The sequence below is a fragment of the Burkholderia stagnalis genome, assembly GCF_902830275.1.
Lineage (GTDB): Bacteria > Pseudomonadota > Gammaproteobacteria > Burkholderiales > Burkholderiaceae > Burkholderia > Burkholderia stagnalis.
On record NZ_CADESW010000002.1, the window covers coordinates 559,585 to 663,140 of the forward strand.

The following is a 103,556-nucleotide window of genomic DNA, read 5'->3' on the forward strand; positions in this document are numbered from 1 at the left end:
GTAAGCCGGATGAGTATCGGGTTGCGCCTCGATCGAAGCGCGTACCGAGACGCTATCACCCGGCTTTCCACGGGCAAACGAAGTTATCTTCACACCGTTATCAGCATCGCGGAGGAATGCGTTCCGCCACGGTCCGTTCCCACGCTATTGCGCCGTCGCGCGCGTTGCACGCTGCGCCGGGCCGCGCGCATCGAGCCGCGCCGCGAGCCACGTGACGGCGAGCGCCGCGCCGGTCACCGCGGCCGCGACCCACGGCAGCGCATCGAGCGCGACGCCGTGGCCGAGCGCGAGGCCGCCGAGCCACGCGCCGCCCGCGTTGCCCACGTTGAACGCGCCGATGTTGAGGGTCGACGCGAGATGCGGCGCGCGCGCCGCCTTCTCGACGACGCGCGCCTGCAGCGGCGGCACCGTCGCGAACGCCGCGATCCCCCACACGAACACGGTCACGGCGGCCGCGACCGGCTGGTGGCTCGTCTTCGCGAACACGGCCATCACCGCGATCAGCGCGACGAGGATCGCCATCAGCGACGGCATCAGCGCGCGGTCGGCGAGCTTGCCGCCGAGCGTGTTGCCGATCGTCAGGCCGGCGCCGAACAGCACGAGGATCAACGCGACCGCGCGCGGCGAATAGCCGGCCACGCTTTCGAGGATCGGCGCGATATAGGTGAACACGACGAACACGCCGCCGAAGCCGAGCACGGTCATCAGCAGCGCGAGCCACACCTGCGGCTCCTTCAGCACGCGCACTTCGCGGCCGAGCCCGATCGGGCCGCCGTCGTGGCGGTTCGGCACCCATGCGGCGATGCCCGCGAGCGACGCGACGCCCAGCGCCGCGACGATCCAGAACGACGCGCGCCAGCCGAGCAGCTGGCCGACGAACGTGCCGAACGGCACGCCGAGCACGTTCGACAGCGTGAGGCCCGTGAACATCAGCGCGATCGCGCTCGCGCGCTTGTCGGCCGGTACGAGCGACGCCGCGACCACCGCGCCGATCCCGAAGAACGAGCCGTGCGCGAACGACGTGACGACGCGCGCGACCATCAGCATCGCGTAGCCGGACGCAATCGCGCACAGCACGTTGCCTGCGATGAAGATCGCCATCAGCAGCTGCAGCGCGGTCTTGCGCGGCATGCGGCTCGTCAGCACCGCGAGCAGCGGCGCGCCCGCCGCGACGCCGAGCGCGTAGCCGGTCACGAGCAGGCCGGCCGACGGCAGCGACACCGCGAGGTCGCGCGCGACCTCGGGCAGGAGACCCATGATGATGAATTCGGTGGTGCCGATGGCGAAGGCGCTGATCGCAAGCGCCAGCAACGGGACGGGCATGGTGTTCTCCGGGAGCGGCGGTCGCGGCGCCGCAACGGTGCCGCGCCGCACAAGATGACGGGACGTGCGCGCATTCTCCGGAATCCGCCGATTTTTGATAATTGGCGTAGCATTTGAATCATTTTCAAAAATTATTGGAAAACCGGATGGACCGACTGGGCGATATCCGGCTGTTCGTCGAGGCGGCGGAGCTGGGCAGCCTGTCCGCCGCCGGGCGCAAGCTGAACCTGACGCCGGCCGCCGCGAGCGCGCGTCTCGCCAAACTCGAGGCGCAGGTCGCGACCCGCCTGTTCGAGCGCTCGACGCGGCAGCTGCGGCTCACCGACGAGGGCCGCCTGTACCTGAACTGCTGCCGCCAGGCGCTGCAGGCGCTCGACGATGCGGATGCGATGCTGCAGGCGGGCCGCAATGTCGTCGGCGGCAAGGTGCGGCTGTCGTCGACGTCCGATTTCGGCCGCAACCAGCTGCTCGCCTGGCTCGACGCATTCACCGCGCGATATCCGGACGTGACGTTCTCGCTGACGGCGGCCGATTCCTCGTTGAACCTGTGGCAGGACGAGATCGACCTCGCGATCCGCTTCGCCGCGCCGCCCGACAGCGCGCTGATCGCCCGCCGGCTCGCCGCGAACCGGCGCGTGCTGTGCGCGTCCCCGGCGTTCGTCGCGCGGCACGGCACGCCGCGCGATCCACACGATCTGGCCCGCTTTCCGTGCATCGTGATCACGCTCGCATCCGGGCCGCTGAACGCGTGGCGCTTCACGCGCGACGGCGAGGTGCAGACCTACACGGTGCCGCTCGCGAACGCGTTCGAGACGAACGACGGCGGCCTCGCCCGCGAGTGGGCGCTGCGCGGCCACGGGATCGTGCAGAAGTCGATCTGGGATGTCGCGGACGACGTGCGCGCGGGGCGGCTGCGCGTGCTGCTGCCCGAGTGGCGGCAGGACGACGCGCCGCTGCATGCGATTCATCACAGCAGGCGCTACATGGCGCCGCGCGTGCGCGTGCTGCTGGATTTCCTCGTCGAACGCTTCGCGCGCGAGGAGGCGGCGCTCGACGACCTGCTGAACGCGTGCCGCTGAGCGCACCGCGGCCGGAGGATGGCCGGTGGGTCACGGGGTCCGAACGCAGCCGCGCCGGCGTCGCGCCGCCGCAACCGGCCCCCCGCCCGGGGCGGTGCGAAAAGCTATAATAAAAGGCTTTCCCGACGGCTTTTTCCCGCGTGCGCTCCCGCGCACATCCCCGCGCATCACGTGCCCGGGGCCGGACGACGGCCGTCCCGATTCACCCTTGACGACGCCCCCAGGTCAACCACTGCGAACGGCGAATCCCCATGACCAAGAAAGTTTACGTAAAGACCTTCGGCTGCCAGATGAACGAGTACGACTCGGACAAGATGGTGGACGTGCTCAATGCCGCCGAAGGCCTCGAAAAGACCGACACCCCCGAAGACGCGGACATCATCCTGTTCAACACCTGCTCGGTGCGCGAGAAGGCGCAGGAGAAGGTGTTCTCCGACCTCGGCCGCGTGCGCGAGCTGAAGGAAGCGAACCCTAACTTGCTGATCGGCGTCGGCGGCTGCGTCGCGAGCCAGGAAGGCGCGTCGATCGTGTCGCGCGCACCGTACGTCGACCTCGTGTTCGGCCCGCAAACCTTGCACCGCCTGCCGCAGATGATCGACGCGCGCCGCTCGAGCGGCCGCGCGCAGGTCGACATCACGTTCCCCGAGATCGAGAAGTTCGACCACCTGCCGCCCGCGCGCGTCGAGGGCCCGAGCGCGTTCGTGTCGATCATGGAAGGCTGCTCGAAGTACTGCAGCTACTGCGTGGTGCCGTACACGCGCGGCGATGAAGTGTCGCGCCCGCTCGACGACGTGCTGACCGAGGTCGCGGGCCTCGCCGACCAGGGCGTGCGCGAAGTCACGCTGCTCGGCCAGAACGTGAATGCGTACCGCGGCGCGCTGACGGCCGGCGCGAGCGAGATCGCCGATTTCGCGACGCTGATCGAATACGTCGCCGACATCCCCGGCATCGAGCGGATCCGCTACACGACGTCGCACCCGAAGGAATTCACGCAGCGCCTGATCGACATGTACGCGAAGGTGCCCAAGCTCGTGAGCCACCTGCACCTGCCGGTGCAGCACGGCTCCGACCGGATCCTGATGGCGATGAAGCGCGGCTACACGGTGCTCGAGTACAAGTCGGTGATCCGCAAGCTGCGCGCGATCCGCCCCGACCTGTCGCTGTCGACCGACCTGATCGTCGGCTTCCCCGGCGAGACCGAGGCCGACTTCGACAAGATGATGGCGCTCGTGCACGAGATGAGCTACGACACGAGCTTCTCGTTCATCTACAGCCCGCGCCCCGGCACGCCGGCCGCGAACCTGCACGACGACACGCCGCGCGAGGTCAAGCTCAAACGCCTGCAACATCTGCAGGCGACCATCGAGGAGAACGTCGCGCGCATCAGCCAGTCGATGGTCGGCAAGGTCGAGCGCATCCTCGTCGAGGGGCCGTCGCGCAAGGACCCGAACGAACTCGCGGGCCGCACCGAGAACAACCGGGTCGTGAATTTCCCGGCGCCGCTCGCGTCGCACCCGCGCCTGATCGGCCAGATGATCGACGTGAAGATCAATCACGCGTATCCGCACTCGCTGCGCGGCGAGCTCGTGCTCGCACACGACGACGCGAGCACGGCCACGCACTGACGTTCCACCAGGAGCCCGACGCCACTTTGAAGACCACCCAACCACTGGAATTCACCGCGCCGCGCGACGACAACGCGCGCCTCGCGAATCTCTGCGGCCCGCTCGACGAGAACCTGCGGCAGATCGAACAGGCGCTCGACGTCACGATGCAACGGCGCGGCCACCGGATCACGATCCGCGGGCGCGGCGCGAAGCTCGCGCTCACCGCGCTCGAAAACTTCTACAACCGCGCGCGCGATCCGCTGTCGGTCGACGACATCCAGCTCGCCCTCGTCGAGGTGCGCCACACGGGCGGCAACGGCCGCGTCGAGGACACCCTCGACGTGCGCTTCCGCGGCGACCCCGACCATCCGTTCGACGAGCCGGTGATGCGCATCGACGACGAGGAACTCGAGGAGCCCGCGCCGAAGCTCTACACGCGCCGCGCCGACCTGCGCGGCCGCACGCCCGCGCAGCGCGAGTACCTGAAGCAGATCCTGTCGCACGACATCACGTTCGGCATCGGCCCGGCCGGCACCGGCAAGACCTATCTCGCGGTCGCGTGCGCGGTCGACGCGCTCGAGCGCGACCAGGTCAAGCGCATCGTGCTGACGCGCCCGGCCGTCGAGGCCGGCGAGCGGCTCGGCTTCCTGCCGGGCGACCTCGCGCAGAAGGTCGATCCGTACCTGCGGCCGCTGTACGACGCGCTGTACGACCTGCTCGGCTTCGACAAGACGGCGAAGATGTTCGAGCGGCAGATGATCGAGATCGCGCCGCTCGCGTACATGCGCGGCCGCACATTGAACCACGCGTTCATCATCCTCGACGAGGCGCAGAACACGACGCCCGAGCAGATGAAGATGTTCCTCACGCGGATCGGCTTCGGCTCGAAGGCGGTCGTCACCGGCGACACGAGCCAGGTCGACCTGCCGCGCGCGCAGAAGAGCGGTTTGATCGAGGCGCAGCAGGTGCTCGGCGGCGTGCGGGGCATCGCGCTCACGCGCTTCACGAGCGCCGACGTCGTCCGGCATCCGCTCGTCGCGCGCATCGTCGAGGCGTACGACGAGTTCCACGCGCAGCACAAGGACGCCTGACGCTCTCGCGCGTCGCCCCGGCCCGCCCGATGGCGCGCCGGGCTTTTTTTCGGCCGCGCGGCGAGCGGTCGAATTCGGGTGGGATCGGCCGTTTGGTGTATGCTCATCGCGTTCCAATTGCCCGACGCGTCATGAAATCGTCCCGCTCCAGCAAGTCCGCCCGTGCCGACAAGGCCACGTCCGAAACACCCCGCCTTTCCCTGTTCGACGCGAAAGGCAAGGTCAGGTCCATCGATGCATCGGGGCTGCGGATCGACTTTGCCGACGGCCGCAGCCTGATGTTCGACCTGTCGGGCAGCTCCGGCGAAGCCGCCGTCGCGATCGTCGCGCAGCACACCGATCCGGCGATGCGCGCGAAGCTCGCGCTGCAGCCCGAACACTACGACAGCGTGACGCTGCACGTCGGCGCGGAGCCCGCGCCGCGTGACGTCGGTGCCGACGGCGAACCGCTTCGCGAGCCCGAGCTCGACCTCGCCGTCCAGTACGGCGACGGTCTCGACGCCGCCGCGCGCAAGGCGCTCCCGAAGCGCAAGCTAATCGCCGAATGGATCGCGCCCGCGCTGTTCGCCGATGCGCAGCTCACCGTGCGCTTCGTCGGCGAGGAGGAAGGCCGCGCGCTGAACGACAGCTACCGCCACAAGGATTACCCGACCAACGTGCTGACCTTCGCGTACGACGACGCGCCGGACGGCACCGTGATCGGCGACCTCGTGCTGTGCTGCCCGGTCGTCGAGAAGGAAGCGCACGAACAGGGCAAGCCGCTCGTCGCCCACTATGCGCACCTGCTCGTGCACGGCGCGCTGCACGCGCAGGGCTACGACCACGAAACGAGCGACGAGGACGCGGCCGAGATGGAAGCGCTCGAAGTCGACATCCTCGCCAAACTGGGCTTCCCGAACCCGTACCGTTAAGCCGGGCCGTCACCGATGCGCAACGCCGCCCCGCTCCCGCCTGCGTACCCGCCGTCGATCGGCGAGGGACGGCTGCTGACGGAAGACGAGCTCGCGGCGTCGCTCGCGCACACGATGCGCGACTGGGACGGGCAGCGCGATCTGTGGCTGTTCGGCTATGGATCGCTGATCTGGAACCCCGGCCTGCCGACCATCGACGCGCTGCGCGGCAAGGTGCACGGCTACCACCGCGGCCTGTACCTGTGGTCGCGCGTGAACCGCGGCACGCCGGAGCGCCCGGGCCTCGTGCTGGCGCTCGACCGCGGCGGCTCGTGCAGCGGCATCGCGTTCCGGCTCGCCGGCGCGACCGCGCAGCCGCACCTCGAAACGCTCTGGAAACGCGAGATGCCGATGGGCTCGTACCGGCCCGCATGGCTGCCGTGCTCGCTCGAGAACGGCGAACGCGTGCAGGCGCTCGCATTCGTGATGCGCCGCGACGCGCCGACCTATACCGGCAAGCTGACGGATCCCGTCGTGAAGGAAGTGTTCGGCTGCGCGGCCGGCCGCTACGGCACGACGCTCGACTACGTGAGCCGGACCGTCGACGCGCTGCGCGCGAGCGGCATTCCCGACCGCGCGCTGGAAGGGCTGCTCGCGCGCTGCCGGTAACGCCGCGCGGCGCCGCCCGCCGGCCCGCCGCCCTGTTCATCTTCGAAGGAGGCCGCGATGAAACTGCCGGGCTCGCCACGCTTCAAAGCCGCCGCACTGATCGTCGCCGCGGCCCTGTCGTTGTCCGCCTGCGGCGTGCTCGGCTGCGGCGGCGCCGCCGCGAACGGGATCGCCGCCGGCGGCTGCTCGGCCGGCATGCGGTTCTGAGCGCCGTTCCGGCATGCCTGCGCCCGGCGGCCAATCGTCGCAGCGGCCGGCTGCCGCCCCGGATTTTGACCACCGCTGCCTCGCCGCGCCTTTCTGAGATAGGATGGAAAGCAAGGGACGGCGCGGCGCCGAGCCGGTCCGTCCCCGAGCGGGGCCCGCGCGGCTGCCCGCCCTGGCCGGACGGCCGGGTGACACGGCCGCGCCATGCCCTTGGTGTATCCTTGCCAATTCCGTGACAGCGCGCCCCGACATGAGCCGGGCGCACCACCATGAACGATTCGTATCCCAGTCGAAAGTCCAACGACAAACCGCATGAAAAGCGCTCGCTGCTCGAGCGCCTGACCGACTTCATCTCGCCCGAGCCCGAATCCCGCGGCGAGTTGCTCGAAATCCTCCAGGACGCGCACGAGCGCAACCTGATCGACGCCGATTCGCTGTCGATGATCGAAGGCGTGTTCCAGGTTTCCGACCTGTGCGCGCGCGACATCATGGTGCCGCGCGCACAGATGGACGCGATCAACATCGCCGACAAACCCGAGGATTTCATCCCGTTCGTGCTCGAGAAGGCGCACTCGCGCTACCCCGTCTACGAAGAAAACCGCGACAACGTGATCGGCGTGCTGCTCGCGAAAGATCTGCTGCGCTTCTACGCGGAAGAGGAGTTCGACGTGCGCGGGATGCTGCGCCCCGTCGTGTTCATTCCGGAATCGAAGCGCCTGAACGTGCTGCTGCACGACTTCCGGGTCAACCGCAACCACCTGGCGATCGTCGTCGACGAGTACGGCGGCGTGGCGGGCCTGATCACGATCGAGGACGTGCTCGAGCAGATCGTCGGCGACATCGAGGACGAATACGACTTCGACGAGGAAGCCGGCAACATCATCGCCGCGCCGGACGGCCGCTACCGCGTGCGCGCGCTGACCGAAATCGAGCAGTTCAACGACGCGTTCGGCACCGATTTCTCCGACGACGAAGTCGACACCATCGGCGGCCTGATCACGCACCATTTCGGGCGCGTTCCGCATCGCGGCGAGAAGGTGCAGCTCGGCAACCTCGTGTTCGAGATCCAGCGCGGCGACGCGCGCCAGGTGCACGTGCTGCTGGTGCGCCGCAATCCGCTCGCCAGCCGACGCGCCGAAACGTCGCACGAGGACTGACCGCCGCGCGGCGTCACTTTCAACCACCGCTTCGCCATTTTCGCTTCGCATGGACGATCCGATCCCGTCCCGCCCGGCTGGCGGCCTTTTCGCGCCGGCGCCCGGCCGCACGCTGCCGCGCTGGCACTACCCCGCCGCGCTGCTCGCCGGCGCGGCCAATACCCTGACGTTCGCGCCGACGCCGCATGGCGGCTGGCTGCAGCTCGCCGTATTCGTCTGGTTTTTCGCGCAGCTCACGCGCACCGCAAGCTGGCGGAGCGCGGCGCTGACGGGCGGCGCGTTCGGCTTCGGCAACTTCATCAGCGGCATCTGGTGGCTCTACATCAGCATGCACGTGTACGGCGAGATGGCCGCGCCGCTCGCCGGCGGCGCGCTGGTGCTGTTCTCGCTCTACCTGTCGCTGTACCCGGCGTTCTCGGCCGGGCTGTGGTCGTTCTGCGCGGGCCATGCGTGGCACCGCCGCGCCCCCGACCCGCGGCCGTTCGCGCCGACCTGGCACGGCGCATTTGCGTTCGCGAGCGCCTGGGCGCTCGGCGAGTGGCTGCGCGGCACGCTGTTTACCGGCTTTCCGTGGCTCGCGAGCGGCTATCCGCAGGTGGACGGCCCGTTCGCGGGCTTCGCGGCGATCGTCGGCGTGTACGGCATCGGCTGGGTGCTGGCGCTGTTCGCCGCGCTGGTCGTGCAGGCGCTGGCCGCCGCGCGCCCGTCGCCCGCGCGGGAGACGAGCGCAGCCGGCAAGCGGCCCGTGCGGATCGCCGCGCCGGCCGGCGTCGCGCTCGCGCTGGTGGCCGCCGGCATCGCGCTGTCGCAGGCGGCGTGGACCGTGCCCGCGAACGCGCCGCTCGACGTCCGGCTGCTGCAGGGCAACGTGAAACAGGACATCAAGTTCGAGCAGGAAGGCATCGACGCGGCGATCAAGATGTACCAGCAGATGATCACCGAGAAGCCGGCCGACCTGATCGTCACGCCGGAAACCGCGATCGCGGTGATGATCCAGGAACTGCCCGAGCCGTTCGCGCGCGCGGTGCGCAAGTTCAGCGACGGCACCGGCACGTCGGTGCTGTTCGGCGCGGTCGGCGCGTCGGTGACCGACGACGGCCGCTACGTCGACTACACGAACAGCCTGTACGGCGTGACGCCGAATTCGCGCGACATCTACCACTACGACAAGCACCACCTCGTGCCCTTCGGCGAATTCATCCCGTGGGGGTTCCGCTGGTTCGTGAACCTGATGAAGATGCCGCTCGGCGATTTCGCGCGCGGCGCGCCGGTGCAGAAGCCGTTCCTCGTGCGCAACCAGCCGGTGATGGCCGACATCTGCTACGAGGACATCTTCGGCGAGGAGATCGCCGCCACCATTCGCGACAATCCGCAGCCGCCCGGCGTGCTCGTCAACGTGACGAACCTCGCGTGGTTCGGCGACACGATCGCGCTCGACCAGCACCTGCAGATCGCGCGGATGCGCGCGCTCGAGACGGGCCGGCCGATGCTGCGCGCGACCAACACCGGGATGACGGCCGCGATCGACGCGCGCGGCCGCGTGCTGGGCCAGCTCAAGCCGTTCACGATCGGCTCGCTCGACGTGCGCATCGAAGGCACCAGCGGCTTCACGCCCTACGTGACGAGCGGCAACAACACCGTGCTCGCGGTGTCGTTCGTGCTGCTCGCGTTCGGGTTCACGTTCGGGCCGGGGCGGCGGCGCAACGGCAAGCCGGCGCGCGGCGGGCAGGCGTGACGTAGCCGGGTTCCCGCGGCCGTCGCTCACGCGACCGGCGGCGGGAACCCGGCCCGGCAGCATGGCCGGACCTTCGATCAGGCGCGCCGCGGCGCCTGCTCCGCCATCTGCCGCAAATCCCGCGCAACCGCCTCCATCACCGCCCCCCACTCGCCGAACGCCGGCTGCCGGTACAGCGTCGCGCCCGGATACCACGGGCTGTCGCGCCGCTCGAGCAGCCACGGCCAGTGCGGATTCACGTCGAGCAGCACCCACGTCCGCGCGCCGAGCGCACCGGCCAGATGCGCGACCGACGTGCACACGGTGATCACGAGATCCAGTGCGCCGATGAACGCGGCCGTGTCGTCGAAGCTCGCCAGTTCGGCGGTGTGATCGGCGATCGGCAAGCCGGCCGCGCGTGCGGCGGCGACATCGGCCTGCGCGCCCGGCTGCAGCGAATGGAACGCGACACCGTCGATCCCGCGGAACGCCTCCACGTAGCGCTCGATCCCGACGCGCCGGAACGGGTTGCGCTGGTGCCCCGCGCTGCCCGTCCAGACGAGTCCCACCTTGAGCCGCCTGTCCCCACCCAGCCGCGCGCGCCACGCATCGCGCGCATGCGCATCGGCCCGCAGATACGGCACCGACGACGCCAGCGTCGCATCGCCCGTGCCGAGCATCAGCGGCAGGCTGATCAGCGGCACTTCATAGTCGAACCGCGGCAGCGCATCGACGCCGCCGCCCGCGCTGAAAACATCCGCATGCGCGCCGAGGCTGCGCTGCATCAGCGCGCCCATCTGCGGAAACGTGTTCCATGCCAGCCGCCCACCCTCGCGATGCACGCGCTCGGCAAGCGGCGCGACGAAGCGGCAGAACTGCAGCACGTCGCCCATCCCCTGCTCGCCCCAGACGAGCAGCGTCTTGCCCGCCAGCGGCTCGCCCCGCCAGCGCGGGCCGGGCAGCGCCGGCAGGCGGCCGCGCAACTCGCCGGAGCCGTCCCAGCGCGCCTCGTGCTCGCGCCAGCCGGCCGCATAATCGCCGCGCACGAGATGAATGATTGCGAGGTTGAAGCGATACGACGCATCGCCGGGCGCCAGTGCGCACGCGCGCGCCGCGTAGCGCTCGGCGTCGTCCCAGCGCTGCGCCTCCTTCATCGTCAACGCGACGTTGTTCATCGCGAGCGCATTGTCGGGCGCGATCGCGACGAGCCGTTCCGCGCACGCGAGCGCGCCCGTCAGATCCTGCCCGGCCAGCCGCGCGACGACGAGGTTGATCCACGCCTGCGCGTCGTGCGGATCGACGTTCACCGCCTCCTCGAGCAGCGCGACCTCCTCCGCGCGATCGCCGCCCGACAGCCGCAGCGCGATCGCCAGGTTGTTGCGCAGCGACGGCAGGTCGGGCTCGCTCGCCAGTGCGGCGCGATAAGGCGCGACCGCTTCGGCGTGGCGGCCGTCCATCTGCAGCGCGTAGCCGAGGTTGAACCGGGCGGCCGCGTTCGGATGCAGGCGTGCGCACCGGTCGGCGAGGGCAACCGCATCGGCCGTGCGCTGCCGCCCGGCGAGCGCGATCGTGAGCCGTGCGAGCGATGCCGTGTCGACGGCGTGCAGATGCGCGGCGGCGGCGAGCCATAGATCATGTGCGGCGTGCTCGCCGCGCGCCTGCGCGTCGGCGGCCCGTTCGAGCAGCGCGAGCAACGGCGGCAGCAGCGGAACCAGGAAGTCGTTCGAATCGTCCATGCGGTCGGAAACGGTAAGGGCACGTTCGCGCGCGTGCCGCGCGAACCGGAATACGCGCATCTTAGCGCCCGCGCGACCCGATGCGGCACCTGCCGGCGCATGCGCGAACCGCGCCGCCGGCCGGAGCTCGATACGCGTTCGCCGCCGTTCCGGCCGCACCCCGCGCCGATCCGGTAAAATTGCACGTTTCAGCACACTAACAAGCCGCGCCGCCGCGCGAGCCGACCCTCCGGGCCCGCCCGGAGCGCCGCCCGCAACGGAGCGCCAGCGCCACGAAGGCTCTTCATGCTTACGTTTCAGCAAATCATCCTGACGCTGCAGTCCTACTGGGACAAGCAGGGTTGCGCTCTGCTCCAGCCCATCGACATGGAAGTCGGCGCGGGCACCTCGCACGTCCACACGTTCCTGCGCGCGGTCGGCCCCGAGCCGTGGCGCGCCGCGTACGTGCAGCCGTCGCGCCGGCCGAAGGACGGCCGCTACGGCGAGAACCCGAACCGCCTGCAGCACTACTACCAGTACCAGGTCGTGCTCAAGCCGGCGCCGGAGAACATCCTCGACCTGTACCTCGGCTCGCTGGAAGCGCTCGGCTTCGACCTGAAGCAGAACGACGTGCGCTTCGTCGAGGACGACTGGGAGAACCCGACGCTCGGCGCGTGGGGCCTCGGCTGGGAAGTATGGCTGAACGGCATGGAAGTGACGCAGTTCACGTACTTCCAGCAGGTCGGCGGCCTCGACTGCAAGCCGGTGCTCGGCGAGATCACCTACGGCCTCGAGCGCCTCGCGATGTACCTGCAGAAGGTCGAGAACGTCTACGACCTGATCTGGACCGAATGGGAAGAACAGGGCCCGGACGGCCCCGAACTGCGCCGCCTGACCTACGGCGACGTCTACCACCAGAACGAAGTCGAGCAGTCGACGTACAACTTCGAGCACGCGAACGTCGACCTGCTGTTCACGTTCTTCAACAGCTACGAAGCGGAAGCGAAGCGGATGATCGACGCGCAGCTCGCGCTGCCCGCATATGAGCTCGTGCTGAAGGCCGGCCACACGTTCAACCTGCTCGACGCGCGCGGCGCGATCTCGGTGACCGAGCGCGCGGCGTACATCGGCCGCATCCGCGCGCTGTCGCGCCTCGTCGCGCAGGCGTATTACGAATCGCGCGAGAAACTCGGCTTCCCGATGCTCGGCAACCCGCCGGGCGTGCCGGGCCTCACCTCCGATGCCCAGGAAGCCGCGCAGCCGGCCTGGGTGCCGCCGCTGAAGGCCGAACGCAAGATCGATCAGGACTGACGAGACTTCTTCACATCATGACGCACAATCATCCCGCCCCCCTGCTCGTCGAACTGCTGACCGAAGAGCTGCCGCCGAAGGCCCTCGCGCGCCTCGGCGACGCGTTCGCCGAAGGCCTTGCGCAGCGCCTCGCGGCGCGCGACCTGATCGAAGGCGAGCTCGTCTTCGAGCGCTATGCGACGCCGCGCCGCCTCGCCGTCGTCGTGCAGAACGTGCGCGCGGTCGCGCCGGAAAAGCAGGTCCGTGAAAAGGTGCTGCCGGTGTCGGTCGCCCTCGACGCGGAAGGCAAGCCCACCGCCCCGCTCGCGAAGAAGCTCGCGGCGCTCGGCCACCCGAACCTGTCGGTCGCCGATCTCGAGCGCGCGCAGGACGGCAAGGCCGAAGCGTTCTTCGTCAACTACGCGGCCGCCGGCGCGACGCTCGCCGACGGCCTGCAGGCCGCGCTCGACGAAACCCTCGCGAAGCTGCCGATCCCGAAGGTCATGACCTACCAGCGCCCGGACGGCACCGACGTGCAGTTCGTGCGCCCGGTGCACCGCCTGACCGCACTGCACGACAACCGCATCGTGCCCGTCACCGCGTTCGGCATCGACGCCGGCGACACGACGCTCGGCCACCGCTTCCTGTCCGACGGCCTCGTCGCGATCACGCACGCGAGCGCCTACGCGAGCACGCTGCGCGACAAGGGCCGCGTGCTCGCCCACTTCGGCGACCGCAAGGAAACGATCCGCACGCAGCTGAACGAGCACGCGAACGGCGACACCGTCGTGATGCCGGAAGCGCTGCTCGACGAAGTGACGTCGCTGGTCGAATGGCCGGTCGTCTATCCGTGCCGCTTCGAGGACGAATTCCTGCAGGTTCCGCAGGAATGCCTGATCCTCACGATGCAGACCAACCAGAAGTATTTCGCGCTGACCGACGTCGCCGGCAAGCTGCGCTCGCGCTTCCTGATCGTGTCGAACATCGAGACGAAGACGCCGGGCGAGATCGTCGAAGGCAACGAGCGCGTCGTGCGCCCGCGCCTCGCCGACGCGAAGTTCTTCTTCGAGCAGGACAAGAAGAAGCCGCTCGCGGATCGCGTGCCGCTGCTCGCGAACGTCGTCTATCACAACAAGCTCGGCTCCGCGCTCGCGCGCGTCGAGCGGCTCGAGGCGCTGGCCGGCGAGATCGCGCCCGCGATCGGCGCCGACGCGGCGCTCGCGCAGCGCGCCGCGCGTCTCGCGAAGGCCGACCTGCTGACCGACATGGTCGGCGAGTTCCCCGAGCTGCAGGGCACGATGGGCACGTACTACGCACGCCACGACGGCGAGCCGGACGACGTCGCGATCGCGTGCACCGAGCACTACCAGCCGCGCTTCTCGGGCGACACGCTGCCGTCGACGCCCGTGTCGACCGCGGTCGCGCTCGCCGACAAGCTCGAGACGATCGTCGGCATCTGGGGCATCGGCCTCGCGCCGACCGGCGAGAAGGATCCGTTCGCGCTGCGCCGCCACGCGCTCGGCGTGCTGCGCGTGCTGCTCGAGAAGCAGCTGCCGCTCGACCTGATGTCGCTGCTGCGCGTCGCGCATGCACGCTTCGCGGCCGTGCCGGAAGTCGCCGAATCGACCGACGCGATCTTCGCGTTCTTCATGGACCGCCTGCGCGGCCTGCTGCGCGAGCGCGGCTACACGGCCGGCGAAGTCGACGCGGTGCTGAGCCTGAACCCGACGCGCCTCGACGACATCGTCGCGCGCCTCGACGCGGTGCGCGAATTCACGCGCCTCGCGGAAGCCGAGGCGCTGGCCGCCGCGAACAAGCGGATCTCGAACATCCTGAAGAAATCGGAAAGCGCGGCGAACGGCGCGGTGCAGCCGACGCTGTTCGTCGAAGCGGCCGAGAAGGCGCTGCACGAGCAGCTCGCGCAGGTGACGCCGCGCGTGCAGTCGCAGCTCGAGGCGCGTGCGTACACGGGCGCGCTGTCGGCGCTCGCCGCGCTGCGCGCGCCGGTCGACGCGTTCTTCGACGGCGTGATGGTCAACGCCGACGATCCGGCGCTGCGCGCGAACCGTCTCGCGCTGCTGTCCGCGCTGCACCAGCAGATGAACTGCGTCGCAGACATCTCGAAGCTCGCCGCATAAGAAGGGCCGCACGATGCCGACCAGTCTCACCAGGAAGCTCGTCGTCCTCGATCGGGACGGCGTGATCAACGTCGATTCGGACGCGTTCGTCAAGTCGCCCGACGAGTGGATCCCGCTGCCCGGCAGCCTCGAGGCGATCGCGCGGCTCAACCATGCGGGGTATCGCGTGGTGGTCGCGACCAACCAGTCCGGCATCGGCCGCGGCCTGTTCGACATGGCGACGCTGAACGCGATGCATCTGAAGATGCATCGCGCGGCGGCAGCGGTCGGCGCGCGCATCGACGCGGTGTTCTTCTGCCCGCACACGGCGGAAGACCACTGCGACTGCCGCAAGCCGAAGCCCGGCATGATGCAGATGATCGCCGAGCGTTTCGAGATCGATCCGGATCACACGCCGGTGGTCGGCGATTCGCTGCGCGACCTGCAGGCCGGCATCGCGCTCGGCTTCCAGCCGCACCTGGTGCTGACCGGCAAGGGCAAGAAGACGCTCGCCGCGGGCAACCTGCCGCCCGGCACGAAGGTCCACGACGACCTGCGCGCGTTCGCGCTCGACTTCCTTTCACACGAACACGAGTGATGCGGCTGCCGCGCGCATCCTCCCTTACGCCAGACACACGCCGATGCGCTTCGTCCGCTCCCTGCTGCTGCTGATCTACTTCATCCTGTACACGGTGCCGTACGCGACCGCGTGCTTCATCGCCTTTCCGTTCCTGCGCGCCGACGCGCGCTACTGGATGGCGGCCGGCTGGTGCAAGTCGACGCTGTGGGTCGTGCGCTGGCTGAACGGCATCCGCTACCGGATCGAAGGCTACGAGAACCTGCCCGACGGCCCGGCCGTGCTGCTGTCCAAGCACCAGTCCGCCTGGGAAACGCTCGCGTTTCCCGCGCTGATGCCGAAGCCGCTGTGCTACGTGTTCAAGCGCGAGCTGCTGTACGTGCCGTTCTTCGGCTGGGCGCTCGGCATGCTGCACATGGTCCACATCAACCGCAAGGAAGGCAAGAACGCGTTCGGCTCGGTGATCAGCCAGGGCAGGAAGCGGCTCGCGGAAGGCGCGTGGGTGATCATGTTCCCCGAAGGCACGCGCACGCCGGTCGGCAAGCAGGGCAAGTACAAGACGGGCGGCGCGCGCTTCGCGATCGAGACCGGCGCGCCGGTCGTGCCGATCGCGCACAACGCGGGCAATGTGTGGCCGCGCAATTCGTTCACGAAATACCCGGGCGTGGTCACGGTGTCGATCGGCAAGCCGATCGACTCGGCCGGCCTCACGCCCGACGCATTGAACTCGCAGGTCGAAGCCTGGATCGAAGCGGAAATGCGCCGCATCGACCCTGGCGCGTACCGCTCGCCGGACAATTCCGCAAGGCGTAATGCCGCGCGCGTCTGAGTCACCCGGGCTGTCCCCGTTGCGCACCACAAGACGAAGCGAACTGATGAAGAAGCGTCCGCGGCCACGACCTGCCGTCGTGGCCCTCGATCATCGCCAGCTGGACCTGCCGCTCTTCGACGGGCCGGCCGCCGCGCCGTCCGCGCCCGCTGCACCGCCCGCGCCGCCTGACGCGGCGCCCGGCGCGGCCCCGGCGCCCGATCCCGCCCGCGACCGTTCGCGCGTGCGCACGTTCGCGCTCGACAGCCGGGTGCTCGAATATCGGCTGAAACGCTCCGCGCGCCGCACGATCGGCTTCACGATCGACGGCAGCGGGCTGACGATCACCGCGCCGCGCTGGGTCACGCTCGCCGACATCGAGGCGGCGATCACCGAGAAGCAGCGCTGGATCTTCGCGAAACTCGCGGAATGGAAGACGCGCACCGAGCAGCGCGCACTGCCGCAGATCGACTGGCGCGACGGCGCGCAGCTCCCGTACCTGGGCAAGTCGGTGACGGTCGCGCTCGCGTCCGATGCGGGCACCGTCGCGTTCGACGGCGACGCGCTGCGGCTCGCGCTGCCGCTGCCCGCGCAGGCCGACGCGCAGCAGATCAAGGATCGCGTGCAGGGCTGGCTGCAGGGCGAGGCGAAGCGGATCTTCGGCGAACGTCTCGCGCACTACGCGGACAAGCTCGGCGTCACGTATTCGATGTATGCGCTGTCGTCGGCCGCGACGCGCTGGGGCAGCTGCTCGAGCGACGGCAAGATCCGCCTGAACTGGCGGCTGATCCATTTCCCGATGTCGATCATCGACTACGTCGTCGCGCACGAGCTGTCGCACCTGCGCGAGATGAACCACAGCCCGCGCTTCTGGCAGACCGTCGAATCGATCTTTCCGGAATTCCGCGAAGCGCGGCATACACTCAAGCATCACCCGCCCGAGCTGCTGCCGGCGCTCTGAAAACGAACGGGCGGCGCGGGACACCCCGCGCCGCCCGTCTCGCGACGCGCATCGCGCGCGCCGCGGCCGCTTCATCCGGCGCTCAGTGCGCCTTCTTCTGGATGAACTCGATCTTGTAGCCGTCCGGATCCTCGACGAACGCGATCACGGTCGTGCCGTGCTTCATCGGGCCCGCTTCGCGCGTGACCTTGCCGCCCTGTGCCTTGATCCGGTCGCACGCCGCGTATGCATCGTCGACTTCCAGCGCCAGATGCCCGAAACCCGTGCCGAGGTCGTACGACGGGGTATCCCAGTTGTGGGTCAGCTCGATCACCGTGCCCGTGCTTTCGTCCTCGTAGCCGACGAACGCGAGCGTGAACCTGCCTTCCGGATAGTCGTTGCGACGCAGCAGTTTCATGCCCAGCAACTCGGTGTAGAACTTGATCGAGCGGTCGAGATCGCCGACTCGCAGCATCGTGTGCAGCAAACGCATTTCTTGTACTCCATGGGGACTTGCCTGAACGGCAGACTCTACCAGAGTCGGGGGGATCCCGCCGGGCGCGCCCCGCGCACACGCCGGTGGCGGTCGCGAGCCTCGCGTACCAGTCGGTGATCGTCGCGTTCGTCAGCTATCTGTCGTGGTTCTGGCTGCCGAGCCGCCACATCGCGTCGCGGCTGTCGGTGTTCACGTTCCTGTCGCCGCTGTTCGGCGTCGCGTTCGGCGTGCTGCTGCGCGGCGAATCGGTCGGCTGGCGCTTCCTGTCCGCCGCGGCGCTGGTGTCGATCGGGATCGGCCTCGTCAGCACGCCTGCGCGCGACGCGGTCCGGCATCGCCGCTCCGCACCAATGAAAAAGGCTGCCCGCCAGGGCAGCCTCGAAGTCCGGCGCGCGGCACGCACCCGCCGCGCTGGCTATCCGGCCTTGCGCACCGCCGCGAGCGCCTGCGCGACGCCGACATACTCGGCCACGCTCACGTCTTCCGCGCGGCGCGCGAGATCGAAGCCGAGCGCATCGAAATCGATCGTCTCGCGATAGTCGCCGAGCGTATTGCGCAGCATCTTGCGGCGCTGCGAGAACGCCGCCGTCACGATTTCGCCGAGCAGCACGGGATCGACGTCCGGCAGTTCGTGCGGCTCGTACGGAATCATCCGCACGATCGCCGAATCGACCTTCGGCGGCGGCTGGAACGACTCCGGCGGCACGTCCATCATCTTGTCCATCACGTAGCGGTACTGCAGCATCACGGACAGGCGCGAGAACGCCTTCGAGCCCGGTTCGGCAACCATCCGCTCGACCACTTCGTTCTGCAGCATGAAATGCTGGTCGACGACCACGTCGGCGAACGTCATCAGGTGGAACAGCAGCGGGCTGGAAATGTTGTACGGCAGGTTGCCGACGATGCGCAGCGACGGCTTGTCGCCCGCCGCCGCGAGCGCGCGGAAGTCGAACGCGAGCGCGTCGCCCGCGTGCAGCTCGAGCAGCGGGCCGAAGCGCTTCTGCAGCCGGGCAATCAGGTCACGGTCGAGCTCGACCGCATGCAGCGGCGATTCGGGCGTCGCGAGCCGCGCGATCAGCGGCTCGGTCAGCGCGCCGAGGCCCGGGCCGATCTCGACCATCCGCTGGCCGCGCGCCGGGCCGATCGTCGCGACGATCGAGTCGATCACGCCGTGATCGACGAGGAAGTTCTGCCCGAAGCGCTTGCGCGCGAAATGGCCCTGGTGCTGTCTGCTGTTCGACATCGACTGAAAAAAAAACGAAAACGCGTTGAATGGAATCGGGCCGGGCCGCTTTGCCGGGCGCGTCAGGCCGCGCGGCGATGGCGCGCCATCGTGACCGCGGTATCGAGCGCGGCGATCATGCTGCCCGGATCGGCGCGGCCGGTGCCGGCGAGATCGAGCGCGGTGCCGTGATCGACCGACGTGCGGATGATCGGCAGGCCGAGCGTAACGTTGATCCCCTCGCCGAACGTCGCGTACTTGAGTACCGGCAGGCCCTGGTCGTGAAACATCGCGAGCACGCAGTCCGCATCCGCCAGATAGCGGGGCTGGAACAGCGTGTCGGCCGGATACGGGCCGCGCGCATCGATGCCCTGCGCGTTCGCGCGGGCGAGCGCGGGCTCGATCACGTCGATCTCCTCGCGGCCGAGATAGCCGTTCTCGCCGGCGTGCGGGTTGAGCCCCGTCACGAGGATGCGCGGCGCGGCGAGGCCGAAGTCGCGCCGCAGGTCGCGATCGATGATGGCGAGCGTCTCGAGCAGGCCGTCGATCGTCAGCGCGGCCGACACGTCCTTCAGCGGCAGGTGCGTCGTCGCGAGCGCGACGCGCAGCGGCGTCGCGCCGGTGCCGGCCAGCATCATCACGACGCGCGGCGTGCCGGTGCGCTCGGCCAGGTATTCGGTATGGCCCGTGAACGGCACGCCCGCATCGTTGATCGTGCTCTTCTGCAGCGGCGCGGTGACGATCGCATCGTATTCGCCCGCGAGCGCGCCGTCGATCGCCGCGTCGAGCAGCGCGAGCACGTAGCGGCCGTTCGCGGCGTTCAACTCGCCCGCGCGCGCGGGCGCGGCGAGCGGCTGGCCCGCGACGGCAATCCGCCCGCCGGCGACGAGCGCCGGCCAGTCCGCGCCAACCGCCGCCGCGCGCCCGGCGAGCAGCGCCGCGTCGCCGAGCACCGTGAAGCGCGCGTCCGGCCAGCGCCGCGCGGCGTCGCGCAGCGCCTGCACGGTCAGCTCCGGACCGACGCCGGCGGGCTCGCCGGTCGTGATCGCGATATGCAGCGCGGGCGACGTCATCGGCGGCTCGCTCAGTTCTGCGGGCCGAAGCCGCCGATCTTGAACTGCACGTACGACGAATCGCGCAGCTCGCGCAGCCAGTCGGCATACGCCTGCTCGGCCTTGCGCTGGCCGATCGCCTGGCGTGCGATGTCCATCTGCTGCTGCACCGAGCCTTCGGACTCGCGGCGCTCCAGCACCTGGATCAGGTGGTAGCCGTATTCGGTGCGCACGGGAATGCTGACCTGGCCGTCCTGCAGGTTGTTCATCGCGCGCTCGAACTCGGGCACCGTCTCGCCGGGGCTGATCCAGCCGAGATCGCCACCTTGCGATGCCGAGCCGTCCTGCGAATAGGTGCGGGCGAACTTCGCGAAATCGCCGCCGGACTCGACCTGCTTGCGGATGTCGATCAGCTGCTGGCGCGCCTGGCCTTCGGACTTGCCTTCGCCGACGCGCAGCAGGATGTGGCGCACGTGCGTCTGCACGATCTTCGGCGCGGCGGCCGACGCGCCCTGGCTCTGGCGGCGGTCGACGAGGCGCACGATCTCGAAGCCGTCCGGCACGCGCACGAGCGTCGGATTGACCTGGCCCGGACGCAGCTTCGACGCGGCCGCGACGACGTCGGCCGGCAGCGCGCCCGGCGACTTGAAGCCGAGATCGCCGCCCTTCTTCGCGTCGTTCGCTTCCGAGTTGTTCTTCGCGAGGCGCTCGAAATCCGCGCCCGACACCGCCTGCTGCAGCAGCCCTTCGGCCTTCTTCTGCGCGGCCTCGATCTCGGCCTGCGGCGCATTGGTCGGCGCCTTCACGAAAATGTGCTGGAAGCGCAGGTCCTGCTGCTGCGACGCGTTCGGCCCGCGCTGGCTCGCGATATAGCTCGCGACTTCCGCGTCCGACACGGTGATCTTGCCGTCGACCTCGCGCTCGCGCAGCTTCGACAGCGTCAGCTCGGTGCGCGCGTCGCCGCGGAACACGCTCCAAGGCACGCCTTGCGCCTCGATCCGCGCGCGGTACTGGTCGAGCGTCATGCCGTTCGCCTGCGCGAGGCGCTGCAGTGTCGACTGCACGGCCGCATCGTCGACCCGGATCCCGTCGTCCTTGGCTTTCTGCACCTGGATGCGCTCGAGCACCATCTGGTTCAGCACCTGCGCGCGCATCTGGTCCAGCGGCGGCACCGGCGCATTCTGCTGTTGCAGGCGGCGCGAGATCAGGCCGACGCGCTGGTCGAGCTCGCGGCCCGTGATCACGTCGTTGTTGACGACTGCGACGACTTCATCGGTGAGCTGCGCGCCTTGCGAGCCGAGCGCCTGCGCCGCGGCCGGCGCGGCGGCGAGCAGCGCGGCGGACGCGGCGAGGCCGGAGACGACTGCCGCGAAGCGAAGGGTTTTCTTCATTGCCACTGATACTCCATTGAAATCGTGCTGATCCGGTGCCGGCGCCGTGTTCCGCTCGCGGACGCCCCGGCGTTAGTCGTAGTTGCTGAAGCGCGACAGCGGCGGCGCCGCCGGCGGCAACGGCATGTAGCCCGGCACCCCGGCCCGGAACGCGTTCACGAGGCCGTTGTCGATGCTCGACAGCCCCTTGAGCGTCAGCTGCGCCATGAACCGCGTCGCCGAAGTCTGCTGTTGCGACGAGTTCACGCCGTTCGCATACCGCTGGATACCGACCCCGAGCGCCCAGCAATCGGCGTCGTATTGTAAGCCGACCAGCCCGTCGATCACCCGGTCTCCCGAGAAGTCGTAGTTGAAGCGGCCGACCGCATACAGCCGGCGGGTCAGCGGCCACTGCGCGGACACCAGGAACTGGTTGATCGGCCGGCCATCGAGCGTCTGGGTCGCGCGCGTGTAGCGGTAGCCGACGTTGATCACCTTGCGCAGCTCGGGGCTGTAGCCGAAACCGATGCTCGATTTCACGAGCTGGTTGTTGTTCTGGTTGTACTGGAACGCCGTTTCCGACGCGAAACCCGAGCCGAGCTTGAGCGCGGCGCCCGCGATCAGGTCCGAGTGGCGCGCCTGCGACGCGGCCGGGGTCGACTTCAGCGTCACGCGCTGGTCGGTGAAGTAGTACTGCTGCGCGATCATGAAGCGCGCGCGCTCGTCGCCGGTGCGCGGATCGATGAAGCGCGACGTCAGCCCGGCCGTCAGGCGGTTCGCGTCGGCGAACCGGTCGTTGCCGACGAACGTGTTCGGCTGGTAGATCTCCGCGAGGCCGAAATCCGATTCCGCGGTGTCGAACAGCGGCGCGTTCGACTGGTTGCGGTACGGCGTATACACGTAATACAGGCGCGGCTCGAGCGTCTGGATGAAATCCTGGCCGAACAGGCGCACCGAGCGGTCGAAGATCAGCCCCGAGTCGAAGCTGACCGTCGGGATCGATTCGGTGAAGCGCTTCGGATTGTTCGGCGTGTTCGACGCCACGTAGCTCAGGTCGTACGACGCGAAGTGATACTGGACCTTCGGCACCGCGAAGTAGCCGGGGCCGTAGATGCCGTACGCGATGTACGGGTTGAACACGACCCGGTCGCCCTGCGTCGTGTCGGCCGTCGTGATGCGGAAACGCGAATAGTCGGCTTCCGCGCCGAAATCGAAGCCGCCGACGTTGTACTTCGTGTACTTCACGTTCAACTGCGGTTCGCGGCCGTACGGCGGCGCGCTCGACGGCGGCAGCGTCTGCCAGTGCTGGTAGCGCGCGAGCACCGACCACGGGCCGTTGTTGTACGTGAGCCCGGCTTCCTGCTGGTACAGCGTCTGCGTGCCGGTCACGAACTGGTTCGAGATGGACGCGAGGTCTTCCGGATAGGTGTTGTCCGAGACCTTGTTGTAGTAGACGTAGCCGCCGAAGCCGCTGCCGAAGTTCTGCTGGTGCTGCCAGTAGATCGCGTAGCGGTTGCGATGCGCGAGCCGGTCGTCCGGCAGGTACTCGCCCGTGAGCGTGCCCGAATAGCTCGCCGACAGGTAGCGGAACGTCGCCTGCGTCTGCACCCCGCGCTTCGTGATGATGCGCGGCGTGATCGTCAGGTCGCGGTTCGGCGCGATATTGAAGTAGTACGGCAGCGACAGCTCGAACCCGTTGTTCGAGTTGATCGAGAACGTCGGCGGCAACAGGCCGCTGCGCCGCTCGCCCGACAGCGGGAACGTCAGCCACGGGCTCGCGAAGATCGGCACGCCCTGGAAGAACAGCACGCCGTTGCGGGCCGTGCCCTCGTCGGCACCCGTGTCGAAGTCGAAGCGGCTGCCCTTGATGTACCACGCGGGATCCGTCGCGCACTGGCACGCGGTGTAGGTGCCGTTGACGAACACCGAACGCTCGGCGTCGAGCAGGTCGACGCGCTCCGCGCTGCCCGAGCCGCCCGTCGTGCTGAAATGGTACTTCGGCGCCGTCATGAAGCCCTGGTTCGCCTCGACCTTCAGATGCGCCTCGGGCCCGCTGAACGACGTGCCGGCGTTGACCACGCGGACCTGGCCGTACGCATCGGCCGTGTCCGTATCCTGGTCGTAATGGATCGCGTCGGCCTTCACGACCGCGTCGCCGCGGCGGAGCTCGGCCGAGCCCTTCGCGGCCAGGTCCTGCTCGGCCGTGCCGCTCGTGTGGTCGGCGATCACGAAGGTGGCCGGCTTCGCGCCCTCCTTCAGCGGATGCTCCTCGAGCTGGGGCGCGAGGCGAAGATCCCACGGCGTGTCGAGCGGCTGCGGCTGCGCAGCCGCACCCGTCAGCTGCGCGTGCGACACCGCCGGCACGAGGCCGGGCACGGCCAGGAGCGCGAGCGCGAGCCGCCGTTTGCGCGGCACCCCGTCACCGGGGAAAACATTCGGGAATAGCGGTTTGGGCGGCATCTATCGTTTGGCGAATCGCCCCTCGTCAACCCGTGCGCTCGCGCATCGCGGCCCGCGCAATCGAACCGTGACTGCGGCTGAGCGCAAACCAGGGGAGGCGATCGGGCGAACGGCGCGACAGGCAGCGGGCCTGCACGGCAGATGCTGACGCGGGGCGCGTCAAAAAAGTCGTGGGGTATTATATGGCAAGACGTTCCCCCCTCCTCCGAGTTTCATGACGCTCCCATCCGACGATTCCCGCCTCGACGCGCTCACCGCCTGGCTGCACCCGCTCGCCGAGCGCTACGCCCTCGATCTCGCCACCCTTGCGCCCGCGTCCGAGGACGCCAGCTTCCGCCGCTATTTCCGCGTCGCGGCCGCGTCGCAGCCCGGCGGCTCGCTGATCGCCGTCGACGCGCCGCCGCCCGAGAAATGCCGGGAGTTCGTGCAGGTCGCCGGGCTGCTCGCCGGCGCGGCCATCCACGCGCCGCAGGTGCTGGCCCACGATTTCGACGCCGGCTTCATGCTCGTGACGGATCTCGGCCGGACATCGTACATCTCGGTGCTCGACCCGGCCGATCCGCTCGCCGCCCGGCCGCTGATGCGCGACGCGCTCGATACGCTGATCCGTTTCCAGCTGACGTCCGCGCCGGGCGTGCTGCCGCCGTTCGACGACGCGTTCCTGCGCCGCGAGATGGAGCTGATGCCCGAGTGGTACATCGGCCGGCACCTCGGCAAGACGGTCAGCGACGCGATGCGCGGCACGCTCGAGCGCACCTTCGCGCTGCTGATCGCGAGCGCCCGCGCGCAGCCGCAGGGCTTCATGCTGCGCGACTTCATGCCGCGCAACCTGATGGCCTGCACGCCGAACCCGGGCGTGCTCGACTTCCAGGACGCGGTGGAAGGCCCGCTGACCTACGACGTCGTATCGCTGTTGCGCGACGCGTTCATCAGCTGGGACGAGGAATTCGAGCTCGACTGCTTCGCGTACTACTGGGAAAAGGCGAAGAAGGCCGGCCTGCCGGTCGATCCGGACTTCGGCGAGTTCTACCGCCAGCTCGAATGGATGGGCCTGCAGCGGCACATCAAGATCCTCGGCTTGTTCGCGCGCATCAACTACCGCGACGGCAAGCCGGCCTACCTCGCGGATCTCCCCCGCTTCCTCGCATACGCGCGCAAGGTCGCGCTGCGCTACCGCCCGCTCGTGCCGTTCGCGAAGCTGCTCGACGAGCTCGAAGGCACGACGGCCGACGTCGGCTATACGTTCTGAAGATGAGTCATCCTCTCACCACGGCGATGATCTTCGCCGCCGGGCGCGGCGACCGGATGCGCCCGCTCACCGACACCTGCCCGAAGCCGCTGCTCGCGGTGGGCGGCAAGCCGCTGATCGTCTGGCAGATCGAGTGGCTCGCGCAGGCGGGCATCGAGACCATCGTGATCAACCATGCGTGGCTCGGCGCGCAGATCGAAGCCGCGCTCGGCGACGGCGCGCGCTGGGGCGTGCGGCTCGTCTATTCGGCCGAAGGCGACGCGCTCGAAACGGCGGGCGGCATCGCGCAGGCGCTGCCGCTGCTCGAGCGCGACGGCCGGCCGGCCGTCTTCGTCGCGGTCGCGGGCGACGTGTTCTGCGAATTCGACTACCGGGCGCTCGCCGCGCATGCGGCGCGGATGGCCGCGCTCGACACGCCCGCGATGCATCTCGTGATGGTGCCGAACCCGCCGTTCCATCCGTCGGGCGATTTCGCGCTCGGCGACGACGGCCGGCTGTCGCTCGACGGCGCCGCGCGCGTCACGTTCGGCAGCATCGGCCTGTACGACACGCGGATGTTCCACGACCTCGCGCCCGGCACGCGGCGCGCGCTCACGCCGTACTTCCGCGCGACGATCGAAGCCGGCCGGGCAAGCGGCGAGCTGTACGAAGGGATCTGGGAAAACGTCGGCACGCCCGCGCAGCTCGGCGAGCTCGACGCGCGGCTGCGCGCCGCGCGCTGACCGGAGCGGGCCGCGCTCCGTGCGCCGGCCCGCTCAGACTTCCTCGGCTTCTTCCCCGCCCGCCGCCGCGCGCTGCTGCTGCAGCGCCCACATCTGCGCATACAGCCCGTCCGCGCGCACGAGTTCATCGTGCGTGCCGCGTTCGACGATCCGCCCGTGATCCATCACGAGAATCTGCTGCGCGTGCACGACCGTCGACAGCCGGTGCGCGATCACGAGCGTCGTGCGATGCCGTGCGATCTGCTCGAGCTCGTGCTGGATCGCGCGTTCCGAGCGCGAGTCGAGCGCGGAGGTCGCCTCGTCGAACAGCAGGATCGGCGGGTTCTTCAGCAGCGTGCGCGCGATCGCGACGCGCTGCTTCTCGCCGCCCGACAGCTTGAGGCCGCGCTCGCCGACCGGCGTGTCATACCCCTTCGGCAAGCTCTCGATGAAATCGTGGATATGCGCGGCGCGCGCGGCCGCGATCACCTCGTCGCGGGTCGCGGTCGGCCGGCCGTACGCGATGTTGTAGTAGATCGAATCGTTGAACAGCACCGTATCCTGCGGCACGATGCCGATCGACGCGCGCAGCGAATCCTGCGTCACGTCGCGGATGTCCTGCCCGTCGATGCGGATCGCGCCGCCCGCCTGCCGGTCGAGATCGTAGAAACGGAACAGCAGGCGCGACAGCGTCGACTTGCCCGAGCCGCTGTGGCCGACCACCGCGGTCGTCGTGCCCGCGTCGATCGTGAACGTGACGTCGTGCAGGATCGACCGGGCCGGCTCGTACGCGAAGTTCACGTGCTCGAAGCGCACCTGCGCGCCGTCCACCGCGAGCGGCGGCGCATCGGGCGCATCCGCGACCTCCTTCGCCGCCGACAGCAGCCCGAACATCCGGTCCATGTCGGTCAGGCTCTGCTTCAGCTCGCGATACACGACGCCGAGGAAATTCAGCGGAATGTACAGCTGCAGCATGAACGTGTTGATCAGCACCAGGTCGCCGAGCGTCAGCTTGCCGGCAAGCACGCCCTGCGTCGCGCGCCACAGGATGAACACGAGCCCCGTGCCGATGATCGCCTGCTGGCCGAAGTTGAGCACCGACAGCGAGTTCTGCGAACGGATCGCGGCCTTGCGGTAGCGCTTCAGGTTCTCGTCGTAGCGCTGCGCCTCCCATTCCTCGTTGCCGAAGTACTTGACCGTCTCGTAGTTGATCAGCGAATCGATCGCACGCGAATTCGCGCGCGAATCGAGCTCGTTCATCGTGCGGCGGAAATGGGTGCGCCAGTTGGTGACCTTCACGGTGAACACGATGTACGTGATCAGCGCGGCGAACGTCACGTACGCGTAGTAGGCCTCATATTTGACGATGAAGAAGCCGAGCACGAGGCCGACCTCGACGAGCGTCGGCAGGATGCTGTACAGCGAATACGAGATGAGCTGCTGGATGCCGCGCGTGCCGCGCTCGATGTCGCGCGACATGCCGCCCGTCTGGCGCTCGAGGTGGAACCGCAGCGACAGCCCGTGCAGGTGCCGGAACACCTGCAGCGCAAGCTGGCGCACCGCGCTCTCGGTCACCTTCGAGAACAGGATCTCGCGCAGCTCGGTGAACAGCGACGTCGACAGCCGCACCAGCGCATACGCGATCACGAGCAGCCCGACGCCGCCCGCGAGCACGATCGCGGCCGACTGCTCGGCGCGGCCGAGCGCGGTGAGCTGCTGCACCCCGGCGAGATGGTCGACGATGCGCTTCATCACGACCGGCACGCCGAGGTTCGCGACCTTCGCGCCGATCAGGCAGCCGAGCGCGAGCAACACGCGCCATTTGTAGGTCGTCAGGTAAGGCAGCAGCGAACGAATGGTCTGCCAGTCGTTGCGGGGCCCGGATTGAAGCGGCGCGGGCTCGCCGGAAGCGGGAAATCGGCGCATGGGGGACAGGGCGGTCGGCGGTGCGCGCCGGGCTGCATGGCCGCCGGCTCACCCGCTTTCTCGTACAATTTGCGAACGTTGTATTGTCGCAGAAGCCGGTTCGCGCCGCTGTCGGCGGCCTGCCCGGCCGCCCGCGCGGGCCGGCGTGTCTTATTACAGGATGAAAGCTTCGCCATGACCGACTCCCCGCTCGCCCTCCCGCAAAAACAGCCCGCCCTGCGCGTCGTCCCGCAACCGTCCGACGCGAACGTCCACGGCGACGTGTTCGGCGGCTGGATCATGTCGCAGGTCGACATCGCCGGCTCGATTCCCGCGAGCCAGCGCGCGAACGGCCGGGTCGCGACCGTCGCGGTCAATTCCTTCGTGTTCAAGCAGCCGGTGTTCGTCGGCGACCTGCTGAGCTTCTATGCGACCGTCACGCGCACCGGCAACACGTCGGTCACGGTCGACGTCGAAGTATTCGCGCAGCGCATGCGCCTTGCCGGAGAAGTCGTCAAGGTGACCGAAGCGACGCTCACCTACGTCGCGACGGGCCCGGACCGCAAGCCGCGCTCGCTGCCGCCGCTCGCGTAACGTCCGGGGGCCGGCACGGCCGCCGCGTCAGTGCGTGGCCGTCAGCCCGAATTCCCGCATCGCCGGCAGGAAATCGTGGTTCAGCTTCGGCTTGCGCGACAGCTTGACCAGCACGTAGCGCTGGAACGGCGCGAGCCGCTGCCATTGCCCGACGTCCGGCGCCGGCAGCCCCGCCAGCGCACTCTGCTGCACCAGCGCATCGGGCACCCGCTCGGTGCTGCGCCAGGTCGGCTGATCGTCCGGCTGGAACCAGCTCGGCTCGAGATCGGCGTGCGTGCGCAGCATCTCGAACAGCGCGTGGTCGAAATTGGGTTCGATCGCGGTGTCCTCGTCGGCGGGGAAGCGGGCGAGCAGCTTGCGATCCTCGAGCGGCAGCAATTGCCACTGCTCGAGCGAGATCCGCAAGCCGAAGCGGTCGAGGTTGAAACGCACGATCATCGGGATGTACGTGAAATTTTCCGATGAATCGCGTTCGAAATTGAAAAGCAACGGCGTGTCGCTGAGTCCCATGGCATGACCTGAAGTGGCGAATACCGGCGCGGCCGGCCTGCCTGAGGTATTTTAGAACCTCTGCGCGCGAACGGCGGCCCGATCGGCGTTCCGCCCCGCGCGCGTCCAATCAACGGGAGCCAGTGTGAATCCGACCGAATCCGCCGAACCGCGCGGCGCGATCGAGCTGTCCGTGCGCCGCACGCGCGGCGACGCCGCCGAGACGGCGATCGACCACGTCGGCCAGGAATGGCCGGTCGCGCTCGTCTTCAACGGCATTTCCCACGCGGTGATGATGTGCACGCCGCGCGACCTCGAGGCGTTCGCGGTCGGCTTCGCGATCTCGGAAGGGATCGTCGCGCGCGGCAGCGACATCAAGGACATCGAGGTGATCCTGCACGCCGACGCGCCGCTGCCGCATGCCGAAGTCCATCTCGAAGTCGTCCAGCAGGCGTTCGCCGCGCTGAAGGACAAGCGCCGCGCGCTCGCCGGGCGCACCGGCTGCGGCGTATGCGGGATCGAAAGCATCGACCTGCTCGACCTGGCGCCGGAGCGGGTGCCCGACACCGGCTTTCTCGCGCGCCTCGCGCCCGACGCGCTCGCGCGCGCCGCGCGCGAGCTGCCGGCCCACCAGGCGTTGACGCAGCTCACCGGCGGCCTGCACGCGGCCGCGTGGTGCGACGCAACAGGGGCGATCCATGCCGCGTTCGAGGACGTCGGCCGCCATAACGCGCTCGACAAGCTGATCGGCTCGCTCGTGCTGGCGCGCGCCGACACGACCGACGGCTTCGTGTTCCTGTCGAGCCGCGCGAGCTACGAGCTGGTGCGCAAGGCGGCGCGCGTCGGGATCCCGATGGTCGCGACCATTTCCGCGCCGTCGTCGCTCGCGATCGCGATCGCGCGGCAGGCCGGCCTGCGGCTCGTCAGCTTCTGCCGCGCGACCGGCTACGTGGATTACGACACCGTGTGACGCAGCTCGGCGCCCGCCGGCGCGGGCGTGCCCGGCGCAGGCGGCGCGCTGGTCCGCTCGCTGGTCCGGTTGCCGAGGTAGTCGGTCCAGTAATGGTGCTCGGTATCGTAGAGCTTGCAGCGGCGGGCCGTGTCGAAATACCAGCGCCAGCTGAAGGGCTGCACGACGATGCGCCCGGGCAGCATGTCCTCCAGCTTCGCCTGCGCGGGCTTGAGCTGGTAGAGCGGCACGCTCATGTCGACGTGGTGGGCGGTGTGCTCCATGATGTGGTGCAGCAGGCCGCCGATGCCGAAGCGGAACGTCAGGTGCAGCGTGGTCGACACGAACGGCGCGGCATTCGACCACTCGGTCCGGTTCGCATGCCACGCGATGCGCGGATCGGTGTGGTGCACGTACACGACGAAGCCGATCATCGAGACCCAGAACAGGAACGGCACCAGCACGCCGGTCGCGAGCAGCAGCGCGACCGGCTGCCGCGTCGCCAGCGCCACCCACACGACGGCGGCGATCCACACGGCCGCGAAGCCGGTCACCAGCAGGCAGTCGCGCCGGAACACGGGCCGCGACGCGCCGATATAGGTTTTGGTCGGGAAATACATCCTCAGCCACCAGACCTCGACGAGATAGTAGAGCCCCGGCGCCCAGCCGCTGCGATAGATGCGATCGAGCATGCGGCGCACCGGCGACAGCGCAGCGAACTCCGCCGGCGTATGTGGCGCCCACACGAAGTCGAAGCCCTTCAGGTTCGTATAGCCGTGATGCACCACGTTGTGGCCGACTTCCCACAGGCTGTACGGCGTCAGCGACGGCAGGAACGCGATGCGGCCGAGCCAGCGGTTCAGCCGGCGATGGGGCGTCAGGCTCTGGTGGCACGCGTCGTGCCCGATGATGAAGAGCCGCCCGGTGATGAAGCCGGCGGCCATCCCGCACGCGATCTTGCCGACGATCGACGGGATCAGCAGCGCGCCCGCGAACGCCGCGAACAGCAGCAGGTAGTCGAGCACGAGCAGCGCGACCGGGCGCATGATCTCGCGCGTCGCGAACGGCACGAGCCACGCGCGGATGACCTTGCGATGGGGGATCGGCTCGTCGGGACGAACCGGTGTCTGGGAATCGTTGTTGACCATGATGCAGCAAGGCGCGCGAATCGCGCGCCCCCGAAAGGAAACCAGCCGCGCGACGTGCGCGGCGCGAATGCATGACCCGGATGCCGGTTAGCGCGACATCATGTTCATGCTGACGTTGTGCATCACCCACAGCGTCCCGAAGATCAGGATCAGCGCGGTGAGCACCGTGTAGCTGAACGCCATCACGTTCCAGCGCTGGCTGGACGAGGCGTTCATGTGCAGGAAGCAGGCGAGATGCACGACGATCTGCACGAACGCGAGCACCGCGAGCGTGATGATCGCCGCCTTCGGCGCCAGCATGCCGCCCATCACGAGGCCGAACGACGCGGCCGTCAGCAGCACCGACAGCACGAAGCCGACCATGTAGCCGCGGGCCGTGCCGTGCGCTTCGTCGTGGTGTATGAGTTCCGAATGGGCCATTTAGATCACGCTCGCGAGATAGACGAAGGAAAACACGCAGATCCAGACGATGTCGAGGAAGTGCCAGAACAGGCTCAGGCACATCAGGCGCCGGACGTCGCGCTCGGTCATGCCCGGGCCGCGGGCAATCTGCACGACGAGCACGACCATCCACAGCAGGCCGACGGCGACGTGCAGCCCGTGCGTGCCGACCAGCGTGAAGAACGCCGACAGGAACGCGCTGCGCTGCGGGCCCGCGCCCTCGGCGATCAGGTGCGAGAACTCGCGCATTTCCATCGCGAGAAATGCCGCGCCGAGCACGAACGTGACCGCGAGCCAGACGAACACCGTGCCGCGCCGGCGGCGCTGCGCGCCGAGCATCGCGAAGCCGTACGTGATGCTCGACAGCAGCAGCACGGCGGTCTCGAGCGCGACGCCCGGGATGTCGAACAGGTCCTTCGCGCCCGGGCCGCCCGCATACTGGTTGCCGAGCACCGCGAAGGTCGCGAACAGCGACGCGAAGATCACGCAGTCGGTCATCAGGTACAGCCAGAACCCGAACACCGAATGCGACGGCGGATGCGCGTGCGCCCCCGGATGGCGGGCCGCGCCCGCGAGAGTTTGAGATGACATCAGTTCGCCTCCAGTTCGGCTTCCGGCGACGGCGCGCGCATCCGCACGCCCGTGCGTTGTTCCTCGATCTTGCGGACGGTATCCGCCGGTATGAAATAGCCTTCGTTGTCCTGCGCGCTGTACAGCACCACCGTCGCGACGATGCCGACCAGGCCGGCGATCGCGAGCCACCAGATGTGCCATACCAGCGCGAAGCCGAGCAGCAGGCTGAACACGCCGACGAACAGGCCCGCGCTGGTATTCGACGGCATGTGGATGTCCTCGTACTTGACGTTCTTGCCGAGCCCGAGACCGAGGCCCTTCGCCTTGCGGTACGCAAGCTCGTCGAGCTCATGCACGTTCGGCGTCACGGCAAAGTTGTAGACCGCCGGCGGCGACGACGTCGCCCACTCGAGCGTGCGGCCGTTCCACGGGTCGCCGGTCGCGTCGCGATACTGCGGCAGGTGGCGGTTCCGCCAGCCGACCCACACCGAAGCGACCTGGCACACCACGCCGAGCGCAATCAGCACCACGCCGAACGCGGCGACCAGCAGCCACGGCTGCCAGGCCGGGTTGTCGTAGTGGTTCAGGCGGCGCGTCATGCCCATGAAGCCGAGCACGTAGAGCGGCATGAACGCGACGTAGAAGCCGGCCAGCCAGCACCAGAACGCGCGCTTGCCGAATTTCTCGTCGAGCTTGAAGCCGAACACTTTCGGGAACCAGAAATGAACGCCCGCGAAATAGCCGAACACGACGCCGCCGATGATCGTGTTATGGAAATGCGCGATCAGGAACAGGCTGTTGTGCAGCACGAAGTCCGCGCCGGGAATCGCCAGCATCACGCCCGTCATGCCGCCGAGCGTGAACGTGACCATGAAGCCGATCGTCCACATCACCGGCGCCGTGAACTCGACGCGCCCGCGGTACATCGTGAACAGCCAGTTGAAGATCTTCACGCCGGTCGGGATCGCGATGATCATCGTCATGATCCCGAAGAACGCGTTCACGTTCGCGCCCGAGCCCATCGTGAAGAAGTGGTGCAGCCACACGAGAAACGCCAGCACCATGATCGCGCACGATGCGTACACCATCGTCTTGTAGCCGAACAGCGGCTTTTTCGAGAACGTCGCGATCACTTCCGAATAGATGCCGAACGCGGGCAGCACGAGGATGTACACCTCCGGATGGCCCCACGCCCAGATCAGGTTCAGGTACAGCATCGCGTTGCCGCCCGCCTCGTTCGTGAAGAAGTGCATGTCGAGGTAGCGGTCGAGGCCGAGCAGCGCGAGCGCGACCGTCAGGATCGGGAACGTCGCCATGATCAGCACGTTCGAGCACAGCGCCGTCCACGTGAACACCGGCATCTTCATCAGCGTCATGCCCGGCGCGCGCATCTTGATGATCGTCACGAAGAAGTTGATCGCGGTGATCAGCGTGCCGACACCGGAGATCTGCAGCGCCCACAGGTAGTAGTCGACGCCCACGCCGGGGCTGAACTGCAGCTCGGAGAGCGGCGGATACGCGAGCCAGCCCACCTGCGCGAACTCGCCGATCACGAGCGAGATGTTCATCAGGATCGCGGCCATCGCCGTCATCCAGAAGCTCAGCGAATTCAGGAACGGGAACGCGACGTCGCGCGCGCCGATCTGCAGCGGCACGATCAGGTTGAAGAACGCGACCAGCAGCGCCATCGCCATGAAGAAGATCATGATCACGCCGTGCGCGGTGAAGATCTGGTCATAGTGATGCGGCGGCAGGTAGCCGGGGCCGTTGTACGCGAGCGCGAGCTGCAGGCGCATCATCACCGCGTCGGCGAAGCCGCGCAGCAGCATCAGCACCGCGACGACCAGGTACATCACGCCGATCTTCTTGTGGTCGACCGAGGTCAGCCATTCGCTCCACAGCCATTTCCAGCGGCCGGTGGCCGTCAGCGTGGCGACGATGCCCAGCACGACGAGCCCCATGAAGGCGCTCGCCCCCATGATGATGGGCTGGTCGAACGGGATCGCCGAAAGTGTCAGTTTGCCGAACATGCGTTACCCCTTCGTCGTACAGGCGGCGTCCTTCAGGTCGAGGACGTGCCCGTCGTTGTATTTCGCGATGATGTTGTGAAACAGCTTCGGGTCGACCGTCGAGAAGTAGCGCACCGGCGCCTTCTCGCTCGGCTGCGCGACGGTGCGGTATGCGGTCATGTCGAGCCGGTCGGACGAGGCCTTCACCTTCTGCACCCATGCGTCGAACTGCTCGCGCGGCTCGGCGAGCGTGCGGAACTTCATGTCGGAGAAGCCGCGGCCGCTGTAGTTGGCGGACACGCCCGCGAAGTCGCCCGCCTCGTCGGCGATCAGGTGCAGGCGCGTCTGCATGCCGGCCATCGCGTAGACCTGGCTGCCGAGCTGCGGGATGAAGAACGAATTCATCACCGAATCCGACGTGATGCGGAAATTCACCGGCGTGCCGACCGGAATCGCGAGCTGGTTCACCGACGCGATGCCGAGCTCCGGATAGATGAACAGCCATTTCCAGTCGAGCGCGACGACCTCGACGTCGATCGGCTTGACCGACGACTCGAGCGGCTTGTACGGGTCGAGCTCGTGCGTGGTCTTCCACGTGAGGATGCCGAGGAACAGGATGATCAGCGTCGGCACCGTCCAGATCACGACCTCGATCGCGGTCGAGTGCGACCACTCCGGTGCATAGGTTGCATTGCGGTTCGACGCGCGGTAACGCCATGCGAAGAACAGCGTGAGCAGGATCACCGGCACGACGACGATCAGCATCGTCCATGTCGAGGTCGCGATCAGCGCTTTCTCCGCGACGCCCACCGCGCCCTTCGGATCGAGCACGTGAAGATCGCTGCATCCGGCGAGTCCCGCCAGCAGCCCGATGACGGGGGCTGCGCGCGCCCCGCCGGTGATTCGTCTGATCATCGTTCGTTTGCCTGAGTGTCGTTGAGAAGGACTGCCGGGGTCGTGTACCCCCGCCGTCGCGCGGCGCGTGTCGACCGCAGCGACCTGCGCGCGAACTTTACGGAATGTTGCGGCGGTGCATCTTGACGACGAACAAACTTCGCCGATTTCCGCTAAAACGAGCCGGACGCGGCAGCGGTGCCGGCTCGGGGCGATGTCCGTCAACCGCAGGCGGGGCAAGGGATTCGCGCGTCGGGGCGCGCAGCGCGTGGTGGGTGAGCGGTCGCGGCGAACGGGCGAAAGATCGCAGTGGTGCACCGCGACATGAAGGGCGTTGAAAGCCGATGGATGGCGGGCGCAAATGAAAGCGCCCCGCGGATGCGGGGCGGGATGACTTCAGGCCGGCGCGGCGACGATCATCGGCCGCGCGCTCGCAGGCCGCGTCAGTCGAACTGGCGGAAGTCCGGCTTGCGCTTCTCGAAGAACGCGGCCATCGCCTCACGCGCTTCCGGCTCGCGCAGCATCGTGCTGAAGTGCTGCGCCTCCTGCGCCATCCGCGCGGGCACCGCCGCACCGCCCGTATCCTTCAGCAGCGCCTTCGTCACGCGCAGCGACGACGCCGGCAGCGCGGCGAGCTTCGCCGCCTGCTTCGCCGCGAACGCATCGAGCTCGGCGGCCGGCAGCACGCGGTTGACGATGCCGATGCGGTGCGCCTCGAGCGCATCGAACGCCTCGCCGAGCAGCAGCTTCTCGGCCGCCACCTGATGCCCGGCCAGGCGCGGCAGCAGCAGGCTCGACCCGGCCTCCGGGCACAGCCCGAGCTGCACGAACGGCAGCGAGAACGTGGCCGTGTCGGCCGCGTAGACAAGGTCGCAATGCAGCAGCATCGTCACGCCGACGCCCACCGCCACGCCCGGCACCGCGGCGACGATCGGCTTCGACGCGCTGCTGATGCGCGCGAGAAACTGGAACACCGGCGCGCTGTCGTCCTTCGGCGGCGCCTTCAGGAAGTCCTCGAGATCGTTGCCCGCGCTGAAGTTGCCGTCGCCGCCGCGCAGCAGGATCACGCGAACCGCCTTGTCCTCCTGCGCTTCGCCGAGCGCGTCGGCCATCGTCTGGTACATCGCGGCCGTCAGCGCATTCTTCTTCGCGGGCCGCGCAATGGTGATCGTCATCACGCCGTTGGCGCGTTCCACCTGGATGTCCGTCACAAGCGTCTCCTTGGCTGTATCCATTCCGAATGACAAAAACGGTGCGCGAGCTCGTGGCCCGCGCACCGTCGTACTGCTGTTCGCCTCGCTTACAGGCGTTCGATGATGCCCGCGGCGCCCATGCCGGTGCCGACGCACATCGTCACCATCCCGTACTTCAGGTTGCGGCGGCGCAGGCCGTGCACGACGGTCGCGGCGCGGATCGCACCGGTCGCGCCGAGCGGGTGGCCGAGCGCGATCGCGCCGCCCACCGGGTTCACCTTCGACGGATCGAGGCCGAGATCGCGGATCACCGCGAGCGACTGGGCGGCGAACGCCTCGTTCAGCTCGATCCAGTCGAGATCGTCCTGCTTCAGGCCCGCGGCCTTCAGCGCGGCCGGAATCGCTTCCTTCGGGCCGATGCCCATGATTTCCGGCGGCACGCCGCGCACCGCGAAGCTCACGAAACGCGCGAGCGGCGTCAGGTTGAACTGCTTGAGCACCTTCTCCGACACGACGAGCAGCGCAGCCGCGCCGTCCGACGTCTGCGAGCTGTTGCCGGCCGTGATCGAGCCCTTGTTCGCGAACACCGTGCGCAGCTTCGCGAGGCCTTCGAGCGACGTGTCCGCGCGCGGGCCTTCGTCGAGCGCGATCGTGCGCGTCTTCACGTCGATCTCGCCGGTCGCGAGGTTCGGGAAGCGCTCGGTGATCGTGTACGCGGCGATCTCGTCGTTGAACTCGCCGGCCTGCTGCGCGGCGAGCGCCTTGCGGTGCGACTCGAACGAGAACGCGTCCTGGTCTTCGCGGCTCACCTTCCAGCGGTCGGCAACGCTCTCGCCGGTCATGCCCATCCCGTACGCGATGCCGAAGTCTTCGCTGCGATCGAAGATGTGCGGCGACATCGACGGCTTGTTGCCCATCATCGGCACCATGCTCATCGATTCGCAGCCGCCCGCGAGCATCGCGTCCGATTCGCCGACGCGGATGCGGTCCGCCGCCATCGCGAGCGCGGTGATGCCCGATGCGCAGAAGCGGTTGACCGTCACGCCGGCGACCGTGTTCGGCAGGCCCGCGAGCAGCGCGCCCATCCGCGCGACGTTCAGGCCCTGCTCGGCTTCCGGAATCGCGCAGCCGATGATCGCGTCCTCGATCAGCTTCGTGTCGAAGTCCGGCACATGTGCGACGGCCGACTTGATCGCGTGCACCAGCAGCTCGTCCGGGCGCGTGTTCTTGAAGACACCGCGCGGAGCCTTGCCGATCGGCGTGCGGCTGGCGGCGACAATGTATGCGTCTTGCAGTTGTTTGCTCATTTCAGACTCCTTGCCTGTCCACTCGCTCAGTTACGCACCGGCTTGCCGGTCTGCAACATGCCCATGATCCGTTCCTGCGTCTTCTGCGTGCCGAGCAGCTCGACGAACGCGCGGCGCTCCAGCGCCAGCAGCCATGCCTCGTCGACCAGGCTGCCCGCCTCGACGTCGCCGCCGCACACCGCTTCCGCGATGCGGCTCGCGATCAGGAAATCGTGGTCGCTGATGAAGCGGCCGTCGCGCATGTTGACGAGCGATGCCTTGATCGTCGCGATCGCCGAGCGGCCCGCCACCGGCACGTCCTTCGCCTTCAGCGGCGCGCGGTAGCCCGTGTCGGCCAGCGCGCGCGCTTCCTTCTTCGCGGTGTCGAGCAGCTCGAACACGTTGAAGACGATCGTGTCGGACGGCTTCACGTAGCCCATCGCGCGCGCATCGTGCGCGGAGGCCGAGACCTTCGCCATCGCCGCGTTCTCGAACGACTTCGTAACGAACTTCAGGATGTCGGTGGTCGCGTTGGCCGCGGTGGCCGCGTCCGCCGCGCGCAGCGCCGCTTCCTTCAGGCCGCCGCCAGCCGGCACGAGGCCGACGCCCACTTCGACGAGGCCGATGTAGCTCTCGACGTGCACCACGCGCTTCGCGCTGTGCAGCATCAGCTCGCACCCGCCGCCGAGCGCGATGCCCGACACGGCCGCGACCACCGGCACGTTCGCGTACTTCACGCGCAGCATGCCTTCCTGGAACTTCTTCACGAACGGCTCGATGCCCTTCGCGCCGCCCATCATGAACGCCGGCATCGCCTCTTCGAGGTTCGCGCCCGCCGAGAACGGGCCGCCCGGCGCGCCGAGCTTCAGCGACGTCGGCTGCCAGATCACCACGCCCTTGTAGTCCTTCTCCGCGAGCTCGATCGCCTGCACGAGGCCGTCGATCACGCTCGGCCCGATCGTGTTCATCTTCGACTTGAACGACACGATCACGACGTCGTCCTCGCCCGCGCGGTCGTCGACCCATGCGCGCACCGCATCGGTCTCGAACAGCGTCTTGCCGTAGGTCTTCGGGTCGGCGCCGGCTTCGCCAAGCAGCGGCGCACGGAACACTTGCTTCTTGTAGACGGCCAGGTCCGAACGCGGCACGAAGCGCTTCGACGCCGGCGCCCACGAGCCTTCGGCCGTGTGCACGCCGCCCTTCTCGGCCACCGGGCCTTCCAGCACCCACGACGGCAGCGGCACGTTCGCGAGCGCCTTGCCGGCCGCGATGTCTTCCTGCACCCACTCGGCAACCTGCTTCCAGCCGGCGGCCTGCCAGCCTTCGAACGGGCCTTCGTTCCAGCCGAAGCCCCAGCGGATCGCGAGGTCGACGTCGCGCGCGTTGTCGGCGATCGACTCGAGATGCACGCCGATGTAGTGGAACACGTCGCGGAAGATCGCCCACAGGAACTGCGCGTGCGGATGGTCCGTTTCACGCAGCAGCTTCAGGCGCTCCGCCGGCGGGCGCTTCAGGATGCGGCCGACCGTTTCGTCCGCCTTCGCGCCCGAATCGACATAGGTGCCCGTCTTCGCGTCGAGCACCTTGATCGCCTTGCCTTCCTTCTTGTAGAAACCGCCGCCCGTCTTCTGGCCGAGCGCGCCCTGCTTCACCAGCTCGGCGAGCACGGCAGGCGTCTGGTAGACCGGGAAGAACGGATCGTCGGCGAGGTTGTCCTGCATCGTCTTGATCACGTGCGCCATCGTGTCGAGGCCGACCACGTCCGCGGTGCGGAACGTCGCCGACTTCGCTCGGCCGAGGCGGCTGCCGGTCAGGTCGTCGACTTCGTCGAAGCGCAGGCCGAACTTCGCGGCCTCGGTGATCACCGCGAGGATCGAGAAGATGCCGACGCGGTTCGCGATGAAGTTCGGCGTGTCCTTCGCGCGCACGACACCCTTGCCGACGACGCTCGTCAGGAACGTCTCGAGCTGGTCGAGGATTTCCGGGCGCGTGTGCGCGGTCGGGATCAGCTCGACGAGGTGCATGTAGCGCGGCGGGTTGAAGAAGTGCACGCCGCAGAAGCGCGCCTTCAGCTCGTCCGAGAACCCTTCGGACAGCTTCGTGATCGACAGGCCCGACGTGTTGGTCGCGAAGATCGCGTTCGGCGCGATGTGCGGCGCGACCTTCTTGTACAGGTCGTGCTTCCAGTCCATCCGCTCGGCGATCGCCTCGATCACGACGTCGCACTCGGCGAGCTTCGCGATGTCATCCTCGTAGTTCGCGGCCTCGAGGTATTTCGCGTCGTCCTTCACGCCGAACGGCGCGGGCGACAGCTTCTTCAGGTTCTCGATCGCCTTCAGCGCGATCGCGTTCTTCGGGCCTTCCTTGGCCGGCAGGTCGAACAGCAGCACGGGTACGCGCGCGTTGACGAGGTGCGCGGCGATCTGCGCGCCCATCACGCCAGCGCCCAGCACGGCCACCTTGCGAATGATGAAATTGCTCACGGGATATCTCCGGATAGTGCCGCGCGGCGCGGATCGTATCAATGGCGGCGCGGCGATGTAGGTACCAGGAACCGTATCGGCCGGGCGACGCGCGGTGCGCGCGCCGCCCGGCGTCCGATCAGAACAGCGATTCGTCGACTTCCATCATCGTCTTCGAGCCGGCGCGCGCGGCGCGGATCGTCGATGCGGTCTCGGGCAGCAGGCGCGCGAAGTAGAAGCGTGCGGTCGCGAGCTTCGACTTGTAGAACGGATCGCCCGACGCTTCCTTGTCGAGCGCGAGGCGCGCCATGCGGGCCCAGAAATACGAGAACACGAGGTGGCCGACGGTGCGCAGGTACGGCACGGCGGCAGCGCCCACTTCGTCCGGGTTCTGCATCGCCTTCATGCCGATTTCCATCGTCAGCTTCTGCACCTTCTCGCCGATGTCGGCGAGCGGGTTGACGAACTCGGACATCTCCGGCTTCACGCCTTCGGCCTCGACGAAGTCCGACACGATCTTGCCGAACTTCTTCAGCTTCGCGCCCATGTCGCCGAGCACCTTGCGGCCCAGCAGGTCGAGCGACTGGATCGAGTTCGTGCCTTCGTAGATCATGTTGATCCGCGCGTCGCGCACGTACTGCTCCATGCCCCACTCGGAGATGAAGCCGTGGCCGCCGTAGATCTGCATCGCGTGGTTGGTCGACTCGAACGCGTTGTCGGTCAGGAACGCCTTGATGATCGGCGTGAGCAGCGCGACGAGGTCGGCCGCTTCCTTGCGCACCGCTTCGTCGCCGTGCGACAGCTCCTTGTCGATCTGCAGCGCGGACCAGTACGTGAACGCGCGCGCGCCTTCCGCATACGCCTTCTGCGTGAGCAGCATGCGGCGCACGTCCGGGTGCACGATGATCGGGTCGGCCGGCTTGTCCGGCGCCTTCGGGCCCGTCAGCGAGCGCATCTGCAGGCGCTCCTTCGCGTACGTGAGCGAGTTCTGGTACGCGACTTCCGTGAGGCCGAGGCCCTGCATGCCGACGCCGAGGCGCGCGGCATTCATCATCACGAACATCGCGTTGAGGCCCTTGTTCGGCTCGCCGACCATCCAGCCCTTCGCGTTGTCGAGGTTCATCACGCAGGTCGAGTTGCCGTGGATGCCCATCTTGTGCTCGATCGAGCCGCACTTGATGCCGTTGCGCTCGCCCGGCTCGCCCGCCGCGTCGGGGATGAACTTCGGCACGATGAACAGCGAGATCCCCTTCGTGCCTTGCGGCGCGTCCGGCAGGCGCGCGAGCACGAGGTGGATGATGTTCTTCGACATGTCGTGCTCGCCGCTCGAGATGAAGATCTTCGTGCCGCTGATCGAGTACGAGCCGTCGCCGTTCGGTTCGGCCTTGGTGCGCAGGATGCCGAGGTCGGTGCCGCAGTGCGGCTCGGTCAGGCACATCGTGCCCGTCCATTCGCCGGACACGAGCTTCGGCAGGTACTGCTTCTGGAGTTCCGGCGCGCCGTGCGCGTGCAGGCATTCGTAGGCGCCGTGCGACAGGCCCGGATACATCGTCCATGCCTGGTTCGCCGAGTTCAGCATTTCGTAGAGCGCGTTGTTCACGAACGCGGGCAGGCCCTGGCCGCCGTAGTCCGGATCGCAGCCGAGCGCCGGCCAGCCGGCCTCGACGTATTGCTGGTAGGCCTCCTTGAAGCCGGTCGGGGTCTTCACGACGCCGTCGCCGACGTACGTGCAGCCTTCACGGTCGCCGACCTGGTTCAACGGGAACAGTACCTCGGAGCAGAACTTGCCCGCTTCTTCGAGGACCTGGTTGATCGTGTCGGCATCGAGGTCCGCATGCCTGGGCATGTGCTTGACTTCGGCTTCGACGTTCAGAAGCTCGTGCAACACGAATTGCATGTCGCGCAGCGGCGCGGCGTACTGTCCCATGACTCTCTCCAAAGTAGGGCTATCGCTCGAGCTCCCGGCGGGCGGATCACGCGCCGCTAACGGCTCTCGCTCTGATACGAAACAATCGTCTTTTCCAGCGCGGCCCACGTGAGGCGCACCGCGTCCGGCGTATGCAGGAAGCGCGCGTCGTGATGCAGGCCGAGCGTGAAGCTGTACAGCTCGAAGAGCATCAGGTCCGGATCGGTATCCGTACGCAGATGGCCTTCGTCCTTCGCCTGCGAAATGGCGCGCAGCAGCGCGGCGCGCCAGGCGGTCACGCTCGCCATCAACTGCTCGCGCACCGAGCTGTCGGGCCGGTCGTCGTACTCGACGGCCCCGCTGATGTAGATGCACCCGGTCGTCACCTCCTGGATGCGCTTCTCCATCCAGCGCGCCAGCATCGCCCGCAGGCGCGGCAGTCCGCGCGGTTCGCGCAGGCTCGGAAAGAACACCTCGTTCTCGAAACGATGGTGATACTCGCGCACGACTTCCACCTGCAGATCCTCGCGCGATCCGAAGTGCGCGAACACGCCGCTCTTGCTCATCTGCATGCGCTCGGCCAGCAGGCCGATCGTCAGCCCCTCCAGCCCGTCACGGCTGGCGAGGTCCAATGCAGCTTCGAGTATCGCGGCACGCGTCTGTTCGCCTTTTCGCATAGCTATTTCTGTAACCGTTCGGGGGTTCAAATAAAATCGAACGGCCGTACTATTATTGAGTGCGACCGCCCGCGAAACAAGGAAATTATTAGAAACCGGTGTCTAACCGAGTCGCTATTTTGCGCGATTCGGGCGGCCTTGGAAGCGGTTTTCCGCACGGCCGTGCTGAAAGATGTGAAGTGCCTGCTTAATCGTAGCTGCCGACCGTCAGCGCCTTCATCACGGTGCGGTACGCCGTATAGGCGAGCCAGTTCAGGATACGCTCGCCCAGCGGGCGCGCCGCGTAGCGCGCCGGGTCGATCGCGCGGCCGTCGGCGAACGCGGCGGCGATCGCGTCGCGCAGCTCGTTCGTCACCGTGTCGTGCCGCACCAGCACGACATTGGCCTCATTGTTCAGCATCAGGCTCAGCGCGTCCAGATTCGACGAGCCGACCGTCGCCCAGTTATCGTCGATCACCGCGACCTTGCCGTGCAGTATCGTCTTGTCGTATTCGGCGACGCGCACGCCGGCGCGCAGCAGCGTGTGATACAGGAACGGCACCGCGGTATCGAGCGACGCGAACTCGTTGCGGCCGATCAGGACCCGCACGTCGACGCCGCGCCGCGCGGCACCCGTCAGCGCGCGGCGCAGCTTGCGGCCCGGCATGAAATACGGGTTCGCGAGCAGGATCTGCTGGCGCGCCTTGCCGATCGCGGCGAGGTACGCCTTCTCGATCGTGCGGCGGTTCACGACGTTGTCGCGCGCGACGAACGCGACGCTCGGCTCGGTCACGATCCGCAGCGCGCCGGCCTTGATCCAGCGGTGGCTGCGCATCCAGCGGCGGAACATGTCCGGAAACGCGTCGCCGCCGGCCAGCCCGGCCGCATATTGCGCATACGGCTTGTGGCCGAACTGGATCCGGTGCCACTGCAGCTCGAACGCGGCGCGCACGTCGGACACGACGGGCCCCGCCATCTCGACGCTGAAGTCCCAGCGCGGATGGTCGAGCGTCGCACCGTTCTGCGCGTGGTCGTCGACGATGTTGATCCCGCCGCAGTAGGCGTACGCATGATCGACCACGGCCAGCTTGCGGTGCGTGCGCGAGAAGCCGAAGCGGCCGAACAGGTAGCGGTTGTAGATGCAGTGCTCGATGCCCGCCTGTGCCCACGCGTCGAACAGCGGCAGGCGCGCGGTGCCGACGCCGTCGGTGATCACCCGCACCCGCACGCCGCGGCGCGCGGCCCGCAGCAGCGCATCCGACACGGGCCGTCCGGCCGCATCGTCGCAGAAGATGTAGGTTTCGAGCATCACCTGCTCGCGGGCGGCGTCGATCCGCTCGATCAGCGCGGCGAAGAACGCGTCGCCGCTCTGGCACAACCGCACGGTATTGCCCGCCGTGAACGCCAGCCGCGATGCGGAGCCCCGCTCCTGCAGGAACATCTGGCGCAGCTGCGCGAAGCGCTTGCGGGCTTCGCCGTTCATGCGGACCCGGGCAACGCGTGAACCGGCCCGGCGCGCTCGGGCAACTGCAGGATCGCCTCGGCATTCGACGGCGAGTAGCAGCGCGCGGCCGCGTCGCGATACGGCAGCCATGCATAGTCGACGTGCTCGCGCGGCGCGAGCGTCACGTCGACGCGACGCGGCACGCACAGCCCGAACCAGTGCTCGGTATTGCGCGTGACGCCGGGCGCGTAACGATGCAGGTACTGCGGGTAGATGCTGTATTCGATCCGGTGCCGCCAGTCGACGAGCGCGCTCGCGGGCACGTCCGGACTGCCGACCACGATGCCCGTTTCCTCGGCCACTTCGCGCGCGGCGGTGACGGCGAGCGGCTCGTCGAGCGCGTCCTTCGAGCCGGTGACCGACTGCCAGAACTCGTGCTGGTCGGCACGCTTGATCACCAGCACGTCGAGTTCGGGGGTATAGATCACGACGAGAACGGATTCGGGGATTTTCGGCGACTTCGTCATCTTTGTTTCATCCGGCGCGCCGAACGTGCGGCGGGTGCTGCGACTGTACCGCAAAAAGCGAAAAAGGCGCACCACGGCGCCTTTTTCATCGTGCGTCGCGCGTGTCGCCACGCGCGCGGCAAAAGCGAAGGAGACCTTACGCCTTCGGCTGTTCCGGCTGACGCAAGCGGATGTGCAGCTCGCGCAGTTGGCGCTCGTCGACAGGGCTCGGCGCTTGCGTGAGCAGGTCCTGCGCACGCTGCGTCTTCGGGAACGCGATCACGTCGCGGATCGAGTCGGCGCCGGCCATCATCGTGACGATGCGGTCGAGACCGAATGCGATACCGCCGTGCGGCGGCGCGCCGTACTGCAGCGCGTCCAGCAGGAAGCCGAACTTGAGCTGCGCTTCTTCCGCGCCGATCTTCAGCGCGCGGAACACCTTGCTCTGCACTTCCTCGCGGTGGATACGCACCGAGCCGCCGCCGATTTCCCAGCCGTTCAGCACCATGTCGTACGCCTTCGCGAGGCAGCGGCCCGGGTCGGTCTCGAGGTACTCGAGATGCTCGTCCTTCGGGCTCGTGAACGGGTGGTGCGCGGCAACGTAGCGCGCGTCTTCGTCGTCGTATTCGAACATCGGGAAGTCGACGACCCACAGCGGCTTCCAGCCGGCTTCGACGAGGCCGCTCGCCTTGCCGAATTCCGAGTGGCCGATCTTCAGGCGCAGCGCGCCGAGGCTGTCGTTCACGACCTTCGCACGATCCGCCGCGAAGAAGATGATGTCGCCGTCTTCCGCGCCGGTGCGCTCGAGGATCGCCGCGATCGACGCGTCATGCAGGTTCTTGACGATCGGGCTCTGCAGGCCGTCACGGCCCTTCGATTTTTCGTTGACCTTGATCCACGCGAGGCCCTTCGCGCCGTAGATGCGCACGAACTCGGTGTAGCCGTCGATGTCGCCGCGCGACAGCTCGGCGCCCTTCGGCACGCGCAGCGCCGCGACACGGCCGTCCTTCGCGTTGGCCGGCGTGCTGAACACCTTGAACTCGACGTCCTTCATCGCGTCGGTCAGCTCGGTGAACTCGAGCTTCACGCGCAGGTCCGGCTTGTCCGAGCCGAAGCGCGCCATCGCTTCCGAGTACGGCATGACCGGGAATTTCGCATCCAGCTCGACGTCGATCGTCGTCTTGAAGATGTGACGGATCATGTCCTCGAACAGGTCGCGGATTTCCTGCTCGCCGAGGAACGACGTCTCGCAGTCGATCTGCGTGAATTCCGGCTGACGGTCGGCACGCAGGTCCTCGTCGCGGAAGCACTTGGTGATCTGGTAGTAGCGGTCGAAGTTCGCGACCATCAGCAGCTGCTTGAACAGCTGCGGCGACTGCGGCAGCGCGAAGAACTGGCCCGCGTTCACGCGCGACGGCACGAGATAGTCGCGCGCGCCTTCCGGCGTGCTCTTCGTGAGCATCGGCGTCTCGATGTCGATGAAGCCCTGCTCGTCGAGGTACTTGCGCGCCTCGATCGCGACGCGGTAGCGCAGGCGCAGGTTGTGCTGCATCTGCGGGCGGCGCAGGTCGAGCACGCGGTGCGTGAGGCGCGTCGTTTCCGACAGGTTGTCGTCGTCGAGCTGGAACGGCGGCGTGACCGACGCGTTCAGCACGGTCAGCTCGTGGCACAGCACTTCGATCTTGCCGCTCTTCAGGCCGGCGTTGACCGTGCCTTCCGGACGGTTGCGCACGAGGCCCTTCACCTGGACGCAGAACTCGTTGCGCACGCCTTCGGCGGTCGCGAACATCTCCGCGCGATCCGGATCGCACACGACCTGCACGAGGCCTTCACGATCGCGCAGGTCGATGAAGATCACACCGCCGTGGTCGCGGCGGCGCTGCACCCAGCCGCACAGCGACACGGTTTGGCCCAGCAGGTGTTCGGTCACGAGACCGCAGTATTCAGTTCGCATCGACATGATGTTTGCTTTCGTTCGGTTTGATCAACGGGCGCCGCAACGCGGCCCGGGCAATGATTCTTTACAGCGGCGGCTCGACGGGGCGGCGGGCGGGCGCCGGGGCCGGCGCCGGGGGCGCCACCACGCCCATCGAGACGATGTACTTCAGCGCGGCATCGACCGACATGTCGAGTTCGATGACTTCGCTCTTCGGCAGCATCAGGAAGAAGCCGGACGTCGGGTTCGGCGTCGTCGGGATGTACACGCTCACGTATTCTTCCGTCAGATGATTGACCACGTCGCCGCCGGGCGTGCCGGTCAGAAACGCGATCGTATACGAGCCGCGGCGCGGATATTCGATCAGCAGCGCCTTGCGGAACGCATTGCCGCTGCTCGACAGCAGCGTGTCCGACACCTGCTTGACGCTCGTGTAGATCGGCCCGACGACCGGGATGTGCCGCACGACCGCGTTCCACCACGTGACGAGCTTCTGGCCGATGAAGTTCTGCGTCGCGAGCCCGACGACGAAGATGAACGCGAGCGTCAGCACCGCGCCGATCCCCGGCACCCGGAAGCCGAACATCCGCTCCGGCTGCCACGACTCCGGCAGCAGCAGCAGCGTCTGATCCATCGTGCCGATGATGAGACCGAGCACCCACAGCGTGATCGCGAGCGGGACGAGAACCAGCAGGCCGGTCAGAAACACCGATTTCAGGGTCGTCTTTTTCATCATCTGCCGTCAAAAAACCGCGCCGGAGGCGCGGATTGCGCGCGGCCCGGACGGGCCGCGCCAGTCAACTGCCGGCCGCGGGCGTCGCCGACGGCGCGGGCGCGCTCGCCGCAGGGGCGCTCGCCGCGCTGTCCGAGCCCGCCGCCGGCGCGGCGGCCGGCGCCGCTTCGCCCGACGCGGGCGTGCTCGCCGTCGCGCTGGTGCCGCCCGAGCCGCCGCGGAAATCGGTGACATACCAACCCGAGCCCTTCAGCTGGAAGCCCGCAGCGGTCAGCTGCTTGCGAAATGCATCCTTCCCGCATTCGGGACATTGCGACAGCGGCGCGTCGCTCATCTTCTGGAGCACATCCTTCGCGAAACCGCACGCTTCGCATCGATAGGCGTAGATCGGCATGATTTTTTCCCGCAGAAACTAGAAACGGCTTGCAAAACCTTGAATTATATCCGAAACCCCAACGCGCCCCGGCAATCGCCGCGACGCGCCGGCGTCAGCGGCGGCGCCACGTGAGCCAGCGCTCGCGCCCGTCGAACACGGGCAGCGAATCGGCCACCGGCAGATCCTCGATCAGCTCGAAGTGCGGCCCGAGCAGCGCGTCGAGTTCCGCGCGATCGATGCCGAACGGCGGCCCCTTCGGCGTCGCGCCGATGAAGAAGTAACCTGCCAGCACGCCGCCCGCCGGCAGCAGCGCGGCCATCTTCTGCGCGTAGTCGGCACGCCGGTCGCGCGGCAATGCGCACAGGAACGCGCGTTCGTAGACCCACTGCACGTCGAACGGCGGCGCATATGCGAAGAAATCCGCCTGCTCGACGACGCCCGCGTGCACGCCGAGCTGCGCCTGCGCGGCGGCAACCGCCTGCGCGGCAAAATCGATCGCCCGCACGGGCCAGCCGGCCTGCGCGAGCCACCCGGCTTCCTGCGCGCTGCCGCAACCGGGAATCAGTACCGCGCACGGCTCGCGACGGCCCGCGAACGCGCGAAAGCCGTCGGGCACGCCGCCGTATTCCCACGGCGTCACGCCGCGCGCGAAGCGCTCGTCCCAGAACGATGCGTGACCAGGGTCACGCGTCGAGAAATCCGCTGCGACCGGGGTAGCCGGCGAAGGGTCACGGGTCGGGTCGGGCATCGCGGCTCTCCTTCCTTGCGTCACGCGCTGTAGGCAAGCGCGAGCAGCACCCGCGCGACCAGCGCGCCGACGCCCACGGCCAGGCCGAAGATCAGCAGCGCCTGCAGCAGCCGGTTGGTGCGCTTCTGCTCGACCAGGATCTGCCGCATCAGCTCCTCGCTCGCCGCGCGCGGCGCGTCGTGGCGCGCGGCCATCGCGTGGTGGATCAGGCGCGGCAGTTGCGGCAGCGTCTTGCTCCATTGCGGCGCCTCGACCTTGAAGCGCTCGTACCAGCCGCGCAGGCCGATCTGCTCGGTCATCCAGCGCTCGAGATACGGCTTCGCCGTCTTCCACAGGTCGAGCTCGGGGTCGAGCGAGCGGCCGAGCCCCTCGACGTTCAGCATCGTCTTCTGCAGCAGCACGAGCTGCGGCTGGATCTCGACATTGAAGCGGCGCGACGTCGAGAACAGCCGCATCAGCACCTGGCCGAGCGAGATGTCCTTCAGCGCGCGGTCGAAATACGGCTCGCACACCGCGCGGATCGCGCTTTCGAGCTCCTCGACGCGCGTGTCCGGCGGCACCCAGCCCGACTCGAGGTGCAGCGTCGCGACGCGGTGGTAGTCGCGCTTGAAGAATGCGAGGAAGTTCTGCGCGAGGTAGTTCTTGTCGAAATCGGACAGCGCGCCGATGATCCCGAAATCGAGCGCGATGTAGCGGCCGAAAGTCTTCGGGTCGAGGCTCACCTGGATGTTGCCGGGGTGCATGTCCGCATGGAAGAAACCGTCGCGGAACACCTGCGTGAAGAAGATCTCGACGCCTTCGCGCGCGAGCTTCTTGATGTCGACGCCCGCCGCGCGCAGCGTCTCGACCTGGCTGATCGGCACGCCCGTCATGCGCTCCATCACGAGCACCTGCGACGTCGAGAAATCCCAGAACATCTCCGGCACGAGCAGCAGGTCGAGGCCCGCGAAGTTGCGGCGCAGCTGGCTGCCGTTCGCCGCCTCGCGCATCAGGTCGAGCTCGTCGTGCAGGTACTTGTCGAATTCGGCGACCACCTCGCGCGGCTTCAGGCGCCGGCCATCGGCCCACATGCGCTCGGTCCAGGTCGCGATGTCGCGCATCAGCGCGAGATCGGAATCGATCACGGGCAGCATGTTCGGGCGCAGCACCTTCACGGCGACCGACTTGCCCGCATGCACGCCCTGCTTGAGCTTCGCGAAATGCACCTGCGCGATCGACGCGCTCGCGACCGGCTCGCGCTCGAACTCGTCGAACAGCTCGTCGACCGGCGCGCCGAGCGATTTCTCGATGATCGAGATCGCGACCGACGAATCGAACGGCGGCACCTGGTCCTGCAGCTTCGCGAGCTCGTTCGCGAAATCGACCGACAGCAGGTCGCGGCGCGTCGACAGCACCTGGCCGAACTTCACGAAGATCGGGCCGAGGCTCTCGAGCGCGTGGCGCAGCCGCACCGCGGGCGGGTCGGAATAGCGGCGGCCGATCGTCGTGATGCGCAACAGCAGCTTCACACGCCGGTCGTCGATGCGGGACAGCATGACCTCGTCGAGGCCGAAACGGATGACGGTGTAGACAATCTTGATGAAACGGAAAATGCGCATGCCCGGCGGCCCTCAGTGCGTGCCGCGCGGGCTGCCGCCCGCACGTACGCCGGTTTTTTGTTCGAGTCGCTCGACCCGCTTCTCGACGCGGGCGAGCGCGTCGCGCGCGCGCGCCAGTTCGGCGTCGAAGTCCGCGAGCGACGCACGCCGGACCACTTGCGGATTCTCGTCGAGCCAATACTCGGCGAGAGAATCGAGCACATTGCGGCCGGTGCGGCGCGCGCGGGCGCCCGCGTCGCGCACGACCGTCGCGATCCGGTGCGCAGCCGCGTCGCCGACCAGCTTCGCGAGATCTTCTTCCGGTTCCCAGCGCAGGTGCTCGGCCAGCTTCGCGATCTGCGTCGCGAACTCCGCGTCGCCCTCGATCTTCACATGCTTCATCACGGCCGGCTGCCCGCCCTGCAGGAACGCGGCCACGGTGTCGCCGGCCAGCGCGATCGACACGTCGACGTGCTGCGCCTCCTGCGCATCGACCGCGCTCAGATAGCCATCGGGCTGCACCAGCAGCGTGAGCGTGACGGGCGGCACGTCGAGACGGGCGGTCTTGCCCGCATAGGGAATCAGGCGGTCACGCGCCCAGGATTCGCGCGCGAGCAGGTGATTGACAGCAGCAGCAAAAGGCTTGGCGGCAAAGGTCATCGGGCTGGGAAAGAAAAAACCCGCGCGGGCCGGACGCCCGCGCGGGTTTCTATTGTAACGTCGGATCGGCTGCGACCCGTGTCCGACCGCAAGCCCGGGCGGCAAGCGGTCGCAGCCGGCGCTCAATGTGCGTTGAGCTGCTGGATCCCCGCGAGCAACCAGCCCTGGCCACCCGACTTCGTCAGGTTCCAGACTTCGTCGAACGGCGCGGCCGGCGCACTCGCCGATTCGCGGATCAGGCCGTGGAAGCGGACGCTCGCCGACTGCTCGATGCCGCGATCCTCGATCGCGACCAGCTCGGCGTCGAGCTGCACGACATCGGTCTGGTTCGCCTCGTTGCCGCGCGAGTCGAGATCGATCTTGATCTCCGCGAACATTTCAGGCGTCGTGAACTCGCGGATGTCGGCCAGGTTGCCCTGGTCCCACGCGGCCTGCAGGCGCACGAAATAGACCTTGGCGCTGCGCACGAACGCTTCGGTGTCGAAGCCCGCCGGCACCTGCAGCGGCGCCGCGGCCGCACCTGCCGCCGACGCCGCCCCCGCGCCGCCGCCGAACACGCTCTGCGCTTCGTTCGCGTAGCTGCTGCCGCTGCCGGCCTGGAACGACGGGCCTTGCGAGTAGTTGCCCGACGCCGACGCCGAGCCGCCCGCCGAATACGCCGGCTCGTTCGAGCGGCGGCGGTTCATGAACTTGCGGATCAGCCAGATGCCGACCGCCGCGAGCAGCGCGATCACGATCAGGTTCGACATCATGCCGGCGAACGCCTCGCCCAGGCCGAAGTGCGACAGCAGCGCCGCGATGCCGAGACCGGCCGCGAGGCCGGCGATCGGCCCGAGCCAGCGCGAGCGGTTGGGTGCGGCCGGCGCGGGTGCGGCCGGGTTCGCGCGCTGCGCCTGCGACGGCGCGGCCTGCTGCATCGGCTGCTGGGCCGGCGGCGTGGCCTGGCGCTGCGTAACCGTGGAGTTCTGGCGGCCGATGCTGCGCCCGCCGCCCACACGCTTGGCTTCAGCGTCGAGCGATGCGAACGTGCCGGCCGTCAGCAGGCCGACCATCAGCATCGTGCCGAGCCGTCGCGCCCAGGGCTTCGACGGCTTGCTACGGTTGAACAACGAACGCGATTGGGACATCAGCATCTCCAGATGTAAGGCAAATGTATGGAAAGAACCCCTTAGTACTTGGTTCCTAGGTGTAAAGCTACCACGCCACCTGACAAATTGTAATATTTGACGGCATCGAGGCCCGCTTGTTCCATCATCGTCTTCAGCGTGTCCTGATCGGGGTGCATGCGGATAGATTCAGCAAGATACCGGTAACTGTCTGCATCTTTCGCGAACTTGTCGCCAAGCCACGGTAATACTTTGAAAGAATACAGATCGTACGCTTTTTTCAGCGGTTCCCAGACTTTCGAGAATTCCAGCACCATCACGCGGCCGCCGGGCTTCGCGACGCGGCGCATCTCGGCGAGCGCGGCGTCCTTGTGCGTCATGTTGCGCAGCCCGAACGCGACCGTGACGATGTCGAAGTAGTTGTCCGGAAACGGAATTTTCTCGGCGTCGCATAGCAGCGACGGCGTCACGATGCCCTTGTCGAGCAGCCGGTCGCGGCCGACGCGCAGCATCGATTCGTTGATGTCCGTGTGCCAGACCTCGCCCGTCGGCCCGGCGGCCTTCGCGAACGCCTTGGTCAGGTCGCCCGTGCCGGCCGCGATGTCGAGCACCCGGTAGCCGGGGCGGACGTTCGCCTGCGCGATCGTGAATGCCTTCCACGCGCGGTGCATGCCCGCCGACATCAGGTCGTTCATCAGATCGTAATTGCTCGCGACCGAATGGAACACGCCCGCCACTTTCTTCGCTTTATCGTTTTCCTCGACGCTTTCGAAGCCGAAGTGGGTTTTGCTCATCGCGGTGATCCTCAGTAAATGGCAAGACGGCGCCGAGAGCCGGCGCCGTCGTTCAGTGGCAGTGGCCGTGCGACGCGCCCGCCGCCGGCATCGGGGCGTCGCGATCGACGCCCGCCGCCTTCAGTTTGTCGAAATAGTCGCGCCAGAGCGCGTCCTGGCGCGTGGCCAGCTCGTACAGGAAATCCCACGAATAGATGCCGGTCGAATGGCCGTCCGAGAACGTGGGCTGCAATGCGTAGTTGCCGACGCCCTCGAGCGCGGTGATCGTCACCTCGCGCTTGCCGGTCTGCAGGGTTTCCTGGCCCGGCCCGTGGCCGCGCACCTCGGCCGACGGCGAATAGACGCGCATCAGCTCGAACGGGATGCGGTAGCTCTCGCCGCTCGGGTACTGCAATTCGAGCACGCGCGACACCGCGTGCACGACGACGCCCGACGGAATCGGGGTCGTGGAAGTCAAACCGCTCATGGCTGCCTCGAATCGGTCATTCGTTGAATCTCTTCGCGCACCGCATTGTGCAGCAACGTGGCCTGCGCGGTACGCAGGCGCAGCAGCGCCTCGGACACGCTGCGCTGCCGCGGCGCCCACACGGGCTGCGGGAAATGCGCGTCGTTCGAAAAGCGCGGGATCACGTGCCAGTGCACGTGCGGCACCATGTTGCCGAGGCTCGCGAGATTCACCTTGCTCGGCTGCATCACGCGCCGCACCGCGCGCTCGACCGCGCAGACGACATCCATCACGCGGGCGCGCTCGGCGTCGGCGAGATCGGAGAACTCGGCCACGTGCGCGCCCCAGATCACCCGGCAGAAGCCCGGGTAGTCGTGCTCGCCCGTTGCCAGGACGACGCGCAGCACGTCGTCCTGCCACAGCACCTCGCCGCCGTCTTCACGGCAAAACACGCATTCCATCGTCGGTCCCCTGTGTCGATGAGAGTCAGCGCTTCAGCGCTGACTCCGGCCCCATGCACAGCTAGTGCGGTCAAGCCCGCATTAGACCAGCACGCGCTCGATCCCGCCATGGTTCGCGCGTGCAACGTAGTCGGCCATCCAGTTCTCGCCGAGCACCTGGCGCGCGATCTCGACGACGATGTAGTCGGCCTCGATGTTCGCATCCTCGTTGTAGCGCGACAGGCCCTGCAGGCACGACGGGCAGCTGGTCAGGATCTTCACGTCCGCGCCGTTGGACGCCGGCGCCGGCGCGCTGCCGGCCACGACCGGGATGCTGCGCAGTTTTGCCGCACCCTTGCGGATCTCCTCTTCCTTGCGGAAGCGCACCTGCGTCGACACGTCCGGACGCGTGACCGCGAGCGTACCCGACTCGCCGCAGCAGCGCTCGTTCTTCTCGATCTTGTAGCCGTCCTTCTCCGAGCCCATCAGCTCGTTGACGAGCTTGACCGGATCCATCGTCTTGATCGGCGTATGGCACGGGTCGTGATACATGTAGCGCGTGCCCGTCACGCCGTCGAGCTTCATCCCCTTCTCGAGCAGGAACTCGTGGATGTCGATGATCCGGCAGCCCGGGAAGATCTTGTCGAATTCATAGCCGGCGAGCTGGTCGTAGCAGGTGCCGCACGACACGACCACCGTCTTGATGTCGAGGTAGTTCAGCGTGTTCGCGACCCGGTGGAACAGCACGCGGTTGTCGGTGACGATCTTCTCGGCCTTGTCGTACTGGCCGGCGCCGCGCTGCGGATAGCCGCAGCACAGGTAGCCCGGCGGCAGCACGGTCTGCACGCCCGCCTCCCACAGCATCGCCTGCGTCGCGAGGCCGACCTGCGAGAACAGGCGCTCCGAGCCGCAGCCCGGGAAGTAGAACACCGCTTCCGAATCGACGGTCGTCGTCTTCGGGTTGCGGATGATCGGCACGATCTTGTTGTCCTCGATGTCGAGCAGCGCGCGCGCCGTCTTCTTCGGCAGGTTGCCCGGCATCTTCTTGTTGACGAAGTGGATCACCTGCTCGACCACCGGCGGCTTGCCGACGGTCGCCGGCGGGTGCGCGGTCTGCTTCGCCGTGACCTTCTTCAGCAGGTCGTTCGCGACCCGCTGCGCCTTGTAGCCGAAGCCCATCATCACGCTGCGCGCGGCGTTGATCGTCTGCGGATTGGTCGCGTTCAGGAAGAACATGCCCGCGGCCTGGCCCGGGTTGAACTTCTTCTTGCCCATCTTGCGCAGCAGGTTGCGCATGTTCATCGTGACGTCGCCGAAGTCGATCTTCACCGGGCACGGCGTCGCGCACTTGTGGCAGACCGTGCAGTGGTCGGCCACGTCGTTGAACTCGTCCCAGTGCTTGATCGACACGCCGCGCCGCGTCTGCTCCTCGTACAGGAACGCCTCGACCAGCAGCGAGGTGGCGAGGATCTTGTTGCGCGGGCTGTACAGCAGGTTCGCGCGCGGCACGTGGGTCGCGCACACCGGCTTGCACTTGCCGCAGCGCAGGCAGTCCTTCACCGAATCGGCGATCGCGCCGATGTCGGACTGCTTCATGATCAGCGATTCGTAGCCCATCAGCCCGAAGCTCGGCGTGTACGCGTTGCGCAGGTCGGCGCCGTCGAGCAGCTTGCCCTTGTTGAAGCGGCCGTTCGGATCGACGCGCTGCTTGTATGCGCGGAATTCGGCGATCTCGTCGTCGGTCAGGAACTCGAGCTTCGTGATGCCGATGCCGTGCTCGCCGGAGATCACGCCGTCGAGCGAACGCGCGAGCGTCATGATGCGCGCGACCGCCGCGTGGGCGTCCTGCAGCATCTCGTAGTTGTCGGAGTTGACCGGCAGGTTCGTGTGGACGTTGCCGTCGCCCGCGTGCATGTGCAGCGCGACGAACACGCGGCCGCGCAGCACCTGCTTGTGGATCGCCTGCGCCTCGTCGAGGATCTGCTTGAACGCGCCGCCGTTGAAGATCGCGCGGAGCTCCGCGCGGATCTCCTGCTTCCACGAGATCCGCACCGTGCGATCCTGCGTGACGTGGAACACGTTCACGCCCGGCTGCTGGTCGACGCGATCCGCGAACTTCTCGGCGAGCGCCTCGTAGCCGAGCTGCACGAGGTAGTGCTGCGCCTCGCGCAGCGGCATGTCGAGCCGGTCGCGCACGAATTCCCAGCGCGCACGCACCCGCTTGAGCAGCTCGAGCGCCTGCTGCACGCGGTCTTCCAGCAGCTCGGCGCTCGGGATCTCGTTCGCGTCGTCGGTCTTGCCGAGCGGCAGGTTGCCGGTGCGGAAGAACGCTTCCAGCGCGTCGATCAGCTGCAGCTTGTTCTTCAGCGACAGCTCGATGTTGATCCGCTCGATGCCGTCGGTGTACTCGCCCATCCGGTTCAGCGGGATGACGACGTCCTCGTTGATCTTGAACGCGTTGGTGTGCTTCGCGATCGCGGCGGTGCGGCTGCGGTCGAGCCAGAAGCGCTTGCGGGCCTCCGCGCTGACCGCGACGAAGCCCTCGCCGCTCTTGCCGTTCGCCATCCGGATCACTTCCGACGTCGCGTGCGCGACCGCATCGGCGTCGTCGCCGACGATGTCGCCGATCAGCACCATCTTCGGGAACGCGTTGCGCTTGCTCTTGGTCGCGTAGCCGACCGCGCGCAGGTAGCGCTCGTCGAGGTGCTCGAGGCCCGCGAGGATCGCGCCGCCCTGCTTCGACGTCTCGAACAGGTAGTCCTTGATCTCGACGATGCTCGGAATCGCCTCGCGCGCCTGGCCGAAGAACTCGAGGCAGACGGTGCGCGTGTGCGCGGGCATCTTGTGCAGCACCCAGCGCGCGGACGTGATCAGCCCGTCGCAGCCCTCCTTCTGCACGCCCGGCAGGCCCGCGAGGAACTTGTCGGTGACGTCCTTGCCGAGGCCTTCCTTGCGGAACCGGCGGCCCTCGATCTCGAGCATCTCGCTCTTCAGCAGCTTCTCGCCCGGCGCGTACGCGCCGTCGAACCACTTCAGCTCGAAGCGGCCGACCGGAATGTCGTGGATCTTGCCCTGGTTGTGCTCGTGGCGCGTGACTTCCAGCCAGTTGCCGTCCGGGTCGACCATCCGCCACCAGGCCAGGTTGTCGAGCGCGGTGCCCCACAGCACGGCCTTCTTGCCGCCCGCGTTCATCGCGACGTTGCCGCCGATGCAGGACGCGTCGAGCGAGGTCGGATCGACCGCGAACACGTAGCCGGCCGCTTCGGCCGCCTCGGTCACGCGGCGCGTGACGACGCCCGCGCCGGAGAAGATCGTCGGCACCTTGTGCGCGACACCCGGCAGCTCGGTGAGCTCGACCGCGCCGAGCTGCTCCAGCTTTTCGGTGTTGATCACGGCAGAGAACGGCGTGAGCGGCACCGCGCCGCCCGTATAGCCGGTGCCGCCGCCGCGCGGGATCACCGTCAGGCCGAGCTCGAAGCAGGCCTTGATCAGGCCCGCGATCTCGGCTTCGGTATCGGGGGTCAGCACGACGAACGGGTATTCGACGCGCCAGTCGGTCGCGTCGGTCACGTGCGACACGCGCGACAGCCCGTCGAAGCGGATGTTGTCCTTCTGCGTGCAGCGGCCGAGCGCCTTGGTCGCGCGGCGGCGCAGCTCGGCCATCTTGTCGAATTCGTCCGCGAACTCGTCTACCGCGCGCTGCGCGGCGGCCTCGAGCGCCCCGACGCGCACCGCGCGCTCGCGGCCCGCGTCGTCCTGGTGGGCGGTCAGGTCGGCGCGGCGGCGCTTCTCGATCTCGCCCAGGCGGTGGTTCAGCGCCTCGATCAGCAATGCGCGGCGCTTCGGGTTGTCGAGCAGGTCGTCCTGCAGGTACGGGTTGCGGCGTACGACCCAGATGTCGCCCAGCACCTCGTACAGCATCCGGGCCGAGCGGCCGGTGCGGCGCTCGGCGCGCAGCTCGTCGAGCACGGCCCACGCTTCCTCGCCCAGCAGGCGGATCACGATCTCGCGGTCGGAGAACGAGGTGTAGTTGTACGGAATCTCGCGCAGACGGGGCGCGGGGTCGGCGGCGACGGCGGCGGCCGCGCCATGCGGATCGAAAACTTGTGGTGCGTTCATGTTCGGACGACTCGGAGGGCCGATACACCGTGCAGGGGCGTCGGCGAGCGCGGTGGGCGCAATCTTGGGGAAATCTGTTCTGTTACCAGGCGGGCGACCGCATTGCGTGGGGTCGATACGGCCTGGCGGCACTCGGAGCCATCACCACGATCGCGCGCGGCGCGCATGCCGTTCCGCCGCGGGGCTGGCTGCGCGCGGCGACGGCGTCGAAGGGGCGATCCGAGGGTGCCTCTGCATCTTCCGATCCTTGATTCAAAACGAAATTCTAACTCATGATCGGGCATCGCGTGAGGGGTCGGACTGGCTGTGGGGGTATGGCCGGAAGCCCCGCCAGCCGGGGCGCAGCGCGATTTCGTGCGGCCATTCGCCGTCCGTCCGGTCGGTAACCGGCCGGTTAAGCGCGGAAAAAAACCGGCCGCCTGCCCGCAATACGGTGCGCAATCGCATGGGCTGGGAGGCAAAGGCGCCTTGGCGCTATCATTGATCTTTTATGTCTGCATCCGCACTGCACGCGAGCGCCCATGGCATCCCACGACTATCTGAAGAAAATCCTCACCGCGCGCGTCTACGACGTCGCGATCGAGACGGAGCTCGAACCGGCCCGCAACCTGTCGGCCCGGCTGCGCAACCCGGTTTACCTGAAGCGCGAGGACAACCAGCCGGTGTTCTCGTTCAAGCTGCGCGGCGCGTACAACAAGATGGCGCACATTCCGGCCGACGCGCTCGCGCGCGGCGTGATCACCGCATCGGCAGGCAACCACGCGCAGGGCGTCGCGTTCTCGGCGGCGCGCATGGGCGTGAAGGCCGTGATCGTCGTGCCGATCACGACGCCGCAGGTGAAGGTCGACGCGGTGCGCGCGCACGGCGGCCCGAGCGTCGAGGTGATCCAGGCGGGCGAATCGTATAGCGACGCGTACAAGCATGCGCTGCAGGTGCAGGAAGAACGCGGCCTCACGTTCGTCCACCCGTTCGACGATCCATACGTGATCGCGGGCCAGGGCACCATCGCGATGGAGATCCTGCGCCAGCACCAGGGCCCGATCCACGCGATCTTCGTGCCGATCGGCGGCGGCGGGCTCGCGTCCGGCGTCGCCGCGTACGTGAAGGCGGTGCGCCCGGAGATCAAGGTGATCGGCGTGCAGGCCGAGGATTCGTGCGCGATGGCGCAGTCGCTCAAGGCCGGCCAGCGCATCGAGCTGAGCGAAGTCGGCCTGTTCGCGGACGGCACCGCGGTGAAGCTCGTCGGCGAGGAAACCTTCCGGCTCTGCGGCGAATATCTCGACGGCGTCGTGACGGTCGACACCGACGCGCTGTGCGCGGCCATCAAGGATGTGTTCCAGGACACGCGCAGCGTGCTCGAGCCGTCCGGCGCGCTCGCGGTCGCGGGCGCGAAGCGCTACGCGGAGCACGAAGGCATCGAGAACCAGACGCTCGTCGCGGTCACGTCCGGCGCGAACATGAACTTCGACCGGATGCGCTTCGTCGCCGAGCGCGCGGAAGTGGGCGAGGCGCGCGAGGCCGTGTTCGCGGTCACGATCCCCGAGGAACGCGGCAGCTTCAAGCGCTTCTGCTCGCTCGTCGGCGAGCGCAACGTCACCGAGTTCAACTACCGGATCGCCGATGCGCAGGCCGCGCACATCTTCGTCGGCGTGCAGATCAAGCGCCGCGGCGAATCGGCGGAGATCGCCTCGAACTTCGAGTCGCACGGCTTCCAGACGGTCGACCTGACGCACGACGAGCTGTCGAAGGAGCACATCCGCTACATGGTCGGCGGCCGCTCGCCGCTCGCGCACGACGAACGCCTGTTCCGCTTCGAATTCCCGGAGCGCCCGGGCGCGCTGATGAAGTTCCTGTCGTCGATGGCGCCGGACTGGAACATCAGCCTGTTCCATTACCGCAACCAGGGCGCGGACTACAGCTCGATCCTCGTCGGCCTGCAGGTGCCGCAAGCCGACCGCGCGGAGTTCGAACGCTTCCTCGCGGCGCTCGGCTATCCGTACGTCGAGGAGAGCGGCAATCCGGCCTACCGTCTGTTCCTGTCGTAACCGTCACGCACCATGAATCCCGAACATTCCCCGCTCGGCAAGGCGACCGTCTACAACAACCCGTACGACGCGTCGCTGCTGTTCCCGATCCCGCGCGCCGGCGCGCGCGAGCAGATCGGCATCACGTCGTCGCTGCCGTTCTTCGGCACCGACATCTGGAACGCCTACGAGCTGTCGTGGCTGAACGCGCGCGGCAAGCCGCAGGTCGCGGTCGCGACGTTCTTCGTGCCGGCCGAATCGCCGAACATCGTCGAATCGAAATCGTTCAAGCTGTATCTCGGCTCGTTCGCGCAGACCGTGTTCGAATCCGTGGAGGCCGTGCGCGACACGCTGAAGCGCGACGTGTCGGCCGCGTGCGGCGCGAGCGTCGCCGTGCAGCTCGTGTCGCCGCACGACTTCCGCAAGCTCGAGATGGACGAGCTCGACGGGCTGTCGCTCGACCGGCTCGATCTCGACACCGACATCTACGAGCCCGATCCGTCGCTGCTCACCGCTGCGCACGACGAGGCGCCGGTGGAAGAGACGCTCGTGTCCGACCTGCTGAAATCGAACTGCCCCGTGACCGGCCAGCCGGACTGGGGCAGCGTGCAGATCCACTACGTCGGGCCGCAGATCGACCACGCGGGCCTGCTGCGCTACATCATCTCGTTCCGCAATCACACGGGCTTTCACGAGCAGTGCGTCGAGCGCATCTTCCTCGACATCCTGCATGCGTGCAAACCGGTGAAGCTTGCGGTGTATGCGCGTTATACGCGGCGCGGCGGGCTCGACATCAACCCGTTCCGCACGAACTACAACCAGCCGATGCCGGATAACGCGCGGACGGCGCGGCAGTAAATGAAGTGAAGCTGGCGGGCACTTCGCGGCCCGCCAACACAGACTGCTTGCTGAAAAAAATCGTCTTCGCGGACGCTAGGCGCGAAGGCAAATAACATCGTAACTTGCTGCGAATAACAAAAAAATAGACCTTCTTTCTCTTGGCGAAGACCAATGGAACGATATACCCCCTGACAATTGCTTGATAGATACGGTCGTTATTGCACGCAATGATGTCTTCCATCCAAGAGTCCCCGAGCGATTCATGTCACTGCTTGATCGCTAGTTGATCGGCTTTCATCCATCGAAGCAAGTGTTTCCCGGAAGCGTTGACGTAATCCACGTATACCCAACCAACAGGAGACTGCTTCAACACCGTTACGACATCGTTCTGGATCAGATAGGCTCGGCTCGCGTTCGTCTCATCGGGTGCGGTATAAAGAGTCGCTTTTTGAACCGATACGGTTGCGATTCGATGCTCCGTTGCCGCCGTTGTTGACCTGGATGCACGAACGGCACCGCCATTCGCCTTTGAGAGCTCGACATCGATTAGTCGCGCATCACTTTCGGCACCGGCCGCATGCAAGGCGGCGGCAATCTTCCGATAAGACTCACGATTAGCCGATGACAATGGATCGCAACGCAGGAGATTGTCGGCACCGGCGGCGTCGCGAATTGTCAGTTCCGGGGGTTGACCGGTACCAATGAAGCCCAATTGTCGGCTTACCGATGGTCGATCCCTCTTCACCATCATATAGGTCTGCTCGTCGGTTCCCCACTGCGCCGGGCGGCCATCCTGCCATCCTGCTCCACATATCTCGCCAGTTTGATCGGCGGTAATACATCCGGTGCGGATCTCGATCATCGAACAGTACTCCCGACTCAGCACGGACTCCGGTTGCCCTGGCCCCGTCGATACTGTTCCCTGTTCACCTCGCGCGACGACTACGTATTGACCAGACGGCGAGATATTGCCCTCGCTGGGAGGTTCCATTTGCGTGCTGCCATCCGCGTTCGACTCATCAGTTTTTTGCAGCAGGTCGAACCCCATTCCATTCGGGAAGTAGAAAACTGCATTTTTCCAGGAACGTTCGGGCAATGGATCATGAGGGTTCACAGCGTTGCTATAGACAATTTCTGCCCCGCCCGGCAATGCAAACTGAAGTGTGGACTGGGGCGCGGCGGCAGCAAGGCCGTTTAGTAACACGATCTTGACGAACACCGTGCCGATACGAACAACATGAAGACGAGACAAGCCGATTCGAAACAGCAAGGCAGTTGGAGTCATACATTCAAAAATCGCGCTTTTCACGACGGCATTCCCAAGATTTGCTCCAGATGATGATATCGGCCAGGTGCGACCGACACCCCATTAACATTCGCCATAGCACGCGACGGGCCGTAGTCCTGCACAATGCTCGCTTCGTACGCGCTCCTGTTTTCCCCCCACTCTGCAGGATTGCGCGAGACCGTGGGATTGCGTTGAAAGAATCGATCCAGCGAAGCTTTCATACTGCTTGACGTAGCACTGGGCCAATTGACGTCCTGATCCAAGACGGTCGCTCGCCCGAGTGACGAATGCAGATAATCCCCGATTCGATACGGATAACCACGAGGGAGCTTATCAATGGCTCGATTGAGACGGGCGATGAAATCCTTGATTTGCAGCTCTTGATATAGGGGCGAAGACACAGCGTGAGCCATCGATGCGATTGGAGGACACTCCACGGACTTGCCGAAAGTCTCTTTCGAAAAATCACGCCGCAGCGCAGCGTAAAGATCGCCTCCAATCAGCCGAATACCATTTGTAAATGTCGAGTGCGCATACCCCAACACTGCTTCATTGCCCGAGCCAGTGACAGTCCAACCGCAATTGGAAAAATATTGTTGGTATTCGTCAGGATATGCATCTCGGAAATCGGCAATCTGAACAGCTAGTTCGCCCTTGCTTTCCGAGCCACGGATGGTCTTCTGCATTGCCCCAGCGCTAATAATCGCTATGTCGATCGCCTGAACTGTATCCACCTTGCCTTCGTTCTGGGCCATAGCGCGCACAATCTTCTCCTCTGTCTCGCTTATGGTCCCGTTGGTCCGCAGCGTAGTTAACGCCGGGCAGTCACCCAATGATATCGATCCCGTATGTAGCGGCCCGTACCAAAAGGTATCCGCAGACTTTTTGAAGCGCGTCCCAGTAACCGTCACGCAACAACCACAGTCGCAATCCCCTCCACTTTGAGAGAAAGCGCCAATAATGCCAATCGGATTGACATGAAAAAAAATCGGCCCGGGGAATCCCGGGATGTGGGCTCTCACGTCATCCCACCACGCGAGCTTATCGATGCGCTTCTGTTCTTCCTCGTGCTGTGGCTTTGGGCCCCCTTGCTTTTCCAGCTCGGCAATCAATTGCTTCCATTTCGACGGGTTTGCCCACTCGCTTTCATGCTCGACGATCAGCCGAGATGCAGCCTGCATAAGCCACGGATATCCGCCACGCTCGGTCTGCGACAGCGTGCACAGTTCGTCCGCCGCTTGTTTCCCATCGCCTTTTGTGAAAAGGGCGTCGTATACCTTGAGCATCAACGGGCTAAGATTCACACGTGAAGCGAGATCGGCAACATTGGCGCCGCGCGCATAGTCAACCCACTTCTGGGTCGTGGCAAAGATCGTATGCGCTACGTCATGGGCATCCGCCACGCATTCGAAGTCGATCCACTTCTGCGCGAATTCCCGCGTTACCCGGCCGCTCGGGTGGTTAAAGTCGCACACCCAACCATCGATCGGCTGACCGTGCGCATTCACACCGCCTACGTGCCACCAGTTCACCGGGTAACCCGGATCGGGATTGGGGCGCGGCTCGGGAATCCGCCGATTCGGGTCACGCGCCAGTTCGCCGAGCGAATACACCTGGACTGTGTCTGTCTTTCTCGACTGCGGGTCGGCGCCTGGGACAAACTTCTTCTTATCCTCCGTACGTTGACAGAGGACCGTACCCGGAGCGATTCGCAAAATCGTCGGCTCGACGGGCAAGCCCAGCGCCGTCCAGTGCTCCTTGTGCGGGCCGTGCTCGTTGACCCATGCCCTCCCCTGTTCGAGAAACGACTGGATACTGTCGTCGCAAAACACCTCGATGTGCGCCATCCGGGTTCCGGACGTGCATTGGTTCAGCGAGTCGTATCGGCCGAGGTGGCCGATCAGTTCGCCCGCCTTGATCGGGATACCCTCTGCTTTCTGTGAGGCCGTTGTCACGATCACCCTATCGAATATCGAGTCGGGGAATACTTCCTGAACAACTGGCCCGCCATTTTCCTGGCCGAGATAAACCCAACCGCCGATGGTACCGGACGGCTCGACATAGCCGCCTGCCTCGGCCGGATACGGCGACGCGCCATGCAAGTCAGCTACCTGGCCCCAACCTTTCTCCCTCTTACCAATGCTGACGCTCGCTCCGTGCGGAAGAATACCGATCGTTTCGCCGCGGGGATGACTTTTGCGAACCCGCAGCCCCAGTTGAGCCGGATCCGGCACCTGCCCGCCACGACCCGGTGCCGGCTTGTCCTGAGCATGCTGCGTCACCTGCCACTGCCTTGACCAGTATGTCGGCTTCTCCCGCTTCGGGAAGTTCGCATAGTCTTCGTGCGACATCAGGTGCATGTACAGGCTGTAGAACGTCAGCGTCTTGCCTCGCGGAAATTCCATCGTGTGCCGCACCAGCGCAAAGCCGGTACTGTACGGTGCCTGAACCGGTGCATTGCTGCTGGTCGATGCGATCTCGCTGACCGGATAGGTCTTGTTGATGCGAAACGCGATCAGCACGCCGTCGGCAATGCAGCGCAATCCCGCCTCGAGATCTAGGACCTGTCCGGCACCCGCCTCGGTGACGTGAATTCCGCCGTGCCACATCCCCTTGCGGCTGACGAGATACGTGCCGGTCGGCTCGCGTTCAGCAAGCAGCCGGTAAATCTCATGCTCGTCGGTAAATCTTGAAGACTTCCCGGATTTGCTTTGTTCTTTGCGCAGGAAAGGAAAGGCAAACGGCAATTGCTTCAGGCGGGAAATGACGGTCTCGGGAGTTGGTGATGCCTTGTTCGGTGCGGGCTTGTTGGTCACGATCTGACTCATCCAGAGAATTCTTATCTTGACAAGACCATACAATGCGATCTCGGATTCCGTTTATCCAAGATTGTCGACGCTATTCTCGAACAACATCCCAACCTCGGCTCTTTCCGCCAAGCGAAAGCGACGCGTCTTCCCCACGGTTGGAACGGCTTTGTTACAAAACGCTAAATCCCGGCATCAAACGCAACCGACAAGAAATCAATCGAACCCGCCTCTACGCAACGGGGCCGGCACATGCCAATGCGCCAGCCCCGTTGAACAACGATTCGCAGTCGCCGCGTTACTTCACCGGCGCCTTGTAAGCGATGCAATCGACCTCGACCTTGCAGTCGATCACCATGCTCGACTGCACGCACGCGCGCGCCGGCGGATGCTCGCCGAAGTACGACACGAATACCTTGTTGAACGACGCGAAATCGCGCGCGTCGTCGAGCCACACGCCGCAGCGCACGACGTGCTCGAGGCCGTAGCCGGCTTCCTTCAGGATCGCGATCACGTTCTCGATCGTCTGCTTCGACTGCGTGACGATCCCGCCTTCGACCACCTCGCCGTTCACCATCGGCGTCTGGCCCGACACGTACAGCCAGCCGTCGGCTTCGACCGCACGCGCAAACGGCATCACCTGGCCGCCCGTGCCCTTCGCTTCGCCTACGCCATATCGCTTCATCGTTTCACTCCTGTGTCGACCAGAGTTGGCGCTTCAACGCTTACTCTGGTTCCATGCAACGCTGGGTTGCGGATGCGCGCGCCGTGCGCGGCACGCACGGAAGTTGTGCCGGGCGCCGCGCGTCAGAACGCCGCGCCGGCGCTCGCCGGCGCACGCGCGCCGCGCGCGACGAAGCCGCCCGCGCGTTCGCCGGTCGGCTGGCCGTCGCGGTAGGTCAGCACGCCGTTGACCCACACCGCGTCGATGCCGTGCGCGGGCTGCTGCGGCCGGTCGAAGGTCGCCGCGTCGATCACGCTGTCCGGATCGAACAGCACGAGATCCGCGTGGAAGCCGACATGCACCTCGCCGCGCCCGACGAGCCCGAAGCGGCGCGCGGACAGCGACGTCATCTTGCGGATCGCCTCCTCGAGCGGCAGCAGGCCCGTCTCGCGCGCGTAATGGCCGAGCACGCGCGGAAATGCGCCCCACAGCCGCGGATGCGGCAGCGGATCGTTCGGCAGGCCGTCGGAGCCGACCATCGTCGCCGGATGCGACAGGATCCGCCGCACGTCGTCCTCGGACATGTTGTGGTACACCGCGCCCGCCGGCCGGATCCGCTGCGCGGCTTCCTGCTCGGTCACGCCCCACTCGGCCGCGATCGTCTTCAGCAGCTTGCCCGCGACTTCCGGATGCGGCTCGGACCAGGTGATCGTGATGTCGATGTCGCCCGTCACCTGCTTCAGGTCGAGCGTCGACGAGCTGCGGCTGTACGGATAGCAGTCGCAGCCGACCGGCTGATAGCGGCGCGCGCTTTCGAGCGATGCGAGCACCTCGGTGCTGCGGCCCCAGTTCGACGGGCCCGCGCATTTCAGGTGGGAGATCACGACCGGCACCTGCGCGTGGCGGCCGACGCGATACGCCTCGTCCATCGCATCGAGGATCGCGTCGAATTCGGTGCGCATGTGCGTGGTGTACAGCGCGCCCGCGTTCGCGAGCGGCTCGGCGAGCGCCATCACCTCCTCGGGCGGCGCCGCGAACGCGGAACCGTACGCGAGGCCCGACGACAGCCCGAGCGCGCCATGCGCGAGCGCTTCCTCGAGCTGTGCGCGCATGCCGGCGATCTCGCGCTCGGTGGCCGCGCGATCGAGGCGGTCCATCTGGTTGTTGCGCAGCGCGGTATGGCCGACCAGCGCCGCGACGTTGACGGCCGGCCGCGCCTCGTTCACCGCCGCGACGTAGTCGGCGAAGGTCGGATACAGGAACGCGGCGCGCTCGCCGAGCAGGTTCATCGGGTCAGGCGGGTCGCCCGCGAGCGTCACCGGCGACGCGCTGATCCCGCAGTTGCCGACGATCACCGTCGTCACGCCCTGCGTGATCTTCGGCAGCATCTGCGGCGAGCGGATCACGTGCGTGTCGTCGTGCGTGTGCACGTCGACGAAGCCCGGCGCGAGCGCGCGGCCGTTCGCCTCGACGACCGTCTCGGCCAGCCAGTTCGACAGGTTGCCGATCGCCGCGATCATGCCGTTGCGGATCGCGACGTCGCGCGGGACGGGCGGCGCGCCGGTGCCGTCATACAGCTGCGCGCCGACGATCAGCGTATCGGCGGCTTCGGGATGCGAATGCATGGTCAGTCTCCTAGCGGTTGACGGTCGCCGCCGCCACGGTGCGCGTCGAGCGCGTGCTTGACGCGGCGCAGCGATTCTCGGCACGCGTCGCCGAGCCGCAGCGCGACCCCGGTGACGAGCACGTCGATGGCCATCATCATCGCGTAGCGCGATGTCGACGGTTTGAAAATGAAATCGGTCTCGAACGCGACGACCGGAATCAGGTGGTCGGCGAGCTGCGCGAGCGGAGATGCGGGCGCGGTGACCGCGATCAGCGTCGCGCCGTAGCGCTTGGCGAGCGCGCAGCTCTCGAGCAGCTCCGGCACGCGCCCGCTCACCGACAGCGCGACCATGACCGAGTCGCGCGTCGCGGTGGCCGCGACCATCCGCTGCAGCACGCTGTCCTGGTAGCTCGCGACCGGACGGCCGAAACGCACGAGCCGGAAGCGCAGCTCGTCGGCGAGCGCGGTGGAGCCGCCGCCCTGCCCGTACACGTAGATCATCTTCGCGCCGGCGAGCCGGTCGGCCGCCGCGTCGAACGACGTGTGGCGCAGCAGCTGGTGGTTGTGCGCGAGCGCGACCTGGATCTCGTCGTAGACGAGCGACGCCGGGTTCGCGTCGCCGGCGCCCGCGTCGTCCGACGGCGCGAGAAAGCGCTGGCCGACGGCCGCCGCCTGCGCGACGAGCAGCTTCAGCTCGCGCACGTCGCGGCAGCCGACCGCCTTCGCGAAGCGCGTGACCGTCGCGACGCTCACTTCCGCGTCGCGCGCGAGCGTGCTGATGCTCGCATGCGCGGCGCGCCCGAGATCCGCGAGGATGAACGCCGCGACCTTGCGCTCGGCATCGCGCAGCTCCGGCGCGCACTCGGCGATCCGCGCAATGATGTCGACGGCCGGCTGGCCGGCCGGTTGCGCGGCAGGCGGAACAGAGGACGAAGTGGCGGACGAATTCATCTGCTGAAAAAAGTTGCGGCGCATCATGTTACTAAATAACATCACCGCGCCGATGCTACTTTCTGTACCATCGGCATGTCAACTTCAGTGCAATGCATATCGATGATGGAGCGGGATGACATGAAAGTTACAAACTATCAGGAAGCGACGATCGATCCGTTCGGCAAGGGCCTCGGCAATCTGCCGAGCGCGAGCGTGCCGCTCGCCGACGCGGGCCGCCTCGAGTGGAACCTGCTCGCGGAAGACGTCAGCCTGCCGGCCGCGGTGCTGTACGAGGATCGCATCGAGCACAACCTGAAGTGGATGCAGGCGTTCGTCCAGGAGTACGGCGTCAAGTTCGCGCCGCACGGCAAGACGACGATGGCGCCGCAGCTGTTCCGCCGCCAGCTCGACGCCGGCGCATGGGGCATCACGCTCGCCACGGCGCACCAGACCCAGGCCGCGTATCACGGCGGCGTGCGGCGCGTGCTGCTCGCCAACCAGCTGGTCGGCCGCCGCAACATGACGATCATCGCGGGGCTGCTGTCGGATCCCGATTTCGAGTTCTTCTGCCTCGTCGATTCGGCCGACGGCGTCGACCAGCTCGGCCGCTTCTTCGGCGAAGCGAAGAAGTCGATCAACGTGCTGCTCGAGCTCGGCGTGCCGGGCGGCCGCACCGGCGCGCGCGACGCCGCGCAGCGCGACGCGGTGCTCGCCGCGCTGGCCCGCTACCCGGACACGCTGAAGCTGGCCGGGATCGAACTCTACGAAGGCGTGCTGAAGGAGGAGGACGAGATCCGCACGTTCCTGCAGGGCGCGGTCGCGCTGACGCGCGAGCTCGCCGCGGCCGGCCGCTTTGCGCGCACGCCGGCGATCCTGTCGGGCGCGGGCTCGGCATGGTACGACGTGGTCGCGGAGGAATTCGCGAAGGCGTCCGACGCAGGCTTCGCGGAAGTGGTGCTGCGCCCGGGCTGCTACCTGACGCACGACGTCGGCATCTACAAGAAGGCGCAGACCGACGTGTTCAAACGCAACCCGACCGCGCGCAAGATGGGCGAAGGCCTGCTGCCCGCGCTGCAGTTGTGGGCGTACGTGCAGTCGGTGCCGGAGCCGGACCGCGCGATCATCGCGCTCGGCAAGCGCGACTCGGCGTTCGACGCGGGCCTGCCCGAGCCGGCGCGCCATTTCCGGCCGGGCCGCGACACCGCGCCGCGCGACGTGGCCGCGGGCGAAGGCTGGGCGATCACCGGCCTGATGGACCAGCACGCGTACCTGCAGATCCCGCCCGGCGCGGACGTGAAGGTCGGCGACATGGTCGCGTTCGACATCTCGCACCCGTGCCTGACGTTCGACAAGTGGCGCCAGCTGCTCGTGCTCGATCCGCAATTCCGCGTAAAGGAAGTGATCGAGACGTTCTTCTGAGATCCGCCGCGCGGCGGCCGCCCGGCCGCCCGAGCGGGCCGCCCCGCAACGGGGCGGCCGTCATGCCGGATTCGACCTGCCGGAGTACACTGCGCTTTCGTTCCGACCGTCCCCTCTTTCGCAGGAGAAAGCCATGGCAGCGAAGAAGATCCTGTTCCTGACCGGCGATTTCGCCGAAGACTACGAAACGATGGTGCCGTTCCAGGCGCTGCAGGCCGTCGGCCATCGCGTCGACGCGGTCTGCCCCGGCAAGCGGGCAGGCGACAAGATCAAGACCGCGATCCACGACTTCGAGGGCGACCAGACCTACACCGAGAAGCCCGGCCACCAGTTCACGCTGAACGCGACGTTCGACGACGTCGATGCGACCCGCTACGACGCGCTCGCGATCGCGGGCGGCCGCGCGCCGGAATACCTGCGGCTCGATCCGAAAGTGATCGCGATCGTGCGCGCGTTCGCCGATGCGGGCAAGCCGATCGCCGCGATCTGCCATGCGGCGCAGCTGCTCGCCGCCGCGGACGTGATCCGCGGCAAGCGCATCTCGGCCTATCCGGCCTGCGCGCCCGAAGTGAAGCTCGCCGGCGGCGAGTATGCGGACATTCCGGTCGACGCGGCCGTCACCGATGCGCCGTTCGTCACCGCGCCCGCGTGGCCCGCGCACCCGGCGTGGCTCGCGCAGTTCCTCGCATTGCTCGGCACGCGCATCGAGCTGTAACGCCGTTCCCGCGGCGGCGGCGCGCTCAGCGCCCCGCCGGCGGCGGGCCGGCTTCCGCGATCCGCGCCTCCAGCATCGCGAGCGCGCCCGACAGCCCGTTCAGCACGTCGTCCGGGAGCTGCGCCACTGTCTTGTCGAGGAATGCCTTGCGGCGCGGCAGGCTCGCGTCGAATGCCGCGCGCCCGTCGTCGGTCAGCTTCACGTTCGTCACGCGGTTGTCGCGCGCGTCGGATTCGCGCTCGATCCAGCCGAGCGCCTCGAGCGCCTTCAACTGGCGCGTGAGCGCGCCCGGGTCGATCCGCAGCACTTCGACGAGCCGCTTCTGCGACGCGTGGCCGTCCATCGTATTGAGCGCGACCATGATGCGCCAGCGCGGCATCGGCTGGCCGACGTGCGCCTCGAACGCGCTCATGAACGCGCGATAGGTTCGTCCGAACTGCTGCAAGATCGCGACGCGGTCCTGTTCTTCCATGCGCTGAATCTGTTCCTTCAATCGGCCAACGGGCCGGGTTCGATCTTGCGCCGCAGCGTAATCGGCGGCACGCGTCTGCATTGCCACACCGAAAACACCGCGACCGCCGCCGCCACCGCGACGCCCAGGTGAATCGCGCCGACCAGCGATTCGCGGGCCGCCTCGAGCAGCAGCGCGCCATTATGCCCGGCACGCGTCAGTTCGCTCACGAGACCGCCCTGCGCCGCGCGGTCGATCAGGATCTGCGGATCGGCGAGCCGCGCGTGCCACTGCAGCGCATGATCGGCCGCGAGCGCGTCGCGCACGCCGCCCGCGTACATCTGGTTGACGAGCGTGCCCGTCAGCGCGGTGCCGACCATCCCGCCGACCATCCGCAGCGACTGCAGCAGCGCGGTCGCGATGCCGAGGTGCTCGCGCCCGGCCGTCTGCTGCGCGAACACGGTGAGGTTCGGCAGCACGAAGCCGAGGCCGACGCCGCCCGCGACCATCAGCGCCATCAGCACCCAGCGCGGCGTGGCGTGCGTCGCCGCGACGACGCCGACGCAGGTGATCGCGAACAGCGCGAAGCCGACGTGCAGCATCGCGTTCGGATGGCGGATGCGGGTGACGACGCGGCCGTTCATGATGCTGCCGATCGTGATGAACACGACGAGCGGCGTGATCACGAGCCCGGCTTCCTTCGGCGACATGCCGAAGCCGCCCTGGAACAGCAGCGGCGCGTAGAACAGCAGCGAGAACATCGAGAAGCCGGCGAGGATCGCGAGCACGAACAGCGCGGACAGCGCGCGGTTGCCGAACATGTCGAACGGCAAAATCGGCTGCGCGCAGCGCTTCTCCCAGCGCCACAAACCGACGCCCGCGACGAGCGCGACGCCGAGCAGCAGCGTCGGCCAGCCGGCGATCCCGTATTTCGGCAGCCATTCGACGAACAGTTGCAGCGCGCCGAGCGACAGCGCGATCAGGATCGCGCCCGGCCAGTCGAGCCGCATCTTCTCGTCGTGCTCGATATGGCGCAGGTGCGGCAGGTAGCGCCACACGAACAGCAGCGACAGGATCCCGACCGGCAGGTTCACGTAGAACACCGAGCGCCAGCCGAACGACTGGGTCAGCACGCCGCCGAGCGACGGCCCGATCGCGTTCGCGATGCCGAACGCGGAGCTCATCATCACCTGCCAGCGCAGCCGCACGACCGAATCGGGGAACAGGTCGGGAATGCACGCGAACGCGGTGCCGACCAGCATCCCGCCGCCGATGCCCTGCAGCCCGCGCGCAAGCACGAGCGACAGCATGTCGTTGGCCATCCCGCACAGCACCGACGCGGTGGTGAACAGCACGATCGACGCGATCACGAACGGCTTGCGCCCGTAATAGTCGCCGAGCCGGCCGAAGATCGGCACGGTGATCACCGAACTGAGCAGGTATGACGTCGCGACCCATGCATACAGGTCGAACCCTTTCAGCTCGGCGACGATCGTCGGCAGCGCGGTGCCGACCACGGTCTGGTCGAGTGCGACGAGCATCGTCACGAACGAGATCCCGATCATCGCCAGCAGCGACTCGCGGAACGGCAGGACTTGCCCGCTCGAATGGTGGGCGGCGGTATGGACGGCCATTTTTTGCTGAAACAACTTTTGACGAGTCAACAATTTGAAAATTCTAGCACGGCTGGAGTAACCTAGCTGACGGCCGACGGCTCGGCCCTGGCTGCAAGGGAGGAAGATGGAACCGATTTCAACCGGCGTCGCGACGACGCTGTCGGACGACGACCGCGACGTGCTGCGGCGCGCGAAGCAGGTGCTGGAAAGCCCGTCGCTGACGATGAAGCTGACGGGCCTGCTCGGCGCGCCGGTGGAGAAGATGATCGGCCGGCTGCCGGATTTCGCGACCGGCAAGATCAACGACGCGACCCAGCTCGCGCTGCGCAAGTGCCTGAACCTCGCGCTGCGCACGCTCGGCAAGCCGCCGGCGCCGGACGTGGACACGCCCGACAAGCCGAGCAACCTGCTGCACAAGCTCGCGGTCGCGACGACGGGCGCGGCGGGCGGCGCGTTCGGCTTCCTCGCGCTGCCGGTCGAGCTGCCGGTGACGACGACGCTGATCTTCCGCTCGGTGTGCGACATCGCGCGCAGCGAGGGCGAGGACCTGTCGTCGGTGGATACGCAGCTGCAGTGCCTCGCCGTGCTCGGCATGGGCGGCAACCCGGACCGCAGCGAAGAGGATGCCGATCTCGGCTACTTCGTGCTGCGCGGCGCGCTCGCGCAGGCGATCTCGAAGGCATCGTCGGACATCACGTCGAAAGGCATCGCCGCGCACGGCTCGGCCGCCGTGTTCAAGCTCGTGCAAACCGTCGCGTCGCGCTTCTCGGTGCAGGTGACCGAACAGATGGCGGCCAAGTCGATTCCGGCGATCGGCGCGGTGCTCGGCGCGACCGTCAACACGCTGTTCATCGACCACTTCCAGCAGATGGCGCACGGCCACTTCGCCGTGCGCCGGCTCGAGCGCAAATACGGCGCGGCCGCCGTGAAGGCCGCCTATCAGGCGATCGACACCTCGCCCGCACGCTGAACCGCGCGCTCGACCGCGACCCGGCGCAGGAACGCGGCCGCCCGGTCGAGCGCCTGCCGCGATTCCGGCACCATCGGCGCATACAACTGCCAGACGTGCGGCATCTGCGGCCAGATCTCGATCTCGACCTGCACGCCGGCGGCCCTCGCCTTGTCGGCGACGCGGCGCGAATCGTCGAGCAGCACCTCGGTGCTGCCGACCTGGATGAACAGCGGCGGCAGCCCCGTGAAATCCGCATAGAGCGGCGACGCGTACGGGTGGGCGGCCGGCGTGTCGCCGAGATACAGCTTCGCCGCCTTGCCGAGCGCCGGGCCGGCGAACATCGGATCGATGCCGTCGTGCGTGCGCAGCGTCTCGCCGGTCGCCGCGAGATCGGTCCACGGCGAGAACAGGATCGCGCCGGCCGGCAGCGGCTCGCCGCGATCGCGCAGCGCGACGAGCGTCGCGAGCGCGAGGCCCCCGCCCGCCGAATCGCCGCCGAGCACGATCGACTCGGGCGGCGTGCCCGTCGCGAGCAGCCGGCGGTAGGCGGCGAGCGCATCGTCGAGCGCGGCCGGGAAGCGGTGCTCCGGCGCGAGGCGGTAGTCGAGCGAGAACGCGCGCACGCCCGCGCGTTTGGTCAGGCCGAACACGAGCGGGCGATGGGTCTTGGTCGAGCAGAAGTAGTAGCCGCCGCCGTGGAAGTACAGCAGCATGCGCCCCTGCGCGGCCCCCTGCCCGGACCCCTGCCCGGTCCGCCCGTCGACACGCTCGAGCCATTCGCCGCGCAGCGGCGCGTCGTCCGGGCCGTAGCATTCGCGCAGCCGATAGCCGGACGGCGCGCGGCGCGGCACGATCATCCGCCGGTCGGTAAAGCGCCGCGCGCGCGCCGGGTCGAGCACGGGACGCGTGGTCTCGGGGCGGAACTGCCAACGCAGCAGCCAGCAGGCGAGCTTGCTTTGCCAACTCATCGGACGCACTCCGTATCGGAAATGTGTCGATGGTACGTGCGATCGCGCCCCGGACGCTCGACAGGTGCCTCTATATCAAACGCCGGCGCTCAGCCGGCCGGCAGCACCTGCCCGCGGATCTCGCCGGACGGATGCTCCTTCGTGTGCACGTTGAAATACCACTTGCCGGCCATCAGCTCGGTCACCTGGGTGTCGGTCAGTTCCTTCGAGCCCTTGATCGGGCTGGCGAGGCCGTCCTTCGGAATCGGCACCTGCACGCCCGCGTTCTGCCCGACCGGCGCCGGCCCGTGGAAATGCGCGGCGGTGGCCGGGCCGGTCAGGTTCTCGTAGGTCGCCGTCCATTGCAGCGTATGGGTGAGCGTGTCGTAAGTGGCGTCGACCGCGCCCGAACCCTTGCTCGTGGTCGGCGGCACCTCGCTCGACGGCTGCAGGTTGGCGGACAGGCGAACCGTTTCGGCCGCCGCGCTGCCGGCGGCCAGCACGCCCGCGAGTAACGCGACCTGAAGGATGCGCAGCTTCGTCATGGAATCTCCTTGTACGACCGTGTGCGCCATCCGGCGGATGGCGTCTCGCCCATGTTAGTCGATCGCCGCCCGCCGGTGCGGTATGCGGCCAGCCTGACGCGGCCAGGAACAGACCTTTGCAGGCGAACGCCTGAATCCGCGCGCGCCGTTTCGCTACACTTCTTCTCACAGTTGCTTGTTTCCTTCGTCCGAAGGAGTCTGCGAGTATTTACGCGGCCGCCCGGCCGCGTTTTTTTTGCCTGCCGGCCGACCGCCGCATCGTCACATCGCGCAATACGATCCTGTGGAAATCCGCATCGACACGCAGCCATTCGCGCGCGAAGATGGGGCCTTGTCGTCCCCCAGAGATGCATCGTGCCGACCCCTCGCTTGCCATCGAGAACGCGTCCCGTTCGCTTCCGCCCGGTGCTCGCGAGCGTCTGCACGCTCGCGGCACTTCATGCCGGGCCCGCGGCCGCCCAGGAATTCGGGCTGTTCGCCGGTTCGCTATGGGGCGGCGGCGGCCGCTCGTATGCGTGGGCCTTCGATTACCAGGAAGGATTGAGCCCGCACACCGCGATCGGCTTCACCTGGTACAACGAAGGGCATATCCCCAATCACCACCGCGACGGCCAGGCGATTCAATTCTGGGGGCGCTGGCCGCTCGAGAACCGCCGCTTCGTGCTGTCGGCGGGCGCAGGGCCATACCGCTACTTCGACACGGCCCCGGCCGGCGAAGGCCGCGACTACTCGAATTCGCACGGCTGGGGCGTGCTGATGAGCGTACGCGCCGCGTACTACACGTCGGACCGCTGGGTCGCGCAGTTGCAGCTCAATCGCACGCAGGTGTTCCGCGGGCCGAACACCACGTCGGTGATGTTCGGCATCGGCTACCAGCTCGACGCGCCGGGCACGCCCGGCCCGCGCGACACGCCGCTGCCGCGCGCCGGCAAGGTCACGAACAACGAGGTGACCGCGATGCTCGGCGAAACGATCCTCAACAGCCGCTCGTCGCCGTCGACGCTCGGCGGCAGCATCGAATACCGGCGCGGCCTCACCCGCACGGTCGACTGGACCGCGACGTGGATGTATGAAGGCGCGAAGCAGGCCGTGCGCCGCAACGGCGTCGCATCGCAGCTCTGGCTCACGCGCGCGTTCCTGAACGACGCGCTCACGCTGTCGGCCGGCGCGGGCGCCTACTTCACGGTGAACCAGCGCAACTTCAGCGGCCAGCCGGGCCCCGGCGACGGCACCGTGTCGGGGATCGTGTCGATCTCGGCCAGCTACCGGCTCTCCGAGCGCTGGCTCACGCGCGTCACGTGGAACCGGGTCGTCACGCGCTACAACCGCGACACCGACGTGATCCAGGCCGGCCTCGGCTACCGCTTCTGAACGCGCACGGCGCGTCAGCTCCGGTATCCCGGATCGATGCGATCGACGATGCGCTGCAGTGCGTCGAACGCATCCTGCCCCGCGCCGTGCTTCGGGTCGAAGTTCAGCGAATCGCGCACGCAGGCTTCGAGCACCGGCGGCGCGATCGGCAGCGCGTCGCCGATCGCGTGCGTCGCGACCTGCACCTCGCACGCGCGATTGAGCAGCCACATCAGCGAGAACGTCTGCGCGAGCGTGTGCCCGATCGTCACCGGCCCGTGGTTCCTCAGCAGCAGCACCGGCCGCCCGCCCGCGCTCGCGACGATGCGCCGGCCCTCGTCGAGATGCACGGTGATCCCCTCGAAGTCGTGGTACGCGACCTTGCCGTACAGCTGCGCCGCGTAGAAATTCGAGAACGACAGGCCGCCGCGCGAACAGCACACGGCCATCGCGGGCGTCGTGTGCACGTGCATCACGCAATGCGCGTCCGGCAGCGCCGCGTGGATCGCACTGTGGAACGTGAAGCCCGCCGGGTTGATCGGCCAGTCGGAATGGCCGATCACGTTGCCGTCGAGGTCGACCTTGACCAGGTTCGACGCGCATACCTCGCGGTAGTGCAGCCCGAACGGATTGACCAGGAAGTGCCCGTCGGCGTCCGGCACGCGCAGCGAGATGTGGTTGTAGATCAGCTCGGTCCAGCCGAGATGGTCGAAGATGCGGTAGGCAGCCGCCAGCTGCACGCGCGCCTGCCATTCGGCGTCGGAGAAGCGGGCGGGACGGGAAAACGGCTGGTTCGGTACGCGTTGCATGCGGGGGCTCCGGTTGAGCAGGCGCGCGCGGCCGGGCGAACGCGGCGTCACACGTTGTCTCCTGGCGCCGGACGCGGCGAGCGCCGGCGCATGTTCGTCTCGCCGCCCGGCCGCCGCGCGCATCGCGCGCGCGGCATCCGGCGGCACCGCCACGATCGCCAGATCGTTGCGCGCACAACCATATCATCTTTCCGGGCGCGCCGGAACCGGCCCTATAACTGATCGTCGACCGGCAGCAGCATGAACATGCCGGTCAGCACGTTGCGCAGCAGCCCCGCGTCCGGATCGACGTGATAGGTGTGCGGCGCGCCGTTGTCGGTCGCGGTCCAGACCAGCTCGGACGCGCCGGGCCCCGACGGCGCGGCGAGCTGCACGCGATAGCTCTCGTCCGGCTGCGTCACCCGCGCGAAAATCGTCGCGACCTGCTGCGCGAGCGCCGGGCTGCGGATCACCAGCGCAAGCTCGGTGTTCAGATGCGCGGAACGCGGATCGAGGTTCAGCGAGCCGATCACGAGGGTGCGCCGGTCGATCACGTACGCCTTCGCGTGCAGGCTCGCCCGCGAGCGCGAACCGAACAGGCGCGCGGGCTGCTGGCGCGGCTGCGACTTGAATTCGTACAGCTCGACGCCGCGCTGCAGCAACGGCACGCGGTACGGGGCGTAGCCGGCCTGCACGGCCACCGCGTCGGTCGCGGCGAGCGAGTTGGTGAGGATCGCGACCCGCACGCCGCGCGCGGCCGTATCGCCGAGGATCTTCACACCCGCGTCGTGCGGCACGAAATACGGCGAGAACGCGAGCACCTCCTGCTGCGCGTCGCGCATCAGCTCGACGAGGCGCCGCATCGGCGGGCTCACGTAGCTGTCGGTGGGCCGCGCGACCTTGTCCGGCGCATCGGCCTTGAATTCGGCCGGCGCCCATACGAGCCCGAGCTCGTCGCGCGCGATCTGCCGCGCGAGCGGCGTCGCGTTCAGCGGCTTCGCGTTGTACGGCTCGGCGTAGGTGCGCCAGTGCGCGCGCAGCTCGTCGCGCATCGCGTCGAGGTCCTTCGGATCGAAGGTCTGATGATTCAGCACCCGCAGCGGATAGCTGCTCGCGCTCGCCCAGTACGCGTCGAAGCTCGCGGAGATGTCCCGCGTCACCGGGCCGGCCGCGAGCACGTCGAGGTCGCGGAACTGCAGCGTCGGGCTCGCGCTGAAATATTCGTCGCCGAGATTGCGGCCGCCGACGATCGCGAGCCGGTTGTCCGCGATCATCGCCTTGTTGTGCATCCGGCGCGTGAAGCTGTCGATCCGCGTGAAGAAATTCGCGGTGCGCCGCATCACGCCCTGCTGCGCGGCGCCGAACGGATTGAACACGCGGATCTCGATGTTCGCGTGCGTGTTCAGCGCGGCCATCACGCGGTCGATGTCGCGGAAGTTCAGGTCGTCGATCAGCATCCGCACCCGCACGCCGCGATCGGCCGCGTACAGCGCGGCGGCGAGCAGCAGCTTGCCGGTCGTGTCCTCGGTCGCGATGTAGTACTGCATGTCGAGCGTCTTCGTCGCCGCGCGCGCGAGCGCGATGCGCATCTGCAGCGCCTCGGCGCCGCCCGCCAGCAGGCGGAACCCCGACTGGCCCGGATGCGCGGCCTCGGCCGCGGCGAGCGCGTCGCGCAACGGCGTCGCGACGTCGGCGGACAGCGCGGACGAAACGGGCCGGTCGAGCGTGGTGGCGGGGGGATGGGTCGCGCAGGCGGACACGAGCGGCAGCAGTGCGGAGACGGCCAGCGCGCGGGCCGCCTGCCGGCATGCGGCGTGCCATGACCGGACGAACGGCTCGCGCCGGATGAGGGACGTAGACACAGGGCTTCCTGGGCAGGGCGGATCAACGCAGCCGCGCCTGCCGCGGCGCGCGGCCGACGGGCGCTTCCAGTCGATTCTAAGTGGCGCCGGACAGCACGGTCAATCGCGCCGGCCGGCGTGGTCCGACCAATTTCAGCCGGCGTGGCCGCGCCGCTCGAAATGGCTGCGCACGTAGTCGATATGGGTCTGCATCGCCGTGCGCGCCTCCTCGGGCCGATGCGCGCAGATCGCGTCGCAGACGGTCCGGTGCTGCCGCAGCAATTGGTCCGACGCGCCCGCATCCTCCTGCGTCATGCCGGCCGCGTTGACCGTGATGTGCTCGCGCAGCATGCCGATCACGCTGGTATGCAGGTGCAGGAACATCGTGTTGTGCGACGCGCGCGCGATCGCCTCGTGCAGCTTCGAGTCGGTCGCCACTTCCACGGCCCGGTCGTCGTTCGCGTGGGCGGTTTCCAGCTCGCGCAGCAGCGCGCGGATCCGCCGGCGGTCGCTCGCGTCGGCGCGCAGCGCGGCGAAATACGCGGTCGCGCCCTCCAGCACGCGGCGGAACTCGAGGATGTCGTCGCGCAGCGCCGGATGGTCGGCCACGAGCTGCCCCCACGGCGACGCGATGCCCGCGCGCAGCTGATCCGTCACGTACACGCCCGCGCCGCGCCGGCTCTGCAGCAGCCCCCGCGCGGCGAGCCGCTGGATCGCCTCGCGGATCGTATTGCGCGCAACGCCGTACTGCTCGGCGAGCACCCGCTCGGCCGGCAGGCGCGTGCCGGCCGGCCACGTGCCGTCGAGCAGCGCCGTCTCGAGCTTGCGCATCACCACCTCGGTACGGCCGCGCGCCGTCATGCCTGCTGCCATCGTCGGGTCTCCGGAATGCCTCGGCGCATCGATTGGCCCAACCAATTTGAGCTGCGGCGCCGTCGCGGGAATTATGCAGCGAAACCGCCGTCCCGCGTGCCGGGCCGCCGTCCACCTGGAGCGAGACATGCACTCGAGGCAATACCCCACGGCCGCGCCCGCGGACGCCTATCTGTTCGCGACCTGCCTGGTCGACCTGTTCGTGCCCGACGCGGGCCTCGACGCGGTGCGGCTGCTCGAGCGCGAGGGCCTGACCGTCCATTATCCGCGCGGCCAGAGCTGCTGCGGGCAGCCCGCGTACAGCAGCGGCAATCCCGATGAAGCCCGCCGCGTCGCCGCCGCGCAGCTCGACCTGTTCGCGCAGCCGTGGCCGGTGATCGTGCCGTCCGGTTCATGCGCCGGGATGATGCGGCACCACTGGCCGGCGCTGTTCGCCGACGATCCCGTGAACGGCCCGAAGGCCCGCGCGATCGCCGAACGCGTGTACGAACTCGCCGAATTCCTCGTGCACGTGCTCGGCGTGCGGCTCGATGGCGCCACCGCTGCCGCTGCAGCCGCCGCGCAGCCGGACGAGCGCGTGGTGCTGCACACGTCGTGCGCGGCGCGCCGCGAAATGGGCACGCGCACACACGGCGTCGCGCTCGTCGACGCGCTGCCCGGCGTGACCCGCATCGAGCACGAACGCGAATCCGAATGCTGCGGCTTCGGCGGCACGTTCTCCCTCAAGCATCCCGACATCTCCGGCGCGATGGTGCGCGACAAGGTCGCGTCGGCCTGCGCGACCGGCTGCGACCGGCTCGTGTCCGCCGACTGCGGCTGCCTGCTGAACATCGGCCATGCGGCCGCGAAGGCCGGCGCGCCGCTGCCGGTCGAGCACCTCGCGAGCTTCCTGTGGCGCCGCACGGCCGGCGCCGCGTCGCTGCGCGGAGACGACCGATGAGCGCCCGCGACGCGATTCTCGCGCGGCTGCGCGCCGCCGCGCCGGGCGCCGATGCCTCCGCCGCGGCCAGCCTCGACGCGCGCATCGACACCCATTACGCGGCCCGGCGCACGGCGGCCGCCGCCGATCCGCACACGCTCGCGCACGCGATGCAAACCGCGCTCGCCGCGTCGCACGCGGACGTCTGGTGCGCGGATGCCGCAGCGTGGCCCGCGCAGCTCGCCGGGCGCCTCGCCGCGGCCGGCGTGCGCCGGCTGCTGCTCGACCCGGCGCGCGCCGAATCGGCCGCCCTCGCCCGCGCGCTGCCCGATGCGGTCGCGGCCGTGCCGTTCGACCGGCCGATCGACGCGTGGAAGGCCGAGCTGTTCGACACGATCGACGCCGGCTTCACGGTCGCGCGCTCGGGCATCGCGGCAACCGGCACCGTCGTGCTCGCGCCCGACGCCGGCACGCCGCGCACCGTGTCGCTGGTGCCGCCGCTGCACGTCGCGCTCGTCCATGCGCACACGCTGCATGCGGACCTGCACGCGGCCGTGCACGCGGAGCGATGGCACGCGGGCATGCCGACGAACCTGGTGCTGGTGTCCGGCCCGTCGAAGACCTCCGACATCCAGCAGACGCTCGCCTATGGCGCGCACGGCCCGCGCCGGCTGTGGGTCGTGATCGTCACCGGGCCCGACACCGCCGACCGGCCCGCTTCGCAAGGAACCGCGCGATGAGCGACCAGCCCCTGCATTTCGTCGCCCCCGGCGACTTCAAGGCGCGCGCGCGCGCCGCGCTCGACGATCCGAAGCTGCGCGCCAGCTTCCGCGGCGCGATGGATTTCCTGCAAGGCAAGCGCGCGGCCCAGTTCCCCGACGACACCGAGCTGCAGCCGTTGCGCGATCTCGGCGAAGCGGTGCGGCAGCACGCGCTCGCGCGGCTGCCGGCGCTGCTCGAGCAGCTCGAGGCGAAGCTGACCGCAGCCGGCGTGCATGTGCACTGGGCCGCGAACGCCGACGACGCGAACGCGATCATCCTCGGCATCGCGCAGGCGAAGAAGGCGCGCCGCGTGATCAAGGGCAAGTCGATGGCGAGCGAGGAGATCGAGCTGAACCATTACCTCGCCGGGCACGGCGTCGACTGCATCGAATCCGACATGGGCGAATACATCGTCCAGCTCGCCGGCGAGAAGCCGTCGCACATCGTGATGCCCGCGATCCACAAGACGCGCGGCGACATCGCCGAACTGTTCGAGCAGCACATCCCGGGCGCGCAGTACACGGAAGACGTCGACACCCTGATCCAGACCGGCCGCCGCGCGCTGCGCCAGGCGTTCGTCGACGCGGACATCGGCCTGTCCGGCGTGAACTTCGCGGCCGCCGACACCGGCACGCTGTGGCTCGTGGAGAACGAAGGTAACGGCCGCCTGTCGACCACGGTGCCCGACACGCACATCGCGATCATGGGCATCGAGAAGGTCGTCGCGAAGCTCGAGCACATCGTGCCGCTGTCGAGCCTGCTCACGCGCTCGGCCACCGGCCAGGCGATCACGACCTACTTCAACCTGATTTCCGGCCCGCGCCGCGACGGCGAACGCGACGGCCCGCGCGAGCTGCACGTCGTGCTGCTCGACAACGGCCGCACCCAGGCGTACGCGGACGAGCAGCTGCGCGCGACGCTGCAATGCATCCGCTGCGGCGCGTGCATGAACCACTGCCCCGTCTACACGCGGATCGGCGGCCATGCGTACGGCACGACCTACCCGGGCCCGATCGGCAAGATCATCTCGCCGCACCTGCTCGGCCTCGACGCCACCGCCGACCTGCCGAGCGCGTCGACGCTGTGCGGCGCGTGCGGCGAGGTCTGCCCCGTGCGGATTCCGATCCCGCAGCTGCTGGTGCGGCTGCGCACCGAGGCGAACCGCAAGCCGGACGAGCCGGTCGCGCACCCGCTGCGCGGCCAGGGCGCGAACTACAGCCGCGCGGAAGACCTCGTTTGGCGCTTCTGGTCCGGCGCGTTCGCGCATCCGCGCGCGTACCGCGCGTTCCGCTGGGCGGCGACGCGGCTGCGCGCGCTCGCGCCCGCGAAGCAGCTGGGCTGGACGCAGCACCGCACGCCGCTCGAACCCGCGCCGCGCAGCCTCGCCGACCTGCTGCGCGCGCGCGGCCAGCCCGAGTAGCCCCCTTTTCGACCCGACCCATACCACTAGAGATACATGGAGGAGACAACCATGCAGGCCTGGCACCAGATCTACACGCCGCTCGGCAGCCTCGGGCTGTCGGCGTTCGCCGCCGCGATCCCGATCATCTTCTTTTTCATCGCGCTCGCCGCGTTGCGCCTGAAAGGGCACGTCGCCGCCGCGATCACGCTGCTGCTGTCGCTCGGCGTCGCGATCGTCGCGTACCGGATGCCGGTGCCGCAGGCGCTCGCGGCGGCCGGCTTCGGTTTCGCGTACGGCCTCTGGCCGATCGCGTGGATCATCGTCGCGGCGGTGTTCCTGTACAAGATCGTCGTGAAGACCGGCCAATTCGACATCATCCGCGCGTCGGTGCTGTCGATCACCGACGACCAGCGGCTGCAGATGCTGCTGATCGGCTTCTCGTTCGGCGCGTTCCTCGAGGGCGCGGCCGGCTTCGGCGCGCCCGTCGCGATCACGGCCGCGCTGCTCGTCGGCCTCGGCTTCCGCCCGCTGCACGCGGCCGGGCTGTGCCTGATCGCGAACACCGCGCCGGTCGCGTTCGGCGCGATGGGCATTCCGATCATCGTCGCCGGGCAGGTCACCGGCATCGACGCGTTCCATATCGGCGCGATGGCCGGCCGGCAACTGCCGCTGCTGTCGCTCGCGGTGCCGTTCTGGCTGGTGTTCATGATGGACGGGCTGCGCGGCGTGCGGCAGACCTGGCCGGCCGCGCTGGTCGCGGGCGGCAGCTTCGCGATCACGCAGTACTTCACGTCGAACCACATCGGGCCCGAGCTGCCGGACATCACGTCGTCGCTGGTCAGCCTCGTCGCGCTCGCCGCGTTCCTGAAGGTCTGGCAGCCGAGCAGCGCGAAGCAGGCGATACGCGGCGCGGCCGCAGCGGGCGGCGCGGCCGCGCTCGCGGGCTTCGGCGGCGGCGTCGGCGGCAACCTCGGCAACAACTTCAGCAGCAACTTCGGCGCGCCGCAAAGCCGCCAGGCGTCGCCGTACACGCTCGCGCAGACGGTGCGCGCGTGGTCGCCGTTCCTGATCCTGACGGGTGTGGTCACCGTGTGGAGCCTCGCGCCGTTCAAGGCGCTGTTCGGCCCGCACGGCGCGCTCGCCGCGACGGTGCTGAAGTTCAAGGTGCCGGCGCTCGACCAGCTCGTGATCAAGGCCGCGCCGATCGTCGCGACGCCGAAGGCGCTCGACGCGGTGCTGAAGATCGACCTCGTGTCGGCCGTCGGCAGCGCAATCCTCGTGACCGCGCTGATCTCGATGGTGCTGCTGCGGATGAAGCCGCGCGACGCGCTCGTCACGTTCGGCGAGACGCTGAAGGAACTCACGCGCCCGATCCTGTCGATCGGCCTCGTGCTCGCGTTCGCGTTCGTCGCGAACTACTCGGGGATGTCGTCGACGCTCGCGCTGATGCTCGCGGGCACCGGCGCCGCGTTCCCGTTCTTCTCGCCGTTCCTCGGCTGGCTCGGCGTGTTCCTGACCGGCTCGGACACCTCGTCGAACGCGCTGTTCTGCTCGCTGCAGCAGGCCACCGCGCACCAGCTCGGCCTGCCGGAGACGCTCGCGGTCGCCGCGAACACGACGGGCGGCGTGACCGCGAAGATGATCTCGCCGCAGTCGATCGCGGTCGCGTGCGCGGCGACGGGCCTCGTCGGCAAGGAGTCGGAGCTGTTCCGCTTCACGGTGCGGCACAGCCTGCTGTTCGCGGTGATCGTCGGGCTGATCACGCTCGCGCAGGCGTACGTGCTGCCGGGGATGGTGCCGTGATCGCCCAGGCCCGCGCCTGAAAAGACAAAACCCCACGCTCCGGAGAACGTGGGGTTTTTTCTTGCGGACGGATGCGCCGGCGTAGCCGGCGCGTCGATCAGCCGCCTGATCAGTTGCCCTTCGCGATGCGGCTCTGGATGTGCTCCGCGCGGCTCGTCGACGACGGGTGCGAGCTCATCATCGAGCTCTTGCCGCCGTCCAGCTTCGCAAGCTTCTGGAACGACGTGACGAGGCCCTTCTGGTTCATGCCCTTCTGCTTGAGCAGGTCGAACGAGTAGTCGTCCGCCGCGCTTTCCTGCGACTGCGAGAACTGCGCGTTGATGAACTTCTCGGTGATGTCGCCGAGCTGCGAGCTGCTCAGCGCCGCGACGCCGGGCGACGCCGCGCCGGCCGCGCTGCGCGCCGCGCTCACCGCGTACGCGGTCTGCATCGCCTTCTTCGAGTGGCCGAGCGCGACGTGGCCCATTTCATGGCCGATCACGCCGCGCAGCTCGTCGTCGTTCATCATGTCCATCAGGCCGCTGTACACGCGCACGCAGCCGTTGCCCATCGCCCACGCGTTGACGTCCTTGGTCAGGTAGACCTTGTAGTTGATCTGCTGGCCGTTCAGCGTCATGTCGCCGAAGCCCTTCATCACCTTCGTCAGGCGCTTCGCGTAGGCGCTGTTCGCCGGCGCGATCTTCGATTCGGCGTCGCTCGACTTGCACGAGTCGTTCGACAGCGCGGCGATGTCCGCATCCGACAGCGTCGCCGCCTTCAACAGGTCCGAACCCGCCGACGTCAGGCTGTTCGCATCGAGGCCCTGCACACCGCCGCACGCGCTCAGCAGGAACGCCACGCCACACGCCGCAACCGCTTTCTTCAACTGCATCTGTCTACCCTCGGTGGTTGTAATTAGGAAGCGGCGATTTTGCATAAGTCGGCAGAAAATTACCAGCTGTTTACATCGGATGACAGGTCGATTACTTGCGCGGAACGCGTCAATCGACGCGTTCCGGCAGTCATTGCGTTGCGGAAATGATGAAAAGCGCGAAGCGGCGCCGCCTACTCCGCCGCCTGCAGGTCGGCGATCGCCGCCGCGAGAAAGCGCGCCGCCTCGCCGCCGGTCACGACGCGATGGTCGAAGGTCAGGCTGAGCGGCAGGATCCGGTGCACGGCGGCCGCGCCGGCGACCGGCACGACGCCGTCGTGGATGCGCCCCGCGCCGAGGATCGCGACCGTCGGCGGCACGACCACGGGCGCCGCGTACTTGCCGGCGATCATCCCGAAGTTCGACAGCGTGATCGTGTTGCCGCGCAGCTCCTCCGGCGGAATCTTGCGCGCACGGATGTCGTCGCGCATCCGGTCGAGGCCGGCCCGCAGGTCTGCGGCATCGCGATGCGCGACGTCGCGCAGCACCGGCACGAACAGGCCCTCGGGCAGGTCGACCGCGATGCCGACGTCGATCTTCGCAAGCACGTGCCGCCGCCCCGTATGCCCCTCGTACCACGCGTTGAGCACCGGCTCCGCGCGGCAGCCGGCCACCAGCGCGCGGATCAGCCGGATCGTCACGTCGGTGCGCGGCGCCCACGCGTGGATATCGGCGTCGTCGATCACCGTGGCCGCCGCGACCTCGCTCTGCGCGCGCGCCATGTTCTGCGCCATCGCGCGCCGCACGCCGCGCAGCACCTCCGCCGGCCCGACCTCGGCGAGCACCTTCGCGACCCGCTGCACGTCGGCCGCGGTGATCACGCCGTCCGCGCCCGACGGCGTGACCATCGCGAGATCGACGTCGAGCTTGCGCGCGAGCGCGCGCACCGCGGGCATCGCCTTGATCGCGCCCGCGCCGCCGGGGCCCGCGCCGAGCGCCGCCGGCGCGTCGTGCACGACCTGCGCGCCCACCTCGACCTTGCCGACCACGGTGCCGGCATCCGCGTCGTCGCCGTCGCCTTCGAACGCGACGAGCGGCGCGCCGAGATGCACGATGTCGCCGGCCAGCCCGAACAGCTTCGCGATGCGGCCCGCCTGCGGCGACGGGATATCGACGATCGCCTTCGCGGTCTCGACCGACAGCAGCGGCTGGTCGGTGTCGATCGTGTCGCCCGCCTTCACGTGCCATTCGACGATTTCCGCTTCCTGCAGCCCTTCGCCGAGGTCCGGCAGCTTGAAGATCTTCATGGCTACGACGCCTCCAGCGTCTTGCGCGCGGCGTCGAGAATCCGCTCGACGCTCGGCAGGTATTGGTTTTCGAGGCGGAACAGCGGCACGACCACGTCGTAGCCCGTCACGCGCTGCACCGGCGCGAGCAGCGAATACAGCCCGCGCTCGGCGATCAGCGCGGCGATCTCCGCGCCGAGGCCCGCGGTGCGCGGCGCCTCGTGCACGATCACGCAGCGGCCTGTTTTCGCGACCGACGCGAGGATCGTGTCGGCATCGAGCGGCTTGAGCGTCGCGACGTCGATCACCTCGGCCATCACGCCGTCCTGCGCGAGCCGGTCGGCCGCCGCCTGCACTTCCTGCAGCGCCGCGCCCCAGCTCACCAGCGTGAGATCGGCGCCGTCGCGCAGCGTGAAGCAGGTGTCGAGCGGCAGCGCCTCGCCGTCGTCCTCCACCGGCTGCCGGAACAGCCGGTACAGGCGCGTCGGCTCCAGAAAGATCACCGGGTCCGGATCGCGGATCGCGGCGAGCAGCAGCCCGTATGCGCGCGCGGGCGACGACGGCATCACGACGCGCAGCCCCGGGATGTGCGCGAACAGCGCCTCGGGGCTTTCGGAGTGATGCTCGGGCGCATGGATGCCGCCGCCGCACGGCGAGCGGATCACGAGCGGGCACGACAGCCGGCCGCGCGTGCGGTGCCGCAGCCGCGCCGCGTGGTTGAGCACCTGGTCGACGACGGGGTAGATGAACCCCGTGAACTGGATCTCGGCGACCGGCCGCAGCCCCATCGCGGCCATCCCCACCGCGGTGCCCGCGATCGCCGTTTCCGCGAGCGGCGTGTCGATCACGCGCTCGGCGCCGAAGCGCAACTGCAGGTCGACGGTCGCGCGGAACACGCCGCCGTTCACGCCGATGTCCTCGCCGAGCAGCACCACCGACGGATCGTTCGCGAGCTCGAACGCGAGCGCGCGATTGACCGCTTCGACCAGGTTCAGGTCAGCCATGATGGTTCCCCGTGGCCGGCGCGAACGCGAGCGCCGTGTCGAGTTGTTCGCGCAGCGCGCGCGGCAGCGTCGCGTACAGGTGATCGAACATCGCCGACGCGCCGGGCGGCGCGACGGCCAGGTATTCCTGCACGGCCGCCTCGACCTGCGCGTAGCAGGCCTTGCCGAGCTCGGTGTCCTGCGCCTTGTCCCACACGTTCTTCCGCGTCAGGTACGTGCGCAGCCGCACGAGCGGTTCGCGCTCCCATTGCCGCGCGACCGTGTCGGCGTCGCGATAGCGCGTCGCGTCGTCGGCGGTCGTGTGATCGCCGAGCCGGTAGCTGAGCGCCTCGACGAGCGTCGGGCCGCCGCCGCGGCGCGCCTTGTCGATGGCCTCGGCCACGACCTGCCGCACCGCGATCACGTCGTTGCCGTCGACCTGCCGGCCGTCGATGCCGGCCGCGATCGCCTTCTGCGCGAGCGTCTGCGCGGCGGTCTGCCGCGTGCGCGGCACCGAGATCGCCCACTGGTTGTCGTTGACGACGAGCACGAGCGGCGCCTGCCACACGCCCGCCATGTTCATCGCTTCGTAGAAATCGCCCTTGGAGGTGCCGCCGTCGCCGCAGATCGACACCGCGACACGCGGCTCGCGGCGCAGCATGAACGCATACGCGGCGCCGGCCGCGTGGCACACCTGGGTGCCGATCGGCACGCAGTTCGGGAAATCGTGGCGCGCCGCGCGAAAATCGCTGCCGCGCTCGTCGCCGCCCCAGTACAGCAGGCTCTCGGCCATCGTGACGCCGCGCAGCAATTGCGCGGCATGGTCGCGGTACGACGGGAACAGCACGTCGTCGGTCTGCATCGCGCTCGCGAGGCCCACGCCGACCGCCTCCTGCCCGACCGACGACGCGAACGTGCCGAGCTTGCCGGTGCGCTGCAGCGCGATCGCCTTTGCGTCGAACGCGCGGGTCAGCACCATCGCGCGATAGAGCGGCAGCAGCGCCGCGGGATCCTGCGCGAATGCGGGAAACGGCTGCACCGGCTCGCCGTCGGGCCCCAGATACTGCGTGTAGTCGACATGAAAACGCGCGACCGTGCTCATGACTCGCCTCCGTGCGGGTGCGAAGCCTGACGGCGCGTCCGTCGATGCGGCGCGGCTCGGTGAAGTGCTGCCGCCGAGGCGCGCGCGCGACGCGGGCTGGCTCCCCTTCCGGCCCTTTGACCGTCCTTCAACCTTAGTCACTAATCGGGTGAAAGCAAGTCGGGACTGTACGCACGGCGGGGTGTGACGCGGTGCGGCATGCGTGGCCGTCCGGCATGCCAAAGAAAGCGCGCACGCCGCGAATCCGCCTGCCGCGTCGATCGACGCGTGCCCCGGTCAGCGGAACCGGCATGCGCGCACGAGTGCTGCCTGCGTGCGCTACATCTTCGCGAGGATGTCGCCGACCTCGGCGCTCGTGAACGCGCGCAGCGTCTGCGTGCGGACGTTGCCCGCCGAGCCGAGCGCGAAGCCGAATGCGGTGAGGCTCTGCTCGTCCGGCGCTTCGATGATCGTGACGATGTCGAACGCGCCCAGCGTCCAGAACACTTCCTTCATTTCGCAGCCGAAACTCCGGGCCATCTCCGCCACCTGTCCGGCGCGCTGGCGCGTGTTCTTGATGGTGCGGATGCCCTGATCCGTGAAGTTTGCGAGAACTACATAAGTCGCCATGACGATTCCCCCTACGATTGAACCGAGTCGGAACTGCCTGCGCGCGAGCGGTAACGCACACGCCCTGGCGACGGCGTCAGCGGCGCCGCGTCGCGCGTATCTGGATTCTAGGCACCGGGATCGGCGGTGAAAGACGATCTGGATCAATCGCCGAGAAAGTTCGGGGAGTGAGGTCTGTTCACGCTAATGACGGGCTTGCGCTGGCCGCCGGAAGGGCCGGGCGCAACGAACGTGACGCAGCGAATACCGGGCGTATTCGCAACGAGCATCACGCGGCGCTCGGCCCTTCCGGCGGCCAGCCCCACGAATGAATTTAAAGTCAGGGGAACGTGCGTTGCCGGCCGCATTGCGGCGTCGCGCGTCGCTTGTTTGGCTCGGCCAGACGGCGCTCCTTGCGCCTTGCATGCGCCCCGAAGGAAGTCCCCTGGTGGGACAGCCGGCAAGGCACGTTCGCAAGCCCGTTATCAGCGTGAACAGACCCTAGGCCGTTTGCCGGCCGCGCCGCATCAGGCGCCGCGCGATCAGCAGCGGCAGCCGCGGCACGAAGCCCGCGAGGAGCCGCAGGTGCATCCACGTGAGCAGCAGGTTGTCGCGCCCGTAATGGAAATGCGACACCCCGCCCTCGTGCGCGCGGAAGTAGCGCACCGGCGCATCGATGCGGATCGGCCGCACGCCGGCCCAGCACATCCGCACCGCGGCTTCCGGGTCGAAATCGAAGCCGCGCATCCACGGCTGGCGATGCATGATCGCCGCGAGCGGCGCGACCGGATACACGCGAAACCCGTACAGCGAATCGCCGATGCCGGCCCACAGCGTCTCGACGTCCGCCCATACGTTCGACAGCCGCCGCCCCTGCACGCGCAGCTGCGGCGCGCTCGCGTCGAAGCGCGGCATGCCGAGCACCATCGCGTCGGGCGCGGCCTGCGACGCGGCCATGAAGCGCGGGATCAGGTCGGCCGGATGCTGGCCGTCGGAATCCATCGTCAGCACGTGCGTGAAACCGCTCGCGGCAGCCGCGTCGAGCCCCGCGAGCACCGCCGCGCCCTTGCCGCGGTTCTGCGGCAGCACGATCACGCGCAGCCCCGGATCGCGCGCCGCCATCGCCTGCAGGCGCTCGGCGCTGCCGTCCGTGCTGCCGTCGACGACGACCCACACCGGATTCCACTGCGCACGCGCGCTGCGCACGGTCGCGTCGACCTTGACGCCCGGGTTGTAGCTCGGGATCAGCACGAGATGAGTGGATGAAGCGCACGGCGTGGACATGGCGGCGGCCGAAGGCAAAGACAAAGACAAAGGCGAAGACACGGATCCTGTCGAAATTCTATGACCTGCCGATGGCCGGCGGCAGGTGTCGTCGATGCTCGCCGTCATGCGAGACCGCCATTGACGGACAGCACCTGCCCCGTCACGTAGGCCGCCGCATCGGACACGAGATACGCGACCATGCCCGCGACTTCGTCGGGCCGCCCGGCGCGCTGCGCGGGCACGAGCTGCTTGATGCGTTCGGCCGGAAACGCGTGCTCGGCCATCGGCGATTCGATGATGCCGGGCGCGACCGCGTTCACGGTGATGCCGCGTGACGCGAGCTCCATCGACAGCGATTTCGTCGCACCGATCAGCCCGGCCTTCGCGGCCGCGTAGTTCGCCTGCCCGCGGTTGCCGGTCACGCCCGCGACCGACGCGATGTTGACGATCCGCCCGCGGCGCGTGCGGATCATCGGCAGCAGCAGCGGCTGCGTGACGTTGAAGAAGCCGTTGAGCGACACGTCGATCACGCTGCGCCATTGCTGCCGCGTCATGCCGGCCAGCGGCGCGTCGGCGTGGATGCCCGCGTTGTTGACGAGGATCTGCACCGGCGCGTCGGCGAGCACGCGCGCGAGCGCGGCGTCGGTCGCGTCGGGGTCGGTCACGTCGAACGCGATCGCATGCGCGGCGCCGCCCGCCGCGACGATCCGCTGCGCGACCGCTTCGGCCTGCGCGAGATGGCGGTTCGCGTGCACCCACACTTCATGGCCGGCCGCGGCGAGCGCTTCGCTGATCGCCTGGCCGAGTGCGCCGCTGCCGCCCGTCACGAGCGCCCGCATCGACTGCCTCCTCCCATTCGGATTCCACCTTGATCGACGCGGCGGCGCAGCGAACGCTGCGCACGCCGCCGCGTGCCGTTGTCATCGATTGCGCGCAGCGCCGGCGTCACTTCGCGCGGTGCGCCGCGACGTACGCGGCGAGCGCGCCGAGCGTCGCGAAGATCCGTTCGTTATCCGGATTGTCCGAGCGCAGCTCGAAGCCGTACTTCTTCGAGATCAGCAGCGCGATTTCCAGGATGTCGATGGAGTCGAGCCCGAATCCTTCCCCATACAGCGGGGTATCGGCGCTCACCGTATCGAGCGGCACGTCTTCGAGATTCAGTTCGCCGACGATCAGCGTGGCGAGCTCTTGTTCCAGTGCGTTCATCATGCTTGCAAGACAGGCAGCACCCGGCAGCGGAAGGCGCATGGAAACGGCGACGCGCGTGCATGCGGCGCGCGCCCGTGGCCGTCCCGTCGGCGTCTGCCGGCTACCCCGCCCGCGTAATTTGGGGATCGTTAGGTAAAAGTACGGCGGATTCTAGTCGATGGGTATAGGGACGTATACGGCGAAAGGGTTACAGACGTGCGGGGCGCGCCGCACGGCATTTCGGGACGCGAACGCAGCGAATGCCTGAGCCGCTGTGGGCGCACCTGCATCGGGCGCGCGGCGTGGCGCGCGCGACGCCATACATTCGGTTACAAAACCTGCCTGCGCAGGGCAGGAAGACACCGTGCCGGGGCCCTAGAATGTGCATGCCACGATAGCCGGCCGGACCCGCGTTCCGGCCGCCATTCATATGACGATTAACGGCCCGACGACCGCCCTTCGCCCCCGCTCCGCCTCGACGCATTCCGCCCTGCCGCGCCTGCCCGCCCGCCGCGTTCCCGCCGCTGTCGCGGCACGCGGCCGTGCCGTGGCCGCGCGCCGTTCGCCCGGAGCCGTGCGATGAGCGCGGCGCGGCGCATCGCGCACGGCGTCCTGGCGGTGGGCGCGGTGATCGCCTACCAGGCCGGCGCGCACTACGCGGCCGCGACGCCCGGCGCGCACGCGCTCGGGCTCGCGATGGCGCTCGTGCCGCCGCTGCTGCTCGCGCTCGGCGCCGCGTGGCGCTCGCCGCGGCGCGCGTGGCTCGTGCCGGCCTGGACGCTCGCCGCCGCGGCGCTGTGGGCCGCGCGCGAGCCGCTCGCGCGGCATTTCGGTTGGGGGCTCTATCTGGAGCACCTGAGCTTCAACGTCGCGATGGCGCTGCTGTTCGGCCGTACGCTGGCGGCCGGGCGCGTGCCGCTGTGCACGCAGTTCGCGACGCTGATCCACGGCACGGCGACGCCGGCCGTCGCGCGCTATACGCGGCAGATCACGGTGGCGTGGACGGTGTTCTTCGTCGCGACCGCCGCCGTGTCGACGCTGCTGTTCGCGACCGCGTCGATCGTCGCGTGGTCGACGTTCGCGAACTACCTGTCGCTGCCGCTCGTCGCCGTGATGTTCGCGGCCGAGCATGCGTGCCGGCGCTTCGCGCTGCCGCACGAGCCGCGGCCGCGCATGCTCGACGCGGTGCGCGCGTACCGGCAGGCGATGCAGGCCGGCGCGGGCCCCGCACGATGAATTCACGGCCCGCGCGGCGTTGTGCGCCGCGTGGGCCCCGCTTGTGTTTCCGAACCTGTTATGCCGAGTTACCCGCTGGTATTTCATTCGTCCCCGGACCAGACGATCGCCTGGCGCGACGGCACGCCCGTCACCGTGCGCGCGTTCGTCGCCGACGTCGCCCGCGTGGCCGCCGCGCTGCCCGCGGGCGGCCACGTGCTCAACGTGTGCCGCGACCGCTACCGCTTCACGGTCGGCCTGTGCGCGGCGCTCGTCGCGCGCAAGGTCAGCCTGCTGCCGCCGTCGCTCGCGCCGGATGCGGTTCGCCAGCTCGCGGCGTTCGCGCCCGACGCGTTCTGCCTGCACGATGCGCCCGACTGCGCGATCGACCTGCCGCGCTTCGCGTATCCGGATGCTGCGGCGGCCGATGCCGCGCCGGACGATGCCGCGGCGGCCGATGCCGTGGCCGCCGACGACGCCCCGCTCGACATCCCCCGGATCGACGCGGCGCAGGTCGTCGCCTGCCTGTTCACGTCCGGCTCGACCGGTGCGCCGGTGCCGCACCGCAAGACCTGGGGCACGATGGTCGGCTGCGCGCGCGCGGCGGCCGAGCGTCTCGGGCTGCTCGACGGCCGCGCGTACACGCTGGTCGGCACGGTGCCCGCGCAGCACATGTACGGCTTCGAATCGACGGTGCTGCTCGCGCTGGCCGGCGGGCTCGCATTCAGCAACCGCCTGCCGTTCTACCCGGTCGACGTCCGCCACGCGCTCGACGCGGTGCCGCAGCCGCGCGTGCTCGTCACGTCGCCGATCCACCTGCGCGCGCTGCTGGCGTCCGGGCGCGCGCTGCCGCACGCCGCGCGCGTGCTGTCGGCCACCGCGCCGCTCGCGCAAGCGCTCGCGCGCGACGCCGAGGCCGCGCTCGGCGCGCCGCTCGTCGAGATCTACGGCAGCACCGAGACCGGCCAGATCGCGACGCGCCGCACCGCGCAGGGCGCGGCATGGGAGCCGATGCCCGGCATCCGCCTCGACGCGCGCACCGCCGAGGGCGACGACAACGGCCCGACCGTCTGGGTATCCGGCGCCCACGTCGAACCGCCGGTGCCGATGGGCGACACGCTCGCGCTGCTCGACGACGGCCGCTTCCTGCTGCAAGGCCGCAAGGCGGACCTGATCAACATCGCCGGCAAACGCACGTCGCTCGCCTGCCTGAATCACCAGTTGAACGCGATCCCGGGCGTCGTCGACGGCGTGTTCTTCATGCCGGACGACGCGCCATCCGCTGCACACACCGCAGGCGCGGCGGGCGCCGAGCCCGTCACGCGCGTCGTCGCACTGGTGGTCGCGCCGACGCTCTCGGCCGCCGGCCTGCAGCGCGCGCTGCGCGAGCGGATCGACCCTGCGTTCATGCCGCGCCCGCTGGTGTTCGTCGACGCGCTGCCGCGCAACGAGACGGGCAAGCTGCCGCGCGACGTGCTCGCGGCGCTCGTCGCGCGGCACGCGCGCGCCGCCGCGACTGCCGCGCCCGCCGCCGCACCCGCTTGCTCCACCACGGATGCCCGCGCCGCCACCTTCACGATCCCCGCCGACCATCCGGCGCTGCCCGGCCACTTCCCCGGCCACCCGATCGTGCCGGGCGTCGTGCTGCTCGATCATGCGATCACCGCGATCGGCGCGGCGCTGAACCGGCCGCTGCACGCGTGGCGGCTCGGCTCGGCGAAATTCCCGAGCCCGGCCGCGCCCGGCGAGCCGCTCGATCTCGCGTTCGACGCGGCCGCGAGCGGCGCGATCCGCTTCACGGTGCGCGCCGGGCGCCGCGACGTCGCGACTGGCGTGCTGTCCGCGCCGCCGGCCGCGCGCGAGGAGGCGCCCGCATGAAGCGCACCGCATGGGCCGAGCGCCAGGAACGCAGCAACACGCTGCTGCTGCGCGCGATGACGTGGATCTCGCTGCGCTTCGGCCGGCGCGCCGCGCGCGTCGTGCTGCATCTGGTCGCCGCGTATTTCGTGCTGTTCTCGCCGGCCGCGTCCGCGGCGTCGCGCGACTACCTGCGCCGCGTGCTCGGCCGGCCCGCGCGCTGGCTCGACGTGTACCGGCACGTGTTCACGTTCGCGGCGACGATCCACGACCGCATCTACCTGATGAACGCGCGCTTCGACCTGTTCGACGTCCGGCTGCACGGCGAGGCGCTCGTCGAAGCCGCGCTCGCGGACGGGCGCGGCGCGTTCCTGATCGGCGCGCACCTCGGCAGCTTCGAGGTCGTGCGCGCGCTCGGCCGCACGCGGCCGGGCCTGCGCGTCGCCGTCACGATGTACGAGGAAAACGCGCGCAAGATCAACGCGACGCTCGCCGCGGTGAATCCCGCCGCGAAGCCGGACGTGATCAGCCTCGGGCAGGTCGACTCGATGCTGAAGGTGCGCGAGCGCCTCGACGCGAACTGCCTGGTCGGCATGCTCGCCGACCGCACGCTGCACGACGACGCCGCGGCATCGGTGCGGCGGCTGGACCTGCTCGGCGCGCCGGCCGCGTTCCCGCTCGGCCCGCTGTACATGGCCGCGATGCTCGGGCGCCCGGTGATCTTCATGACCGGCCTCTATCGCGACGGCAACCGCTACGACGTGCACTTCGAGCGGCTCGCCGATTTCTCCGACGTGCGCCGCGACACGCGCGCGGCCGCCGTCGACGCCGCGCTCGCGCGCTATGTCGCGCTGCTCGAGCGCTACTGCCGCGCGGCGCCGTACAACTGGTTCAACTACTTCGACTTCTGGCAGGACGGCGGCGCCGCCGCGCGTCGCGACGACGCGCCCGCGCGAACCGGCCTGCCCGCCGTGAGGAATCGCTGACGCATGACCGCCCTTCTGCCCGCCCCGCGCGCGCTGCGCCGCGCCGCCCGAGCGCTTGCAGTCGCCGCCGCCGCGCTGGCCATCGTCGCCCCGGCCCATGCGGCCGACGCCGACGTGCCGTGGACGCTCGACCGGCTGATGTCGACGCTCGCGCAGCGCAAGGCCGGGCGCGCGACGTTCACCGAGACCAAGTACCTGTCGATCGCCGCGCAGCCGGTCGAATCGTCCGGCGAGCTGGTGTTCGTCGCGCCCGACCATCTCGAGAAGCACACGCTGAGCCCGAAGCCCGAACACCTCGTCGTCGACGGCGACATGCTGAGCGTCGAGCGCAACAACCGCAAATACACGCTCGCGCTCGCGCGCTATCCGGAGCTCGGCGCGTTCATCGACAGCATTCGCGCGACGCTCGCCGGCAACCGCTTCGCGCTCGAGCAGGTGTACAAGGTCGCGCTGTCGGGGCGCGGCGACGACTGGACGCTCACGCTCACGCCGCTCGATGCGCGGATGCTGAAGGTCGTGAGCACGATCACGCTCGACGGCACGCGCGACGCACTGCACCGCGTCGCGATCCGCCAGGCCGACGGCGACCGTTCGCTGATGCGGCTGCAACCGCTGCCGGCGACGCCGAACTGATGAACCCACGCACCCGGCCCGCCCCCGTCGCCCGAGGCCTGCGCGCGCTGCGGCAGCGCGCGGTGCTCGCGTGGCTGCTGGGCCTGCTCGCGTGCGGGTTCGCGATCGGTCGCGCGAGCTTCACGGCCGACCTGTCCGCGTTCCTGCCGCGCGCGCCGAGCGCCGGGCAGCGCGTGCTCGTCGACCAGTTGCGCGACGGCGTCGTGTCGCGGCTGATCCTCGTCGCGATCGACGGCGGCAACGCGGCGACGCGCGCCGCGCTGTCGCGCCGCATGGCCGCGCAGCTGCGCGTGGACCCGCAGTTCGCGGCGGTCAACAACGGCGAGGCGGCCGACGACACGCGCGACCAGCAGTTCGTGCTCGACCACCGCTACCTGTTGAGCCCGGCCGTGACGCCGCAGCGCTTCTCGGCCGACGGCCTGCACCGGGCGCTCGGCGACAGCCTCGATCTGCTGGGCTCGTCCGCGGGCCTCGTGACGAAGGCGCTGCTGCCGCGCGATCCGACCGGCGAAGTCGCCGCGCTCGTCGGCCAGCTCGACAGCGGCGCGCAGCCCGCGCTGCGCGACGGCGTCTGGGCGTCGCGCGACGGCACGCGCGCGGTGCTCGTCGCGCAGACGGCCGCCGCCGGCGCCGACACCGACGCGCAGGCGCGCGCGATCGACGCGGTGCGACGCGCGTTCGCCGCCGCGCGGCCGGCGACGCCGGACGCGGCCGCGTACACGCTCGCGATGACGGGCCCGGGCGTGTTCTCGGTCGACGCGCGCGACACGATCCGGCGCGACGTCGAGCGCCTGTCGACGCTGAGCGCGCTGCTGATCGTCGCGCTGCTGCTGACGCTGTACCGCTCGCTGCGCACGCTCGCGCTCGGGCTGCTGCCGGTGCTGTCGGGCATCGCGGCCGGCATCGCGGCGGTCAGCGTCGCGTTCGGCACCGTCCACGGGCTGACGCTCGGCTTCGGCAGCACGCTGATCGGCGAAGCGGTCGACTACTCGATCTACCTGTTCGTGCAATCCGCGCAGGCGGCCCCGCGCGGTTCGGCACACTCGGCGGCACGCCCGGCCGATGCGACGCGCGCGTGGCTCGCCGCGTACTGGCCGACGATCCGGCTCGGCGTGCTGACGTCCGTATGCGGCTTCGCGTCGATGCTGTTCTCGGGGTTCCCCGGGCTCGTGCAGATCGGTCTGTTTTCGATCGCCGGCCTGACGGCCGCCGCGCTCGTCACGCGCTTCGTGCTGCCGCATCTGTACGACGGGGATGTCGCGATGCGCGACGTGTCGCGCGCCGGCGCGCGGCTCGCGCGCGCGGCGGCGGCGGCCCCGCGCCTGCGCTGGCCGCTCGCGGCGCTGGTGCTGGCCGCGTGCGCCGTGCTCGCACTGCATCGCGACGGGCTGTGGAGCCGCGAACTTGCCGTGCTGAGCCCGGTGCCCGCGCGCGCGCAGGCGCTCGACGCACGGCTGCGCGCCGATGTCGGCGCGCCCGACGTGCGCTACCTCGTCGTGATCCCGGCCGCGACCGCACAGGCCGCGCTCGAAGGCGCGGAGAAGGTGGCCGCGCAGTTGCAGCCGCTCGTCGACGGCGGCACGCTCGCGGGCTTCGACACCCCCGCGCGCTTCCTGCCGAGCGACGCCGCGCAGCGCGCGCGGCAGGCGAGCCTGCCGCAGCCCGACGTGCTCGCCGCGCGCCTGCGCGACGCGGTCGCGAACCAGCCGATCGCGGTGAAGCCGGACCTGTTCGCGCCGTCCGTCGCCGATGTCGCCGCCGCGCGCCACGCGCCGCTGCTCACGCGCGCGGACCTGCAGGGCACGTCGATGGCGCTGGCCGTCGACGCGCTGCTGACCGAACGCGCCGGCCGCTGGAGCGCGATGCTGCCGCTGCGGGCACCCGACGTCGCACATGCGGCGCCCGCCGCGCCGAGCCTCGACGCCGCGCCGATCCGCGCCGCCGTCATGCGCGCGGGCGTTCCCGGCGCGCTGTTCGTCGACCTGAAGGCGGAAGCCGACAGCCTGTACGTGAACTACGTGCGCGAGGATCTGCGGCTGTCGCTCGCGGGCTTCGCCGCGATCGCCGTGCTGCTGCTGGCCGCGCTGCGCTCGCCGCGGCGCGCCGCGCGCGCGCTCGCGCCGCTCGTCGCGGCGGTGCTGGTGGTGACCGCGGGCTTCGCGCTCGCCGGCGTGCCGCTGACGATCCTGCACCTGGTCGGGATGCTGCTGATCGTCGCGGTCGGCTCGAACTATGCGCTGTTCTTCTGCAAGCGCGGCGACGCGCAGCCTGTCACCCCTCACACGCTGGTGTCGCTGCTGGTCGCCAATCTCGCGACGGTCGCCGGCTTCGGCCTGCTCGCGCTGTCGCACGTGCCGATGCTCGAAACCTTCGGCCTCACCGTCGGCCCCGGCGCGATGCTCGCACTCGCGTTTGCCGCGATCCTCGCGCCGCGGCCGGCCGCCTCGCCTCCATCGGAACGCAACACATGAACGTACCCGCCTCCGTATCGCCGCCGCCCGGCGCCGCACGCCGCTGGAAGCCGACGCCGCTGATCGCGGGCGCCGCCGCGCTGCATGCGGGCGCCGCGGCGGCCGTCGTCGCGCAGCCGGCCGCGTGGCCGTGGGCAGCCGGCGGCGTCGTTGCGTCGCACCTCGCGCTGACGGCGGCCGGCCTGTGGCCGCGCAGCACGCTGCTCGGCCCGAACTGGACGCGCCTGCCGGAGCACGCCGGCCGCACGATCGCGTTGACGATCGACGACGGCCCCGATCCCGACGTCACGCCGCGCGTGCTCGACCTGCTCGACCAGTACGGTGCGCGCGCGACGTTCTTCTGCATCGGCGATCGAGCGCGCCGCTACCCGCGGTGGATCGAGGCGATCGTCGCGCGCGGCCATGCGCTGGAGAACCACAGCCAGCGGCACCGGCACACGTTCTCGCTGTCGGGGCCGGCCGCGCTGCGGCGCGAGATCGACGCCGCGCAGCGCACGCTGACCGAGCTGGGCGGCACGCGCCCGCTGTTCTTCCGCGCGCCCGCGGGCCTGCGCAATCCGTTTCTCGAACCGGTGCTGTGCGAACTCGGCCTGCAGCTCGCGAGCTGGACCCGGCGCGGCTTCGACACGCGCGCGCACGACGCGGGCACGATCACGCGCCGCCTGCTGCACGGGCTCGCGCCGCGCGACATCCTGCTGGTGCACGACGGCCACGCGGCGCGCGACGCGCGCGGCGAACCGGTCGTGCTCGACGTGCTGCCGGCCGTGCTGCGCGCGGCGGCCGACGCGCAGTTGCGCTGGACCACGCTGCGCGCCGCGCTTGCGCCGCAGCCGCTGTCGGCGCCTGGCCCGACACCCCCCGTTTGATAAAATTGAAGCGCACTCGGCGCGCCGCCCGGCCTTACCGCGGCGCCCGAGCCGGCCATCGGATTCGACCCTCGTGAAACCTCTCCTGCTCTCGCATTTCACCGCCACCAGCTGCATCGGCCGCGGCCTCGACGCGACCGTCGCCGCGCTGCGCAGCGCCCGCGGCGGCCTCACGCGATGCGACTTCGAGCACGCGGACCTCGACACCTGGATCGGCGCGGTGGAAGGCGTCGACACGCAGCCGGTGCGCGCCGACCTCGCCGCCTTCGACTGCCGCAACCACCGCCTCGCGCAGCTCGGCCTCGTGCAGGACGGTTTCGCCGAGCGCGTCGCGGCGGCCGTCGCGCGCTACGGCGCGGAACGCGTCGGCGTGTTCGTCGGCACGAGCACGGCCGGCATCCTCGAGACGGAGCACGCGTACCGGCGCCGCGACCCGCAAAGCGGCGCGCTGCCGGCCGACTTCCGCTACGCGCAGACCCACAGCCCGTATTCGCCCGCCGCGTTCGTGCGCGCGTATTTCGCGCTGCGCGGCCCGGCGGCGGCGATCTCGTCCGCGTGTTCGTCCGGCGCGAAGGTGTTCGGCTCCGCGCGCCGCATGCTCGACGCGGGGCTGATCGATGCGGCCATCGTCGGCGGCGTCGATTCGCTGTGCCTGACGACGCTGTACGGCTTCAACTCGCTCGAACTGCTGTCGCGCCGGCCGTGCCGGCCGTTCGACGTCGCGCGCGACGGGATCTCGATCGGCGAGGCCGCCGCGTTCGCGCTCGTCGAGCGTGCGCCCGACGCGCCCGACCGGCTCGCTGACGATGCGGTCCTGCTGCTCGGCATCGGCGAATCGAGCGACGCGCATCACATGTCGTCGCCGCACCCGGAAGGGCTCGGCGCGCGCGCCGCGATCGAGCAGGCGCTCGCGTCGGCGGGCTGCCGCGCGGACGACGTCGACTACATCAACCTGCACGGCACCGCGACGCCGAGCAACGACGCGGCCGAAAGCCGCGCGGTCGGCGCGCTGTTCGCGCGCACGCCGTGCAGTTCGACGAAGGGCGCGACCGGCCACACGCTCGGCGCGGCCGGCGCGCTCGAGGCGGTCGTCGCGGCGCTCGCGCTGCGCGACCAGTTCGTGCCGGCCGGCGTCAACACGACGCACCCCGATCCCGCGCTCGCGCCCGGCTACCTGCTCGCAAGCCGCGACGCGCGCGTGCGTGCCGTTCTCAGCAATTCGTTCGGCTTCGGCGGCACGAACTGCAGCCTGCTGCTCGGCCGCGCGGACCGCGCACGCCGCTGACCACCGACATGACACTGAGCGCCTTCATCGACAGCATCGGCCTGATCGGGCCGGGATTGACCGACTGGCCGCACGCAGCCGACGTGCTCGCCGGACGCGCCGCCTACACGCACGCGCGCACCCTGCTGCCGCCGCCGGCCGGCCTGCCGCCGGCCGAGCGGCGGCGCACCGGGCCGGCCGTGCGGGTCGCGCTCGCGGCCGGCCACGCGGCGGTCGCGGCGAGCGGCCGCGACGCGGCGACGCTCGCGACCGTGTTCAGCGCATCGGGCGGCGACGGCCAGAACTGCCACGCGATCTGCGAGACGCTCGCAAGCGACGACCGCCACCTGTCGCCGACGCGCTTCCACAATTCCGTGCACAACGCGCCGGCCGGCTACTGGAGCATCGCGACCGGCGCGATGGCCACGTCGAACGTGCTGTGCGCGTACGACGGCAGCTTCGCCGCGGGGCTGCTCGAAAGCGTCTGCCAGGTGACGGTCGACCACGTGCCGAGCCTGCTGATCGCGTACGACACCGACTATCCGGAACCGCTGCGCGCGGTGCGGCCGATCGTCGACGCGTTCGGCGTCGCGCTCGTGCTCGCGCCGCAGGCGAGCGCCGGGACCCTCGCGCGCATCGACCTGCGGCTCACCGACGCGCCCGCGACGATGCTCGCGTCGCCCGGCCTCGAAGCGCTGCGCACCGGCAATCCGGCCGCGCGCGCGCTGCCGCTGCTCGACGCGCTGGCCGCGCGGCGCACGACGCGCGTCGTGCTCGACTATCTCGACGACACGCGCGTGCAGGTCGACATCGCGATGCCCGATGCGTTCGCGGAGGGCGCACGATGACGCTCGCTGCCGGCACGACGCTCGACCACGCGTGGATCGCCGCGCACATTCCGCACGACGGCGCGATGTGCGTGCTCGACACGGTCGATGCATGGGACGACACGCGAATCCGCTGCAGCGCGACGAGCCACCGCGACCCGCGCAATCCGCTGCGCGCGCACGGCCGCCTCGCGTCGGTGTGCGGGATCGAGTACGCGGCGCAGGCGATGGCCGTGCACGGCGCGCTCGTCGGCGCGCCGCACGCGCGCCCGCGCGCCGGCTTTCTCGCGAGCGTGCGCGGCGTCGACGCGTTCGTCGAGCGCCTCGACACCTGCGACGCGCCGCTGACCGTCGAGGCCGAGCGGATCGGCGGCGACGCCGTCACCGTGCTCTACGGCTTCACGCTTCGCTGCGGCGAACGCGTGCTGCTGACCGGCCGCGCCACGGTGATGCTCGATGCATCGGCGGCCGCCACGCTGCGCCCGCCGGCTGCCGGCGGCGCGGACATTCGATGACAACGTTGATGGGAACCCGATCGTGAAAGGTCGTCAATTCATTTGCTCCGCGCTCGTTCTAGCGCTGATCAGCCCGATCGCGCACGCGGATCTGTCCGAGGTGAAACAGGACATCAAGCGGGATTCGAAGGAAGCCGCGCACAAGACCGGCGAGGCCGCGCGCAGCTTCGGGCACGCGACCGCGAGCGCCGCGAAGGCCGTCGGCCACGGCGTCGCGCATGCGTCGCGCGAAGGCTGGGATGCGACGAAGCATGCGTCGCGCGAGGGCTGGGATGCCACCAAGCGCACGACGAAGCGGGTCTTCCACAAGGACGGCAGCGACTGAGCCGTGCGTCGCGACGCAGCGCCAGGCTGCGCCGCGACGCGGCCGTTCAGGCCGCCCTGCCGCCGGTCCGGCGCGCGCGCCGGGCCGGGCCGCACGCGGGACGCCCGCCATACGCCGCGCGCCAGCAATCGCGATGATCGAGCTCGCGCAGCAGGCGCGCGCGGCGCCGCTCGAGCCAGTAGAGCACGACCATCATCGTCAGCGCGACGGCGAGCGCCGCACCGCCGATCACGAACCCCATCCAGGTGTCACCCATGCGTACTCCGGAACGTGAAGCCGTGGCTGCGCACGCGCCTGCGATCGCAGACGGCCGCGGCGGACGCGCCTCGTCGGCGCGTCCGTCATCGTCATCGCGTACACGTGCGCTGCCCCGGCGCTGGATCCAGCGGGAGCACGGCCCGGGCGCGCAAGTGCGCGCCCCGGGCCGCCGCGCGTCAATGCATGTGCTGGCCGCCGTTGATCGCGATGTTGGAGCCGGTCACGAAGGCCGCCTCCTCGGAGCACAGATACGCGACCAGCCCCGCGACTTCCTCGGGCTTGCCGAGCCGGCCGGCAGGAATCTGCGGCAGGATCTTCGTGTCGAGGACATCCTGCGGAATCGCCGTCACCATCTTCGTCGCGAGATAACCGGGCGACACCGTGTTCACCGTCACGCCCTTGCGCGCGACCTCGAGCGCGAGCGACTTGGTGAACCCGTGCATGCCGGCCTTCGCGGCCGCGTAGTTGGTCTGGCCGACCGAGCCCTTCGAGCCGTTGACCGACGAGATGTTGACGATCCGGCCCCAGCCGCGCTCGACCATCCCTTCGCACACCGGCTTGGTCATGTTGAACACGGAATCGAGATTGGTGCGGATCACCGCGTCCCAGTTGACCTTGTCGAGCTTGCGGAACGTCATGTCGCGCGTGATGCCCGCGTTGTTCACCAGCACGTCGATCGGGCCGAGCTCCTGCACGATCTTCGCCACGCATTGCTGGCACGAGTCGTGATCGGCCACGTCCACCGGATACGCGTGGAACTCGCGGCCGGCCGCATGCATCTCGGTCAACCAGCGGTCGGCGCCACTGTTGTTCGGCGAATACGTGACGACCACCCGGTAGCCCGCGTCGTGCAATCGGATGCTGATCGATTCGCCAAGGCCGCCCATTCCACCTGTCACAACTGCAATTCGCTTAGTCATCCTATAGTTTACCGACAAGAAAAGTGATCGATGATGTGGCGCGGCAACGTGGCACTCGCCGCCGCACACACCGCTTCGATGCGCCTGCACCACCCAGCGCATCGCAAAATCGCGCCGCTTGTTGTGAACTGCTCGTCCGGCGCGAATGCCGTATGGCGCGCTCGCGGCGCGCGCATGCACCGCGAACGTGCCGTGTCTTCAGGCGATGCTCAGTCGCGCTCGACCGCGAGCGCGACGCCCATCCCGCCGCCGATGCACAGCGACGCCAGCCCGCGCTTCGCATCGCGCTTGACCATCTCGTGCAGCAGCGTCACCAGGATCCGGCAGCCCGACGCCCCGATCGGATGACCGATCGCGATCGCTCCGCCGTTCACGTTCACCTTCGACGTGTCCCAGCCCATCTGCTTGTGCACCGCCAGCGCCTGCGCCGCGAACGCCTCGTTGATCTCCATCAGGTCCAGGTCGCCCGGCGTCCAGCCCGCGCGCTC

At 68.6% G+C, this 103,556-nt stretch carries 91 protein-coding genes and 2 pseudogenes; 38 read left to right on the forward strand and 55 right to left on the reverse strand.

The annotated features are described in order from the left end of the window. Nucleotides 1-144: 144 nt before the first annotated feature. Entirely contained in the window at nt 145-1,323 is a 1,179-nt protein-coding gene (locus HWY45_RS06575; RefSeq protein ID WP_059566161.1) for an MFS transporter, read from the reverse strand. A gap of 146 nt (nt 1,324-1,469) precedes the next feature. Between HWY45_RS06575 and HWY45_RS06580 the strand changes: the two genes are divergently transcribed. The 8 genes from HWY45_RS06580 to lnt all read left to right on the forward strand — a co-directional run bounded on the left by HWY45_RS06580 (nt 1,470) and on the right by lnt (nt 9,758). Next, the gene (locus HWY45_RS06580; RefSeq protein WP_059566082.1) at nt 1,470-2,402 is read left to right on the forward strand and encodes a LysR family transcriptional regulator; all 933 of its coding nucleotides are present in this window, start codon (nt 1,470-1,472) and stop codon (nt 2,400-2,402) included. Nucleotides 2,403-2,653: 251 nt separating this feature from the next. Beyond that, nucleotides 2,654-4,027, forward strand: a complete 1,374-nt coding sequence (miaB, locus tag HWY45_RS06585; RefSeq protein WP_059802197.1) for a tRNA (N6-isopentenyl adenosine(37)-C2)-methylthiotransferase MiaB — start codon at nt 2,654-2,656, stop codon at nt 4,025-4,027. Nucleotides 4,028-4,053: 26 nt separating this feature from the next. After that, complete coding sequence (locus HWY45_RS06590) at nt 4,054-5,100, forward strand: PhoH family protein (protein ID WP_059879855.1); 1,047 nt, start codon at nt 4,054-4,056, stop codon at nt 5,098-5,100. Nucleotides 5,101-5,231: 131 nt separating this feature from the next. Beyond that, entirely contained in the window at nt 5,232-6,011 is a 780-nt protein-coding gene (gene ybeY / locus HWY45_RS06595; protein ID WP_059879858.1) for an rRNA maturation RNase YbeY, read from the forward strand. Between the two features lie 15 nt (nt 6,012-6,026). Next, complete coding sequence (locus HWY45_RS06600) at nt 6,027-6,659, forward strand: gamma-glutamylcyclotransferase (RefSeq protein ID WP_059566086.1); 633 nt, start codon at nt 6,027-6,029, stop codon at nt 6,657-6,659. A 57-nt stretch (nt 6,660-6,716) separates the two neighbouring features. Beyond that, on the forward strand, nt 6,717-6,866 hold the full coding sequence (locus tag HWY45_RS06605; protein ID WP_170304051.1) for a hypothetical protein: 150 nt from the start codon (nt 6,717-6,719) through the stop codon (nt 6,864-6,866). Between the two features lie 269 nt (nt 6,867-7,135). After that, nucleotides 7,136-8,023 (forward strand): HlyC/CorC family transporter, encoded by an 888-nt coding sequence (locus HWY45_RS06610; protein ID WP_059566087.1) that lies wholly within the window; start codon nt 7,136-7,138, stop codon nt 8,021-8,023. A 49-nt stretch (nt 8,024-8,072) separates the two neighbouring features. After that, nucleotides 8,073-9,758: an apolipoprotein N-acyltransferase gene (lnt, locus tag HWY45_RS06615; RefSeq protein ID WP_059879861.1), complete on the forward strand. Its 1,686-nt coding sequence runs from the start codon at nt 8,073-8,075 to the stop codon at nt 9,756-9,758. Between the two features lie 77 nt (nt 9,759-9,835). Here the strand turns inward: lnt and HWY45_RS06620 are convergent, their stop codons facing one another. Next, on the reverse strand, nt 9,836-11,473 hold the full coding sequence (locus HWY45_RS06620; RefSeq protein WP_059879974.1) for a tetratricopeptide repeat protein: 1,638 nt from the start codon (nt 11,471-11,473) through the stop codon (nt 9,836-9,838). Between the two features lie 285 nt (nt 11,474-11,758). Here HWY45_RS06620 and glyQ point away from each other — a divergent pair, with 285 nt between their 5' ends. The 5 genes from glyQ to HWY45_RS06645 are packed head-to-tail and all read left to right on the forward strand — an operon-like array spanning nt 11,759 to nt 17,205. Next, nucleotides 11,759-12,763 carry a glycine--tRNA ligase subunit alpha gene (glyQ, locus tag HWY45_RS06625; RefSeq protein WP_081059656.1) on the forward strand — a complete coding sequence of 335 codons (1,005 nt, stop codon included), beginning with the start codon at nt 11,759-11,761 and terminating at the stop codon, nt 12,761-12,763. Between the two features lie 17 nt (nt 12,764-12,780). Next, nucleotides 12,781-14,880 (forward strand): glycine--tRNA ligase subunit beta, encoded by a 2,100-nt coding sequence (gene glyS / locus HWY45_RS06630; protein WP_059879863.1) that lies wholly within the window; start codon nt 12,781-12,783, stop codon nt 14,878-14,880. 13 nt (nt 14,881-14,893) lie between these two features. After that, complete coding sequence (gene gmhB, locus HWY45_RS06635; protein ID WP_059566091.1) at nt 14,894-15,457, forward strand: D-glycero-beta-D-manno-heptose 1,7-bisphosphate 7-phosphatase; 564 nt, start codon at nt 14,894-14,896, stop codon at nt 15,455-15,457. 43 nt (nt 15,458-15,500) lie between these two features. After that, entirely contained in the window at nt 15,501-16,265 is a 765-nt protein-coding gene (locus tag HWY45_RS06640; protein WP_059566092.1) for a lysophospholipid acyltransferase family protein, read from the forward strand. Nucleotides 16,266-16,311: 46 nt separating this feature from the next. Then, the gene (locus HWY45_RS06645; RefSeq protein ID WP_059566093.1) at nt 16,312-17,205 is read left to right on the forward strand and encodes a M48 family metallopeptidase; all 894 of its coding nucleotides are present in this window, start codon (nt 16,312-16,314) and stop codon (nt 17,203-17,205) included. A gap of 82 nt (nt 17,206-17,287) precedes the next feature. On the opposite strand, the gene gloA is transcribed toward HWY45_RS06645, so the two are convergent. Then, a complete protein-coding gene (gene gloA / locus HWY45_RS06650) occupies nt 17,288-17,677 on the reverse strand; it encodes a lactoylglutathione lyase (RefSeq protein ID WP_059566094.1) in 390 nt (129 codons plus the stop codon). Between the two features lie 80 nt (nt 17,678-17,757). On the opposite strand from gloA, the pseudogene HWY45_RS06655 reads away from it, so the two are divergent. After that, nucleotides 17,758-18,000, forward strand: a pseudogene (locus HWY45_RS06655) (EamA family transporter); the annotation flags it as partial. Nucleotides 18,001-18,095: 95 nt separating this feature from the next. Here HWY45_RS06655 and rsmA read toward each other — a convergent pair. The 4 genes from rsmA to HWY45_RS06675 all read right to left on the reverse strand — a co-directional run bounded on the left by rsmA (nt 18,096) and on the right by HWY45_RS06675 (nt 23,784). Continuing rightward, on the reverse strand, nt 18,096-18,923 hold the full coding sequence (gene rsmA / locus HWY45_RS06660) for a 16S rRNA (adenine(1518)-N(6)/adenine(1519)-N(6))-dimethyltransferase RsmA (RefSeq protein WP_059566096.1): 828 nt from the start codon (nt 18,921-18,923) through the stop codon (nt 18,096-18,098). A 62-nt stretch (nt 18,924-18,985) separates the two neighbouring features. After that, the gene (pdxA, locus tag HWY45_RS06665; RefSeq protein WP_059879866.1) at nt 18,986-19,975 is read right to left on the reverse strand and encodes a 4-hydroxythreonine-4-phosphate dehydrogenase PdxA; all 990 of its coding nucleotides are present in this window, start codon (nt 19,973-19,975) and stop codon (nt 18,986-18,988) included. Between the two features lie 11 nt (nt 19,976-19,986). Further along, nucleotides 19,987-21,345, reverse strand: coding sequence for a peptidylprolyl isomerase (locus tag HWY45_RS06670; protein WP_059879869.1), 1,359 nt, complete (start codon nt 21,343-21,345; stop codon nt 19,987-19,989). Nucleotides 21,346-21,417: 72 nt separating this feature from the next. Beyond that, nucleotides 21,418-23,784, reverse strand: a complete 2,367-nt coding sequence (locus HWY45_RS06675; protein ID WP_059879873.1) for an LPS-assembly protein LptD — start codon at nt 23,782-23,784, stop codon at nt 21,418-21,420. A gap of 214 nt (nt 23,785-23,998) precedes the next feature. Between HWY45_RS06675 and HWY45_RS06680 the strand changes: the two genes are divergently transcribed. Together HWY45_RS06680 and murU are read left to right on the forward strand one after the other, a co-directional pair. After that, nucleotides 23,999-25,033, forward strand: a complete 1,035-nt coding sequence (locus tag HWY45_RS06680) for an aminoglycoside phosphotransferase family protein (protein WP_059879875.1) — start codon at nt 23,999-24,001, stop codon at nt 25,031-25,033. A gap of 2 nt (nt 25,034-25,035) precedes the next feature. Next, entirely contained in the window at nt 25,036-25,755 is a 720-nt protein-coding gene (murU, locus tag HWY45_RS06685; RefSeq protein ID WP_059879878.1) for an N-acetylmuramate alpha-1-phosphate uridylyltransferase MurU, read from the forward strand. Nucleotides 25,756-25,788: 33 nt separating this feature from the next. On the opposite strand, the gene HWY45_RS06690 is transcribed toward murU, so the two are convergent. Beyond that, the gene (locus tag HWY45_RS06690; protein WP_059879882.1) at nt 25,789-27,660 is read right to left on the reverse strand and encodes an ABCB family ABC transporter ATP-binding protein/permease; all 1,872 of its coding nucleotides are present in this window, start codon (nt 27,658-27,660) and stop codon (nt 25,789-25,791) included. Nucleotides 27,661-27,834: 174 nt separating this feature from the next. Between HWY45_RS06690 and HWY45_RS06695 the strand changes: the two genes are divergently transcribed. Then, entirely contained in the window at nt 27,835-28,233 is a 399-nt protein-coding gene (locus HWY45_RS06695) for an acyl-CoA thioesterase (protein ID WP_059566103.1), read from the forward strand. Between the two features lie 27 nt (nt 28,234-28,260). Here the strand turns inward: HWY45_RS06695 and HWY45_RS06700 are convergent, their stop codons facing one another. Continuing rightward, nucleotides 28,261-28,743: a nitrate reductase associated protein gene (locus HWY45_RS06700; protein ID WP_059566104.1), complete on the reverse strand. Its 483-nt coding sequence runs from the start codon at nt 28,741-28,743 to the stop codon at nt 28,261-28,263. A gap of 124 nt (nt 28,744-28,867) precedes the next feature. Here HWY45_RS06700 and fdhD point away from each other — a divergent pair, with 124 nt between their 5' ends. Further along, entirely contained in the window at nt 28,868-29,692 is an 825-nt protein-coding gene (fdhD, locus tag HWY45_RS06705) for a formate dehydrogenase accessory sulfurtransferase FdhD (protein WP_059879884.1), read from the forward strand. Here fdhD and HWY45_RS06710 read toward each other — a convergent pair. From HWY45_RS06710 to HWY45_RS06820, 23 genes are all read right to left on the reverse strand, one after another. Then, on the reverse strand, nt 29,677-30,819 hold the full coding sequence (locus HWY45_RS06710; protein WP_059879887.1) for a fatty acid desaturase: 1,143 nt from the start codon (nt 30,817-30,819) through the stop codon (nt 29,677-29,679). The two genes, fdhD and HWY45_RS06710, sit on opposite strands and share 16 nt — an antisense overlap. An 87-nt stretch (nt 30,820-30,906) precedes the next feature. Continuing rightward, nucleotides 30,907-31,239 carry a cytochrome o ubiquinol oxidase subunit IV gene (cyoD, locus tag HWY45_RS06715; RefSeq protein WP_059566107.1) on the reverse strand — a complete coding sequence of 111 codons (333 nt, stop codon included), beginning with the start codon at nt 31,237-31,239 and terminating at the stop codon, nt 30,907-30,909. Beyond that, nucleotides 31,240-31,851 carry a cytochrome o ubiquinol oxidase subunit III gene (gene cyoC, locus HWY45_RS06720; RefSeq protein WP_059566108.1) on the reverse strand — a complete coding sequence of 204 codons (612 nt, stop codon included), beginning with the start codon at nt 31,849-31,851 and terminating at the stop codon, nt 31,240-31,242. Further along, entirely contained in the window at nt 31,851-33,863 is a 2,013-nt protein-coding gene (gene cyoB / locus HWY45_RS06725; RefSeq protein ID WP_059804038.1) for a cytochrome o ubiquinol oxidase subunit I, read from the reverse strand. Before cyoB ends, cyoC begins: the two co-directional genes overlap by 1 nt. A 3-nt stretch (nt 33,864-33,866) precedes the next feature. After that, nucleotides 33,867-34,757 (reverse strand): ubiquinol oxidase subunit II, encoded by an 891-nt coding sequence (gene cyoA, locus HWY45_RS06730; protein WP_059566110.1) that lies wholly within the window; start codon nt 34,755-34,757, stop codon nt 33,867-33,869. Between the two features lie 422 nt (nt 34,758-35,179). Continuing rightward, complete coding sequence (locus tag HWY45_RS06735; protein ID WP_059804041.1) at nt 35,180-35,947, reverse strand: enoyl-CoA hydratase; 768 nt, start codon at nt 35,945-35,947, stop codon at nt 35,180-35,182. A gap of 89 nt (nt 35,948-36,036) precedes the next feature. Beyond that, nucleotides 36,037-37,236 carry an acetyl-CoA C-acyltransferase gene (locus HWY45_RS06740; RefSeq protein ID WP_059879890.1) on the reverse strand — a complete coding sequence of 400 codons (1,200 nt, stop codon included), beginning with the start codon at nt 37,234-37,236 and terminating at the stop codon, nt 36,037-36,039. A 26-nt stretch (nt 37,237-37,262) separates the two neighbouring features. Continuing rightward, nucleotides 37,263-39,698 carry a 3-hydroxyacyl-CoA dehydrogenase/enoyl-CoA hydratase family protein gene (locus HWY45_RS06745; protein WP_059879893.1) on the reverse strand — a complete coding sequence of 812 codons (2,436 nt, stop codon included), beginning with the start codon at nt 39,696-39,698 and terminating at the stop codon, nt 37,263-37,265. Between the two features lie 118 nt (nt 39,699-39,816). Further along, on the reverse strand, nt 39,817-41,604 hold the full coding sequence (locus HWY45_RS06750) for an acyl-CoA dehydrogenase C-terminal domain-containing protein (RefSeq protein ID WP_059566114.1): 1,788 nt from the start codon (nt 41,602-41,604) through the stop codon (nt 39,817-39,819). A gap of 56 nt (nt 41,605-41,660) precedes the next feature. Next, nucleotides 41,661-42,260 (reverse strand): TetR/AcrR family transcriptional regulator, encoded by a 600-nt coding sequence (locus HWY45_RS06755; protein WP_017334175.1) that lies wholly within the window; start codon nt 42,258-42,260, stop codon nt 41,661-41,663. Between the two features lie 187 nt (nt 42,261-42,447). Continuing rightward, nucleotides 42,448-43,722: a cardiolipin synthase ClsB gene (clsB, locus tag HWY45_RS06760; RefSeq protein WP_059879896.1), complete on the reverse strand. Its 1,275-nt coding sequence runs from the start codon at nt 43,720-43,722 to the stop codon at nt 42,448-42,450. After that, nucleotides 43,719-44,210, reverse strand: a complete 492-nt coding sequence (nudB, locus tag HWY45_RS06765; RefSeq protein ID WP_059879977.1) for a dihydroneopterin triphosphate diphosphatase — start codon at nt 44,208-44,210, stop codon at nt 43,719-43,721. Before nudB ends, clsB begins: the two co-directional genes overlap by 4 nt. A 136-nt stretch (nt 44,211-44,346) precedes the next feature. Further along, a complete protein-coding gene (aspS, locus tag HWY45_RS06770; protein ID WP_059566116.1) occupies nt 44,347-46,149 on the reverse strand; it encodes an aspartate--tRNA ligase in 1,803 nt (600 codons plus the stop codon). Between the two features lie 61 nt (nt 46,150-46,210). Next, nucleotides 46,211-46,861: a DUF502 domain-containing protein gene (locus tag HWY45_RS06775; RefSeq protein ID WP_017334179.1), complete on the reverse strand. Its 651-nt coding sequence runs from the start codon at nt 46,859-46,861 to the stop codon at nt 46,211-46,213. A gap of 61 nt (nt 46,862-46,922) precedes the next feature. Continuing rightward, complete coding sequence (locus HWY45_RS06780; protein ID WP_059879900.1) at nt 46,923-47,252, reverse strand: FmdB family zinc ribbon protein; 330 nt, start codon at nt 47,250-47,252, stop codon at nt 46,923-46,925. A 94-nt stretch (nt 47,253-47,346) separates the two neighbouring features. Then, nucleotides 47,347-47,982, reverse strand: a complete 636-nt coding sequence (locus HWY45_RS06785) for a class I SAM-dependent methyltransferase (protein WP_059804048.1) — start codon at nt 47,980-47,982, stop codon at nt 47,347-47,349. Nucleotides 47,983-48,002: 20 nt separating this feature from the next. Continuing rightward, on the reverse strand, nt 48,003-49,580 hold the full coding sequence (gene ubiB, locus HWY45_RS06790; protein WP_059566119.1) for a ubiquinone biosynthesis regulatory protein kinase UbiB: 1,578 nt from the start codon (nt 49,578-49,580) through the stop codon (nt 48,003-48,005). 12 nt (nt 49,581-49,592) lie between these two features. Continuing rightward, the gene (locus HWY45_RS06795; protein ID WP_059804051.1) at nt 49,593-50,219 is read right to left on the reverse strand and encodes a ubiquinone biosynthesis accessory factor UbiJ; all 627 of its coding nucleotides are present in this window, start codon (nt 50,217-50,219) and stop codon (nt 49,593-49,595) included. Nucleotides 50,220-50,341: 122 nt separating this feature from the next. Beyond that, nucleotides 50,342-51,346, reverse strand: a complete 1,005-nt coding sequence (locus tag HWY45_RS06800; RefSeq protein ID WP_059879981.1) for a Tim44 domain-containing protein — start codon at nt 51,344-51,346, stop codon at nt 50,342-50,344. A 41-nt stretch (nt 51,347-51,387) separates the two neighbouring features. Continuing rightward, nucleotides 51,388-52,119 (reverse strand): bifunctional demethylmenaquinone methyltransferase/2-methoxy-6-polyprenyl-1,4-benzoquinol methylase UbiE, encoded by a 732-nt coding sequence (gene ubiE, locus HWY45_RS06805; RefSeq protein ID WP_059566121.1) that lies wholly within the window; start codon nt 52,117-52,119, stop codon nt 51,388-51,390. Between the two features lie 52 nt (nt 52,120-52,171). Further along, on the reverse strand, nt 52,172-52,585 hold the full coding sequence (locus HWY45_RS06810) for a gamma-butyrobetaine hydroxylase family protein (protein ID WP_059566122.1): 414 nt from the start codon (nt 52,583-52,585) through the stop codon (nt 52,172-52,174). Next, on the reverse strand, nt 52,582-53,025 hold the full coding sequence (locus HWY45_RS06815; RefSeq protein ID WP_059804054.1) for an HIT family protein: 444 nt from the start codon (nt 53,023-53,025) through the stop codon (nt 52,582-52,584). The genes HWY45_RS06810 and HWY45_RS06815 overlap by 4 nt, the downstream gene beginning before the upstream one ends. An 81-nt stretch (nt 53,026-53,106) precedes the next feature. Continuing rightward, nucleotides 53,107-57,123 (reverse strand): DUF3683 domain-containing protein, encoded by a 4,017-nt coding sequence (locus HWY45_RS06820; protein ID WP_059879903.1) that lies wholly within the window; start codon nt 57,121-57,123, stop codon nt 53,107-53,109. Between the two features lie 521 nt (nt 57,124-57,644). Between HWY45_RS06820 and ilvA the strand changes: the two genes are divergently transcribed. Together ilvA and queF are read left to right on the forward strand one after the other, a co-directional pair. After that, nucleotides 57,645-59,168 (forward strand): threonine ammonia-lyase, biosynthetic, encoded by a 1,524-nt coding sequence (ilvA, locus tag HWY45_RS06825; RefSeq protein ID WP_059879904.1) that lies wholly within the window; start codon nt 57,645-57,647, stop codon nt 59,166-59,168. A gap of 12 nt (nt 59,169-59,180) precedes the next feature. Next, on the forward strand, nt 59,181-60,005 hold the full coding sequence (queF, locus tag HWY45_RS06830) for an NADPH-dependent 7-cyano-7-deazaguanine reductase QueF (RefSeq protein ID WP_059804064.1): 825 nt from the start codon (nt 59,181-59,183) through the stop codon (nt 60,003-60,005). A 247-nt stretch (nt 60,006-60,252) separates the two neighbouring features. On the opposite strand, the gene HWY45_RS06835 is transcribed toward queF, so the two are convergent. The 5 genes from HWY45_RS06835 to HWY45_RS06855 all read right to left on the reverse strand — a co-directional run bounded on the left by HWY45_RS06835 (nt 60,253) and on the right by HWY45_RS06855 (nt 67,303). Then, a complete protein-coding gene (locus HWY45_RS06835) occupies nt 60,253-61,296 on the reverse strand; it encodes a hypothetical protein (RefSeq protein WP_150999219.1) in 1,044 nt (347 codons plus the stop codon). Next, complete coding sequence (locus HWY45_RS06840) at nt 61,293-64,103, reverse strand: hypothetical protein (RefSeq protein WP_230946766.1); 2,811 nt, start codon at nt 64,101-64,103, stop codon at nt 61,293-61,295. The genes HWY45_RS06835 and HWY45_RS06840 overlap by 4 nt, the downstream gene beginning before the upstream one ends. A 277-nt stretch (nt 64,104-64,380) precedes the next feature. Next, a complete protein-coding gene (locus tag HWY45_RS06845) occupies nt 64,381-64,767 on the reverse strand; it encodes a RidA family protein (protein WP_014896068.1) in 387 nt (128 codons plus the stop codon). A gap of 122 nt (nt 64,768-64,889) precedes the next feature. Then, a complete protein-coding gene (locus tag HWY45_RS06850) occupies nt 64,890-66,371 on the reverse strand; it encodes an N-acyl-D-amino-acid deacylase family protein (protein WP_059804069.1) in 1,482 nt (493 codons plus the stop codon). Nucleotides 66,372-66,373: 2 nt separating this feature from the next. Then, on the reverse strand, nt 66,374-67,303 hold the full coding sequence (locus HWY45_RS06855) for a MurR/RpiR family transcriptional regulator (protein ID WP_059879984.1): 930 nt from the start codon (nt 67,301-67,303) through the stop codon (nt 66,374-66,376). 120 nt (nt 67,304-67,423) lie between these two features. Here HWY45_RS06855 and HWY45_RS06860 point away from each other — a divergent pair, with 120 nt between their 5' ends. Then, entirely contained in the window at nt 67,424-68,704 is a 1,281-nt protein-coding gene (locus HWY45_RS06860; RefSeq protein WP_059566129.1) for an amino acid deaminase, read from the forward strand. 133 nt (nt 68,705-68,837) lie between these two features. Beyond that, the gene (locus tag HWY45_RS06865; protein WP_059879908.1) at nt 68,838-69,419 is read left to right on the forward strand and encodes a DJ-1/PfpI family protein; all 582 of its coding nucleotides are present in this window, start codon (nt 68,838-68,840) and stop codon (nt 69,417-69,419) included. A 25-nt stretch (nt 69,420-69,444) separates the two neighbouring features. Here the strand turns inward: HWY45_RS06865 and HWY45_RS06870 are convergent, their stop codons facing one another. Both HWY45_RS06870 and HWY45_RS06875 read right to left on the reverse strand, forming a co-directional pair. Further along, entirely contained in the window at nt 69,445-69,891 is a 447-nt protein-coding gene (locus HWY45_RS06870; RefSeq protein ID WP_059879987.1) for a MarR family winged helix-turn-helix transcriptional regulator, read from the reverse strand. Nucleotides 69,892-69,908: 17 nt separating this feature from the next. After that, nucleotides 69,909-71,504 (reverse strand): MDR family MFS transporter, encoded by a 1,596-nt coding sequence (locus tag HWY45_RS06875; RefSeq protein WP_059566131.1) that lies wholly within the window; start codon nt 71,502-71,504, stop codon nt 69,909-69,911. A 106-nt stretch (nt 71,505-71,610) separates the two neighbouring features. On the opposite strand from HWY45_RS06875, the gene HWY45_RS06880 reads away from it, so the two are divergent. Further along, complete coding sequence (locus HWY45_RS06880; RefSeq protein ID WP_059566132.1) at nt 71,611-72,456, forward strand: EcsC family protein; 846 nt, start codon at nt 71,611-71,613, stop codon at nt 72,454-72,456. Here HWY45_RS06880 and HWY45_RS06885 read toward each other — a convergent pair. Continuing rightward, nucleotides 72,426-73,406, reverse strand: a complete 981-nt coding sequence (locus HWY45_RS06885) for an alpha/beta hydrolase (RefSeq protein WP_059804084.1) — start codon at nt 73,404-73,406, stop codon at nt 72,426-72,428. The two genes, HWY45_RS06880 and HWY45_RS06885, sit on opposite strands and share 31 nt — an antisense overlap. Nucleotides 73,407-73,495: 89 nt before the next feature. Further along, nucleotides 73,496-73,930: a CHRD domain-containing protein gene (locus HWY45_RS06890; RefSeq protein WP_059566134.1), complete on the reverse strand. Its 435-nt coding sequence runs from the start codon at nt 73,928-73,930 to the stop codon at nt 73,496-73,498. A 405-nt stretch (nt 73,931-74,335) separates the two neighbouring features. Here HWY45_RS06890 and HWY45_RS06895 point away from each other — a divergent pair, with 405 nt between their 5' ends. After that, nucleotides 74,336-75,301 (forward strand): hypothetical protein, encoded by a 966-nt coding sequence (locus HWY45_RS06895; protein ID WP_059879910.1) that lies wholly within the window; start codon nt 74,336-74,338, stop codon nt 75,299-75,301. A gap of 14 nt (nt 75,302-75,315) precedes the next feature. On the opposite strand, the gene HWY45_RS06900 is transcribed toward HWY45_RS06895, so the two are convergent. The 3 genes from HWY45_RS06900 to HWY45_RS06910 form a co-directional block, all read right to left on the reverse strand. After that, nucleotides 75,316-76,089 carry a class II aldolase/adducin family protein gene (locus HWY45_RS06900; protein WP_059879990.1) on the reverse strand — a complete coding sequence of 258 codons (774 nt, stop codon included), beginning with the start codon at nt 76,087-76,089 and terminating at the stop codon, nt 75,316-75,318. A gap of 212 nt (nt 76,090-76,301) precedes the next feature. Beyond that, nucleotides 76,302-77,930, reverse strand: coding sequence for a phospholipase D family protein (locus HWY45_RS06905; protein WP_059879913.1), 1,629 nt, complete (start codon nt 77,928-77,930; stop codon nt 76,302-76,304). 132 nt (nt 77,931-78,062) lie between these two features. After that, nucleotides 78,063-78,782 (reverse strand): FadR/GntR family transcriptional regulator, encoded by a 720-nt coding sequence (locus HWY45_RS06910; protein WP_059804095.1) that lies wholly within the window; start codon nt 78,780-78,782, stop codon nt 78,063-78,065. Nucleotides 78,783-78,909: 127 nt separating this feature from the next. Between HWY45_RS06910 and HWY45_RS06915 the strand changes: the two genes are divergently transcribed. Genes HWY45_RS06915 through HWY45_RS06930 form a run of 4 tightly spaced genes read left to right on the forward strand, consistent with a single transcriptional unit; the run spans nt 78,910 to nt 83,668 of the window. Continuing rightward, nucleotides 78,910-79,722 carry a (Fe-S)-binding protein gene (locus tag HWY45_RS06915; RefSeq protein ID WP_059879916.1) on the forward strand — a complete coding sequence of 271 codons (813 nt, stop codon included), beginning with the start codon at nt 78,910-78,912 and terminating at the stop codon, nt 79,720-79,722. Then, the gene (locus HWY45_RS06920; protein WP_059879919.1) at nt 79,719-80,441 is read left to right on the forward strand and encodes a LutC/YkgG family protein; all 723 of its coding nucleotides are present in this window, start codon (nt 79,719-79,721) and stop codon (nt 80,439-80,441) included. Before HWY45_RS06915 ends, HWY45_RS06920 begins: the two co-directional genes overlap by 4 nt. Next, a complete protein-coding gene (locus HWY45_RS06925) occupies nt 80,438-81,883 on the forward strand; it encodes a LutB/LldF family L-lactate oxidation iron-sulfur protein (protein ID WP_059879922.1) in 1,446 nt (481 codons plus the stop codon). The genes HWY45_RS06920 and HWY45_RS06925 overlap by 4 nt, the downstream gene beginning before the upstream one ends. Before the next feature lie 51 nt (nt 81,884-81,934). After that, nucleotides 81,935-83,668, forward strand: coding sequence for a lactate permease LctP family transporter (locus HWY45_RS06930; protein ID WP_059879992.1), 1,734 nt, complete (start codon nt 81,935-81,937; stop codon nt 83,666-83,668). Between the two features lie 109 nt (nt 83,669-83,777). On the opposite strand, the gene loiP is transcribed toward HWY45_RS06930, so the two are convergent. The 8 genes from loiP to HWY45_RS06970 form a co-directional block, all read right to left on the reverse strand. Continuing rightward, nucleotides 83,778-84,539 (reverse strand): metalloprotease LoiP, encoded by a 762-nt coding sequence (gene loiP, locus HWY45_RS06935; protein WP_059879925.1) that lies wholly within the window; start codon nt 84,537-84,539, stop codon nt 83,778-83,780. 173 nt (nt 84,540-84,712) lie between these two features. Next, the gene (locus HWY45_RS06940; protein ID WP_059566142.1) at nt 84,713-85,825 is read right to left on the reverse strand and encodes a dihydrolipoamide acetyltransferase family protein; all 1,113 of its coding nucleotides are present in this window, start codon (nt 85,823-85,825) and stop codon (nt 84,713-84,715) included. A 2-nt stretch (nt 85,826-85,827) separates the two neighbouring features. After that, entirely contained in the window at nt 85,828-86,808 is a 981-nt protein-coding gene (locus tag HWY45_RS06945) for an alpha-ketoacid dehydrogenase subunit beta (protein ID WP_059566143.1), read from the reverse strand. Beyond that, entirely contained in the window at nt 86,801-87,889 is a 1,089-nt protein-coding gene (gene pdhA / locus HWY45_RS06950; protein ID WP_059879929.1) for a pyruvate dehydrogenase (acetyl-transferring) E1 component subunit alpha, read from the reverse strand. The genes HWY45_RS06945 and pdhA overlap by 8 nt, the downstream gene beginning before the upstream one ends. A 318-nt stretch (nt 87,890-88,207) precedes the next feature. Beyond that, complete coding sequence (locus HWY45_RS06955; RefSeq protein ID WP_059566145.1) at nt 88,208-88,498, reverse strand: GYD domain-containing protein; 291 nt, start codon at nt 88,496-88,498, stop codon at nt 88,208-88,210. Nucleotides 88,499-88,978: 480 nt separating this feature from the next. Next, nucleotides 88,979-89,761, reverse strand: a complete 783-nt coding sequence (locus HWY45_RS06960) for a glycosyltransferase family 2 protein (RefSeq protein WP_059879932.1) — start codon at nt 89,759-89,761, stop codon at nt 88,979-88,981. 104 nt (nt 89,762-89,865) lie between these two features. Beyond that, nucleotides 89,866-90,582: a 3-oxoacyl-ACP reductase FabG gene (gene fabG, locus HWY45_RS06965; RefSeq protein ID WP_059566147.1), complete on the reverse strand. Its 717-nt coding sequence runs from the start codon at nt 90,580-90,582 to the stop codon at nt 89,866-89,868. A gap of 106 nt (nt 90,583-90,688) precedes the next feature. Continuing rightward, complete coding sequence (locus HWY45_RS06970) at nt 90,689-90,952, reverse strand: phosphopantetheine-binding protein (RefSeq protein ID WP_017334216.1); 264 nt, start codon at nt 90,950-90,952, stop codon at nt 90,689-90,691. 558 nt (nt 90,953-91,510) lie between these two features. Here HWY45_RS06970 and HWY45_RS06975 point away from each other — a divergent pair. The 10 genes from HWY45_RS06975 to HWY45_RS07020 all read left to right on the forward strand — a co-directional run bounded on the left by HWY45_RS06975 (nt 91,511) and on the right by HWY45_RS07020 (nt 101,890). Next, nucleotides 91,511-92,167: a COG4648 family protein gene (locus HWY45_RS06975; protein WP_059879935.1), complete on the forward strand. Its 657-nt coding sequence runs from the start codon at nt 91,511-91,513 to the stop codon at nt 92,165-92,167. A gap of 60 nt (nt 92,168-92,227) precedes the next feature. After that, entirely contained in the window at nt 92,228-94,024 is a 1,797-nt protein-coding gene (locus tag HWY45_RS06980; protein WP_059879938.1) for an AMP-binding protein, read from the forward strand. Further along, nucleotides 94,021-94,989 (forward strand): LpxL/LpxP family acyltransferase, encoded by a 969-nt coding sequence (locus HWY45_RS06985; RefSeq protein ID WP_059566167.1) that lies wholly within the window; start codon nt 94,021-94,023, stop codon nt 94,987-94,989. The genes HWY45_RS06980 and HWY45_RS06985 overlap by 4 nt, the downstream gene beginning before the upstream one ends. Nucleotides 94,990-94,992: 3 nt before the next feature. Continuing rightward, nucleotides 94,993-95,622, forward strand: a complete 630-nt coding sequence (locus tag HWY45_RS06990) for an outer membrane lipoprotein carrier protein LolA (RefSeq protein WP_059879941.1) — start codon at nt 94,993-94,995, stop codon at nt 95,620-95,622. Continuing rightward, entirely contained in the window at nt 95,622-98,093 is a 2,472-nt protein-coding gene (locus tag HWY45_RS06995; protein ID WP_059879946.1) for an MMPL family transporter, read from the forward strand. The genes HWY45_RS06990 and HWY45_RS06995 overlap by 1 nt, the downstream gene beginning before the upstream one ends. Then, nucleotides 98,090-98,959 (forward strand): polysaccharide deacetylase family protein, encoded by an 870-nt coding sequence (locus HWY45_RS07000; RefSeq protein ID WP_059879949.1) that lies wholly within the window; start codon nt 98,090-98,092, stop codon nt 98,957-98,959. The genes HWY45_RS06995 and HWY45_RS07000 overlap by 4 nt, the downstream gene beginning before the upstream one ends. Nucleotides 98,960-99,032: 73 nt before the next feature. Beyond that, nucleotides 99,033-100,244 carry a beta-ketoacyl-[acyl-carrier-protein] synthase family protein gene (locus tag HWY45_RS07005; protein ID WP_059566153.1) on the forward strand — a complete coding sequence of 404 codons (1,212 nt, stop codon included), beginning with the start codon at nt 99,033-99,035 and terminating at the stop codon, nt 100,242-100,244. A gap of 8 nt (nt 100,245-100,252) precedes the next feature. Further along, nucleotides 100,253-101,071, forward strand: a complete 819-nt coding sequence (locus tag HWY45_RS07010) for a beta-ketoacyl synthase chain length factor (RefSeq protein ID WP_059879953.1) — start codon at nt 100,253-100,255, stop codon at nt 101,069-101,071. After that, nucleotides 101,068-101,565 (forward strand): hotdog family protein, encoded by a 498-nt coding sequence (locus HWY45_RS07015; protein ID WP_059566155.1) that lies wholly within the window; start codon nt 101,068-101,070, stop codon nt 101,563-101,565. The genes HWY45_RS07010 and HWY45_RS07015 overlap by 4 nt, the downstream gene beginning before the upstream one ends. Before the next feature lie 22 nt (nt 101,566-101,587). Then, nucleotides 101,588-101,890, forward strand: a complete 303-nt coding sequence (locus HWY45_RS07020) for a hypothetical protein (protein ID WP_059879956.1) — start codon at nt 101,588-101,590, stop codon at nt 101,888-101,890. A gap of 46 nt (nt 101,891-101,936) precedes the next feature. On the opposite strand, the gene HWY45_RS07025 is transcribed toward HWY45_RS07020, so the two are convergent. The 3 genes and pseudogenes from HWY45_RS07025 to HWY45_RS07035 form a co-directional block, all read right to left on the reverse strand. After that, nucleotides 101,937-102,146 (reverse strand): hypothetical protein, encoded by a 210-nt coding sequence (locus tag HWY45_RS07025; RefSeq protein WP_059879960.1) that lies wholly within the window; start codon nt 102,144-102,146, stop codon nt 101,937-101,939. A gap of 178 nt (nt 102,147-102,324) precedes the next feature. Continuing rightward, entirely contained in the window at nt 102,325-103,068 is a 744-nt protein-coding gene (gene phbB, locus HWY45_RS07030) for an acetoacetyl-CoA reductase (protein ID WP_059566158.1), read from the reverse strand. Nucleotides 103,069-103,277: 209 nt separating this feature from the next. After that, nucleotides 103,278-103,556 (reverse strand): annotated as a pseudogene (locus HWY45_RS07035) (acetyl-CoA C-acetyltransferase); the annotation flags it as partial.

What these genes read in the sequence shown, in the direction of transcription:
- HWY45_RS06840 (WP_230946766.1), bottom strand. Translation starts at nt 64,103, where the DNA reads ATGAGTCAGATCGTGACCAACAAGCCCGCACCGAACAAGGCATCACCA.
- HWY45_RS07025 (WP_059879960.1), bottom strand. Translation starts at nt 102,146, where the DNA reads ATGGGTGACACCTGGATGGGGTTCGTGATCGGCGGTGCGGCGCTCGCC.
- aspS (WP_059566116.1), bottom strand. Translation starts at nt 46,149, where the DNA reads ATGTCGATGCGAACTGAATACTGCGGTCTCGTGACCGAACACCTGCTG.
- HWY45_RS06575 (WP_059566161.1), bottom strand. Translation starts at nt 1,323, where the DNA reads ATGCCCGTCCCGTTGCTGGCGCTTGCGATCAGCGCCTTCGCCATCGGC.
- HWY45_RS06780 (WP_059879900.1), bottom strand. Translation starts at nt 47,252, where the DNA reads ATGCCGATCTACGCCTATCGATGCGAAGCGTGCGGTTTCGCGAAGGAT.
- HWY45_RS06930 (WP_059879992.1), top strand. Translation starts at nt 81,935, where the DNA reads ATGCAGGCCTGGCACCAGATCTACACGCCGCTCGGCAGCCTCGGGCTG.
- HWY45_RS06600 (WP_059566086.1), top strand. Translation starts at nt 6,027, where the DNA reads ATGCGCAACGCCGCCCCGCTCCCGCCTGCGTACCCGCCGTCGATCGGC.
- fabG (WP_059566147.1), bottom strand. Translation starts at nt 90,582, where the DNA reads ATGCGGGCGCTCGTGACGGGCGGCAGCGGCGCACTCGGCCAGGCGATC.
- HWY45_RS06980 (WP_059879938.1), top strand. Translation starts at nt 92,228, where the DNA reads ATGCCGAGTTACCCGCTGGTATTTCATTCGTCCCCGGACCAGACGATC.
- HWY45_RS06955 (WP_059566145.1), bottom strand. Translation starts at nt 88,498, where the DNA reads ATGGCGACTTATGTAGTTCTCGCAAACTTCACGGATCAGGGCATCCGC.
- HWY45_RS06750 (WP_059566114.1), bottom strand. Translation starts at nt 41,604, where the DNA reads ATGGGACAGTACGCCGCGCCGCTGCGCGACATGCAATTCGTGTTGCAC.
- murU (WP_059879878.1), top strand. Translation starts at nt 25,036, where the DNA reads ATGAGTCATCCTCTCACCACGGCGATGATCTTCGCCGCCGGGCGCGGC.
- HWY45_RS06700 (WP_059566104.1), bottom strand. Translation starts at nt 28,743, where the DNA reads ATGGGACTCAGCGACACGCCGTTGCTTTTCAATTTCGAACGCGATTCA.
- HWY45_RS06580 (WP_059566082.1), top strand. Translation starts at nt 1,470, where the DNA reads ATGGACCGACTGGGCGATATCCGGCTGTTCGTCGAGGCGGCGGAGCTG.
- HWY45_RS06640 (WP_059566092.1), top strand. Translation starts at nt 15,501, where the DNA reads ATGCGCTTCGTCCGCTCCCTGCTGCTGCTGATCTACTTCATCCTGTAC.
- HWY45_RS06675 (WP_059879873.1), bottom strand. Translation starts at nt 23,784, where the DNA reads ATGCCGCCCAAACCGCTATTCCCGAATGTTTTCCCCGGTGACGGGGTG.
- pdhA (WP_059879929.1), bottom strand. Translation starts at nt 87,889, where the DNA reads ATGAGCACGGTCGCGCGTTTTCATGTCGACTACACGCAGTATCTGGGG.
- HWY45_RS06740 (WP_059879890.1), bottom strand. Translation starts at nt 37,236, where the DNA reads ATGAGCAAACAACTGCAAGACGCATACATTGTCGCCGCCAGCCGCACG.
- HWY45_RS06610 (WP_059566087.1), top strand. Translation starts at nt 7,136, where the DNA reads ATGAACGATTCGTATCCCAGTCGAAAGTCCAACGACAAACCGCATGAA.
- HWY45_RS06990 (WP_059879941.1), top strand. Translation starts at nt 94,993, where the DNA reads ATGACCGCCCTTCTGCCCGCCCCGCGCGCGCTGCGCCGCGCCGCCCGA.
- HWY45_RS06945 (WP_059566143.1), bottom strand. Translation starts at nt 86,808, where the DNA reads ATGGCTGACCTGAACCTGGTCGAAGCGGTCAATCGCGCGCTCGCGTTC.
- HWY45_RS06820 (WP_059879903.1), bottom strand. Translation starts at nt 57,123, where the DNA reads ATGAACGCACCACAAGTTTTCGATCCGCATGGCGCGGCCGCCGCCGTC.
- HWY45_RS06920 (WP_059879919.1), top strand. Translation starts at nt 79,719, where the DNA reads ATGAGCGCCCGCGACGCGATTCTCGCGCGGCTGCGCGCCGCCGCGCCG.
- HWY45_RS06755 (WP_017334175.1), bottom strand. Translation starts at nt 42,260, where the DNA reads ATGCGAAAAGGCGAACAGACGCGTGCCGCGATACTCGAAGCTGCATTG.
- HWY45_RS07000 (WP_059879949.1), top strand. Translation starts at nt 98,090, where the DNA reads ATGAACGTACCCGCCTCCGTATCGCCGCCGCCCGGCGCCGCACGCCGC.
- queF (WP_059804064.1), top strand. Translation starts at nt 59,181, where the DNA reads ATGAATCCCGAACATTCCCCGCTCGGCAAGGCGACCGTCTACAACAAC.
- glyS (WP_059879863.1), top strand. Translation starts at nt 12,781, where the DNA reads ATGACGCACAATCATCCCGCCCCCCTGCTCGTCGAACTGCTGACCGAA.
- HWY45_RS06885 (WP_059804084.1), bottom strand. Translation starts at nt 73,406, where the DNA reads ATGAGTTGGCAAAGCAAGCTCGCCTGCTGGCTGCTGCGTTGGCAGTTC.
- HWY45_RS06865 (WP_059879908.1), top strand. Translation starts at nt 68,838, where the DNA reads ATGGCAGCGAAGAAGATCCTGTTCCTGACCGGCGATTTCGCCGAAGAC.
- HWY45_RS06620 (WP_059879974.1), bottom strand. Translation starts at nt 11,473, where the DNA reads ATGGACGATTCGAACGACTTCCTGGTTCCGCTGCTGCCGCCGTTGCTC.
- miaB (WP_059802197.1), top strand. Translation starts at nt 2,654, where the DNA reads ATGACCAAGAAAGTTTACGTAAAGACCTTCGGCTGCCAGATGAACGAG.
- HWY45_RS06670 (WP_059879869.1), bottom strand. Translation starts at nt 21,345, where the DNA reads ATGAAGAAAACCCTTCGCTTCGCGGCAGTCGTCTCCGGCCTCGCCGCG.
- nudB (WP_059879977.1), bottom strand. Translation starts at nt 44,210, where the DNA reads ATGACGAAGTCGCCGAAAATCCCCGAATCCGTTCTCGTCGTGATCTAT.
- HWY45_RS06850 (WP_059804069.1), bottom strand. Translation starts at nt 66,371, where the DNA reads ATGCATTCGCATCCCGAAGCCGCCGATACGCTGATCGTCGGCGCGCAG.
- loiP (WP_059879925.1), bottom strand. Translation starts at nt 84,539, where the DNA reads ATGCAGTTGAAGAAAGCGGTTGCGGCGTGTGGCGTGGCGTTCCTGCTG.
- HWY45_RS06645 (WP_059566093.1), top strand. Translation starts at nt 16,312, where the DNA reads ATGAAGAAGCGTCCGCGGCCACGACCTGCCGTCGTGGCCCTCGATCAT.
- HWY45_RS06845 (WP_014896068.1), bottom strand. Translation starts at nt 64,767, where the DNA reads ATGAAGCGATATGGCGTAGGCGAAGCGAAGGGCACGGGCGGCCAGGTG.
- clsB (WP_059879896.1), bottom strand. Translation starts at nt 43,722, where the DNA reads ATGAACGGCGAAGCCCGCAAGCGCTTCGCGCAGCTGCGCCAGATGTTC.
- gmhB (WP_059566091.1), top strand. Translation starts at nt 14,894, where the DNA reads ATGCCGACCAGTCTCACCAGGAAGCTCGTCGTCCTCGATCGGGACGGC.
- HWY45_RS06815 (WP_059804054.1), bottom strand. Translation starts at nt 53,025, where the DNA reads ATGGAATGCGTGTTTTGCCGTGAAGACGGCGGCGAGGTGCTGTGGCAG.
- HWY45_RS06870 (WP_059879987.1), bottom strand. Translation starts at nt 69,891, where the DNA reads ATGGAAGAACAGGACCGCGTCGCGATCTTGCAGCAGTTCGGACGAACC.
- ubiE (WP_059566121.1), bottom strand. Translation starts at nt 52,119, where the DNA reads ATGAGCAAAACCCACTTCGGCTTCGAAAGCGTCGAGGAAAACGATAAA.
- HWY45_RS06890 (WP_059566134.1), bottom strand. Translation starts at nt 73,930, where the DNA reads ATGACGAAGCTGCGCATCCTTCAGGTCGCGTTACTCGCGGGCGTGCTG.
- HWY45_RS06605 (WP_170304051.1), top strand. Translation starts at nt 6,717, where the DNA reads ATGAAACTGCCGGGCTCGCCACGCTTCAAAGCCGCCGCACTGATCGTC.
- glyQ (WP_081059656.1), top strand. Translation starts at nt 11,759, where the DNA reads ATGCTTACGTTTCAGCAAATCATCCTGACGCTGCAGTCCTACTGGGAC.
- HWY45_RS06995 (WP_059879946.1), top strand. Translation starts at nt 95,622, where the DNA reads ATGAACCCACGCACCCGGCCCGCCCCCGTCGCCCGAGGCCTGCGCGCG.
- HWY45_RS06900 (WP_059879990.1), bottom strand. Translation starts at nt 76,089, where the DNA reads ATGCAACGCGTACCGAACCAGCCGTTTTCCCGTCCCGCCCGCTTCTCC.
- cyoA (WP_059566110.1), bottom strand. Translation starts at nt 34,757, where the DNA reads ATGATCAGACGAATCACCGGCGGGGCGCGCGCAGCCCCCGTCATCGGG.
- lnt (WP_059879861.1), top strand. Translation starts at nt 8,073, where the DNA reads ATGGACGATCCGATCCCGTCCCGCCCGGCTGGCGGCCTTTTCGCGCCG.
- cyoD (WP_059566107.1), bottom strand. Translation starts at nt 31,239, where the DNA reads ATGGCCCATTCGGAACTCATACACCACGACGAAGCGCACGGCACGGCC.
- HWY45_RS06795 (WP_059804051.1), bottom strand. Translation starts at nt 50,219, where the DNA reads ATGACCTTTGCCGCCAAGCCTTTTGCTGCTGCTGTCAATCACCTGCTC.
- HWY45_RS06775 (WP_017334179.1), bottom strand. Translation starts at nt 46,861, where the DNA reads ATGATGAAAAAGACGACCCTGAAATCGGTGTTTCTGACCGGCCTGCTG.
- HWY45_RS06875 (WP_059566131.1), bottom strand. Translation starts at nt 71,504, where the DNA reads ATGGCCGTCCATACCGCCGCCCACCATTCGAGCGGGCAAGTCCTGCCG.
- ilvA (WP_059879904.1), top strand. Translation starts at nt 57,645, where the DNA reads ATGGCATCCCACGACTATCTGAAGAAAATCCTCACCGCGCGCGTCTAC.
- HWY45_RS07010 (WP_059879953.1), top strand. Translation starts at nt 100,253, where the DNA reads ATGACACTGAGCGCCTTCATCGACAGCATCGGCCTGATCGGGCCGGGA.
- HWY45_RS06810 (WP_059566122.1), bottom strand. Translation starts at nt 52,585, where the DNA reads ATGAGCGGTTTGACTTCCACGACCCCGATTCCGTCGGGCGTCGTCGTG.
- HWY45_RS06785 (WP_059804048.1), bottom strand. Translation starts at nt 47,982, where the DNA reads ATGCCCGACCCGACCCGTGACCCTTCGCCGGCTACCCCGGTCGCAGCG.
- rsmA (WP_059566096.1), bottom strand. Translation starts at nt 18,923, where the DNA reads ATGTCGAACAGCAGACAGCACCAGGGCCATTTCGCGCGCAAGCGCTTC.
- HWY45_RS06915 (WP_059879916.1), top strand. Translation starts at nt 78,910, where the DNA reads ATGCACTCGAGGCAATACCCCACGGCCGCGCCCGCGGACGCCTATCTG.
- ubiB (WP_059566119.1), bottom strand. Translation starts at nt 49,580, where the DNA reads ATGCGCATTTTCCGTTTCATCAAGATTGTCTACACCGTCATCCGTTTC.
- HWY45_RS07015 (WP_059566155.1), top strand. Translation starts at nt 101,068, where the DNA reads ATGACGCTCGCTGCCGGCACGACGCTCGACCACGCGTGGATCGCCGCG.
- HWY45_RS06680 (WP_059879875.1), top strand. Translation starts at nt 23,999, where the DNA reads ATGACGCTCCCATCCGACGATTCCCGCCTCGACGCGCTCACCGCCTGG.
- HWY45_RS06925 (WP_059879922.1), top strand. Translation starts at nt 80,438, where the DNA reads ATGAGCGACCAGCCCCTGCATTTCGTCGCCCCCGGCGACTTCAAGGCG.
- cyoC (WP_059566108.1), bottom strand. Translation starts at nt 31,851, where the DNA reads ATGTCATCTCAAACTCTCGCGGGCGCGGCCCGCCATCCGGGGGCGCAC.
- HWY45_RS06855 (WP_059879984.1), bottom strand. Translation starts at nt 67,303, where the DNA reads ATGAATTCGTCCGCCACTTCGTCCTCTGTTCCGCCTGCCGCGCAACCG.
- cyoB (WP_059804038.1), bottom strand. Translation starts at nt 33,863, where the DNA reads ATGTTCGGCAAACTGACACTTTCGGCGATCCCGTTCGACCAGCCCATC.
- HWY45_RS06695 (WP_059566103.1), top strand. Translation starts at nt 27,835, where the DNA reads ATGACCGACTCCCCGCTCGCCCTCCCGCAAAAACAGCCCGCCCTGCGC.
- gloA (WP_059566094.1), bottom strand. Translation starts at nt 17,677, where the DNA reads ATGCGTTTGCTGCACACGATGCTGCGAGTCGGCGATCTCGACCGCTCG.
- pdxA (WP_059879866.1), bottom strand. Translation starts at nt 19,975, where the DNA reads ATGACGTCGCCCGCGCTGCATATCGCGATCACGACCGGCGAGCCCGCC.
- phbB (WP_059566158.1), bottom strand. Translation starts at nt 103,068, where the DNA reads ATGACTAAGCGAATTGCAGTTGTGACAGGTGGAATGGGCGGCCTTGGC.
- HWY45_RS06985 (WP_059566167.1), top strand. Translation starts at nt 94,021, where the DNA reads ATGAAGCGCACCGCATGGGCCGAGCGCCAGGAACGCAGCAACACGCTG.
- HWY45_RS06860 (WP_059566129.1), top strand. Translation starts at nt 67,424, where the DNA reads ATGAAAGTTACAAACTATCAGGAAGCGACGATCGATCCGTTCGGCAAG.
- HWY45_RS06970 (WP_017334216.1), bottom strand. Translation starts at nt 90,952, where the DNA reads ATGATGAACGCACTGGAACAAGAGCTCGCCACGCTGATCGTCGGCGAA.
- HWY45_RS06880 (WP_059566132.1), top strand. Translation starts at nt 71,611, where the DNA reads ATGGAACCGATTTCAACCGGCGTCGCGACGACGCTGTCGGACGACGAC.
- HWY45_RS06960 (WP_059879932.1), bottom strand. Translation starts at nt 89,761, where the DNA reads ATGTCCACGCCGTGCGCTTCATCCACTCATCTCGTGCTGATCCCGAGC.
- HWY45_RS06710 (WP_059879887.1), bottom strand. Translation starts at nt 30,819, where the DNA reads ATGGTCAACAACGATTCCCAGACACCGGTTCGTCCCGACGAGCCGATC.
- HWY45_RS06800 (WP_059879981.1), bottom strand. Translation starts at nt 51,346, where the DNA reads ATGTCCCAATCGCGTTCGTTGTTCAACCGTAGCAAGCCGTCGAAGCCC.
- HWY45_RS06940 (WP_059566142.1), bottom strand. Translation starts at nt 85,825, where the DNA reads ATGAAGATCTTCAAGCTGCCGGACCTCGGCGAAGGGCTGCAGGAAGCG.
- HWY45_RS06690 (WP_059879882.1), bottom strand. Translation starts at nt 27,660, where the DNA reads ATGCGCCGATTTCCCGCTTCCGGCGAGCCCGCGCCGCTTCAATCCGGG.
- ybeY (WP_059879858.1), top strand. Translation starts at nt 5,232, where the DNA reads ATGAAATCGTCCCGCTCCAGCAAGTCCGCCCGTGCCGACAAGGCCACG.
- HWY45_RS06910 (WP_059804095.1), bottom strand. Translation starts at nt 78,782, where the DNA reads ATGGCAGCAGGCATGACGGCGCGCGGCCGTACCGAGGTGGTGATGCGC.
- HWY45_RS06975 (WP_059879935.1), top strand. Translation starts at nt 91,511, where the DNA reads ATGAGCGCGGCGCGGCGCATCGCGCACGGCGTCCTGGCGGTGGGCGCG.